The sequence below is a fragment of the Gracilimonas sp. genome (assembly GCF_014762685.1).
GTDB lineage: Bacteria > Bacteroidota > Rhodothermia > Balneolales > Balneolaceae > Gracilimonas.
The window spans coordinates 1614798-1730140 of record NZ_JABURM010000005.1; the positions used below are offsets into that span (position 1 = coordinate 1614798).

Genomic DNA, 115343 nt, shown 5'->3' on the forward strand with positions numbered 1-115343 from the left:
TTGGCAATGGCGGATTAAGCGGACGTGCTATTCAAGAAAGAAGTACCCGGGTTGTAAAATGGATTCATGAAATCACCGGCGGGGAAAAACCCATTATAGGGGTAGGAGGAATCGACAGTCCCGAGGCTGCATTAGCTAAAATTGAAGCCGGAGCAGATCTACTTCAAATTTATACCGGGCTTATTTACGAGGGACCGGGATTAATCTCCAAAATTAAAAAAGCGCTTGTCAGTGAAAACAACTAATTCGTTATTGGAAAAGTGAAATCACATTCCAATGAGACTGCTTGCCCTTGATATAACACCGGCTCAAAGCTCAACGATTGCGAAATATACTGTTCGAAAGCCGCCTTAAATTCTTCAGACAGGTTTTCAGTTTGTAAGCTATACTCTTCCACTATTCCCCGCCGATTTACTTTAAAATGATATGTGACTTCCTGAATATCTGCAGCATCAACTTTCTCCCAATTTTCCATAAACCGCTGAACGCCACCACGGATGCTAAGTTCCTTGCCTATATCATTGCAATTAAGGTAGTCACTGCTAGTTTCATCATTAATTGTTTCGAACTGGTCTATACTTCCTTCCATTCCTTTGGGTGCTTCAAGCTCTTTTGTTAAACGCTCAACTTTTGGAGCTAAGTCTGAGTTTGGAAACATCACCAAAAACGTATCTGCTACGGCTCTCGCGCTGTCCCAACTTGTTCCCTTATAGGGAAACACCATACTGAAATCAGGCTGTTGCAAGGTAGAATCTATCAAGGAACGATATTTCAACCTCCGTTCTTCCGACAGTGAAGCATCCTGTAATAATGCTCTTGCTGAGTCTTTTTGGGCTTCAAAATGAGCATAAGTTTTTTCCCAGCTTTGATTCAGATTTACCCACGCCTCAATTCTTGACTCGTACAATGAATCTTTTTTTCCTGCTTCCATATAGGCTTGAATAGCTTCAAACTGTGCCATTGGAGCAATTTCATGAGTACTATAGCTATATGAGAAATTTTTCAATCGGTTAGCTTTTGATTGGGTATCCAAACTATCCTGCTGTAAAATATGACGGTATAATTGAACTAAATCCACCTCCTGAAGGTCTGCCTCATGATCTAAAGGGATATCAAATTGGTCTGCCACTCTTCGGGCATACTGACTATTCGGGCATTCATCAATTAACTGAATTGCATAATCTTTTGCTTTTTCTTCATTCTCTTGCCCGGTATAAAGTTCTGAGAGCGAATACAAGGAAACCATACTAATATTCCTGTCAGAAGGTCCTGCTATTGCTTTTTGAAAATAATAAGCTGCGCTGTCCGGCATATTTAAAGATAGGAAAAACAAATTGCCCAGTTCATAATTAAGCATTGAAATACGTTTACGGACTGAATCTTGTTCTTCCGGAGCAAAAGGGACACGACTTAAGTCAATTTCAATATTCGATAATACTGTCTCATTGGTAAAAAGGTCGGCTTCTTCAACCTCATCAGTATATGTGGCAGCCTGAATCATACTACGTACCCGCCAATTATCCGCCAAAGGCCGGTTTCCCCACATCGCATAAAATTGTTGTCTCATATTTTCCTGCATCAGTCGATTATTGGCATTTAAGAACCCATTCGATGTCATCATTTCTTCGGAACCACCGGTCCGGTTCACTCTTGTAATCAACCGTTTTTGCTGTTCTTGCTCCCTTGCAGCTTCTAATTCGCGGATCTTTTTTATCCTGAGTTCTACCAGTACCGAATCCAACTGATCCTGAGACAGTTGTCCCAGTCTTAGTAAACTGTCCTGAAGAGCCATATCAGATTTAATTCGGGCATAGTTTCCAAAAGATTCAGCCAGCTGTTGAGCTTGAAAGCCGTCCGGCAATCTTTCGGCTGATACATTTTTCTGGGCTGCAGAATCGTAATAAGCAGCAGCGCGGGCAAAATCATCATACTCATACCTGTAAATTTCAGCCAACCCGTTATAAGCTCTCGCGGCTATTTCTTCCGAAAGCTGATTCGTATCCCTGCGCAGCACATCATTGTACTGTTTCTCCGCTTGCGGGTAATTGCCACGTTCGTGTTCAGTGCGAGCCAATTCAAAATCGAGTTCAGCTTTAAACTCAAGGTTTTTGTCGTCCCGGGTCATGATATTAAGTATACTGAATGCCAAGTCGTTGCGCCCCAATTTACGGGCAACTTCTGCCCTTTTACGCTGAGCAAGATAATGCACGCTATAATCCACAAAATGATCACTCACGCTCGTAAATGCTTCATAAGCTGCATGAAGAACTCCCATCTCTTCATATACCTGACCAAGTAAAAAATAGCCGCGCGCCCTATAATCTTTGTGTGGCAAATGCGGCAATGCCTCAGATAAATGAAATGCTGCCTGTTGCCAATTTTCCATTTCCACATGATGCTGAGCTAAAAGTGCTTTAGCCTCTGCTTGTTGTTTCTCATCCCATTCGTCTTCAAAGGCCGTCAATTGCTCGGAGAGGAAGGCAATGCCCTCATTATGAAGCTTCATGTCCAATAACACCCTGGCTTGCCACAGGATGGATTTTTGCCGCATCAACGGATCTTCCGAGTTGATATAAAGCTCTTTAAACTTTTGATCTGCTGAAAAAAAATCCTGCCGGTAATAATAGGATTTTCCAATAAGGAAAATCGCATCATCAACCCACTTGGTATCCCTGTGCCGCCGCAAAATATCAGCCGCTTTTTGAATAGCTTTATCAAAGTCCTGGGCTCCGGCATTTACCGGGGACGGATGTATACGAATGGGCTGAAGCGGATTATAATCCCGGTTTTGAGCCATGTTTTTTTTGAGCCCGGCCTCAAAGCTTTTTTCTGCGTTGTAAAAGGTATTGTAGTAAGCGTTAAAATTCTTCCAGTTTGATGACAGGGTTGTCTTACATCCTGTCGTCAAAATTAAAACCGAAATCCATAGAATAACTTTTCGCATACTCATATGGTTATGCTTTAGGGAAATTCCTTATTCAATCGTACTAACTTTTATCATGTTAGTACGTCCGCGTTTGGCAATAGGCATTCCGGTAGCTACAATAATCCGGTCTCCATTCTTAACCATGCCGTTATCTTTCAAATAATCTTCCATAATTTTAACGCTTTGGTCGGTATCAAAAAGTTCATCCAAACGTACGGAGTATACCCCCCAGATAAGATTTAACTGTCGGCGCACTTTTTGATTTTCCGTAAATGCTACAATCGGCACCTGCGGCCGGAATTTTGCAATTCTTCGAGCCGTATTTCCGGAATGGGTAATGGTGCTGATTGCTTTAGCTTCAACATTATCAGCAATGGTAACACAAGAATACGCCAGTGATTCAATAACCTGCTTTTCTTTCCATTCCGGTTTACGGTAACCAAGGCTGTTATACAGTTGCGGCCGGTTATCCTCAATAGACCGGCAGATCCTGTCCATCACGTTAACGGCTTCCATCGGATAGGCGCCTGCGGCTGTTTCACCTGAAAGCATAACAGCATCGGTGCCATCCAGTACTGCATTGGCTACATCAGAGCTTTCAGCACGAGTTGGACGGGGATTGGTAATCATCGAATCCAGCATCTGAGTTGCTGTAATTACCGGCTTACCTGCCATTCGGCACTTTTCTATGATCATTTTTTGCACAACCGGAACCTGTTCGGTGGGTATTTCAATTCCCAAGTCTCCCCTTGCAACCATAATTCCATCCGCTTCTTCGATGATTTCATCAATCACCTCCAGCGCTTCAGGTTTTTCGATTTTGGCGATAATAGCAGCCTGACTGCCCGCCGCACGTACCCTGGAGATGATATCCCGAACATCTTTCGCCGTACGAACAAATGAAAGAGCTATTAAATCAACATCCTGCTTAATGCCAAATTCAAGGTCTTTGATATCTTTCTCGGTTAGAGAGGGAATGGAAATACGGACATTCGGAAGGTTTACCCCTTTTCTTGATTTTAGCATACCGCCAACCACCACTTTAGCCTGCAAAGAATCCGGATATTTCTCGGTAACTTTAAATTCAAGCAAACCGTCATCCAATAAAATTGAGTTGCCCGGCTCTGCTTCATGAATCAGGCTTTTATAATCTATGGGAATTATTTTGTCAGTTCCTTCCACATCTTCAGCAGTAATTTTGATCGTTGAACCGGTTTCCAATTCCTGCCCACCATCCTTCATTTGGCCCACTCTTATTTTAGGGCCTTGCAAATCCATCAATACCGGGATACTGTACTTATATTTTTTTGCTGCTTTTCGAATATTCTTGATAACCTGAGCATGGTCTGAATGTGTGCCATGAGAGAAATTGACCCTCGCAACGTTCATTCCGTGTAAAAGCAGGTCTTCAATCTTTTCCTGAGTATTACAGCTTGGACCTATGGTACAAACAATTTTTGTTCGTCTCCTTGCAGAAATCATAAAGAGTGGTTATTTAAGTAAGTGAGTACAATTTAATGATTAACTAAAGATAGGTTAAATGTTGCAATCATTGTGAATTGATTTTACAAAAAATGAGGTCACATTATGAGGATCTTTAAAGTTCAAATTCCAGCCATTTTAATTGCCTCAGGTTTTTCACTGATCTTGACAGCCTGTTCAAATACTTATGTGGAAGACATCAAGAGAGGTTCTACATATGATTATCAACCCGGATTACCTGAGCTTTGGTTTGAACCATCAGGGACCATCACATCAGAGGGACAACCAAAGATGAAAATAGCCGGTGCAATTCCTAAAAACAGCCTTATTTATAAGAAAGTAGATGGAATACTTACCGCTTCTATCAGTATAAATATCGAAGTTATCAATACTACAACCAACGAAACGTTTTCAGATTCATTCGCTTCTGATATTTTGCAAGGCGAAGTGAATAACTCGTTAAATGAAGAGCTTTATAACTTCTACAAAGAATATAATGTGAAAGGCGGATATTTTGATGTGATTGTTTCCGTTATGGATCAGGCTACCGGAAAACTAACCGTAAGGCAGGCGAAAGCTCATATTCCAATATTGGAAGATGGAGTGAGGAATATCACCAGCATCCGTTTGCTGGCTAAACAGGATCAAACTTCAGGTAATTTTGTACCTGTTCCAACCTATGATGTAAACCAAACAGCAGATAGTCTGAAATTTGAATTTCAGGTCGCAAATACTTCTGAAGATCGATCTCCCCTTATATTTAATGCCAGGCTTATCAAGTTCAAAGCTGATACAAGTATTGCAGCACCGATGACCTATACCAATCGCTCAGCATCCAGTATTGAATATAAGGGTATTGACCTGAGAGATTATGAGGTAATTCAAAGTACACAGCGACAGTTATCACAGCCGGGCAATGTTACTGTAGAATTTGTATTTAATAATCTGCCTAAAGGAAATTATCGATTTGAAGTTGGGCAGAACCTCGAAGAAAGAAGCAAACTTTATAAAGCCCGCGATTTTTCTATCAAAGGAGATAATTACCCTTTGGTGCAATCTCCAAGGGAATTAGCCGAACCCCTGATTTACATCATGGAGCCACAAGAGTATGAACAACTGATGCGGATAAATTCAAATGATTCACTAAAAGCAACGGTTGACCGATTCTGGCTGACCAACATTCAAAATTCATCTTTAGCAAGAAGCGTCATTTCCTTATACTACCACAGGGTTGAAGAAGCAAACAAACTGTTTTCAAATTTTAAGGAAGGCTGGAAAACCGATATGGGTATGGTTTACATTTTGTTTGGCCCCCCCTTTTATCAAACTAAGAGTTTGAATGAAATCAGGTGGGCATATTCATATGACCTGAACGTACCCGAATACAATTTTATATTTAGGCGTAATAAATCCAGATCAGATGTGTACCCCTTTGAACACTACGTTCTACAAAGAGATAACGTCTATTTTCAACTTGAGTACAGAGTAAGGCAATTGTGGCTTTCAGGAGGAATTTTAACAGCTACCTTGTAATTGCTTTTGAATCAAATTTATGCAGGCTCCTATAGGGCCTTTGTGGAGTAAACTGTCCTCATATTATCTAAAATGTACAGGGGCATTGAAGGGTACCCCCGAAGAATCTTGCCTTTTAAGTGCAATCAATCCGTTCTTTAACATACCATGCTACTGCTAACATATCACGCAGTGTAAACTCCGAGGCTTCACTAAAGGCAAGGTTCATCGCTCCGCTCTGAATGACTAATTTGGAAGAGTTTTATTTGGTGGCCATTCTCCAAGAATATTTTTATTAAGAGAATTCCATTTAAAATTTCTATTTGTAATCAAATCCTCTTTCCATTTTCTACTCTTGCCTTTAATTCTCTTTTCAGCTTGAATAGCCTCATTCATTGTAGGAAAAGCTTCATACCAAACAAGAAGATAACAATGATACTTTCCAGCAAATGAATTTGAAGAACCACGGCTAAGGTAATGCTCTACAATTCTTCTTCTGAGATCATTTGTTACACCTGTGTATAACGTCGTCTTTTTAGGATTTGTCACTATGTATGCGTAAGCCTGCATAACTTAACATAATAAATTAGTCATTCTGAGGGTACCCCTGAAGAATCTTGCCTATTAAGTGCAATCAATCCGTTCTTTATAAATACCGTGCTACCGCTAACATTCCATGCAGTACAAAACCCGAGGCTTCACTAAAGGCAAGGTTCATTGCTCCGCTCTGAATGACTGTCAGCAGTTGTATCTATAAATTACAGAAAAACGAAAAAGCGAAGCTGTGTATAACATTCATAACCCTGAATACGCAGCAATAAAAAAGCCGCTCTGAAAACAGAACGGCTTTAAAAATTTACTTCAGTATGTTACTGAATTATTGATCCCACCAAACCGGAGTTAATGGTTCATCAGGACCTTGTGTACTAACAGCAGCATTGTAGTTTTCTGTGTTGTTAGATACTTCACTACTTGGATACGTAAAACGTAACGGTATCTGATTCAATACACCCCAAGGATTTGGAGTAAGAACAGGAAAACCAGTACGTCTCCATTCAGACCATGCTTCATATCCGTTCGGGAATAAAGCAATCCATTTCTGTGAACCAACCAGCTCTTCCCAGTTGTTAGTGTCATAAGCTACACCGGCTTGCGCAATGTAATTTGCAAAATCGGTGGCTTCATATACACCCCACTGATTCCAGGAAGCTTCGATACCTGCATAATAATGATCTTCAGCTACTCCGGCGATCCATCCGCGTTCCACGGCCTCAGCCTGAGCAAGCTCCATTTCTGCAACCGTAATAATCGGAAGTCCGGCATCCTGAATGCCAACACCAGGTCCACCGGCACCAATAGCGGCACCAGGGAAGGAGATCTCAGCATTAGGAGTGTCACCTGCGTTCTCAGCAAATGGCATACCTATTATCTCATTGAACTCTACTACACCATCGTTATCGCTGTAGTTTGGAGCAGGATTAGCAAAAACCAAAATGCGGCTATCGCTGATACCTTTCATGTAGTCAGCCATAGTTTCAGAGATCGCATAGTCCGTACGGGTTCTGAATCGTGTGTACCATGGGTTTTCATTATCAGCACTTGCCAGGTAAGGATACAATACGTCCTCTGTGATAACGCCGTCACTGATAGCATCAGCGAATTCGTTTTCAGCCAGAGTCAATGATGCTCCTGTGGTTTCTGATAATCTAAGTGCTGCCCTGGCTCTAAGACTATTAGCAAATTCGATCCATTTCTGCATATCACCTTCGAACAGTATATCACCGTTCACGGCAGCAGAACCAAGATCGATCTGATCAGCAGCTTCTTTTAACTGAGTAATGATATCTGTGTAGATATCTTCCTGCAGATCATAAGCCGGCTGAAGATTTTCTCTACCCTTAAGTGCTTCAGAGTAAGGAACCATCCCCCAGCGATCAGTAATCATTTGCAAAAAGTATGCCTTCAGTATTCGGGCAACGGCAATTTGATTGGCGTTACTACCACCTGAAAGAACGTCAGCGGCTGTTTCAGCGTTTGAGTTCAGATCAATGATGGTTTGCAAATCCTGAAGAGGACCAGTATACCAACCGTTAAAATCAGCGTTAACTGACCTATACTCCTGAGCTTCAGTATACTGCGTTTCTGTAATATACTGAACCCAGATTGTTCCCATAACGGCGCCTACTTTATCACTCATGCTGCGCTGAGCATTTGTAAGTAGTAGTTCTGTTCTAACCTGAGAAGGATTATTTGGATCAACGTTAACGCTTCCAAAGTCCTCACAACCTATGAACAGTCCCGTCAGTAACATAACAAGAACTAGTTTCTTTGCTGCTTTCATATAATTGTTATTTAAAAAATTCATAATAATCTGTCTCCTATGATTTAAAATCCAACATTGATGTTAAGTCCAAAGGAGCGTGTACCCGGCAGAGTACCACCTTCCCAGAATCCAAATCCGGTTGAATTATTCTGAATGGCTGAAGGATCAACTCCGTCAACACTAGAATAGATCAGCAATGGATTCATGGCAACCAATGACACACTTGCGCGGTTAACTGGCAATTTCTCAAGCATATTAGCTGATAAATTGTATGTTAACTCAATTTCCCGGAGCTTGATATAGCTTGCATCTTCCAGCCATAGCTCTCTATTATAGAATTGAGTACCAAAATAGGTCACGGCATCAACTAAGTATGCCACGTCATTTCCATTATTATCAACACCTTCAAGAAGAACTCCACCTGAGTTTGATCCAGCTTGATCCAACGGTATAGATGGACCTCCAATAGGATTACCATTAGAGTCAAGTAATGGGTCACGTAATGGATTTCCTAAGGTATTGTTTCCAACAGTCTCTGCAGTCAATCCAGAATAAGCTCCGAACATTCTTGTAATTGAATAGAACTTTCCGCCTTTTTGGAACTCAATGAACGCCCCAAAAGAGAAGTTCTTGTAGTTCACATCAAGGTTGAATCCACCATTCCAATCTGGAAGAATGTTTCCAAGGTCCTTATTGTACTCTAACTCATAACCTGTACCACTGGAGTTAATGATCGGTTTTCCATTATCATGATATAATGTTCCACCGGCATAACTAGAGGTAATAGCTCTACCCCATTCTTTTCCTTCTTCAGCATATAATTGTAAACCAAAATATGCACTTTCAAGAAGTCGGGTATCGATACCTTCGGCTAGCTCATCTACTACAGATTTGCTCTTAGCCCAGTTTAGATTGAAATCTACAGTCAGGTCTCTTTGTTCAACAGCAGTAGCACCTAATGCAACTTCCCAACCGGTGGTAGTAAATCTACCGGCGTTTACAAGGGTTGCGCTGTAACCACTGGATCCGGGAGCATCGAGCTGAAGGATCTCATTCTCGCGAACAGAGTTGTAATAAGTTACATCCGTTCTGACACGTCCATTCAGGAACCGCAGATCCATACCCAACTCATAGTCGGACGAAATAGCCGGCTCTAAATCAGGGTTAGATAGTACGTTTGGAATAGACTGTGTAGGCTGGCTGCCATACGGAGTAGAGCTGTTAAACGTTTGCAATATTCTGTATGGATCAAGGTCGTTACCTACCTGTGCAACAGAGGCTCTGATCTTACCAAAGCTCAGGATGTTCTGATCACTGAATGCGTCGAACTCTGTGAATACCAAACTACCGGACAAACCGTAGTAGAGGTAAGAGTTATTGTCTACAGGAAGTGCAGACGACCAGTCATTTCTCAAAGAAGCATCAATGTAAGCAAGATCTCTGTAACCAAGAGTTACTGTACCGAAAAGACTACGGACTTCTTTTTCTTCTTTATAGCTTGAAACATCAGGTCTGTTGATAGATGCATCAATATTAAAGAAGTTAGGTGTAGAAAGCCCTCCTACTGTCTGCTGGATAACAGAACTGTAGTTTTGGGTTAGGATGTTACCACCCAGATATCCTGATAATGAGAAATCCTCAAAATCTTTATTGAATTTAGCACCACCTTCGTAGTTCACTTCACGTCTTGAACGCTGTGCAATATAGTACCAGTCTTCTTCCAATCCACCGGTACCAATACGGTCTTCAGCAGTAAAGGAATACTGATCAAGGTGTAGCTTACCGATCAGCTCAAGATTGTCATTCACATTGTAAGAAAGATTGTAGTTACCGTAAACACGGTCTCTGTCATCATTCTGAACATTTTCATAAACGGTGAAATATGGGCTATCCCAATACAGCGGACGAAGGTTTGTCGCAGAACGGATATTCCATGACATGATAGTACCGTCTTCTGCACGGTAATGTTTCAGCTTATCCATGTCTAACTGACGCTGGAACCACTGATTCATCGACTGAACAGGGTTACCCTGAGCCGCAGAGTAACCAGTTGCCGGACGGCCTTTACCCTGAGTATTCACATAATTAAATGCAACACTTGAGGTCAGCTTGTTGTTGTGGTTCAATGAACCATTGAAGTTAACTGCCGTCTTGTCAAGGGTTGAATTTGGGAATACGCCACCTTGATTAGTGTTGGTTAAACCAGCACGGTAAGCAGCGTTGCTTGAACCACCGGAAATAGAAAGTTTATTAGAAACCCTTACTCCGGTATCATAGAAATTACGAATATTATCTTTGTTTGGTGTCAACGGTACTTCTTTACCGTAGTCACTTACTCCGTCACCATCAAAGTCAGCATCAAACCAAGACCACCATGGACGATACATACTTCCATCCATTTTTGGACCCCAACTTTCATCGGCAGCATAGTTCAAACCGTTGTAGGTTTGTCCGTCAGCCGGGTCTGTATATTGAATAAAATCCTGTGTATAACCACCTGCGTATTGATTCTGATATTCAGGCAAGATGTACACATTCTCAAAGTAGGTGCTGTTAGAATAGTCGATTCTCACCGGCTGATCCTCACCCATTTGGCCACTCTTGGTAGTAATAAGAATTACACCGTTTGCCGCACGGTTACCATACAAAGCAGATGCAGCAGCACCTTTAAGTACAGAAACGTTAGCAACACTGCTCAGATCAATATCAGAAGCGAGGTTACCCAAATCACGACCACGGGCACTACCACCGCCGGATACCAGGAATGAGCTGTTATCAACAGGAGTTCCGTCAATAACGAATAAAGGTTGTCCATCAGAAAGTCCGTTTACACCACGGATCCGGATTCTTTGCGAACCACCCATCGTTGGACTCTGAATAACCTGTACACCGGAAACTTTCCCGGCAAGTGCACCAACAACGCTGTTCTGGTCAATGCGTGCCAGGGCATCGGCATCAACCTCTTGAACGGAATAACCTAATGATTTCTGCTCACGGCTTACACCAAAAGCGGTTACCACAACATCCTCTAACATCTGAATATCTTGTGCTAACTCGAAATCAAAAGAGTTGTTATTTGCGTTTACTGTGATTTCACGTTCAATGGTAATGTATCCAACGGAACTTACACGAAATGTATAAGTACCATATTCCACACCATCAATAGTGTATTCACCATCAATATTTGTTGCAGAACCGGTTGATAAATCCGCGATATAAATCGCAACCTGTGGTATAGGTTCACCAGTTTCTGCATCAGTAACAGTACCAGTAACTGTTGTAGTCTGCGCAAATGCAGCTGAAACAGTTACCAAGACCATGAATAGACTGATTAGTAGCTTTTTTAACATACTAGGTCCCTTTTTAGTTAATTGTTTAATGAACCGTGATAATAATTAATAATATCGTTCCCATCAATAAATTTTATAACAATTATTTACATTTGAAAACCACTACACGGATCAAACATTTTTAAAAAATGAACTATAATAAATAGAAAGACCCTTTGTTTATAGTTACATTAGCGAAAAAGAACTCAATTATTGCATTATGACTGACAAAATTCATCTACTTATTGCAGGCCTTATACTTAGCACATTTTTGATTTTGTCCGGTTGCTCTAATACATACCATGATGAAATAGACCGGGGAGCAGGGTATGATTTCAGGCCGGGTTATCCCGAACTTCGCTTAGCTGCTACGGGATTTGTGGATGAATTCGACGATTCTTACATCGTGGTATCCGGTGATATTGTTTATGGAAGCTTGGTTTATTCCGGAAAAGACGGCATATATAAAGCTGATTTAAATATTGAAATTCAAATACTTGAGACTGAGAATAACAATGTAGTTATACGGGAAAACTACTCTGAAACTATTTCTGATGAAAACCGGAATATTGTAAACAGTCAGGATGTTGAAAGGTTTGAATATCAATATGAGGTATCGCCGGGAGAGTATACGGTACAAGTGATCGTTATTGATGAGACATCCGGCCGACAAACTTCACGGTCTACTAAAACCTCCATTCCCAATCCGCAGGATAGTAATTCTCATATCACTGAGATCAGGCTGTTAGGTAAAGATGCTTCCGGTAAAAACAGTGAATTTAATCAAGCTACCACCTATGATATTCCGTCCCGGCTTGATTCCCTGAAGTTTATTTTTCAGGTCACCAATAATAATCCCGAAGAGCCCATTGAGATAGAAACACGGCTGCTTAAATTCAAAGCAGACACCAGTGTGGCCCGGCCCATGAATTTTGTAAACTATTCTCCTTCTACTTTACCCTATGTTGGGATAGACTATGATGAATTTGATATCATACAATCTTCAAGCAGGAGACTCAACCAGCCGGGAAGTGTAATCATTGAACTTGCTTTTGAAAATCTTGCCAGGGGAAATTACCGGCTTGAAGTCACCTCAAATGAAGGTGAAGACAATGAGCTTTACAAGGGGCGGGCGTTTGGCATAAAAAGTCCTAATTATCCTTCTCTTAAAACTGCTGAGGAATTGGCCCGGCCTCTTGCTTACCTAATGAGTGATAAAGAATACGATCAAATCATAGCTATTAAAGATCCTGATTCCCTAAAAACTGCCGTTGACCGGTTTTGGCTCTCCAATATCAAAAATTCAACCATTGCCAGAAATGTAATTTCGATGTATTACCAAAGGGTTGAAGAGGCTAATAAACAGTTTTCCAATTTTAAAGAAGGCTGGAAAACGGATCCCGGTATGATCTATATTTTATTTGGTCCGCCATGGTACAATCAAATGTTTGGCGATAAGATGTACTGGTCGTATTCTTATAACAGAAATGACCCGGAAAAGAATTTCGTTTTTACACGAACAAAACTGAATACTAAGTATTACCCCTTTAACAATTACCTGCTCGAACGAGCAAATTATTATTACAGCATCCAGTATTCTCAAATAGAACGATGGCTTTCCGGCAGCATCTTGAACACAAACCTTTAAGTGAGTGTTTGTTATATATGCAAAATACAAAAAAAGCCTCCTGGACTGAATCAGGAGGCTTTTTTAAGTAGTGGCGGGCCCGCCGGCGGTCGGATGATAGTCGGATTCGAACCTGCGTCCGCCACTCGGCGGATAAGAGCCCGGCGAGCTTAGTTATATTTCTTCCGGACTTCTCTCCAAACATATTCTCGTCCTTTTGCCGACTTTAATTGTTTTTCTCTTTTTAAAGCTTCTTTCTTGGTTTCAAACTCTTCAGTGAACACCAACTCCCAGGGACGATATTTTATCGTCCATCCTTTCTTGCCTAATTTATTGTGCGATAAAAGACGCTGTTCCAGATTAGCAGTATATCCAATGTAGATCTTATTATGATCCGGTGAGTATAGTGTATAAACAATAAAAACATAATTCCCCGATATATGTTAGATATAAAAAAAGCCTCCTGAACTGAATCAGGAGGCTTTTTTAAGTAGTGGCGGGGGTAGGATTCGAACCTACGACCTTCGGGTTATGAGCCCGACGAGCTACCAGCTGCTCCACCCCGCGATGAGATTTACAATATACGAGTTATTCCTGATCGATATCAAGCTAAAGTTTCTATTTATTTGGTTCTTCTTTCATCTTATCATTCCCTATTTTCGGGCAAAAATTAAATTTCTTATTTATGATCACAAGCAAAAAAGCCATTGAATTAGAAAATCAATACGGAGCACATAACTACCACCCCCTTCCGGTTGTGCTGTCCAAAGGTGAGGGCGTATATGTCTGGGATCCAGAGGGAACCCGGTATTATGATTTTCTCTCGGCATACTCGGCCGTAAACCAAGGTCACAGCCACCCTAAAATTACAAAAGCGCTAACCGAACAAGCTCAAACATTAAGCCTGACCTCTCGTGCCTTCTATAATAATGTGTTGGGCGAGTATGAAAAATACGTGACCGAATATTTTGGCTTTGATAAAGTTTTACCCATGAACACCGGAGCCGAAGGGGTAGAAACCGCAATCAAAATTTGCCGAAAATGGGCCTATGAGAAGAAAGGCGTTCCCGAACAGGAAGCTCAGATCATCGTGCTTGAAAACAACTTCCATGGACGCACTACCACTGTCATATCCTTTTCCAATGATCCTGATGCCCGCAAAAACTTTGGGCCTTACACTCCCGGCTTCATCAAGATCCCTTATAATGATATTGATGCCCTTCAAGACGCTTTAGCCCAACCAAATGTAGCCGGATTTCTGGTTGAACCTATTCAGGGAGAAGCCGGCGTTGTAGTACCGGACGATGGTTACCTTTCTGCCTGTGCAAAATTATGCAAAGAGAATAATGTCCTTTTTATTGCCGATGAGATACAAACCGGAATAGCCAGAACCGGAAACTTACTGGCCTGCGATCATGAAAGGGTTAAACCCGATATGCTTATTCTCGGTAAAGCTTTATCCGGAGGAGCCTACCCGGTTTCTGCGGTGTTGGCTGATGATGAAATTATGGAAGTCATAAAACCCGGTCAGCATGGCTCTACCTATGGCGGAAACCCCCTGGCTTGTAAAGTAGCGATAGCAGCGCTGGAAGTTGTCAAAGATGAGAAATTGGCGGAGAATGCTCAAAAGCTCGGAGAAATATTCAGGATGGAAATGCAGAAACTGGCAGATGAGTCTGATCTTTTTCTTAAAGTTCGTGGCCGTGGATTGCTAAACGCCGTCATCATTAACGATTCTCCGGAGAGTGATACCGCCTGGCGGTTTTGTGTGGCTTTAAAAGACAACGGACTCCTCGCCAAGCCTACTCACGGGAATATTATTCGCTTTGCCCCGCCCCTGGTTATTACAGAAAAGCAGCTTATGGAATGCGTGGAAATTATTCGAAAAACACATTCCGGCTTTAAAAAATAGATCATCACCAGTAATTCAGTTCTGCTTTAAATGTATATCTATATCGCCTTTTATATCATAGGAGGAGGATAAAATTATATTTTTCCACATTTTATGGGTTGCCTAAATACTTTTTGGCAAAATTTATTGTTTTATTATATGTACTAAAACATGAAATTCCATTGCAGGATACCTTATGGCAACAAGATATTATCTTATATTATTACTTGTCTTGCCGATAGCTATTCCCGCATGTTCCAATTCTTATATAAATAAAACAGAGCGGGGAGATGATTTTGATTATAAACCCGGTTTTCCGGAGCTAAGAATAGCTTCGACGGCATATATTGATACTACAAATAAGGCACATATATTAGTATCAGGTGATATTGTGTACGGCAGCCTTATTTTTTCAAAAAAAGATGATTCATTAGAAGCCGATTTTAGCGTAATCATTACTGTAACCGAGGAAAGGAATAGTCAAGACCTCTACATAAAAGAAAGTTTTCGCGATACACTAAGAGCTGACACTGAGAATGTAATTTATAGTCAGGACGTATCTAAGTTTGAAAGGGACTATCAAATTGCCGCCGGTAATTATACGGTGGAGGTTCTTTTAATCGACAATAGTTCCCAAAAACAAATAACAAAAACTGTCACTATATCGGTACCGGATGCAGATAATACTGATTCTGCCATTACTAATGTTTCGCTGCTTGTCAAAAACTCTTCCATAAAAAACTCAGGTTTTACACAAGCCACCACCTACCATATACCTTCAAAATTTGATTCATTAAAGTTTCAGTTTCAGGTAATCAATAACAGCTCACAATCCGCTTTTAACTTTCAAATGCGTTTGCTAAAATTCCTCAGCGACACCAGCATTGCCCGGCCCCTCAATTTCAGAAATTATACTCCATCAAGCTTGCCATATGTGGGTATAGACTATGATAAATATAATATTTTGGAATCCTCAGTACGATCTTTTGGTCAGCAGGGAAATGTTATCATTGAATATAATTTTCAAGAGCTGCCAAAAGGGAATTACCGGTTAGAGGTACAATCAGAGGATAATCCGTCCGGGGAAATCTACAAAGCAATAGATTTTAGTATAAAAAGCCCAAATTACCCGGCTGTTAAAACCGCTCATGAGCTAGCAGCTCCCCTCTATTATATCATGGATGAAAGTGAATACGATGAACTGATGAAAATGGATGACCCTCAGGAAATGAAAAACACCATTGATCGTTTTTGGTTGTCCAATATCAAAAACTCTATAACAGCCAAAAACGTCATTTCGCTGTATTACCAAAGGGTTGAAGAAGCCAATAAACTTTTTTCAAATTTTAAAGCAGGCTGGAAAACAGATCCCGGCATTGTTTACATATTGTTTGGCCCTCCCTTACAAATGGATTCGTTTCCCGATGAAATGACTTGGTATTATTCCTATAACCGTTATGATCCGGAGAAAAGGTTTCATTTTGAACTGTCAAAAATCAGATCTAAATATTACCCGTTTTATAATTATTTGCTTGAGCGGTCAGGTGATTTATTTAATCCTCAATTAAACCAAATCAGAAAATGGCGTTCCGGAGCAATTTTACAGGATTAAAATTTAGCCTCGAAAATCCTTAATCAGTGTAACTGCACTTGGCTTTCTAAATTCAAATACAGAGTAAAGTATTTACCGTCTTCAATCCATAATACTGCAATTCCACTCTCCGGTTATTTATCAAATTTAATAGTTACCCGAAATAAAAAAAGCCGGCACTCTTAAACTGAGTGCCGGCTTTTATAATTTAGTTGATTAGAGAGTTAAGAAATTATTATCTCCAACCACCACTTGAGGTACCCTGACCATCAGCATTGTCAACACCGCCGAAGGTGTAGAATGGTTTCGTCATACCTAATACTTCAAGTGTGGAAGCAGGTATTGGGAAATGCAGAAGAGTACCTTCCTGCAGCTTGTCATACTTACGCATTTGGAAGAATTCCAGCCCCACACCGGTATTAAACTGCTCTACTAACCGCTCGTGGTGAATAGCTTTCCATATTTCTTCTTCTGTGGCTAATACCGGATCCATATTACCTCGACTGATACGCTCGCTATTGTCGATAACCGTTTTAGCAAGAACGTAATTTTGATCATGGTAATGTGATTCAGCTATGTACATATCCATTTCTGAAGTCGTGACTTCCCGAAGGTCTCCATCCCAACTACCAATGTAATAATCCGTACGGGAATGTCTGAAATTAGAGAAGAAGTAAAGCCCTCTTTCAGCCCTAAAGTTATTTGAAGGCAAATACTGAAAGTCTGAAAATAAGCGCTCATCTACCACATTAGCAGAATCAGGAGCCGGATAATCCGTCCCATCTGGATTATGTGCAGGGTATGTAGGATCCATCTTATTGATTACGTAATGATCCACACGTCCCCAACCCGGATTAACCAGGTAGTATCCACTATAGTTGTACCATAGGAAATCAGACGTTCCAATTACAATGAAATCAGAATCGATTCCATTCTGTGCATGGGTCCTTACAGCTGACCAGTCAACTGCCTGAGTCTCAGCCAGGTTTCGTGGAGCATTAGCCAGGAAGCGAGCTGCATAACTGTGCGCAAGCTTTTCCAGAAACACATTGTCCATGGTTGCTGTAGTCTGCATCATTGAAGAATTAAGTGAGAATGTATTGGCCTCACTAATTGTAATTACTTCATTCAGTTTTGCAACCGCATGGTCAATTAGCTCACCATAAGGCCGCAAAGTTGGATTACTGATTTCTTCATCAGTTGTATTTTCATCAACTATGTATCCTTGGTCAAACATTAAACCAATATAACCAATTGAAAGGGCCTGATTAAACTTCGCAAAGGCCTCGATCATGTTTGGGTTATCAAATTCAATGCCACTTGCCATAGCTTTTAGAACATCTGTAGCGGATGAATTTATGGAGTACATATCCTCAAATTGATCTTCAGTTACATAAGCATAACTGAAATTGGGAGAATTATCCCATGCCGGACGAGGTTCGGTACCCATTAGCTGCATCCCGGCATTACCCCAGGAAGCGGTGGCTGCATCAGCACCAACAGCTAGTGCCATTTGTGCTCCAAAATTATGGTTTCCAAGATAGAAATCCCGGTACAATCCATTCGCAAGTCCTTCTAAATCTTCACTAGAAGCAAGTGCTCGTTCAGTTTCCGGCTCGTTGAGATTCTCAACAGCCAGATCGGCACAACCTACCGTTAAGGTAAGCAGGCCTACTATCATTAAGTTTTTAATTCTATTAAGTTTCATAATAATCTATATCTGATTTTAAAATTTTAGAGACAATGACACTGCCATGTTCCGGAAATTCGGATAGCTTCCGGTTCCGTCATACGGGCTTCGAATAGAGCCGACTTCAGGGTCGTAACCGGAGTAACCGGTAAAAGTCAGCAAGTTACGGCCTATTGCAGAAATTGTCGCTCCTTTTAGAGCACCACCGGTTATAGTAGATAACTGATCTTGAGAGAAGTCATAGCTCAACGATACTTCACGAAGCTTAACATACCCGGCATCTTCTACCCAGTACGCGTTATTTGTGTTCACATCATAAAAGCGCTGATAATAGTTAAGGGTTTTCTTCTCATCATCCGGCACACCGCCCATGTCCATGATGCCATTACGGCTGTCACGGGTTAACCACTGGCTCTTACGGTTGTACACATCTCCGCCTTTCTTGATATCCAGCAACACATAGGCTGAAAATCCTTTAAACCGGAATGTATTTGAGATACCGGCTGTCCAGTCCGGACGACCATTACCAATCTGAACATAGGCATCATCTCCGTTTTCATCCAGAAGCTTAATAGGTGTTTCATCAACGGTTCCTTCCGTTCCGGCAGGGATCACATAACCGTCACTATTAATTTCATAATCATCAATAGTTTCTCCGGCAGCTAACTGATTAGCCATTACGTCGAGAGATTTCACCCAGTCATACCCATAAATGGCTCCGTACTCCTCGCCTTCACGAATATAGAATACACCGCCCGGTCCGCTTTGGTAGGGAGGTACCGTTAAACCTGTAATAGTTTGAGTAGAGGTAGACCATGTAACGCCTAAATCCCAGCTTACATCACGTTTGTTTATGAGTGAAGACTGTACATTCACTTCAAAAGACTCAGAATCAATGGTACCTGCATTCTGCCATTGTGAACTAAAACCGGCCACAGGAAGCAGAGGCACATTTAGGAACTGATCTGTTGTGGTAGACTGAGAGTAAATAAATTCAAAATCTACCAGGCTGGAAATTGTACCGTTAATGGCAAATTCAGTTTCCTTGGTCTGAGAAGGCTTGAGGTTTTTATTACCTAACTGTTCTTTAGAAGCACTACCACTTGATAATTCAAATGTTTCGTACTGCCATGCGAAGCCCGGACGAATACCGGCCGTTCCCTGGGCGGCACGAATCTTCAGCTCGTCTACGCCGGGAATATCAAAATCCTCAGTAATTCGATATGCAGCAGATATACGATAGTAATTATTCCAACGGGCGTCAGGACCAAATAAAGAAGATCCGTCACGTCGGAACATACCATCTATAAGATATTTATCATCCCAATCAAAAGATCCAATCACAAAATAATTTTCAGCTGCCACATCTTCCATATAAGAACCAGCACTAATGTTAGCAGGTGGCATTGCTTGAAATCGGGGTACATCACGGATTTCAAAATCATTTCCATTAGCATAGAAAGACTCATAATCCCTGTCTTCCCACAGATAACTCAGTGTTAAGCGTGAAAATAAGTCACCGAATTGCTGACGGGCAGTTAGCTTATGCTGTGAAGTTTTAGAGTCTTCTTCACTGGAATACTTGTATAAACCTCCCTCAGAATAAGCTATTCCCAATCCTCCGCCACCGGAAATTTCCCAGGTATCAAAAGGATCATACTCAGTATATCTGGTATTGTTATTCTCAATAGAATAAGAACCATTATACTGTAACCAATCTGTAAAATTCACTTGCAGATTATAGTTACCTAAAAACCGTTGTCGATTTTCCGTTCTTTGCTGCTTGTACACATTATAAAATGGGTTTTCCTCATTACTCCATTGATTATGACGGATGTAATATGGTTGTCCGTCAGGATGTTCCATTTTAAGTTGATTGTCAGGCTCCGCAAGAACAATATCAAAGAAAATGGTTCCACCTCCGCCCGGAGCATTCGAAGTAGATCGAACAATCAAATTCGATGCTGAGAATTTGATACGGTTTGTAATATCCCAGTCAGCATTTATACGGAAATTTTGCCGATCATAACCGTTAGTTTCAGGAATAATACCTTCTTGAGAATTATTTTCAAAAGAACTGAAAATATTGATCTTATCTACTCGTGTAGCTAAAGCTACGTAATTGGTATAATTCGTTCCATTCTGGAAGAATTCCTTTTGCGGGTCTTTAGTAATAGCAAATGGATTATCCATATAACCATCAGCTTTTGTAGCCCTGGTTCCAGTAACATCACCGCTATATCCTCCAGAGTAATCTCCGGGATAAGTTACGCCGGCATACTTAGTGTACTGTCCTTCATAATCTTGCCAGTCAGGAGCGAGTTCAAATGGATGGTGCATAGCCAAGTCGATGTAATTTTCCAACTGCTGAATACCAACCTCATTTCGAACGGTAACATCAATTTGTCCGTCAGCCAGATTATTTCCACGCTTTGTAGTTATTACAACTACCCCGTTACCTGCACGCGATCCATAAAGTGAAGATGCTGCCGCACCTTTAACTACCTCAATATTCTGAATATCTTCCGAGTTGATATCCGCCATGGTTCCTTCAAGAATAACTCCATCCACAATAATGAGAGGTTGAGAATTTGTGTTAAGGTTATTGTCACCACGGAGCTGAATTTGAGAGGCTCCACCCGGCTGTCCACTTGAGTTACGAATGGTTACACCGGAAACCTTACCGGCCAAAGATCCTGAAACAGATGTAGCAGGTACCCGGCTCAGCTGAGCTTCATCAACCTTAGATACTGAAACCGTCAGTTTCTTACGTTCGGTCTCACCACCTACCCCTGAAACGATGATTTCGTCCAAAAGACCAACATCAGGTCTCATTTCAAAATTTCTTTCATTGTCACCCGAAGAAATAGTGATGGTTTCTTCAATATTTGAGAAACCAACATAACTTACGCGAATGTTGTAGTCACCGGGAGTGATGTTTTCAATGGTATAATCACCATTAATATCTGTTGCTGCACCTCGTTCAAGCTCAACAATATAGATATTTACTCCTGTGAGTTCCTCACCAGTTTCAGAACTGGTAATTTTTCCTGTTAAGACCCCATTTTGTGCAAATGCTAAAGTAGAAGTAGCACACAAAACAAGAGTCATCATTAGTAGCTTTCTAAACATAAATGTCCTCAATGTTTTATTTTAATTTTTATGGCTTTTACTGAAACATGTATTAATAATGTACACACTCCCAAAAGCTGTGAAAAACATAACCAATACAAACTAGAAGTAAAAAATTATAAAAAAGAAAATTAATACAATATTCATCTATTTAATATGTTATTGGAAGTTAATGTTTTAACGCCCCTGAATTCCGCCAATTAAGTCCCTCATAATGGTTTGCACCCTTCCCTATTAAAAATTTTAATGTTTGTAAAATGAATTTTTATAGCGTGCTCACAGTTTTTTATCGCCATAATTAGAAAGCGTTATGATGGGAAGTTATTCAAATCCAGGTCCGCCAAACCCGGCCGGCTATCAAGCTGATCCACCCCGCGAGGAAAGCTATTGATATAGTGTTAATCACTATCCGGTATCGGAAGTAATTTCTTTCTTATTAAAACAACTTATGGCGAATGCCCACATTCATGTGCTTGACTTACTGGTGACTTAACAAACGAAATTACTCACCTTATAAGATCCGTTTCTGGCAGATCAACAAAAATAGTCGTCCGGGTTTTTGTTTTAGAGATTATTTATTGCAAAAGCCTGCATATCTAAAAAGGTAATCATTCGTTCTTTGATAATTGAACTGCTGGTAGAATCAGTTGGGTTAAGTATTGTACCATCAGGGTTTACAAATATATCCTTTAGGTCTATCGACTTTTTTAATAATAATGTTTCATCTTCATCACTAAGAGATACCGGGGTAAAAGTAAACGACTTTTGCAATGTTGGTGAAAATTTTAAATCAAAGTTTTTGTTTTTAAATGACCCCTTAATGATCAGCGAATAATTCTTTTCTTCACCAAAAAAGTCATCGTCAATAATGGGTGCATTATCTTTTACCGGCTCTAAAAACATAGAGTAACTGTTAAATGTAAAATTATCTGCGACGCCAAGTCCTACATCAATTACTAACCGCTCATTGGCAGCATTAAGGTCGTATGTAAATAAAAAAGTACTTACATCAGGTGAACTTTCCAGTTCTATCTCCTCTCCTGAAACGATAAAACGGTCAACTGAAAACTTAAAATCTGTAATAACAACATAATCCTCCCCAGAAGACAACGTATCTCCCAGGCTCTCTGTCTCAAAATACAAGGCCATTCGCTTTTCAATCTGAATGTCATTATCAAAAATGCTACACCCGCTAAAAATTGAAATGAATACTAACGTACTTAAAAATATAATAACTGTACTGCGCATAAGATGATCTTTAAAATTAAAAAAGCCATGCCTCATTTGAGGCATGGCTTTTAATATAAGAATTTATCTCAGTTAATTGATCTTATGATCCCTGGATAAATATAGTGGCCTGATCCAAGTTAGGAGCAGCGGTTACATCGCCTGAATCCTGTAAGTTAAGGATCAGGGTCTCTTCTTCACCTGCAGCCTGCGCACCATCGATCAGATCGATAGTAATGGAAGCAGAGCTGGTACCGGCAGCAATAGTAGCTGAAGTACCGTTCAGGGTGTAGTGAGTACCTTCTACGGCAGTAGAAGAACCATCTACAGTGAAGCTAACGTTAAGGTCAGCATCCCTCTGCTCGCCAATTAACTGAATGGTTACATCGAATGAACCATCAGCCTGATCCACTTCTTGCTGAAGCGTTTTGAATTCAAGCTGAGCCGGTCCGTCGTATGTTTTCTCTACATCGCCTTTGTCAAATAAGTCATCACAACTGACAAACAAAAGCGGAATAAGTAATGCTATAAGTATTTTAAGTTTCATTGGATAAAATGATTTTGAATTAATTTTTAATCGATAATCCGGTTTGATTATTCGTAACCAGGGTTTTCAACCAGCTGGTCGTTAACGTTTAGCAAACCTGATCCAAGACCGGCAAGAATTCTGTATGAATCTGCACGCATTTTAATTGATCCATCAGGATTTCTGATATCACGGCCTAATCGCTTAAGATCAAAGAACCGGTGTCCTTCAACGCCTAATTCTCTCATTCTTTCATCCAAGATCTCGTCTTCAAATGCCTGAAGATCTGCAAGAGCAGCAGCAGGAACAGCACCTGTGTTTCTGGCATCTCTAAGAGTCTGAAGTGGAGTTACACCGGCAGCCGGGCTGTTGGCATCTTTCGCTAACGCTTCTGCACGGATGAGGTACATTTCTGAAAGTCTCATCATTGGCATATCATCAACTGAGTTACCTTTTTCACCGCCAAACTTAACAATCGCCCAGCCATTTGTGTTTACCTGGTCACAACCGGTTGGTGAGGTCAAAGGATTCAACTGTGTAGTTGTACAGTCTTCATACCAACCTAAGCGATGGTCGCCTGCAGCATACTTGTCTATCAGGAACTGAGTAGGAAGCTGAGCAAGGAAACCGTCAGCCGTGTAAGTGGCTGGTCCGTTGTTTCCAAATCCTCCGCCTTCCGTATCCGGGTTAATTACGATTTTAAACAAAGCTTCCGGATGGTTTCCTTCGTTTTCATCGAACATATTGGCAACACCTGTTGCGGTAGTCTCCAATGCACCCGGGAAGTTATTGATAGCATTCTGAGCGGCAGTTGCTGCTTCAGCCCAGTTACCCGCATAAAGGTTTACTCGTGCGGTTAAACCATCAACGAATGCCTCGGTTACATAACGGTTGTCTGAATTAACACCGGAAAGGAGCGTCTTGGCAGTACTCAGATCATTCAGGATTTGGGTGTATACATCATCTACTGAGCTACGTGGTCTCAGATCTGCGTCTGAAAGATCCAGTGTAGGTTCAGTACGGATGATGATACCTGCATCCCAGTTAGCTTCAAGCTCACCTTGTCCAAAGTTACCCGGCTCATAGCCGTATACTCTAACCATGGTATGCATGGCAAAAGCGCGCAATGTCAGGGCTTCTCCTCTGTATAGATCAAGAGTCGCCGGATCATCGAAAACGTCAGGCTCAACTGCACCTATAATAAGGTTGGCATCCTGTATGATTTCATACAGACCCCAGTTATCCAGGTGAGTTGTACCCCCACTTGTACCAGTAGCCAGTGTTAAGGCCTGGAAACGGGTAGAGCCCGGTCGGTTACGTGTTTCATCTGTGAATGCGCTTGGAGCAACAAAGTACTCAGTCGTGAAATCGAAACTTTCATGTATTTTAGAATACATGGATGCTCTCAGGGCGTCAACACCTTCTTCACTGGTAAGTACTACCTCAGCTGAAACCGAGGTGGAAGGTTCCACTTCGTTTAACAAACTGTCACAGCCGGTAAACCCTACGAATAGAGTCGCGACTAGTGCGTATTTAAGTATTTTAAATTTCTTCATTTGATTGTCTAATTTTTTAATTAAAACTGGATTTCAATACCGGCATTAACCTGACGCTCTGTTGGGTAAGAAGCAGCTGTCAAGTTGTTGTAGATATCATTTGGACTAAAGGCAACTTCCGGATCGTACCATGGCCATGCAGTCCAAGTTACCAGGTTCACAGCAGATGCAAAGAATGTCACATTATTCAAGCCAACTTTCTGCGTAAATCTGTCTGGAAGACTATAATTCAGAGAAATGTTTTTCAGGCGAATGTAACTTGCATTATAAATAGAAGCTGTACTTAACTGAGTACGGTAATTTGCTGTTTCAGGATATTGAGGTCCAAAACCTATGGCATGAGGATAATGAGTTATATCACCCGGCTCTTTCCATCGATCGTTGACTTCTGTAGAAAGCTGCATCAGGAAGTCAGGCGTTCTGGTGAAATAGTAATCGGTATTTGGGAATGCCCATTGGCCAAAACTGAACTGGAAGAATGCATCCAGGCTCAATCCTTTGTAACTGATCGTATTTCCAAAACCACCCACGATATTTGCAACGCCATCTTTGTACTCTACAGCATCAGTAGCGTTTGTTGGGGTGTAGGTAATGTTTCCATCCGCATCGTACCACATTGGACGACCGTCGGCAGGGTTAACACCGGCCCAGCGAACAACCTGAATCAAACCGATTGGCTTGCCTTCTTGCAAACTGTTAAATGTTCCGTCTTCACGAATTGGCTCACCGTCAGGCAATTCCAAAATTTCGTTATCAGAGAAAGACACGTTGAAACGCGACTGCCATCTGAATCCGGAACGAACCACATTCACTGAATTCAATTCAAACTCGATACCTGTGTTACGAACCTTACCGATGTTTTCAGTGATACTTCCGTACCCGCTATCGCTAGGCAGTGGTCGATCGAACAACAGTTCAGTATTATCTTTTCGGTAAGCATCTATAGCACCATACAGACGACCATCAAAAAATTCGTAGTCAAGCCCGATGTTTAATTCCCGTGCTTCTTCCCATCCAAGATTAGCATTAGCTAACTGGGTAGGACGTAAACCGGTAGAACCCAGATAAGAACCGCTTGCGGAATACAGACCACGTGAAGCAAAGTTACCGATGGCTGAGTTACCTGTAGTACCATAACCGGCACGCAGTTTCAACTCATTGATCGCTTCTACATTCAGGAAGTCTTCTTCAGTGATTCTCCAACCAACTGAAACAGAAGGGAAGAAACCCCAGCGTGTTTCCTGACCGAAACGAGAGTTACCGTCATATCGGGCAACAACGTTCAGGATGTACTTCTCATCATAGGTATACTTGGCATTACCGAAGTAACTTGCTTGTCTCCATTCGCTGTTAATACCTGCAGCAGTAGTAGGAGTAGAAGTTGCGGATAATACCGTAAAGAATGGCCCGGGAAGTCCGTCGCCTCTTGTTACCTGGCTTTCAGAGTAATTAGAACGGTACTCCGTTCCAACAAAACCGGATACAGCATGAATACCGTCAAAGGTCTGGGTGAAATTAGCAAGCAGGTTACCCTGGTAGTTTTCCACATTACGATTTGCAAAGCTGATCCATCCATTCTGTGAAGGAGCGGCAATAGCTGATCTGTACTGCTCATCCTGAGTGTTACGATAATCAACATTTACGCTACTGTTGAATGACAGCCAGTCGTTAGCCTGATACTGCAATCTGATAGAACTCAGAATCTGGGTTACCGTATTTTGACGATCTACTTCATTTTTAACTACAGCAGGATTAAATGGCTCTCCAAAACGCGTGTTTGGGTTATATGAACCATCAGCGAGGTATGGGAAACTCATAGGAGCCTCGAACATAGCCTGTGAAGGAGGACAGTTAATAAAATTACCATCCTGACATACACCACCCTGACCTGATCTGGAAAGATTAAGCCTTATGCCTGTTCTCCAGTTTGGTGCTAACTCGTGGTCAATATTTGTACGCAGATTCAGACGGGTAAAGTCAGAATTGAAGGCTGTACCTTCTGTGCTTTCGTAACCACCGGAAAGACGGAAGCTTGTTGAAGAGTTACCGCCTGCAGCAGAAATATTATACTTCTGGGTTACGCCATCAGAAAAGATAAAGTCCTGCCAGTCGGTATTGGCTAATTCACCTGGATTATTAGGATCTTCACCGAAGAATCCTAACAAGAAATCTCTCCTATTATCTATATAGGCAGAAATGTCAGCTCCATCTTCACTTACATCAGTTTCACCAAATAAAAATGCCCGGCCTTCTCCAAGATATTGAACATACTCTTCAGAGTTAATGTAATCTACATTTCTTGCAAGGCTTCTAATACCGGTCTCGGTACGAGCGGTGATCTGAGTTGGTCCGGCACTACCCTGTTTAGTGGTGATAATAACAACACCTGCAGCTGCCTGTGCACCGTAAATAGCAGCAGAAGCCGCATCCTTAAGTACCTCAATAGACTCAATGTCACTTGGGTTCAGGGTATTAAGCGGTGACGTACTAGCCTGTGAAGAAAGCTGAGAAAATGAAATTTGCACGCCGTCAACAATATATAGAGGCTCAGTAGCCGCGTTAATAGACCCGTTACCACGGATGTTTACACGGAAAGCACCACCCGGGTTACCGGAAGTAGTAGTAATGTTTACACCGGCAGCACGACCCTGTAGGAGGGATTCTGTATTCTGCAGTGATACATTTTCCAGTTCTTGTGAGGATACCGTAGTAATGGAACCTGTTACTTCTCGTTTCTGCTGTACGGCATATCCGGAAACAACAAATTCATCAAGACCAACAACATCAACGCTTAATTCAACGTTACGTGTTACGGTTCCTGAACCGATCTGAACAACTTCGTTTACTGTTACGTAACCAACATAACGGAATGAAACAGTATAAGTTCCGGCATCAATTCCGGAAATAGTATAGTTACCATCAAGGTCGGATTGGGTACCTCTGTTAATGGATTCGATATAAACAGTTGCACCGATCAACGGGTCTCCTGTTTCAGCATCTGTAATTTGCCCTGTTAAAGTGCCGCTTTGTGCATATGCACTAGCCGACAATAACAAAGCAAATACTGTAAATAGTAGCTTTTTAAACATAATAGCTTTGGTTTGGATTATGGGTTAAGACAAATAATAATATGTAACAACTAAGTTAGGTCAAATGTTATTTATAATAAACTTCAAAAACAAAAATATAATTAGCTAAACACCCTTAATTAATGTTAAAAAGTATAACTCAGTTCAGTGCTAATTAACCAGTAAAGCACAGTGATATTTAAGCAAGTAATTTGTTATCTCCCATTGACTTAAAAGATGAATAAAATCCCGGCAAATCCTTTAAGAAAAAGGACTCTTGCTTAAAATTTGCTCAAATACCTCATCTAAAAGCTGTTGAAAGAGCATTTTTCTTTCCAAAACTGTGTATCTTTTCACTGAATTGACCTTACCCCAGGCAGCCGGCTGACCGGCCTGATTATCCCATATCAGGTACTTGGTTTCAAACTTCAGCCTTGTTTCAGTTTCCATCTCGTGTCCGGCATAGTTACCGCCCCCTGTCTCAATACTGTACATTTGGTAATTGAACTGATCGAGGATCAATGTAAAGCGGGTATTTATTTCAGGACTTGTCAGTGAGGTATTTTCCTTTGGGGCCAGAATCTGAAACGTATCCCCTGATTTTAGCGGAAGCTCTTTCAGTTCAAAATTCTCCCCTTCCAGATGGGGTGCGGTAAGAATTTCCTTAACGTCAGCCTGTGTATTTCTTTCAATAAAAGAAGGGAGATATTGCTCAAAGGTACCGTCTTGATCATTCTCCAACTTACCAAAAGCGTAACCCGGAAAATATTCAAAAAACACCTCTGCCTGAATAGGTAATATACTTATTGTGGCACGCTGCTCAGGCTCCTGGTACTCGGAAGCCAAATATTGATTTGAAGTGGCAGTACATGAAGTAAAAAGGTATAACAAAGGTACAGTAACTAATAGTATTGGCTTCATTATCTGTAATAATATTCCGCTTGATGAAATTGACAAAAAAAACGACAGCCTCTTTAATTTACTATCGTTTTGAAATATTGCTTAAAATAAACGACTTACCAATAAATAAGAAACAGGTTTAACAGAATTTATTATGAGCTCAGTTCATTGTATTTTCGTACCGCTTTAGCAACATCATCCGGATCGGACATATCAAGATCATTTTGCTCTATATAATTTTCCACTTCTTTATTGCCTTCAAAATAACGCATCACTCTTTTATCGTTAAGTCTTCTAATACTTGAAACCTCATCGCCACGCTTAAAATAATATCGCTCATTTTTTGAATATGAAGCCTGCTTGGTTGCTGTACTATAGCTTGAGCTGGCATTTTCGTTAAAGCTTACCTCATGTTTTATTAAAAAGGTAAGTGGTCCTTCCGCGGCCACTTCCACGAACTCATCCCCCTTAAGTCGCCGGGATTCAAAACCTCTTTTAAAAGTGTGGTCTTCGCCATCTATTCGGAGCGTGAACTGCTTGATGTTTGCAGGGGAAATGGCATAGGTCTCATTGTCTGATTTATATTCGATTCTTTGTTCATAGATATTATAATTCATATTTAATCCTGAAGCATAGCTGCCACTATATAACTCAAAAGAACCATTTGTAAAGTCCTCAGAAACATACGGACTGCCGGAAACCTCCGTCTTTTGTATAGTAGGGATCACGTTACGAGACACCATATCTTTGATATCATTTTCATCAATACGGTCCTGTGCTGCCACAAAAGCAGGCAATACCATTAACAAAAGAATAAGCGATATAGATAATTGTTTAACTGTTTTCATTGTACCTTTAATTTATAATTGCTCTTTATTGTTCAGAGATCTACAGTGAGAATACTACCGGTTCTCCATCTTTGTTTTTGACGGTATTCCAAGGTATGGTAATAAATTTTCCTTTGAAGAATATAGTTATCAAATGGAAAGTACTTGCCCTTTATATCGGATACTCTAAATAAATAATTTCTTTCGGGATCATCCAAATTGTATGTATAGGACAGTATCACCCTGCTGTTAAATACATCGTTTACACTCCAGGGTGGACCAAATAAAATATATACCATCCCCAGGTCCGTTTTCCAGCCTTCCTTGTAATTCGAAAATTGCTTGTTTGCCTCTTCCACCCGATGGTAATAAAGTGATATAACTTCTTCCGCCAGGTTTGAGTTTTTTATATTGGATAGCCAAAACCTGTCCATAGCCATTTTGAGTGAATCTTCATTCTCAATTGACATTAACTGTTCATATTCTTTATCCGTCATTATATAAGCAAGCGGTTCTGCCATTTGACGGGTGGTCTTAACTGCAGGATAAAATTCAGGTTTGATTCCAAATTCCCTTCCTCCTTCAGTACGTAATCCATGTTCTCCTTCAATAAATATCTCAAGCCGATAATTACCCAGATCCAGTTCACCATAGGAGTACTCTATAAATATGTAACCATTTTGATTAATCGTCCGAGAACCTGACTGAAGGATCTCAAACTCATCATATTCAATCCCCTGATACCGGATACTTGATCTTGGATAATTCTGAATACTCATTGGCCAGGCTATGGTAGTATCAGCATAGAATTTTTTAAGGTTGGATCTGATATTAATTGGAAAGCCCGTACTATTATTGACCTGAATCATGAATTTTAAAGAATCCAGGTTAGCAGGCACGTCATAGGTTGTAACCGGAACAAATTCAGCCCCATCTACAGAGGTTTCTTTACCAAAAATCTGCACCTCAGAAATCGATACAATTTTTTCGTCAATATCTTCAATATTTGCAGTGCTGGTTCTTACCATTTGCTTCTCGGAATTGACATCGGTAACCGTGACCATGATCTCGTATTCTCCGGGATTGACTTCAAAAAGTTCAGTAAACCTGAAAAGATCCTGACTATAAATCACTGAATTCTTCTCTGAGGTGAGAGATTCTGAGAACGAGTTTTCAGCAACTAGTTTGTCCTCTTCAATATCTGTGATAACAATATCAATGGTAATATCAGCTTGTAAATCACCATCGTCGTTTTGTTTGTAGATAAGCCCCCCATAAACCACATCACCCGATACATTAATGATTGGTATCCCTTGTTCATTATAGTAGCGGGTCGTAGAAAGCCTCAGCTCAGGAAAACCTGCGGTATATTCATACCACCCACCCCGCTTTACATTATTTATATAGCTATCAGAACAAGATATGCTAAAGAAACCTGCACAAAGTATGCCGATCAATATTAATAAGTAAGTATTAGACCTAAGCATTTTGTTAATGACAATTAATAATCTGAAATACACCTATAATTTAAACTAAATGAACTATACAATATTATAACAACACTAAAGCGAAGACTTGCCAAATTATTGTATCAAAAAGTAGCATGGTTATATTTTTGCTGAAAATAGGAAAGGGACCACTGAAAAAAGAACAAAATAATTTCAGTTAATCCTTGATATCGGTTGGTATTCAAGTCTTATATCTAAGTCTTCTGATTCATCTCAGAGGTTTTTTTATTTAACTATGTTTGTTGCGTTTCGCCTCGTTTTATCTGTATTCCTTTTTAACCCTGCTTCTCGCTCTCGCCCCACCCTTTAAATTCTCGTTTCTAACTTTAGTGAATTTAAACGCTATTGAGCTACAAATAGCGATTTGGTAGATTTATTTAGAAAGTGAATTCAATTATCCGGAGTTACCAATGCGAGATACAGTGACTATTACCCCTGAAAACGTTCGATCAGTTTTAAGCAAGCACATGCTTACCGATGGCTATGAAATGGTCCTTGATCTGGAGGAAAGTGAAGGAGCCTATTTGTACGATTCAAAATCAGGAAAACGCTATCTCGATTTTTTCACTTTTTTTGCCTCCAATCCGCTGGGCATGAATCACCCCAAATTAGCGGGGGATGATGACTTCATGGCGAAATTAGGAAGAGTAGCTGTCAATAAGCCCTCCAATTCTGATATCTACACAAAAGATATGGCCGAGTTTATGGAGTCGTTCGATCGGGTAGGAATTCCGGATTACATGCCCTACTCTTTCTTCATTTCAGGTGGGGCCCTTGCTGTAGAAAATGCCCTAAAAGTAGCTTTCGACTGGAAAGTTCAAAAGAATTTTGAAAAGGGATACCGGGAAGAAAGAGGACATAAAGTACTCCATTTTGAAAAAGCTTTTCATGGACGATCAGGTTATACCCTTTCCGTCACTAACACCGTACCCAATAAAGTAAAATATTTCCCGAAGTTTGACTGGCCAAGAGTGATCAGCCCTGCCATGACCTTTCCTGCTACTAAAGAAAACATCGCCGAGACAGAAGCTCTGGAAAAACTGGCTATTGCCCAGGCCGAACGCTATTTCGAGATATATAAAGATGACATTGCCTGCATCCTGATCGAACCTATTCAGGGCGAAGGCGGTGACCGGCATTTTCGTCCGGAATTTCACCAAGCACTTCGTGATATGGCTGATACCCATGAAGCCCTTCTTATCTATGATGAAGTGCAAACCGGTGTAGGTATGACCGGCAAGTTTTGGGCACACGAACATTACGTAAAACCGGATATCCTTGCTTTTGGGAAAAAAGCACAGGTGTGTGGAATTCTTGCAAATACCCGCGTAGATGATGTTGAAACCAACTGCTTCCATGTCTCCTCTCGTATCAATTCTACCTGGGGCGGTAACCTGGTGGATATGGTTCGTTTCGGACGGATACTGGATATCATTGAGGAAGACAACCTGGTTGAAAATGCCGCTAAAGTTGGAAATTATCTTCAAACCCGATTGGAAGCTCTGACGGATAAGCATGAATATTTTACCAACCCAAGAGGAAAAGGATTGTTCTGCGCCATTGATCTACCCAATGCACACGCCCGGGATCACGTGATCAAAGAATGTGTTAATAATGGCCTGATGATCCTTGCTTGCGGCCCGAATACGGTTCGTTTCCGTCCGCCGCTCACCATCACCCAAGAACAGATCGACGAGGGACTGGATATCCTGGAGAAAGCTTATCTGACCAAATTAGATGAGTGCCCGGTTGTTGGTGGTTGATCAAACCAACTGATGACTCTCCGGCTGAATAACCACTTCATTCAAAACAGAACCTGAAGGCTGATTCACCGTGTAGAAAACGGCATCGGCAACTTCCCCGGGAGTGAGCATCATCTCTTTTTTGACACGCATGTTCACACGTTCGTCATCCCAGAAGGGGGTATTAACTCCGCCTAAATAAAGGAGTGAGAATTTAGTCTTGCCACGTCTCTGCTCCTCGATCAATGCCTTGGTAAATCCCTGAATGGCAAATTTTGAAGCCGCATAAACGGAGGTATTTTTCATCACAAACTTGCCCATGGTTCCCGGAAACATAACCACTGAGGTAGACTCTTCTTCTTTCATGTGTTTCATCACGGTTTGGGTGACAAGAAAAGTACCATACACATTTACGTCGATAATTTCTTTGGCATCGGCGGGATCGATGTCCATAAAAGGCTGAATAATTCCTTGTCCAAAAGCATTGATGAGTACGTCGATCTTACCTAATTGATTTTCAATTTCAGAGGCCATTCTTTCCAGAGCCTCGGGATCAGTCGCATCTGTTTCGATAGCAAAAGCCTCTCCTCCATTATCATTGATCTCTTTAGCTATTTCTTCCGCCCTTGGCTTGTTACGCGCAGCTAAAACCACTTTAGCTCCTTCTTTTCCGAACTTTTTTGCTGTAGCGGAGCCTATACCGCCGGAGCCTCCGACGATGAGTACAATTTTACCTTTCATGATGTAACGTCTTTCTTGATGAATAGTCACAGCATAAAAGCTTCAAAAGAAAAATTTCGTTCCGTTAATCTACTTTTCTGTAGAAAATTCGCCAATTCAAATTCCAGTTCTTACCCCCATCAAAGGATGATTCCCAATCCCATTTCAGGGAATCCGAAGTGATATCGTAGAACAACATTCTTTGGGTGAACAGGGTGTCTGCCCCCCTCTCTTGTACATCCGTTTGGAAGATGCGGTTAGTACCGTCAATTTTTCCGGTAAAGTTAAAATATCCGCCTTGGTTATCTGCCCAGGCTTGTTTCCAGATATTGGTTCGGGGATTATAAACTGAAATGCTGGTTCCCATAAATCCTTTCATCTGTCCTTCATTCACCCGGAAGTTTTCCCGAATCACTTTACCATCCAGTGTTTTTTCAATGAAGTTGGTACCACGACCTGTTGCACCGTTGGCTTCTTCCCAAGATACTTCCCACCGGCCCAGCCAAAAATCAAAATAGGCTTCCGGCTCGATGGTTAACTCGTTAGTGGATTGTTCTTCAGCAGATTCTTGAGATTTCTTTTCCTGACATCCGGAGATCAAAAACGAAATAGATAAAAGTAAAGAAAGGCTATATGCGGAAAGTGATTTCATGATTCCGTGATTGGTTAATTCCCAGCCATACAATACTAAAAGCTTGATTCTAAAGTTTCAAAGATTTTAAGCCCTTAAAAAAGAGTGGTTGTCGAGTCCATCAGTTCCCTCTCTCTGGATTATGGCAAGCCAAATCCTGTCTCTCTCCGAAGAGAGACAAATTCTAAATAGTTCAAACAACTCAGGCTTCATTTAAGACTTTTGCGTTTGGTAAAAAATCTGTGTCCCTTTGGAGGGACCGATTAGAAAGTTGGCTCGTCCAACTTTCTAATCAGGGAGGATAGTGCCAAAGCCAACCATATCACATCAACCCGCCATTGCTTTGGGAATCACGCTTTCATAGATCTCTTCAGATTCTGAAACATCCAGCGAAATAAGATCTTTGATTTCCAGCCTATCTCCTTTCACCACGCCCAATTCATATAACGGAACACCCGCTTCTTTAAAGTGGTGTTTCACAGTTTGAAGTTCAGCAGCCGGAATGGTGATAACCACTCCGGACTGAGCCTCGCTGAATAAAACTTCATGCAGGGTTCCGGTCAAGGTATCCAATGAAAGCTCAGCACCTTTCTTGCCAAAGATAGCCATTTCGGTAAGTGCTGTGGCAAGTCCGCCGTCAGAAAGATCGTGAGCAGCAGTTACCAATCCTAATTTGATTGCAATGAGTAAAGCTTCCTGCAGCTTCACTTCAAAATCCAAGTCGATCTCGGGAGCATCTCCGGTGGTAAGTCCGTGTATGGTTTTCAGATATTCGCTTCCGCCCAATCCTTTTCGATCAGCACCGATGTAGATCACAACATCCCCTTCATTTTTAAAGGCCGGAGTGGTCACATGTTTCTCCACATCCTCGATCACCCCAAGCATTCCGATGATCGGTGATGGAAAAATGGCACTATTTGGATTTTCATTGTAAAAACTCACATTACCACCGGTTACGGGCGTGTTAAGAGCGCGACAAGCATCACTCATTCCACCTAAAGCTTCTTTAAAGGTCCAATACACTTCCGGCTTGTACGGATTTCCAAAATTCAGACAATTGGTTATTGCCATCGGCTTTGCACCGGAGCACACTACATTTCTGGCCGATTCAGCTACGGCAATCTGCCCTCCTTTCCGGGGATTCAAATACACATATCGCCCATTACAATCGGTTTTGGCTACCAATCCTTTTTTGGTTCCCTTAATACGGATCACCCCCGAATCAGAAGCACCAGGGCCTGTTACCGTATTGGTTCGAACCATGGTATCATATTGCTCGTGCACCCATCTTTTGGATGCAATGTTTGGTGAACCAAGTAATTTCTTCAGGGTTTCGGTATGAGACTCCGGATGATCGATAGAGTTGATATCAAAGCTCTGAACTTCTTCCAGGTACGCCGGTTTCTTAGTTTCACGAATATACTGAGGAGCTCCTCCACCCAAAACCAGATGCTTGGCCGGGATTTCAGCTTTAATCTCTCCGTCTTTCCAGTAGGTCACTTTATCTCCCTCAACAACCTCGCCAATTACCACTCCGTGCAGGTCCCACTTTTCATAAACATCTATCACTTCCTGCTCGCGGCCTTTCTCAGCCACGATCAACATACGCTCCTGACTTTCGGAAAGCAGTAATTCGTAAGCGGTCATACCATCTTCCCGCGCCGGCACTTTATCGAGATCAACTTTCATTCCTTCGCCGCCCTTGGCCGTCATCTCAGAAGTGGAACAGGCAATACCGGCTGCTCCCATATCCTGCATTCCGATCACAGCGCCGGTCTTTAACACTTCAAGACTGGCTTCCAGTAATAATTTTTCGGTGAAGGGATCTCCCACCTGAACACTTGGCCGTTTCGCTTCGCTTTCTTCACTGATTTCTTCAGAAGCAAAGGTCGCTCCGTGAATACCATCACGGCCGGTACTGGCTCCCACAATGATCACCGGATTCCCAATTCCCTTAGAAATAGCTGAAGCTGTTTCGCCTTCCTTCACCAGGCCGATGCTCATCGCATTTACCAATGGGTTACCTTCATAGCTTTCATCAAAACAAACTTCCCCGGCAATCACAGGAACGCCAAATGAGTTTCCATAGTCGCCGATTCCGCGAACTACACCATCCAACAAATACCGAACGCGTGGGTTCTCCATGCTTCCAAAACGAAGTGAATTCAAGCTCGCCACCGGGCGTGCACCCATCGTAAAAATATCGCGGTGAATTCCGCCCACTCCTGTTGCGGCTCCCTGGTATGGCTCAATTGCAGATGGATGATTATGGCTTTCGATCTTGAACGCACATCCAAGACCATCTCCTAAATCCACCAAACCGGCATTTTCTTCTCCGGCTCCAACCAGCAGGTTTTCACCTTCGGAAGGAAGTTTTTTTAGTTCAACAATGGAGTTTTTATAGGAACAATGCTCACTCCACATTACCGAATACACGCCCAATTCCGTAAAGGTAGGCATCCGGCCAAGCCGGGATTTTATCATTTCAAATTCTTCTTCGTTTAGGCCGTGCTCGAGTGCAAGTTCGAGATTTACTTCAGGTTCCTGAATAGTTGTTTGAGACATTCCGATGGAGTAGTTGAGCTTTTTTGTTATGATAAAATCAAAGGTACGATTATTTGAGAAAAGGCTCTAATGGATTGAAAGGAAATTCGTGATTCGTTTAATGGTTTATTGGGAGGAATTCGAATTGCATCACGGCCCTCTCTCTGGATTATGGTAAGCCAAATCCTGTCTCTCTCCGAAGATAGACAGGTTCATGCCATCATAAAAGCACTAATCTGCAAATGCAATTTTGCTAATTCACCAAAACCGTTCTGCATTCAAGATTGGATGTTCCCTGTTCGATGTTCAACCCCCAAACCGTTCAGCAATTGCTTTATCCAATTCTTGCCGGTGATCCGGATGTGCGATATCAACCAAGGCTTTGGCCCGTTGCCCCAGGTTTTTGCCATACAAATTGGCCACTCCGTATTCCGTAACCACATAATGCACATGGGCTCGCGTAGTAACAACTCCGGCTCCCTGCTTCAAAAATGGCACAATACGGCTAATTCCTTTATTGGTTGTGGAGGGAAGGGCAATAATAGGTTTCCCCCCCGGAGACAGCGAAGCCCCGCGAATAAAATCCATCTGTCCGCCTACACCGGAATAATGATAAGTTCCGATAGAATCGGCACAAACCTGCCCGGTTAAATCTACCTCCACCGCACTGTTGATGGCCGTCACTTTGGGATTTCTGCGAATGACTGCTGTATCATTTATATAGGCAATATCAAGCATGGCAACAGCAGGATTGTCATCTATAAAATCATAGGTTTTTCGGGACCCCATTACAAATCCACTGACAATTTTACCCGGGTGAATTTTCTTTTTCTTTCCATTGATGATCCCTTTTTCCACAAGCTCTATCACACCGTCGGAAAACATCTCGGTATGAACCCCCAGGTTTTTATGGTTAGTCAAACTCTTCAAGACTGCATTCGGAATCGCTCCGATTCCCATCTGCAAGGTCGCCCCATTATCAATCAATTCTGCACAATATTGACCAATCCTTAGCTCCGCCTCATCCGGTTCCGGTACTATTTGCTCAGGCAATGCATCTTGTACTTCAACCAATGCATTTATTTTACTGACATGAATAAGTCCGTCACCGTGGGTCCTGGGCATATTGGGATTCACCTGAGCTATCACATACTTAGCTGTTTGAACTGCAGCAACAGTTGCATCCACGGATACTCCCAGAGAGCAATACCCGTGTTTATCGGGCGGGGAAACGTGAATCAGTGCCACATCTAATGGCATGATGTTATTGCGAAACAAGTGTGGGACTTCACTTAAAAAAACCGGTACGTAATCTCCCCTCCCTTCATTAATTGCCTTTCGAACATTTGCTCCCACAAATAAGGCGTTTACAAAAAAACTATCCTTATATTCAGGATCGGCATAGGGCGCCGGGCCTTCCGTATGTAAATGTACTACCTCTACATTTTTTAATTCTGAATGTCGGTCAGCCATAGCTTTAACAAGCTGAACCGGGGTAGCCGAGACTCCATGTACAAATACCCGGTCTCCGGACTTAATAAATTTTACGGCCTCTGCTGCTGTTTTATAAGTACTCATAGTTCTTTCATTGATGGATTATTCTAAACAATTATAACCTTCCATTGTGAATTTTTATTTAAGAGATTGCTCTGTTTTTAAAGCTGGAATAGAACACAGATTAAGCAGGTAGTCACTGATTTTTTTAGCCACGAAATCTCTAAAACACGAAGTGATTTATAGGTTCCCATAAGTGAAGGATTTCAATCCTTCTTTCAGTTAGAAAATTAATCTTCCTCTCCTGTTGATAGTTTTTCGAAATCCCCTTAAAATCTAATATCGATATTAGAATTTGAACATTAGATTTAAAGCTTAGTCTATGAGGTTAATTTCACAGGGGGCACAGTATGCTATATCAGCAATTATAGCTATTTCCAAGCATGCAGGTGACGGTGCCATTTCAGCCTCTCATTTATCGAAGTCTTTGAATTGCCCCACGGCCTACCTCTCTCAAATTTTGGCAAAGTTAAAAAAACCGGGTATTCTAAAATCGCAACGCGGACTGAATGGCGGAGTGTATCTTGCTAAACCTATCCATGAAATTACTATGATGGATGTAATTGCAGCCATTGACGGAACTGAGTTTTTTGATAAATGCTTTATGGGCATTGAAGGCTGCGGTAATATAGAGCCCTGCCCTTTTCATGAGTTTTGGTCGGTTGAGCGAAAAAAAATTGAGCAGTGGCTTAAGGATACAACTTTTGCAGAAGTTGATGAAAAAATGAGCCAAGCTTGGTTTGATTTACGCTTGCAGTTTTCAAAAGGGCTTCCTTCATTAAGATAATGGATACAGCTACTGCAATCATATCAACAGATATATGCTACCACTGTGGTGAAGACTGCTACTCAGAGACGGTCCATTTTGATGATAAATCTTTTTGTTGCCTCGGTTGCCAAACAGCCTACCGGGTTTTAGATGAAAGCGGACTTTGCAATTATTATGATCTGGATGTAAGTCCGGGTATTAATTTAAAAGATACCAAACACCGTGCCCGGTTTGATTATTTGGAAGATCAGGAAGTAATTGAACGTATTTCTGATTTTAAAGCACAGAACCGCATTTCCATTTCACTGTATGTACCCAATATCCACTGTACTTCCTGTGTATGGTTGCTGGAAAATCTACAAAAACTGGATTCCGGCATTCTCCAAAGCGGGGTGAACTTTCTAAAGCGCGAACTTACCCTTCTTATTGATACCGATAAAACTTCCCTCCGGAATGTAGTGGAACAACTTGTGACCATTGGCTATGAACCGGAAATCCGTCTTGAAAAACTAGATTCTAAAACTGAGAAATCTCATCAAAACAGGTCGCTTTGGCTGAAAATGGGAGTGGCGGGATTTGCCTTTGGGAATATTATGCTGTTCAGCTTTCCGGATTATCTGGATATTACCGGCAGCGGACTTGGAGGTAAATTCCACATTTTCTTTGGAGCATTGAATATCATTCTTGCTCTTCCCGTTTTGTTTTACAGCAGCAGTGATTATTTGAAATCTGCTTTTGCGGCTTTAAGTCAGCGCGGGATCAATTTGGATGTACCGATTTCCATCGGGATCATCGCTTTATTTAGCCGAAGCGTATACGAAATTACCACCATGACCGGAACCGGCTACATGGATTCCTTCACCGGCCTCATTTTCTTTTTATTGATTGGGAAACTGGTTCAGCAAAAAACATTTAACCGCCTTTCCTTTGACCGCGATTATCGCTCCTATCTGCCCATTGCCGTAAATGTGATTGATAAGAATGGATTCGAGAGATCTGTCTCTTTGGATAAACTGATGCCCGGCAAACAAATGCGTTTGCGAAACCAGGAATTGGTTCCCTGTGACGCCGTATTGCTTTCGGAAGAAGCATTCATGGATTATAGTTTCATCACCGGTGAATCAGAACCGGTTTCAGTAAAAAAGGGAGAACGAATTTTTGCAGGTGGTCGATTAATTGGAACTTCTGCTTTAATGAGAACCAAAGAAAAAGTTACCAACAGCTATCTCACTAAACTTTGGAATCATGAAGCTTTTCAGAACAGCCCAAAAGAGCTAAAGTTGACTACCTTCGCCGATAAGATCAGTCCGTATTTTACTATTGCTGTTTTGGGGGTCGCCTTTTTTTCAGGTCTATACTGGTTGCAGGCTGCCGGAATGGAACCCGCTCTTTCCGTATTTACGGCAGTATTAATTATTGCATGTCCTTGTGCACTGGCTCTTTCCACTCCTTTCACTCTCGGCTCTGCTCTTAATGTACTTTCGCTTAACGGCCTGTTTGTCAAAAATCATTTACTGATCGAAAATTTATCTAAAGCTACATCCATTGTATTTGATAAAACCGGAACCCTCACTAATTCAGAAGCTACAGAAATTCAGTTTTATGGAATTGAACTTTCCAAAGAGGAACAAAAATGGGTGAAGTCTACTTGCAGGAGTTCTATTCATCCATTGAGCCGAAAAATAAGCACCTATTTTTCTGAGCAAACTTCTGCAAATGCTGAAGACTTCCATGAAATTCCCGGTAAAGGTATTTTCGCTGTTATTGATGGGCATGACATCGTTCTTGGGTCCCGGTATTTTCTAGCAGAACAAACCGGACTGAAAATTACAGAGATTCCAAAAACCAATTTTTCAGGCTCAACCGCACATCTTGTCATAGATGGAGTTTATAAAGGTTTTTTTGGAGTATGCGCCGGATTAAGAACGGGCACTTCCGGACTTCTCAACTCCCTCAAACAAAAATTTCAAACCTACTTGATATCCGGAGACAACGAGAACCAAAAGAATGAATTCTTCGAATATTTTGGTGTAAACGGTTCCCTGCTATTTAATCAAAACCCGGAAGAGAAGCTTGAATTTATCACGTCTCTCCAAAAAGAAAATAGCCGGGTAATAATGGTTGGTGATGGATTAAACGATGCCGGAGCGCTTAAAAAATCTGATTTCGGCATTGCACTATCGGATGATGTGAGCTCCTTCTCTCCCGCTTGTGATGCCATTTTAGAAGGCACCTCCCTTCACAAACTCAACGACTTTATTCATTTCTCCAAAGCCAGTATGAACATCATCATTGCCAGCTTTGTGCTTTCGCTTTTATATAACACCATTGGGTTGGGCTTTGCCATTACCGGGCATTTATCCCCCCTGGTAGCTGCTATCTTGATGCCGCTGAGTTCTATCAGCGTAATGGTGTTCACCTTTTTAACCACACGATTTTTTGCACGCAAACGAGGGCTGGCTATATGGAAGTGATCTACATGCTTATCGGCTTCAGCCTGATCGTAGCCTTAATTTTTCTCGCTTTGTTCATCTGGGCGGTTAAATCCGGGCAGTTTGACGATCAATATACACCCTCTTTACGCGTGCTTTTCGACAATAAAAAATCTACAAAACAAACAAATAACAATAAAAACCGGGATGAGTAATGTCATCATTAGAAACCTTTCATTACGATAACGAAACGGTCCGTAAATTCGGAATAGCCACCATTCTTTGGGGGCTTATTGGGTTTATCGTTGGGCTCACCATTGCCCTGAAATTAATTTGGCCGGATTTTCTGGGCTTTATACCGGAACTCAGTTATGGGCGACTCCGTCCTCTTCACACCAATGCGGTAATCTTTGCCTTTGCCGGAAACGCCATCTTCTACGGAGTGTATTATTCGCTTCCGCGATTATGTAAAACTTCCATGTGGAGCCGAAAACTCAGTGATATTCACTTTTGGGGCTGGCAAGCCATTATTGTATCTGCTGTATTAACCCTTCCTTTTGGCTTCAACACCAGTAAGGAATATGCCGAGCTGGAATGGCCTATTGATATTGCCATTACCATTATTTGGGTGATCTTTGGCATCAACATGATCATGACGATCATGAAACGGCGAGAGAAACATCTGTATGTGGCTATCTGGTTTTATATTGCCACCTTTGTGACGGTTGCTGTTTTACATGTGGTGAATTCCTTTGAGATGCCTGCGACCTTCCTGAAAAGCTATCCGGTTTATGCCGGTGTTCAGGATGCCCTGGTTCAGTGGTGGTATGGTCATAATGCCGTGGCTTTTTTCCTGACAACTCCCTTTTTGGGGATTATGTATTACTTCATCCCAAAAGCGGCAAACCGACCGATTTTTTCTTATCGATTGTCCATTGTCCATTTTTGGTCATTGATCTTTATTTATATCTGGGCAGGACCTCACCATTTGCTTTACACTGCGCTTCCGGGGTGGGCTCAGGCACTCGGTACGGTTTTCAGTTTGATGCTGATAGCGCCAAGCTGGGGTGGTATGCTGAACGGTCTGCTTACCCTTCGGGGTGCCTGGGATAAGGTTCGAGAAGATCCGGTTCTAAAATTCCTGGTGGTAGGTGTTACCGCTTACGGTATGGTGACATTTGAAGGACCAATGCTCTCCATTGCCAACGTGAATGCTATTGCTCATTATTCCGATTATATCATCGGTCACGTACACAATGGTGCGTTACTCTGGAATGGCGGTCTGACCTTTGCGATGTTATACTACATCACCCCAAGAATTTACAAAACCAAGCTGTACTCTGTTAAGCTGGCAAACGTCCATTTTTGGTTTGCCACAATGGGAGCTGTCTTCTACGTCATCCCGATGTATTGGGGTGGGATTACTCAAAGTTTGATGTGGAAAGAATTTACTTCTGAAGGACTTCTTCAGTATCCAAACTTTCTTGAAACGGTGACGCAGATCATCCCAATGTATGCACTGCGTGCCGTGGGCGGAACACTGTTTATCATTGGAGCTACCATAGGTTCTTACAACCTTTATAAAACTGCACGACAAGGTTCTTTTGAAGCGGATGAAGTGGACGAGGCACAACCCATTATTGATCCGGCTTCCGGACACAAAGAAAGCTGGCACCGTCGGCTTGAGGGGCGCCCTTTGCAACTTACCGCACTTACTTTGGTGGTAATTTTAATCGGCGGAATTGTAGAATATGTACCTACCGCTTTGGTCAAATCCAATGTACCGACCATTGCCAGTGTAAAACCATATACACCTCTGGAAATTGAAGGCCGGGATATTTACATCGCCGAGGGTTGCAATAACTGTCACTCACAAATGATCCGCCCGTTCCGTTCCGAGACCGAACGCTACGGAGAATATTCCAAAGCCGGAGAATTTGTGTATGATCATCCATTTTTATGGGGATCTAAGCGTACCGGTCCTGACCTTCACCGTATTGGCGGCAAATATCCGGATAGCTGGCACGTTCGTCATATGTACGACCCAACTTCCACTTCGCCCGGATCCATTATGCCGGCTTATCCCTGGATGTTTACCGACGACATGGATAAAGAAAGTATTCCAAATCGCATCAATGCACTCCGGAAAGTAGGAGTGCCATATGCAGAAGGATATGAAGACCTTGCCATTCGTGATTTAGAGGCACAAGCTGAACAAATTACCCGGAGTCTTCATGAGAATGGGTTTGGTCAAATTGACGGCATTGAGATCACTTCTGACAAGCAGATCATCGCCATCATTGCCTATATGCAGCGTCTGGGTATCGATATTCAAGGGAATGTAAATCCCTGGGAAAATCTCCCTTCAAGCGATCGAATTCGAGCTAATTTTACACCACAGCAGGAGGATGAATAGTCATGTATAAAAACGTAATGCGTGCTATAGAAGACATCGGCATTTATCCCAGTATCTCCCTGATCCTGTTCTTCGGATTTTTCGTGGGACTGATCATTTACCTAATCGTAAAGGGAAAAGGATATTGGGATGATGCCGCCCGTCTCCCCCTCGAAGATGATGACAACACGAACTTCAAACATTCAGAACAATGAAAATATTTGACGACGAAAAAGACCTGCTGATGGATCACGAGTATGACGGAATTCGTGAGCTGGATAATCATATGCCCACTTGGTGGCTTTGGCTGTTTTACTTTACGATCGCTTGGGCTGTTGGATATATGGTATACTACTATATGCTTGGCGGGCCAACTCAAGAAGAATTGTATGAGCAGGAAATGGCTGCTGCGGCTGAACAATATGGCATCGAACCGGAAGGTGAAGAAGGCGGTGAGGCCGAAGCTTCTGATTTTACCTGGGCTTTCCTGGAAGATCAGGAACGCATTGAAGAAGGACGTGAAATCTACATGAGCAATGGAAACCTTTGCTTTACCTGTCACGGTGCCAACGGAGAAGGCATGGTTGGCCCTAACCTTACTGATGACCTTTGGATTCATGGCTGCAGTCCGGAAAACATCGCAAATGGCATTATTCAAGGATATCCGGACCGAGGCATGATTCCATATGGAAGCGGATCAAGACTTTCGGATGAGAAAGTACAAAGCCTGATTAGCTATATTGCTTCCATTCAGGGAACCGAACCGGCCAATGCCAAAGCTCCTGATCCACGCGCAGAACCTTGTAGTTTGTAAAGTGAAAAGTGAGAAAGTGATGAAGTAGGCCTTTACAACTCGTTTCCACACTAGTGCAAGCGGACGCTTGTGCGGTGTTTAATAAAAAGGATGTAGTTTAAACTTTGGTCCAAGCGGACGCTTGAACCAGTTTTGAAGCGAGTATCAATTGTTGAATGAAGTACAAAAATATTACAGGCTTACTTCATCACTCATCACTTTATCACCAAAAAATTCACATAATCCTTAAATAATAGTTGTAAGATTCGCCAGGATTGAGAGAAATATGAGGTTGAACAAACAATGGCAAATTTAGAAGAAGAAAAGAGAATTGATCAAGCCCAATTTCGAGACCACCTCTCCACCGTTAACGAGGATGGAAAGCGAAACTGGATCTTTCCAAAAAAACCGAGTGGACGATATTATACCGCGCGAAACATACTGGCTGTTTTTTTACTTGCTTTCTTTTTTTCCGGGCCGTTTATCACCATAAACGGAAACCCGTTATTGTTACTGAATATACTGGAACGCAAGTTTGTAATTTTTGGTGTGGCTTTCTGGCCGCAGGACTTTCACCTGCTGTTGCTGGGATCGCTTGTCTTCATTCTATTTATCGTCCTCTTTACAGCTGTTTTTGGAAGGCTTTTTTGCGGATGGGCATGTCCTCAGACTATTTTCATGGAAATGGTATTTCGAAAAATTGAATACTGGATTGAAGGAGATTCCGCTGCTCAAATTCGATTGAACAGAGCTCCCTGGGATTTTAAAAAACTCCGAAAAAAAGTAACCAAGCATACTATTTTCTTCGGAATGGCTTTCCTGATTTCTAATATGTTCCTCGCTTACATCATCGGGAAAGATCAACTTTTTGAAATTATCACTGACCCGCCTTCCGAACATATTGCCGGACTCAGTTCTATGATTATTTTTAGCGGGCTGTTCTACGGTGTATTTGCATTTATGCGTGAACAGGTGTGTCATTTTGTGTGTCCTTATGGAAGAATGCAATCTGTACTGCTCGATAATAATTCCATCAACGTAATGTACGATTATGTGCGTGGTGAATCCCGGGCCAGCATAAAGGACCGGTATCAACTGGAAAACCGCAAAGCGACCCTTGAAGATTTAGGTTTCAGTGCCAATGAAACTTTCGGTGATTGCATTGACTGTTATCAGTGTGTAAAAGTGTGCCCAATGGGTATTGATATACGAAATGGCACTCAGCTCGAATGCGTACATTGTACCGCTTGTATTGATGCCTGTGATTCTGTGATGGAAAAAATCGACAAACCTCGAGGTTTAATTCGTTATTCTTCAGAAAATGCCATTCGCGAGGAAAAGCAAAAAGTCTTTACCCCCAGAGTAGCCGGTTATTCAGGAATTCTGTTGATCTTGCTCACTACGTTCATCACCCTACTGACACTTCGTCCCGATACTGAAACAACCATTTTACGTGAACCGGGAACGCTTTATCAGGAACTGCCCGATAACCGATATGCCAATATTTACAACGTGAAGATCCTGAATAAAACCTTTAATGAGATGCCTGTGGAAATCCGCCTTGAAAGCCCTGAAGGTGAAATCGTTTCATTAGGATCGGTTGATTCCATTCAGCCCCAAAACTCTGCTGAAGGCAGGTTTATGGTTCAGCTTTACCAAGAAAACCTGAGCGGTTATCAAACCGAACTTACCTTTGGTATTTACTCAGGAAATGAAAAACTTGAAACGGTAACTTCCGGATTTTTAGGTCCGGGCAATTCTACTAATAATTAATCCTATGAAGAAGTTTAACTGGGGAACCGGCATCTTTTTGGCCGTTACTTTATTTGTGATCGCGACCTTAAGTGTGGTCAGCTATCTCATCAGTCTCGATTTTTACCTCGTCTCCAACGACCATTACGAACAGGGTGTAGAGTATCAGGAAACCATCGACGGTCAACAAAGAGTCAAGAATCTGGATAATCCGGTATTGGTACTTTTTGATGAACCCTCTGTATCCATTAAAATTACCTTCCCAAAAGAGTTGCGTTCCGATTCACTTTCAGGCAGTGTTACTTTCTACCGTCCCAACGATTCAGAGCTTGATCGAAAATTCAAGCTTCAGATTGATGAAGACGGCCGGCAGACCATCCCTGTATCTGATTTTGAAAAAGGCCGATGGAAGCTGACACTTGAATGGAAACAAGATTCGCTAGTCTACATTAATGAGAAAAATATTTTTATCTGATTGAATATTAATGAGCGGTTTAGCTAGTAGAAATGCATTGCAATGCGCTTCTACTGGCTGGCTCTGCGTTGCAACACTATGGAACTTTGGACCGGATTTACATTAGGATTATTGGGCAGCTTCCACTGCATAGGAATGTGTGGACCTATTGCCCTTAGCATACCCGGTGAAAACCGCTCTCCTTCAGCTATGTTATTTCGGGGAATACTGTACAACTCAGGCCGGGTCTTCACCTATGCCTTTCTCGGGTTTGGTTTAGGAATTCTAGGTATGGGCGCTACGGTTGCTGGATACCAGAATATACTCTCCGTTCTTTTAGGGGCACTGATCGTGTTCTTTGCTCTGTTTCCCCACATTAAGCTTCCGGAAAAATTCAGAAAAGTTTATGGAAATTTTCAAAAGATAATCAGCTCGAATATTGCCACGCTATTCAAAGAAAGTTCTACCTCCTCTTCATTTATCATTGGGCTTTTGAATGGGTTCCTTCCCTGCGGGTTTGTGGTTACGGCCTTGGCCGTTGCCCTTGTTACCGATACCGCATTGCATAGCTGTATCTATATGGCATTGTTTGGATTGGGTACACTTCCTGTGATGCTAATGATGAATATGGCTCCGGGTTTTATCTCCCCAAAAATGCGGTCTAAACTCCGGCCTTTTTCTACTTATTTCGCAATTATTATTGGCTTATTGCTAATTTGGCGTGGATTTATGGTAGGTGATGGGGTGATGGGCCATTGATGATATTTACTTCTTGTACCAAACCGGGCGAATGCAATTCGCCCTACCGTAACTTCAATGCCTTCAGAAGATCATCGAAATTATCAAAAATAAGATGAGCTAATTTGTGACCTTGTTCAATAGGGGTTTTCGTATACCAAGCTACTTTCCAGTTGGCTTTGGAGCCGCCAACTACGTCAGAGGTAAAGGAATCACCCACGTATAAAATATCTTCCCGGTTCACCCCGGCTAGCTCCGTGGCATGATCAAAAACTTTGGGATGCGGCTTCATCTCTCCTACCTCTTCCGAAATGACAATATGTTTGGCAGTTTCTTTCAGGTTGAACCGATCTATCTTCAGCCATTGTGTCTCAGCAAACCCATTGGTAATGATACCGACTTCAAAATTTTGAGCGATCTTATGATAGGATTCACTTGCACCATCCAGCCACTCCCAGTGATTCCTATAATAATTCATATAAACCTTTCCGGCTTCATCATGCATATTCTCATCAACTCCCAGGTCCCTGAATGTCTCTTGAAAGCGTCGCTGATGCAATTCATGCCGATCAATTTCTCCCCTTCCGTATTCCTCCCACAATCCCTTATTTATATGATGATAGGTATCCAGTAATTGCTTTTCTGAAATTCCGTTGAACATGTCGAAATGTTCGTGAACATCCCGAAGTCCGGCCTGTTCTGCCTTTTTGTGATCTAAAAGGGTGTCGTCTAAGTCAAAATAGATGAATTTCGGATTCAGTTGTGACAATGGAATAGTTTTTGATTATTGTTGAACCTAAAGATAGTTACCTTCGTAAGAGGGTCACAAATAAACCACAAAATCTTTACTCATGAAAGCAAAATTTTTAATCATTATCGGAGTGCTTGCACTCATCGTTTTTTATGGAATCAGTGTTAATAACAGTTTGGTTACAGCCGAGGAAGGCGTAAATGCTGCCTGGGCGCAGGTTGAAAATCAATATCAACGTAGAGCCGATCTTATTCCGAATTTAGTGAATACCGTTCGCGGTGCTGCCGATTTTGAATCCGAAACATTACAAGAAGTCATCGAAGCGAGAAGCAGGGCTACTTCTGTAAATATTGACGCTAACGACTTGAATAACCCTGAAGCTTTCCGGCAATTCCAGGAAGCTCAAGGCCAATTGAGCGGAGCCTTATCTCGATTACTCGTAACGGTAGAACGATATCCTGAACTTCAGGCTAACCAAAATTTCAGAGATCTGCAAGCACAGCTGGAAGGTACTGAAAACCGTATCTCAACTGAGCGCATGAGATTTAATCAGACCGCCCAGGAATTCAACACTGAGATTCGACAATTCCCAAAAAGCATGTTCGCTTCTATGCTCGGCTTCGAGCAGAAAGAATATTTTCAGGCTGATGAAGGAGCAGAGCAAGTCCCCGAAGTAGATTTCAGTAACTAATTTTAAATAGATATTAGATAAAAGACCTAAGATTTGAGACGACGAGAATCCGGTCTCTTATCTTAAGTCTAAAATCTTACGTCGCATAAACAACCCATGGCAAAGTTTTTAACGCAAGAACAAGAAGAAGATATCGTGGACGCCATACGCCAGGCCGAACAAGCAACTTCCGGTGAAGTACGCGTTCACATCGAAAAGAAGTGCAAAGCTGATAGCCCCATCGAGCGCGCCAAAGAGGTGTTTGCAGAACTGAAGATGCATGAAACAGAACTTCGAAACGGAGTCATTGTATATGTAGCCTGGAAAGACCATAAGGTTGCCATTTGGGGGGATGAGGGAATTCACAGCAAAGTGGGACAATCATTTTGGGAAGAAGAACTGGAACTGATTCTCAAATATTTTAAAAGCGGAGATTATCAGACCGGACTTACCGAAGTAGTACTTCAGATCGGACAGAAGTTGAAAGAGAATTTCCCTTTTGAACAAAAAGGAGAAGTAAATGAGCTTTCCAATAAGATCAGTTACAACAAAGATGAGGGGAAAACGGATGCGTAAACTTCTAAGCCTGATACTTTTTGTTGGGGTCTCATTTTCAGTTACTGCTCAGGATTTCCTGCCCGAACGTCCGGTCGGGATGGTCAATGATTTTGCTAACATGCTCACTTCCTCCGAACAAGAGCAGCTTGAACAAAAATTAACCAGCTACCGTGATACCACAACCAATGTAATTGCGATTGTAACTTTAGAAAGTCTTGAAGGATATCCCGAAGAAGAAATTGCGACTACCCTCTTTAATAATTGGCGAATGTGGGAAGGAGAGCGCTACAACGGGGTTCTGATTTTAGTATCTAAACAAGACCGGCGTATGCAGATTGAAGTAGGCTATGGCCTTGAAGGAGCAATTCCTGATGCCATGGCTAACCGTGTTTATGCTGATATTTTGGTACCCAGTTTCCAGGCCGGTGATTTTTATGGCGGACTGGATCAGGCTACAAATGTTTTGATCGACCTGGCTGCCGGAGAGTTTGAAGGCTTTCCCGAGCAACAATCTTCCGGAGAGGGATTTCCTATTGATGTGCTCATCATTTTTATCATAATTATATTTATTCTGATCACTCGCGGTAAAGGAGGAAAAGGTGGAAAAAGACATTCCATCGGATCCAGCGGAATTATCTTTTACGGCGGTGGGTTTGGAGGCGGAGGCGGTTCCTTCGGTGGTGGAGGTGGCGGCTTCGGAGGTTTTTCAGGCGGAGGCGGATTTGGTTCAGGCGGAGGCGGTGCCGGCGGTGGCTGGTAAATATAATTTTAAATTATTGAATGCTAAGTGTTAAATGACTTCTAATTTAACACTTAGCATTTTCACATTAAGAATTACTCATAGCTTGCTCGAGGTCGGCAATGATATCCTCTACCCCTTCAATGCCTACGGATAGCCGTACCAAACCATCCGTAATTCCCGCTGCTTTTTTGATCTCTTCATCTACGATGGAATGTGTCATAGAGGCAGGATGCTGAATCAGGGAATCTACCGCACCGAGGCTTACAGCAAGAGAGCATAATTTCACGTTATTCATGAGTGAAATGCCAGCATCAAATCCACCTTTCAGTTCGAATGTGATCATTCCGCCAAAACCATTCTTCATAATGGAAGAAGCCAGATTATGTTGGGGATGGGATTTTAGTCCCGGATAGAATACATGATCTACTTTTGGATGAGCTTCCAGCCAGTGAGCCACTTTCATAGCATTTTTATTGTGCTGCTTCATTCGCAACGGCAGAGTTTTCAATCCGTTGGTAGTTAGCCAGGCATCCATCGGGCCGGCAATTCCACCTAAATTCTTTCGATATAAAAAAGTTTGAGCCTCTTCAAACAATTCTTGTTTGGCAACCATCACCCCTCCAATCACCGTGCCGTGACCGCCCATATATTTAGTGGATGAATGAACGGTAACATCCGCTCCCAACTCCAGAGGTTGAATGTGGTACGGAGTGGCAAAGGTATTATCAACCATTAGCAAGGCTCCATGAGATTCAGCCAGTTGCGAGATCGCTTTGATATCCGAGATCTTCAAAGTTGGATTAGCAATACTTTCCAGATAAATAAGCTTTGTCTCAGGATGTTTTTTTAACTCCATTTCTACCATAAACAAATCTGAGGTATCCACAAAAGAAACAGAAATTCCCATCCCGGGAGCTTCCTCTTTCAAAAATTGAGAGGTACACCCGTAGAGATCATTTTGAGCAATAACATGCCCGCCTTTAGCCATGCTAATAATTCCTGTTGTGATCGCTGCCATCCCACTTCCAAATGCCATCCCCTGGTAACTTTCAGGGGCTTGTAAACTGTATGTCTCCAGAGCACAAACGGCTCGTTCCAATTCCTCTACGGTGGGATTTCCCAATCGTGAATACACATGACTTGCCCCACCCTCTTCATGCCGAAATGCTTTAGCTCCGGATTCTACATCCTCAAATACATAAGTTGAAGTTTGGTAGATAGGGGTAGTATGAGCTCCATATTGGTCTTTATTACCTTTTCCGCCATGAATGGCTACTGATTCGAATGTAGGCTTGATCTTAGTCTTCATGATATACGGGGATTGGAGATTGCTCTTTAATGGTATTTAGTACAATACTTGTATGTAAGCGTTCAACATCGGGTAGTGTCGTAAGCTTATTACGCATCAGCTGTTCATAGTCTTTGGTATCTTTAGCTACCACGTGCAACAGGAAATCACCGTCACCGGTGGTATGGTAGCATGCCAATATTTCGGGAATTTCCTGAATAGCAGAAGTAAACTCCTTTAACAGATTAAGCTGATGTACTTTTAATGTTACCTTCACAAATGCTGTAAAACCACGTCCAATAGATTCCTTATTCACTTTGGCGGAATAACCTTCAATAACGCCTTCTCGCTCAAGTCGCCGCACCCTCTCAAGTGTTGGAGTAGTGGTGAGCCCAATCCGTTTGGCTAGCTCATTATTGGCTATTCTTCCTTCCTCCTGAAGTATTTGGATAATATTTTTATCAACAGAGTCGAGATTGGAAAGAGTCATGACAAAATGATTAACTGAGCTGTTAAACCATTATAATCAACTGTCCTTTAAATATCCATTTTTAAAGCTTAATTATTATGTTTAAGCATTATTAAAAGAATAATATTCTTTATTATTCTTTTAATAGGAATATTATTCTATCTCAGATGTCAGTTTTTTAAAAAACATCCTCATCCAATCAGTACAACTTGTAAATCCATTAGATTATTCCCGGTATGACCGGTTCTAAGAAGGGTATTCATTTTTTCATGGAAGTGATATGAATCGTTTTGCTGGAGATAATCTTCCGGGCTTAATTTAAGTTTTCGCGCTTTCAGTGTTGTTTCTGAATTTACAATCGCTCCCGCAGCATCAGTCGGACCATCAATACCATCCGTTGCAAAACTCAGAAGGGAAATAGCATGCTGTCCTTCTACAGAAATAGCTGCATTCAAAGCTAATTCCTGGTTTCTCCCTCCTTTTCCGTCACCGGTTACATCTACGGTGCTCTCTCCAAAATAAATCAGACCAGCCGGTGCTTTAAGACCTGATTTCTTGCTTAAAACTGAAATGGCATCACTGCATATATCTTTAGATATTTTTTTGACACTTATATTATATGCCTTGGAAGCTACCTGAGTGTTAAACCCTTTTTTCACTAAAAATTTCCCAACATTTTCAGCCAGAATATTAGCCCCTGAAATCACTTTCAAATGATGATTTTTCCATTCCTGATGGCCGGGCTTAGGATTTTCATCAACATCACCATGCATCCCTTTTGAAAGATAAATACGAATAGAATGAGGCACTTCTTCCCATAACCTATATTTCTTAAGAATCTGAAATGCCGCTTTAAATGTAGAAGAATCGGGTACTGTAGGCCCGCTCCCTATGATTTCCGGGTCGTCACCAGGCACATCAGAAAGTACAATAGAGATTAAATTATTGTCAGAAAGAAGTTGCCCTAATTTCCCACCCGAGGTTTCAGAAAGGTGTTTTCGGACCGCATTTACTTCATGAATAGAAGCACCCGAATTTAACAGGAGTTTATAGGTTTTTCTTAATTCGTCAAGCTCAATTCCGTTTGCAGGAATACAAAACAATGAAGATGCTCCTCCTGATAAGCAAAACACGACGGTATCCTCCTTTGGTATCCGTCTGGCGAGTTTCCATAATTCATAAGATGCTGAAACTGAATCTTGGTATGGATAGGGATGAGTACCGGTAAAAACCTGAATTCGGTCTAATTTATGTGTTTTGTTTGGGGATATTATAATCCCGTCTTTTATGGCTGAACCAAAATGCTCTTCAAGCTGATAGGCCATTTCTACCGAAGCTTTTCCAGCTCCTAACACCCAAATTTTTTCCGATGTTTCTAAACCGGAGAAAAAAGACGACAAATTCATTTCGAAGAAACCATTCGAAATGAATTTATCAACTACTTCTTCCAAAATTAAATGTTGCTTATGCAGCTTTTCTTTCATGAAGTGCTCTTCTTTTATCAATAATTGAAAATATCAGACTAAAATAATCGAAACGTCACTGAATAGAACTTTTCATGGCCTGGCAATAAAATTGGTTCCCAACGAGTTCATTTTAGTGCTTTAATTATTTGTTTCTTAACTTGTCTAATTCTGTATACTACTTTTGGTTAAAGTCACTTATATAACAACAAATATCATAAATCTACATTTCTGGATGCGACTCTTAAAATATACTGTTTTTGGTTTTATTTTTATGCTTTTTAGCCTTCCTCTCTTAGCTCAGGATGTTGGCATTGACTTTGAAAATATTCGGGTTGATGATTTAAGTGATAATCAGATTGTTCAGCTTTATGAGCGCATGCAAGAAAGAGGTTTGACGATTTCCGATGTGGAAACTTTGGCAATTGCACGAGGCATGGATCCTGCAGAGGTAAGCAAGCTAAGGAGAAGAATTAATGAAGTTAGAAATTCTTCCCGACAGAACGATGATCAGCAAACAGGAGATCGTCGCACAAGGACTCAACAGGGAAAAAGTGGGCAACCCACTGAATTATCATCTTACCGCTCCGTAAGAGTTGACACCCTTGGTATGCTTCTCAGTCAGGAAGAGCCGGACTCTTCTACCGTTTTTGGGTCCGATATTTTCACCAATGAATATCTCACTTTTGAGCCTTCCATGAACATCCCTACCCCGACAAATTATGTCTTGGGTCCGGGTGATGAATTAATCATAGATGTTTGGGGGGCTTCAGAAAACACCTATCAACTTAATATAAACCCGGAAGGTGCTGTTAATATCAGTAATATCGGACCGGTTTTTGTAAATGGTTTGACCATTGAAGAAGCTCGACAAAGATTAACCAATGAATTAGCTTCCATTTATTCCGGGCTGCGCGGTGAAAATAAAAACACCTATGTTCAAATTTCTTTAGGTAATGTCCGGAGTATAAAGGTGAGTATTGTAGGTGAAGTAAAAGTGCCCGGAACTTACACCTTGTCGTCATTGTCTTCTGTCTTTAATGCTTTATACGCTGCCGGCGGCCCCAGTAAAGACGGAACTTATCGTTCTATAAAAGTTCTGAGAAACGGTGATGTTTACAAGGAAGTAGACTTGTATAACTTTTTAGCATCGGGTGATTTGTCAGATAATATCAACTTACAGGATCAGGATATTATCAAAGTTGATCCCTACATAAATCGTATTTCTGTAAAAGGAGAGGCTAAAAATATTGGTCTTTTTGAAACAGTTGAAGGGGAAACGTTCAATGATCTTTTAGACTATTTCGGAGGATTTACTCAAAATGCTTATACAAAAAGAATAAAAGTAGAACGTAAAACTGATACCGAGAAAAAAATTGTAGACATTCAGTATCCGGATCAAGGTAATACGGTACTAAAATCCGGGGACGTCATTACCATTCAAAAGGTTTTAGACCGATACGAAAATAAAATTGAAATAGAAGGGGCTGTTTTCAGGCCGGGAATTTATGAACTTGAACAAAACCCTACCCTTTATACATTGATAAACAATGCAGAAGGCCTTATGGGAGATGCGTTTTTAGAGCGTGCCGTGATTTACAGAACCCGACCGGATTACACTATTGAGGCTATTCCCGTAAACCTTAATGCTTTAATGGCCGATTCTTCCTCTAATGATGTGAAGCTTGTTAAAGATGACAGAATCAGAATTTCTTCTATTTTTGATCTGCGTGAATTAAGAACGGTTACAATTAGCGGTTCTGTGTTAAGTCCTGGATCTTATCGATTTGTAGAAAACAGTTCGTTGAAGGATTTGATATTTGAAGCTGATGGTTTCAGAGACGAAGCCGCCCCTTACAATATCGAAATTGCACGCCGCATAGAAGATGACCGTTCAGGAACAATTCAAAATGAAATTGCCGAAATCATTACGGTAAGCATTGAAAACGGGTTACAATATTCTTCTGAACTTGAAGAAATTAAATTGCAGCCATTCGATCAGGTTTTTGTTCGCAAATCTCCTTCTTACGAAGTCCAACAAACTGTTCGTATAACCGGAGAGGTCATGTATCCGGGAGAGTATGCTTTAAGTACGCGAGACTTCCGACTCAGCGACCTTCTTGATAAAAGCGGGGGACTCACAAGGTTTGCTTATCCTGAAGGGGCTTCACTTACCCGTCAATTTGATACCGATATCGATAAGTTAGAGCTTAATATTGAAGACTCGGTTACCACACAACGGGTGGAATCACTTTCCCAGGTAGGCATCAAGCTCCAAGAAGTACTCAACAATCCAGATTCAGAATTTGATATGCTGCTTCAGCCGGGTGATGTCATTGAAGTTCCAAAAAGGCTTCAAACCGTCCAAATCAGGGGAGAAGTCCTATACCCCATCAATGCCCGTTTTGATGATTCACGATCATTTAGAAACTACGTCAGTGCCGCCGGTGGGTTTACAGAACAAGCGAATACCCGTCGCGCATATATCGTTTATGCAAATGGAGAAGTGGACAGAACCAAGAAGTTCCTATTTTTTAAATCTTATCCGGATGTAAAACCGGGGTCAATACTTATAATTCCTCCAAAAGAAAAACAAGCACGTTTATCACCTCAGGAGCGAATTGCTATTTTATCTACCATAGTGTCCATGGCTGCCATCGTAACGAATACCTTATTTCAGATAAGAAGAAATAACTAATTGAAAAGGAAATCACAGATTCGTGGCTTTAATACCTCAATAAATTATATCTGTGATTTCCTTTCTTCTCTAATAAATTAGTTGGTACGGTCATTTCATGTGTTCGGAAACTTCTTTGGGAGGAGCTCCATCCCCAAAAGGCTTACTCGGTGTTTCATTCATGTATTCATTCAATGTAAATTCATCTACCTGAATGGCATCATTACGGACCCTTTCGGTTTTCTTTACCAGTTCAGCCTCTTCTTTGCTGAGCACTCCTTTTTCTGTGGCAAGATCAGCAATATCCAAATAGGGTTCTTTTGGAAGCTCACCGGTTTTAATAGCTTTGTATAGCTTCTTGAATGCCGGCCATGCTTCTTCATTCAGCTGCATGGCGTACTCATATCGGCCTATAGCTGAATCTTTATCTTTTGGCATAAAAATACCTTTTGTAATATGATTCCGATCTTCGCCGCGAGTCTGCATAGCCTGGGCTACTTGATGCCCAAGTTTATCTGATGGGTAGGTTCCAATCGGATTTAGTCGTGACCAAACTCCTGCAATCCGAAATGCCCAACTCAAACCGGGTACTTTAATTTCCCGGAGAATACCTTCAAAAGCTCTCTGTATTTTCCAGAAACTGTATTCCATTGCCCATTCAAAATACGGACGATCTGCTTCTCTTCTTCCTTCAGCTTCAAAGCGTCTTAATGTGCCTGAAGCCAAATACATATAGCTGAGAATATCAGCATAGCGTCCGGCTATTTTTTCCTTCATTTTGAGCGCGCCACCATAAGACCCCAGTGCTATGTCAGAAAAGAATGCAAACGAAGCTGATGCCCAAGCCAGTTTTCTAAAATACTTGGCTGACGGCCCGTTGACAGGTGAACCTGCCAAACGCCCCCTTGTAATACTCAGCAAGAAGGATCGTACTTTATTTGTGGCCACATGTCCAATATGTTTCCAAAAATTATCATCAAAGGCCTTCACGTCTTTGTTCATCAGCGCATCAATTTCATTATATGCATACGGATGGCAGCGAATAGCGCCCTGCCCAAAAATCATTAAGGTTCGGGTAAGAATATTCGCGCCCTCTACGGTAATTGCAATAGGCATAGCGGTGTAGCTGCTTGCAAAGATATTACGAGGACCACGGGAAATCCCGGCTCCACCTACAATATCCATCGCATCATTCACGATTTCACGGCCCAGTTCTGTGAAATTATATTTGGCAATCGCTGTAACTACAGCCGGTTTTTGCCCACTGTCTAAACCTCCGGTTGTATATCTTCGGGCAGCTTCCATCAGGTACGTATAGCCACCGATGCGAGCCATTGGCTCTTCAATACCTTCAAACTTTCCTATGTTCAAACCAAATTGCTTACGGATAGCCGTATAGGCCCCAATTGCCCGCGTAGCCACCTTTGAGCCTCCCACACTTTGTGCCGGTAATGAAATCCCACGCCCTACTGCCAAAGATTCCATTAACATACGCCATCCGTTTCCGGCTCCATCTTCTCCACCGATAATGGCATCAATCGGCACTACCACATCTTTACCGTTAATCGGGCAGTTATGAAAGGGTATCCCTAACGGGTCATGACGCCGACCTAATACCACACCTTCCTGGTTTGAAGGAATAAGTGCGCAGGTAATTCCCCGATTTTCCTTTTCACTCAATAAATGATCCGGATCCTTTAAATTAAATGCCAAGCCTATTACTGTAGAAATGGAAGCAAGGGTGATATAGCGTTTCTCAAAATTCAATCTCAAATAAAGCTCTCCATCTTCTCCCTTGAAAACCACACCTTCTGATCGCATGCTCCCCGCATCAGAACCTGCATTTGGTTCTGTAAGCCCGAAACATGGCATTTCCTGACCTGTAGCAAGGCGAGGCAGGTAATGATCTTTCTGTTCGTCAGTTCCGTAGTGAAGCAGTAATTCTGCAGGCCCCAAAGAATTTGGTACCATAACCGTTGTGGCCAATGGTCCGCATCTGGAGGCTAATTTAGCGACAATAGCACTGTGTGCCGTTGCAGAAAATTCAAGCCCGCCATATTTCTTTGGAATAATTAACCCAAAGAATTTCTCCTTTCTCATAAACTCCCAAGCTTCCTCTGTAAAATCTTTACGAACCATCACATCCCAGTCCGTCACCATACTGCAAAGTTGCTCAACCGGCCCGTCCATATAAGCTTGCTCTTCATCAGTCAATTCGGGATATGGTTCATCCAAAATACGTTTCATGTTGGGCTTCCCTGAGAACAGCTCTCCTTCAACCCATACATTACCCGCCTCAATTGCAGTTTGTTCTGTTTGCGAAATTTTGGGCAGGAAATTCATTGCATCCAGTAACTTCATAAGCGGACCACTCAAAGCCACCCGGCGAATAGGCTTCACATTGAAAACCAACACCAACACTGTATAGGTTATAAAAAGCCATAGAGGGGCGTCTAAACCAACCAACCCGAAATAACCGGCAATCGCCCATAACCATAAAGGAGCTCCGGTATATCCCATTACCAGCATTAATAAAACTACCGAACCAATCGAGGCCCAAAGTGATACCTCACTAAAAAATCCTACTAAATCCATAATTGCTTCCATGATGTTATCCTTCGTTTATGATACTGTTGTCCGAACTAAGAATCCCTGAACCACAAGCTCAATAGAATCCTCAATAAATTGCTGCTGATCAATGCGACTGTCTAATCTTTTATTTAAAACAACCGATACAATCCCGTGTAATTGAGCCCAAATCGAATAAGCGGCTACTACCGGGTTTCCAACCTCCATCAGTCCTTTTGAGACACTTTCTTCTATGGTCTTGACCAAAAGCTCATAGCATCGGCGAGCTTTTCTGAACTTTTCCTTGGGATATCGGGCCATTGCATCCGGACGAACCTGATAAATGATTTCATACTTTTCCGGATGGCCTATTCCAAACTCCACATAGCTTTCTATGATTGTTTTGAACCGCTCTATGCTGTCGTCTATTAAAAGAGCTCTTGATTCTATAAATTGACTTAAATCTTCTACCGATTCCTCAATCAAAGTATGCAAGAGATGATCCTTGTTGTCAAAATACAGATAGATACTTGTAGCTGTCACATTCGCTTTTTTAGCAATCTTTCGCATAGATAAAGATCTATACCCATCCTCAAACAGCATGTGCCGGCTGATATCTAAAATCTGATCTCTTAATGGGGTTTCTTCGTTCATTTCCTGATTTTGGTTAACGGTGTTAACTACTCAAGTTAATCATTCCAAGATGAAAATCAAGTTGGGGGCTTTTGAAAATAAAAATTTGGAAGTTTCTAATCTCAGAACGGAATTAAAAGCAGACTATTACCCTAATCGAAAGGACAAATACTTAATCGTTTTTCCTTTTTCCAAGTGCATTTCTTCGTAATACGTAATAATTGAGAGTTTTGGGTGAACCGGTCGATTTTTATGTACATTCGGCTCATCTTCCAACAGTTCCATACCCTCTTGATCTATAATTTCCTTGGTGTATTCATATAAAACATCACTATCGGTTTTCAGATGAATAACGGCCCCGGGCTTCATCACTTTCCGATAGGTTGTCAGGAATTTAGGGGCAGTAAGGCGTTTCCTCTCTTTTTTTATATAGGGATCTGAAAATACAATCCAGGCTTCATCCACTTCATCTTTGCCAAAAAACTGATCCAGATGATCAATGAAACCTCTTAAATATCGAACATTATCCAGATTTCTATTCAGTGCTTCGGTCGCCCCTACCCACATCCGGTTTCCCTTGATATCAATCCCGACATAATTTTTTTGAGGTTCTATCTCGGCCAATCCAATTGAATACTCTCCTTTTCCACAGGCCAGTTCTAAAACTATGGGCTGAGCTTTCGTGAAAACCTCTGAATTCCACTTCCCTTTTGGAGCAGGATGATCTTTATCAAATTCTGTATAAACCAGCGTATTTTTGAGCTTGGGCAGCTCTTCCATTCGCTTCTCTTTTATTTTGGGCATTCCTTATGGCGAGAGTCTTTTTATAGTCCAGTTTCCATTTTGCAATTCATATTTCACCCGATCATGCAACCGGCTTCTCCGTCCCTGCCAAAACTCAATTGCCTCGGGTATTAGGCGGTAGCCACCCCAGGTATCCGGCATCGGGACTTCTCCTTCATTATATTTTTTTTCTAACTCATCAAAACGATCCTCCAGCACTTCCCGGCCTTCTACTACTTCACTTTGATTGGAAGCCAAAGCTCCCAACTGACTTTGATAAGGCCGTTGTTTGAAATACTCTTCACTTACCGATTTTGGGATTTTTTCAGTCACTCCTTCAATTCGAACCTGCCGTTCTAATTCCAGCCACATAAAGCAAAGTGAGGCATTGGGATTTTGCTGCAATTCCTTCCCTTTATCACTCGAGTAATTGGTATAAAAGATGAAGCTCCCATCATCCACTTCCTTTAACAGAACGACCCTGGCTTTTGGTTTATGATTTGCATCAACAGTTGCCAGGATCATGGCATTTGGCTCCGGAACCCCGGATTCCAATGCTTCAAACATCCATTTCTCGAACTGTTTGATCGGATTTCGATCTACTCTTGATTCATCAAGAGAATTTTTGGAGTATTCTCCGCGGAGTTTTTGCAGTTGTTGTTTGTTCATTTATTTACCCAAAATAATCCGGTTCATTGCCGGGTTTCCATTTAATATTACAACCTACACTGGGAATCTGCTGCTGTTCAGGAATTGTTTTCCCAGCAAGAACAGCATCCAATGCTTTTCTCAAATCTTTACCTGTGACCGACTTTCCGTTTTTAGGACGGCTGTCATCAAATTGCCCTCTGTAAACGAGTTTCCGATTCTCGTTAAATACAAAAATATCCGGAGTACAAGCGGCTTTATATGCTTTAGCCACCTCCTGTGTTTCATCATACAAATAAGGAAATGGATAATTTTTTTCAGCCATTTTCTCGGGACGATCTTCCGGGTATTTCTCAATATCATTAGAACTGATAGCAATGAACCCAATTCCTTTCGCAATATATTCTTTTGCAACTTTGACTAGTTCATCTTCAATATGCAGCACATATGGACAGTGATTACAAATAAACATCACTACAAATCCTTTGCTTTGGTCGGCATAACTAAGTGAAAGATTCCCACCGTTCACGCTCTGCAGATTAAAATCCGGCGCTCTGGTTCCTAATTCCAGCATGGTTGATGGTGTAGCTGACATAAATGCTCCTGACTTTTTTCGATTATTGGTTTTAACTTCAGTACATGGATACTATTACAAAGATATTGAATGATCGAGACAAAATTTTGTTCGAAAAAGCATTAAAGTTTTACTTTTATTCCCGACAACAAGATGTCCGTAAGCTTAATTCACAACTGCAAGAGCGCTTTTCTTATGCAGGTCAGGTGGCTTATTCACTCATTATAACCTTTATTCGTGAAGGAAATTTGAAGCTGGAATACATGGACTTCCTGAATGAAGAACTCAAAACTATGCGTGGGTTGGATACCGAATACGTGGAACCGCTAATGATTAAACCTCACGAGATTGACGAAATTAAATTCAATCAGGAAATTTCCATTAAGGTTTATGATGAAGACAGCGAGTCATATCTAAAAATTACTTACGATGCGAAAAACGGGTTGGCCAAATTAATTCCTGTATCATAGGGGCTATTTATATTTTAGCCCCAATGATATTTTAATTATAGCTACAGCCCCAATACATCCACACCTTGCTCAAAAGTTATGTCTACCGGAATATTTTGCTCAGATAGTTTATCCAAAGAAGCTTTTAGCTGGTCTGTTTGCACAGCATATTTTTTCACAAAGGCATCTACTGCTTCATAATCTCCGTTACCCTGGAGAGTCAGGATCTCTTCAGATAGAGCATCTACTGCTTCCCCTACCTTATCAAAATTGATACGGTAAGTTTCAGTCGCCGGGTCATAACTAAACGCCCCCAATTCCCGGAAATAATTGAACCGAATCAAATTGGCGCGTCCGTGGGCACTGGAAGAACCAAAACGAATAGAACGGAAAATACTGGCCAGGAAAGTCACGTAATCTTCTTGTTGACTCCCGTCTTCGATCATGTCTTTTTCACGCAGGGAATTCACCATATATAACCCGAGTACATCTGCCTTGCCTTCTTCGAGGGCTGATGCATGGTTTTGCAATGCTTCACGAACAGTTCCCTTGCCGGTAATTGTGTTTTTAACTCCCAAACCGTGAGCCACCTCATGGAACATCGTATTTCCAAAAAATGCGTCAAAACTAATGTATTGCTGTTGGTCTTCTGCAATCAAGACTTCGGAGATTGGAACCAGGATTTTATCGTATTTGGCTCGCATTGAATTTTTCAGCTGTAACCGGCGGGTTCCTTTTTCCAACTGTACCTGCTCATCATTTGGTAAATTGATTGCAATCGTTTTGGAGCCAGCATTGGCATCTCCGGCATAATAAACGGCATCATAAGCATTCAAATCTGAATCTGTACCGGGTGTTTCTGATTTGTATTCTTCCGGAACAGGAAGCCCGCGTTGTAATTCCGGTAACACCTCCGCATATTTCGAAAGGCGGTCGCTCCACTCCTTGTCTTTAATCAACACGAAAGCCTCGTGAGCGGCTTTATATCCAAAGAGCTGATCTTCATATGTTTCGATTGGGCCTATGACCAATTCTATGGAATTATTCTTCATATCCATCCATGCTAAATCACTTTCCTGATACTCATCATTCAGTAAAGCTGCAGCCCGTAATTCCAGATATTTCTTAAAACCGGGATCTTCAGCCAATTCAGCCGCTTCATTCAATTTAGCAGCTGCATTTTGGTGCTCTTCGGCAAATGCAGTACTGTACGGTATGGTAAGCAACGAACCATCTTCCGCCCGGCGTACTAAGGTATATAAACTATTTTTATCCTCTGAATCCCATGCTTCAAATTCCTCTTTAGTTATGTCAGCAGGATAAAAATTAGCTCCGGCCGGCTTCTCACCGACCCCTTGAATAAATGGCTCGTTACCGTTCAGACGGTCCCAGGGCCCATAATTAATTTCAGCAAATCGTTGCTGTTTCAAACTCAATTGAGTAAGCAGTTCAGCTTTATTCCCATAAGCCTGAAGCCAAAACACTTTTTCCATTTCCTTAGCGGCATCAATTAAAAGCGGAATCATTTTTTTCTGATTTTCCGACAAATCAGACAGATCTGCTTTTAACGTAAAGGAGGTATATTGGCTTAGACGGTCATCAATAGACATGGAAGTTTCATTTTCACTCGTACATGCATAAAGCAATACGATCATCAAAAAGACGGATAGTAAGGGTTTGATTCTTTTCATGTTAAAATTGGAGATTATTTTAATGGTTATGAATTTTTTCAACTATTTCTTCATTTGTGATAATTCCTTTCCTATTCAATTCTGCAAGTATCAGTTCCGTGACATCACTTTGAAAAGGAAATTCATAGCGAATATCCAGTACGTAAGCCTTAACCTTCAGCTTTAAAATAAATCGGCGTTGGTGCATCTCATTCTCAATCAAAATACTAATAGGTTTTTGTAAGTATACAAATCGAGATGAAATAACTGCTTTATAAGCAATTTCTTTAACCTCTTCTACAGGACACTCCGCCGGTAGAAATATTTCAGTAATAACCATGCAGTCTAATGCTCCGGTGTTGGCATTTGCTACCGCTGTTTTAATTAATTCTCCGTTTGGAATAGTAACAATTGAATCCCCGGGAGTAACAATTCGGCTTGAACGCAAACCGATTTGCTGTACCTCTCCATAATGATCATTAAATTGTATTTTATCACCTACCTGGAATGGACGATCCAAAATCAGCATCACCCCTCCAAAAAGATTTTTAAGAACATCTTGTGAAGCCAATCCTACTGCAATTCCCACTGAAGCCATTACGGTTATCACCGTTGCATACGGTGGTTGAATTATTCCGGCAATAGCTACATAAATGGCAAAAGTCCATAAAACTACCCTGAATATGGGGATCATTCTTTTAATGCGGAGGCGATACTTTGAAACCCTCTCAGAAAAGTTATCCAAAACCCTACTTATAAAAGCCGTCACATAGTAAATGGCCATAAAAAAGAGAATAACAAAAATTACTTTCTTCCATGAGATTACCTGCTCTAACCGGGCAAGTGCCTGTTGGGCTTCTCCCTCAAACTCTGATGCGGCAGAATCTATCGCTGTTCGTGAGCTTCCCTGTATGTTTTGAGCCACGGAATCCAAACGTGCTAATCTTTGATTAAGCAGAGAATCTATTTTCTGCATAAAGATAGAATCGGCGGCTAAGTCCTTTATTTGTGATGTATCAGCCGGTGATCCTGATGGTGGACCGGTTTGAGCCGATATTGAAAAAGGGACGCTAATTCCCGCCATCAAAACAGCAATAAAAACAGATATTTTATTTAATAAATGCATGACTTTTAATGTATAAAATTTGCTTCTTTTAAAACCCGAACTACCTGCCGGTAAATAAGATGATTGAGCACAAAACCATGCTCAGTTTTATAAATAATATTACTTGAGGTAAGTCTCGAAACCATCACTTTACTGTCTCTTAAAGGCTGATGAAGAATCTCAGACAATTCATTGGGCATCAGCGAATCGTGTAATACAAATGCGGCTAAGGCAAAAAGTTCGGGGCTTTCCAGTTCATCAATTCTGTTTATGGCTCCGAACTCAAAAGGAGCTATGTAAAAGTGAGAATCATCATGCTCTTTGATGGAGCGAATCCAAAATATCATGGCTATGGATGGGTTTCCTTCAGCCAGCTTAGACAATCGCTCAAAATATTTTTTTTGAAGAAATTCTTGCGTCTTTTCTTCATCATCCATCAGCTTACGGTAACTTCTTGCTTTTTTTGTGGTCTCATCAGGTAGAAATTTAAGCTGATAACCGCTTGCCCTGTGACGTTTTAAAATCAGATCTTCAATTTGATCTGAATTTAAATTATCCGTTTGTACCATATGGGTAAAATAATCAGCCACGTTTAATACTTTATCCAAAAACAACCATCCGTAGCGGGTACTGCTCGTTATCCATAAAATATTTTTATTCGTTTCTGAAATCAGAAACATTAAATGTTCTATAGCTTCGTAGCCTGAAATATTTCGGATATAACAATTCTGTACATTTTCCAGTATTACAACTATACGTTTCTTCTTTCGGCCAATCGCATCAATGAGTTCATCTATTGTTGAAATATCATCCAGTTTTAAGCCATTGCTCACTTTTTCTATAACATGTTCAGGCTTCCAGATAGTATCCTCAAAATTAATCTCGATTACTTCGCTTTTGGTCAATACCTCACCCATCAGAAGGCGAATAAATAAACTCTTCCCGCTCCCTTTTTCTCCAACAATAGCAAAAGTGGAAGGAAAGTTATTTTGCCATAATTCATAACCTTTTTTAAGACGATTGAACTGTTCAGACCGGCGAATGTAAAATCGTTCATCTACCTCTTTATGAAAATCAAATAGTCGTCTGTAAATAAATGGAAGCTGTTCAATTTGCTCATCTGTCTCAGACAGAAAAGTAGCTAAATCTGTTTTATCCCCTTCCATCTTCTCTTTTTCAGCAAATCCCAATAATCTTCTTGCTAAACTGAAATATTGCTTAATCTTTTTCCAGATAAAACGCGCAAAAAGTTCTGTCTTTTCTTCTGTGTTCGCCCATTGAACCTGCAGTTTCGTTTTCCAGTCAACAGCAGTTTCTTTGGCCTTATATTCCGCCCCGGCCAATCGAACTTCCGTTACATCCTGTTTTTCCAGAAGCATGGCCAATTTTAAAAATGCCGATTCGGTTTTTTCTGTCAGTTTTAAAGTCAGCCCATCTCTTCGTTCATCAATCCTCTCGGAAATCTCCTGAAGCTTGGTCTTGGCTCGGCTCAAACCTTCACGAACCACATATCCAGGATCTTCCCCATCCGATTTCTCAACCTCGTCCACAATTTCAAGATTGGTGTAAATGATTTGGGAGATTTCCTTCAGCCCTTGTCTTATTTCTTCCAAAAACTGTTCCAGCTTCACTTCTTTCGGCATAAATTCTTTGGCCAGATGATTACTAATCACCCGTTGCACCAGCGCCCGCCATTCAACCTCTTCAAATTCATATATGGGAGGATCCGCCTCCAAGTCTAATTCTTCTATTAAAACGGCTTTTTCGGGCAATTCTTTAGTCCATTCCGGAATTGCAGATGTAAACCTTTCAAGTTTTCTGCTGAGCGTTGCATTTTCAGTATATTCATCAAGCAGTGAGAGTAGGTTCTGCTCAATAAATTCATTCATTTTTTCACGATGCTCTGTACTCAGTACCTGTACTTCCTTTAAAGAATGCTCTTCCGCTTTATCAAAAATACCAATGGCTTCCTCAAGCATCTCCATTAATTTATTGTTATGAACTGCCAGATTAGCACCAAAAAATTCTTCTAACGACTGCCTAAATCCCTCAACCCGTTCCTGAGCCTGACTATGTAACCGAATAAAATCCAAAGAAAGCGTCACGCGGTTTGCCAAAACAATCTTTAACTTATTCCATATAGATTTTACCTCTCGTGTTTCAAGCGATACCTGCCACTCCTTTTGAACAACTTTGTCCTCAGAATATTCATCTGCATCACGCTCAATTGTATCTGTAACTGAAATTGCTTCAACTACGCTGTAGATAATTTTTCCGGTTAATTCTTCCAGCGAATTAAGCTGACTTTTCCGGACCTCATCAATTTTCTCTATGGTTTTTTGAAAGAATACTTCAGTGTCTTCTTCATAGGATTTATGTTCTGATTCTTCACTTGCCTTTTTGGTTGACACTTCTTCACCAGAACTTCCATCATTTTTCTCTCTAAGATGTCTAAGTCCGCCGGAATATAAATTTCGCATTTCAAACTCAAGCAACAGCTCGGCTTCTAATTTTCTAAACTGATGATTCCAATCTCGCATCCATCTGTTAAAATCCAAAAGATTAACTGCTATAATCCCCTGAAGAGGAATAGTTTGAGTCCATACCGGAACAGTCTTGGAATCAGGTTCAGAAATATTTCCGAATCTATTTCTAATATTATAAAGCCCATTCTGATATCCTCTGGCAGCGCGCTTTATAAATTTTCCGCTTTTAATAAATACCGAATTTGATGAATCTCCCTTAAAACGCTGCTCCTCTTGTTCCAAAATTACTTGTTTAGGAATCTCCTTTATGATTGGCTGAATCTGTTGTACCCATTGTAAAGGAGTTTCATGATCTTGTGTATCTCCCTCTTTATCCGGTTCATTAGGTTTAAGCTGATCAATTAATGCCTGAAATCCCTTATCCCTTTCTCCACTTTTTACATGTTTCAGGGTATTTTCCAGCAAAACCTTCAATTTCTGAGCATCAGCTTCTAATAAGGTTAACAGCTTCTTCCTGGTTTCAGCAAGCCATTTAGTTTGAAATGCTTCAACTATTTTTTTCCTGGAATACTCAGAGCCCATCTATTTATTGGTCGATTTCAAATTTAAATACTGAAGTGTATAACGCACTAGAGCATAGCTAATATTTAATCTAATAGTATGAAATCATTCATAGCAATCAGTGGCATACTTTATCCTTTTTTCGGAACTCTTTCAATGATTTGAAGAATATCTTACATTAACATTATCATCTATTAGGTAAATAATTTTCCGAATCTAAAATCCCGGCACAAAAATGCGCAATACCTTCCTTTTAAAAGCGCTTCCTTTGTTGTTTATTTCTCTGTTTATTTTTGCAGACAGTTTGGCTCAAACCCATCTTCAAAGAGTTTCTAATACAGCACGCAGTGATGGCATGGGGTATGTGATACGTTATCACCTAACCGCACCGGTCGATTCTTTCCAAATCATTCAGCCTGCACAAGACCTGATTCAAATGGTCTTATATGATGAGGATATTGATACTACAGGTATTATGCTTCCTGAACAAAGTGAAAAGCTTAAGGAAGTGCGATTATATAAATTAGAGTATGGCTATGGCGTTGACATTTACCTCACCAATGACGCTTACTACAAGTCAAACGCTTATATTGATAAAAATGGTGCAGACGTTTTAGTTGGCCTTACTGAATCAAACCAGGAAGAACTGGAACGCTATACCCAGCAATTTTTAGCCAGAAACTGGTATGAGGAGATTGTTTCTGAAGATGCACTGGATGTTTCCCCTCCTGATTCATATAACGGCTTATACAACACCGTAAAAAATAAGCTTCGATTTGATAAAATTGTTATTGATCCGGGACACGGTGGCTGGGATCCCGGCTCCATTGGATACAAAGGAGTAAAAGAAAAAGAAATTACATTAGACGTTGCAAAAAAATTAGGGGCGTATATTGAAGAACACCTCCCTGATGTAGAGGTCGTTTATACCCGTACCGATGATTCATACCTTGGTTTAGCTGAATTAGGGCATTTTGCAAATCTCGCTGAAGCTGATCTATATGTCTCCATTCATTGCAACTCATTTCATAATCAATATGTAAGTGGGGCCGAGGTTTACTTTTTAGGGCTTTCAAAAAGCAAGGCTTCTCTTGAAGTTATGAAAAGGGAAAACAGTGTTTTCAAAGAAGAAATTGACCAAGAATTAACCGAAGATGATCTTTTAATTTATGAACTTGCACACAGCGGTTATATTTCTACAAGCGAAAAAATAGCCTATATGATTGAAGACCAATTTAGATCCCGGGCACAGCGAAAATCCAGAGGCGTAAAGCAAGCTCCCTTCCAGGTTCTTTTCGAAGCTTCAATGCCTGCCGTTTTGGTAGAATTAGGGTTTATAACCAATCCCGCTGAACAACGATTCTTAACCAGTGATTATGGGCAAAATATTATGGCTTCTGCTCTTTTCCGGGCCATTCGCGATTACAAAGTTGAATACGAGAAGAAACAAGCGTATAACGTCTCTTCAAATTAAAAAATGAATGTCTAAACCTTTAGTTATAGGGGTCGCGGGAGGAAGCGGCTCCGGAAAAACCACCGTGGTAAATTACATCTGTGAGGAATTTGCCCAAGATAACATCCTCAGGCTCGAACATGACTCTTATTATCGCGAGCTTAAACACCTCCCCTTCGAAGAACGTGTAAAACAAAACTTTGATCATCCCGCTTCACTCGAAACCGAACTCATGATTCGCCATATTCAGGCGTTGATGGAAGGTTACCCCATAGAAGTTCCGGTATATGATTTTGAAGCTCATACCCGCAAAGAAGAAACAATCACGGCTACTCCTTCCGATGTTATACTGATTGACGGCATCCTTATTTTTTCGGAGCCTGAATTATTAAAGCTCATGGATGTTAAAATTTTTGTGGATACCGACGATGATGTTCGTCTTCTCCGCCGTTTGCAGCGCGATATTCAAGAAAGGGGCCGTTCGGTGGATGGTGTACTTGCTCAGTACGAAAAATTCGTGCGTCCCATGCATCTTGAATTTGTAGAACCCAGCAAGCGCTATGCAGACATCATTATTCCCCGCGGCGGTAAAAATAAAGTAGCTTTGGATATGGTTTCAGCACTTATCCGCGGAAAAATGAATGAGTTTTCATAAAACTTATCTTTTTTAACCACATTATAAGAACTGTAAAAGTCTAAGCTTTTTAATTTTTTATTTTCTTTTTTGTGACAAAGCCTGCTCTAGCCAAAACTATAACATATCTTAAAGCACAAAAGATGAAAAAAATAACCGCTGCTACTCTCCCTACAGTCTTACTTCTGATATTGTTTGTAAATACCCAAGATACAGCATTTGCTCAAAGTCCACCTGATTTAAGAGAGCAATACCTGACACCTCCCGATGAAATTGCTGAAGAAGTATTAGCTCCCCGGCATCAAAATGTCACATTATATGATCTTGCTCCTTCTCAAGAATATTTTTTAAATACCACACAGAACCGCACCCTGTCACCTCTTTCCGCTTTTGCAAAACCATATTATAATCTTGGCGGATTGCAGTTTAATCCTGATGCAAACAGAAGTCGGCATTTTACAACAAATACTACCAGCGGTTTACAATTAATTGGTGCCCGGGATGGAGAAATCTCAAGTATCCAAACACCGGATAATGCTCAGATTAGCAGTGCTTCGTGGTCACCGGACGGATCAAAAGTAGCGTATTTTGCTCATTTTGGTAATGAAACACACATATATGTTGCAAATCCTGAAAACGGCCGATCCAGGCAAGTGACACGTCGTCCTGTTTTAGCTACTCTTAATACCTCCTTTGAATGGTCGGCTGACGGCCAGTATATTTTCACAGTACTTGTTCCCGATGACCGTGGAAACGAGCCTCAAGAATCTGAAACACCGACTACACTTCAGGTTAAAATGACCACGGGTAAGGAAAACCGATTGCGCACTTATCCTGACCTTTTAGGCGGAAAGTTCGAAGCTGAGCTTCTGAAGTATCACACCACCGGACAATTGACTCGTATTAATGTAGACAATCGCCGCACCCTTGAGATAGGTGAACCGGCTATGATCCGTAATATTGATCCCGATCCTTCCGGAGAATATATCATTCTTCAAGAAATGACCGAACCCTTCTCATACATCGTCCCCGTTTACAGCTTTGGCTGGGTTGAGGAGATCTGGGATCTTGACGGAAATAAGATGGTCGAACTTCGAAATAGTGAGATCCGTAAAGGTATACAAGACTACGATGAAGTTGAAAATTATGGACGCCGGGATATTAAATGGCGACCTGACGGTGAGGGTTTAAGTCTTCTTGCAAAAGCCGGTGAAGGTATGAGCCCGACAAGAGATGCCGATAATGACAACCGGGATCCTGATGATGCAGACGATTCCGATTCTAAAGAAGACGATGAAGAAACGGAAGAGGACAAGAAAATGGATCGGGTGATCCAATGGATGCCTCCTTTCGGTGAAGAGGATATGAACACGATTTATGAAACTGAAAAAGAAATGGAGTCAGTAGCCTATTCTCCAGATACTCAAATTTTATTTATTGAAGAATCTTCGAGAAACAAAGAGTTGATTTACGCTGTTTTCCTTACTGATACTGCAGAGACCTATACCATCATAGATCATAAAGATGATGATTTCTATGAAGATCCCGGAAACCTTATGGATTTTACTGGAGATATGGGTGTTTCTGTAGTCAGGGTTTCACCGGATCAGAATAGCGTATTCTTATCAGGCACTCAGTATTATGAAGACTATGAGGAAAATGCGCCTCGTCCATTTATCGACAGAGTTGATATTCGCTCCGCAGAAAAGGAGCGTATTTTCCAAAGTGCTGAAGATATCTATGAAAATGTAACAGCCGTTTTGGATAATGAGATCACGGAAATAGTCGTTTCCCGGGAATCTCCACAGATGCAGCCCGATTCATGGCTAATTAACCTGGAAAATGGCAATGAATCTAAGCTAACCTCAAATGTAGATTATAATTCAGCCGTCACTCAGGCTCAGCGAGAACGCTTTAAGGTTAAACGTGCTGATGGTTTTGAATTTTGGGTAGAAGTTACCCTTCCCGCAAATTGGGATGGCACACCACTGCCCGGTATTATCTGGCATTACCCATCAGAGTTTGATGATCAGGAAGATTACGATGAACGTCAACGCAGACATAACAAAAATGACTTTCCCAGAGTCTATCACCGGTCTATAGATATATTGGTTAAAAGAGGATATGCAGTAATTAATTCTGACTGGCCAATTTCAGCAGAAATGGGTGACCCAAATGACGGATTCGTTTGGAGCATCGTTCAGAACAGTACCGTTGTTATTGACAGCACCGCAAAACGCGGATACATTGATCGTGACCGAATGGCCATTGGCGGACATAGTTATGGTGCCTTCGGAACAGCAAACGCCATGATTCATACTTCATTCTTCAAAGCCGGCATTGCCGGAGACGGGAACTACAACCGAACACTCACCCCCCTTGGGTTTCAGCGTGAACCGAGAGATCTTTGGAGAGGTTTTGACCGTTATGTACAAATGACCCCTATCTTTTGGGCCGACCGAATGGACGGAGCCTTATTAATGTATCACGGCGCAGCAGATCAGAATGTAGGCACCTGGCCAATCCACTCCCACCGCATGTTTCATGCCCTGAATGGAATTGGCAAAACAGCTGCTATGTATATGTATCCACATGAAGCGCACGGACCTGCAGCAGAAGAAACATTACTAGACCTTTGGACCCGTTGGGTTCAATGGATGGACCACTACGTTAAAGATAAAGGAGAGCGCGTTTCAGAAGCTGATCTTGGCAACTAGCATTCCATCCGGTCAACATATTTCACAAAAGGGAATGATTTCCGATCATTCCCTTTTTTATGTATTGGAAATTTTTTCTTTCAAGCGTTTCATTCCATCAAAAACTAAAAAAGGACGCAATTTACTATCGCGTTCAATCATAGCTTCGATCAACGCTCCGTCGCCACCGGTTATAAAAAGATCAAAGGAACCAAATTCATCTTCATATTTTTTGAGTATTCCTTCGATCGCCATTTTATAGAATCCTGCTTGTCCCCATTTAAGAGAATCAACGGTACTTTTTCCAGGCCAGGTATGTGGAATTTCCATCTCTACATTGGGCAGCGCCGGAGCTTTCTGCGACAGTATCTCTCCAAAACCGGATAGCCCCGGGGCAATCACTCCGCCGTGATATACATCATCCTGATCCATGAAATCTATGGTAATAGCCGTACCGGCATCAATAACTACCACTGACTCGGTAGTTTGATTAGTGGCTCCATAACAAGCTAAAAACCTATCGATACCCAAAGTTTCAGGAGTTTCATAATCAAATAATTCACGCGGTATATCACCGACTGTTAACTCTCGAACCATAACCTTATTCAGATGCTGGCGAATGGCCTCCTGCACATCCTTACGAACACTTGAGATCACAACCTCAGTAAATGATTCAGGATGAGTATTTACCCAATTTATAAGCTCCAGTGCTGAAATGTGCTTTTCAGTATGCAAGGCTTCCCATTTAACACCTTTTTTATATGCACCTTTTATGGAAGAATTCCCAACATCCAGATACAGGATATTATTTGAAGTTTTGGAATCGATTTTACTCATCTTTTTGTAGTACTTTTACACCAGAAATTTAAAACAAAATACAGCTTTTATAATGAATCTTGATTCAAAAATTGCCATCGTAACCGGAGCCAGCAGTGGAATAGGTGCTGAATTTAGCAAAATGCTCGTTGAAAATGGTACCGAAGTGTATGGGCTTGCGCGCAGTGAAAACAAACTCAAAGACCTTCAAAAATCATTGGGGGATAAATTTCACCCTGTAAAAATGGATATCTCCAAAGCAGATGATTTAGAAAAATGGGCAGATAGTACGTTTAGCAGAAACCATAGGCCGGACATCCTTATCAACAATGCCGGAGTAATGTATTCGGCTAATGTGGATGAACTTACTATGGATGAATGGCATTCGATGATTAATGTAAACCTGAACGGAATTTTTTACCTCACCCGGCTTATCGTCCCGCTGATGAAAGAAAGCGAACAAACATGCCACATCATCAATATAGCATCTATTGCCGGTTTACTGGGCAATCCTACCATTTCCGGGTATAATGCCAGCAAATTTGGCGTTCGAGGTTTCAGCGAGGCACTGTTTAAAGAACTGCGGTATGATGGCATCAAAGTCACCTGCGTATTTCCGGGCTCTATTGACACTAACTTGTTTCAGAAAATTGACGGCATGGAAAATCATCCGAATATGATGAAAACAACCGATATCTCGAGCACGGTAAAGTTCCTCCTTGAGACCGATGATAATTTCCTAATCAATGAGATCACTATGCGGCCGCTTAATCCTAAAGACCCAACTTCCTGATTTTTATGGTTTCCAAATTCACGAAAAATATCTTTTGTATCGGGTTGGGAACGTTGCTGTCTGCACTGATTTTATCAGCTTGTGTGGGGCCTGAAGAAATTCCTAAACCCAAAAACCTCATTCCCGAAGATAAATACATCGACTTGATGGTGGAAATACAGCATATCATAACCTATCGTAATGCTAACGTTGATAGCAGTATTGATGTTGATTCTCTGAAATTAGTTGTATACGAAAATTACGATGTTACCGAAGAACAGTATGCAACTTCTCACCAATACTACCAAAGGCACGTAGAACAGCAAGTAAAACGAATAGGTGAGGCATTAGAAAGATTACAAGCTGAAGAAAAATACATTCAGGCACATATTGATTCGGCCATAGAGGCTAATGCCCTGCAAGATTCCCTTATGCAGGCTGATACTACCTTAGATAAACAGCAAGAATTAAACCCAAAATCAATAGAAAAAAACTAAGGTTTTAGTTCTTTTTTATTAAGATCACAACAAGCAATAAAATCCGGGTTTGGCAGGATTAGTAGTAACTCTCTCTTCCTTGATTAGGTATTGAATAGCTTGTATAACTTTTGCTTTGCTTTGACCGGTAATTTGGGAGAGATCATACACAGAATTTTCTTCTTTTTTCAAGATTTCATAGATATCTCCAATTTCTTCTGACGTTGGTTTGGATTCCTTATCTGAATCAGACTTCAAACAATTATCACAATGGCCGCAGGGTTTGGCTTTTGTATCTCCAAAATAATTAAGAAGATATACCTCACGACAAGTCTCAGTCAATACATAACCATGCATTTGCTCTAGTTTGCGAAAGAGATTGTTTCGATGAGACTCCACTTCTTTTTTTGTCAAAGATAATTTTCGGGATCTGGCCTCCAAAACCTTCACCATGTTTCGCTGTTTATGCATTTCAAAAACCAGAATCTGATCATTCTGCATCAACACGTTTAAGGCTTTTACCAGAGCGTTTCTGAACAATCCAAGCTTTTCCAAAACATATTCCTCATCCAACTGTACCATATCGCGGAATGCCAGTGCTCCAAACATGCGCTCCAGCTTGTCTACAAATTCCGCTTTTTCATCATTATTGCATTTCTCTCTAAACCCCTTAAGTGCCTGGGAACTCAATGTAAACTGAACACTTACAGCTGGTTTTACTTCCTCTTGCATAGCGATAATATCAAATTGATCCAGAAGACGCATTGCAGCCCGGGCTTTCCCGTATGTAAGCTGTCCCCTTTTCTTGATTTGCTCGATATCAAAAGGACGCGACTCCTCCATTTGCGACCCTACAGCCAATTGAAAGCTATCGCATAAAACCTGGTATGCATGATTCAGTTCATCCAGTTTAGGATAGCTTTGATCCAGACGGTCGTCAGCTTTTGTATAGTCAGATTCCCGATATAACAAAATGGGAAAGCTTTCCTTTCCATCTCTTCCGGCGCGGCCGGCTTCCTGGTAATAAGCTTCCAGTGAATATGGCATTTCTTCATGAATTACATATCTGCAATCAGGCTTGTCGATGCCCATACCAAATGCATTAGTAGCTGCTACCAATGGAGTTTCACCTGAAATCCATCGTTCCTGAATCGCTTTTCTTTTTTCTGATTCCACCCCTGCATGATAGGCCTCAGTCTTGATGCCCAATTTCGTAAATCGTGCTGCCAGGTTTTCACAGTTCCTTCGCGTTCCACCATAAATCAATCCATCCCCTTTTTTTGCTCCCCTTTTAACAGAATCTTCCAGCTTTTTCTTTTTCTTGGGTGACTTTACCACCCACCATTTCAGATTGGGGCGAGAAAACCCTCTGGAAATCACATTAGGGATTTCAAAACCCAGTGATTCTACAATATCTTTTTGAACCTCCGGAGTTGCCGTAGCCGTGAGTGCAACCCAACGGGTTGTCTCCGCAATACTTTCCAAGGATGTCCGGATTTCACGATAAGACGGACGAAAGTCATGGCCCCATTCGCTGATACAGTGAGCTTCATCAATAGCAACAAGGTCAATATTCAGGCTTGGCAGCTCTGCCTCCCAAAGGGGAGTCTTAAGCCGTTCAGGAGCACAATACAAAAGTTTGTACATCCCGTTTCTTGCATTCACTAAGCGCTGCTCTACCTCATAAGACGGAATGGTACTATTGATAAAAGTGGCTGAAATCCCTTTGGACTTTAACTGTTGCACCTGATCTTGCATAAGTGCAACCAAAGGTGAAACTACCAACGTCAAACCATCAAAAACTGTAGCCGGAACCTGGTAGCAGAGTGATTTGCCTCCACCCGTAGGAAATAATACCAGTGTATTTTTTCCTTCAAAAACAGATTTAATGACTTCTTCCTGACCTGCACGAAATCCGTCAAATCCCCAAAATTTTTTTAGATTGGCTTCTGCTTCTTGAAAATAATCTTGCAAACTAAACCTCTGAATTTATGCTCATCAACAATCTAGAATATACAGAGTATGTACTTCAGGAAATAATAAAGTAAAAGTGTATTGAAATTTTTATATAATAAAATAAACTTTCTCATTATTTTCTTTCAAAATAATTTGTCATGAAAAAAAATTCTACTTTTCTGCCTCCTTTCTTTATGTATTACGGCACTCGGATGTACCCAAAATGATATTATAAAATCGGACTACACTATCAAGTCAGGTTCTTCTTTTGGAATGTGTGTAGAAAACTGCTATCAAGAACTTTCCATGAATGAACATCAGGCCGTGTTGAGAATTGCTGACCGTATTAATGATGATTCGGAGGTACATGCTAAACGTTCTGTGGACAATGAGGAATGGAATCAAATACTCAACCAATTCGATAAAGAAGCCTTCCGTGCTCTTCCAAAAGTGATTGGCTGCCCTGATTGCGCAGACGATGGTGCAGAATGGGTAGAAGTTCAAACTCCTGATTTAGTCAAAAAAGTGACGTTCGAATATAGAAATCCACCGGCCGCAATAGAAGACTTGGTTAACACCTTAAGAGAAAAACGCGAAGCTCTTTTTACTCCGGAGGATAGCTCATCAAACTAAATTATAATCAGATTACCGGTAGTTTTCCTTCAAACATATTTTCGAATTGAACATCCGAGACATTTAGGTCTAGTAACAAACTCAATATATCTCCCACCTTGGAACAGGAAACAAAATTCCTTGAATTAAGATCCTGCGTTACCAACTCCTTGCCGATCATAAAATCAATATTCGTATTAATAAGCTCCGCCTCTTCATAAAGCCCAAAATGTTCCAGCATCATACCCATAGACAGGATAGTAGCAATGGGATTTGCCAGATCTTTTCCCGCAACTTGTGGATAACTTCCATGGATAGGTTCAAAAAGTGATATTTCCTCACCTATTGAAGCTGACGGGAGTAATCCTATAGACCCCGTGATTACACTGCTTTCATCTGAAATTATATCTCCAAACATATTCTCCGTTAAAATAACGTCAAACTTATTCGGGCGTAAAATGAGTTGCATAGCGGCGTTATCCACAAATAAATACTCCACTTCAACGTCAGGATAATTCTCAGAGATGGCCTGAACTGTTTGGCGCCACAAACGAGATGTTTCCAGCACATTGGCTTTATCAATAAGCGTTAGTTTTTTACGACGTGATTCCGCCGCCTCAAAAGCCATTTTCGAAATTCGTTCAATCTCTTCTACTGAATACGTACAGTGATCATACGCCGATTTCTCATCTTCTGACCGGCCCTTTTCACCAAAATAAATTCCTCCTGCCAACTCCCTGTATATCACCAGATCAGTGCCTTCAATCCGCTCTCTTTTTAAAGGCGAACGATTAAGCAGAGATGCATAAGTTTTGACCGGCCGAATATTTGCATATAATTTCAAAGCTTTTCGCAAGCGAAGTAATCCTTGCTCAGGCCGTATCTTGGCCGAAGGATCATTATCGTATTTGGGATCTCCTATAGCGCCAAATAATATTGCATCTGAATTCATGCAAACATCTACTGTTTTCTCTGGAAGAGGATCGCCACTTTCTTCAATGGCCACAGCCCCTACCGATGCATATTCATACTCAAAGTCATGACCAAAGCGCTCTGCAATTACTTCAAGTACTTTGATTCCCTGTTTTGTTACTTCCGGACCTATTCCATCTCCCGGTAATACTGCAATCTTTTTTTTCATTCCTTAATACTCCACATGTTGTTTTTCAAATTGTTTGATTTTGTCTTTTTGGCTGAGTAAAAAATCGATGTCATCATATCCTTTCATCAAGCACATTTTTTTATATGGATTGATTTCAAAATATTCATTGTCACCATCTTCCAGTGTAACCGTCTGTTCCTGTAGATCTACAGTGATAGATGTGGATGGCTTTGACTGAACTTTGGTCAATACCTTGTGCAAAAAAACCTGACTTACCTGAACCGGAAGCAATCCGTTATTCAAAGCATTGCCTTTAAAAATGTCCGCAAAATAGCTAGAAACAACGGCTTTGAAACCATAGTCAGATAAAGCCCAAGCAGCATGTTCACGACTCGATCCGCATCCAAAATTTCGTCCCGCCACTAAGATTTTTCCTGAATACCCAGAGCTGTTCAATACAAAATCTTTTTTAGGACTACCATCGGAATCATATCGCCAATCTCGAAATAAATGCTCTCCAAATCCTTCACGGGTAATCGCTTTCAGGTATCTTGCCGGAATAATCTGATCAGTATCCACATCTTCTTCGGGAAGGGGAACAGCTGTTGATTTCAATACTTCGAATTTTTCCATAATTACACCGCTACTTTTTTCGTAATAAATTTCCGAGGATCAACAACCTTGCCTTCAATGGCTATAGTGGCAGCAGTTAAAGGACTCACCAGCATTGTCCGGGCTCCCGGACCTTGTCTTCCCTCAAAATTTCGATTTGAAGTGGACACACAGTATTCGCCTTTTGGTATTTTGTCTTCATTCATCCCCAAACAGGCTGAACAGCCAGACTGACGAAGCTCAAATCCTGCATCAGCCAAAGTTTTGTCAATTCCTTCTTTTTTAGCCTGTTCCTGCACTTGTCGTGAACCGGGAACGATCATGGCCTGTATGTGACCTGCTTTCTTTTTCCCTTTTACATAATCCGCCACGACCCGGAGATCCTCAATTCGACTGTTGGTACAGCTTCCTATAAATACATGATCAATTTTTTTACCCTGCAGAGACTCTCCCGGCTCCAGCCCCATATATTCCAATGATTTGTTCAACCCTGCTGGATTTTCAACTTCTTCAGGCTTTGGGACAGTTTCCGTAATTTTTATTCCTGCTCCGGGATTGGTGCCATAAGTGATCATCGGCTCAATTTCTTCAGCCCGGAAATAATATTCCTTATCAAAAACAGCTTCGGAATCAGTGAAAAATGTCTTCCAGTATTTAATTGCTTTATCTAAGCTTTCTCCTTTTGGAGCAAATTCCCGACCTTTTACATACTCAAATGTTCTCTCATCAGGAGCAATAATTCCACCTCTGGCTCCCATTTCTATACTCATGTTGCAGATAGTCATTCGGGCCTCCATTGAGAGTCCCTGAATAGCTGTCCCGGAATATTCTACAAAATGACCTGTTCCGCCACCTGTTCCCAATTTCGAAATGATATGGAGGATGATGTCTTTTGCAAAAATTCCTTCTCCCAATTCACCATCAATAATAATGCGCATGGTTTTAGGGCGTTCAACGAGCAGACATTGAGTTGCCATTACTTGTTCTACCTGTGAAGTTCCAATCCCAAATGCTATGGCTCCAAAAGCTCCATGTGTAGAAGTGTGACTATCTCCACAAACGATAGTCATGCCCGGTTTAGTTATTCCAAGTTCCGGCCCAATTACATGAACAATTCCTTGATAAGGGTGACCAAGGCCATATAGTTCAATTCCAAAATCTTTACAATTTTGCTGAAGCGCATCCACCTGAAGCTTAGATAAAGCTTCCTTTATGGGAAGGTGTTGGTTTTTGGTTGGCACGTTGTGATCGGCCGTAGCTACAATTTTTTCTTTTCGAAAAATATCAATACCACGATCACGAATTCCGCTAAAAGCCTGCGGACTGGTAACTTCATGGATCAAATGCCGATCGATGTACAAAACTTCAGGCCCTCTCTCAACCTTGGTAACAACATGTTGATCCCAAACTTTTTCAAATAACGTTTTTGGCATAAATAAATCTACTCTTCATCAATAGTATTAGTAATTCCATTTTTTTTAACCAACTTTCGCTCCCACGCAGAACGACGGGAACCAGTCCTCATTCTAAGTTCATAGTTCGATATTCTCAGCCGGTGGCTGCCACAGAGAATAACTTAATCAGATCTTGGTCTTGAATAATTTTCTTTTGATCCGCCAGGTTCAAAAATGCCTGATAATGACGCTCCAGTTCATCCTTGCAGAATTCAAATCCCAATTTCTTAGCTCGATAATTTAACGCAGCTCTTCCACTTCGGGCAGTTAATACAATAGATGAATCCAATGCACCAACTTCTTCAGGATCTATAATTTCATAGGTATCACGTGATTTAATAACTCCATCCTGATGAATACCTGAGGAGTGGGCAAAAGCATTGGAACCCACTATGGCTTTATTAGCCTGAACCGGCATATTCATTTTGGCAGAAACGATCGCACTGATCTCACTTAAATATTTTGTGTTAATCCCTGTATCAAAATTTAAATCGTTATGCTTGCGCATAATCATGACTACTTCTTCAAGGGATGCATTGCCTGCCCGTTCTCCAATTCCGTTGATCGTGCATTCTATCTGACGCGCGCCATTTCTTACTCCCATGATAGAATTTGCTGTTGCCAGCCCAAGATCATTATGGCAATGCGTGGAAATGGTGGTGTTATGAATGCCTTTCACATTTTCCTGCAGGTATTTGATCTTCTCGCCGTATTCAGATGGCAGGCAGTACCCTGTTGTATCCGGAATATTTACTACGGTAGCCCCGGCTTTTATAACCGCTTCAATCACCATGGCAAGATATTCGTTATCGGTTCTTCCGGCATCTTCAGCATAGAATTCCACATCTTCTACATACTTCTTTGCCAGCTTAACTGCGGCAACTCCCCGCTCAATAACTTTTTCGCGAGTCGTTCGCAGTTTATTGAACACATGGCTGTCGGAAGTTCCTATTCCGGTATGTATACGAGGCCGTTTTGCTGACTTTATTGCATCAGCTGCTACTTCGATGTCGTTTGGCACGGCGCGAGTGAGTGCACAAACCGTTGCGTTTTTGATGATTTTTGAGATTCTGCTAACCGATTCGAAATCGCCGGGACTGGAAATAGGGAATCCAACTTCCATCACATCCACTCCAAGGCGTTCCAATTCCCTGGCTATCTCAATTTTTTCTTTGGTATTGAGAGTACAGCCTGGTACTTGTTCACCGTCACGCAGCGTGGTATCAAAAATTTGAATTTGGGTATTTGGCATTAATCTGAGTATTTCTAACTTAAAGCCGGTTCATTACTTTCTCTGGTCAAAGTTCAAGTAATTGGGTCGAAAGTAACTTCATAGAGTTAGAGCGTAAAACCACATTTGCAGGTAATTACGACACCCAAACTTTTCGACATTATATTTAATCAAATAAATATCAATTACTTAACACTCTCACACTCATTCATTTTTTACAATGGCCAACCAACCAAATGATTTTCTTTTTCAATTAATAAACTCGTTGACAAAAGCAGAAAAGCGGGCTTTTAAGATTTATGCTACTCGAAATAGCAGCTCTGATGCCAAGTTCATTAAGCTTTTTGATGCTATTGATAAAATCTCAGACTATGATGAAGAACGGATTATTGAAAGCCTGGATGGAGTTAAAAAAAGACAATTCTCTAACCTGAAAGCGCATCTCTATAAGCAGATTCTTACCAGCTTAAGGCTCACAAATATAAACCACAATGTGGATATCATGTTGCGGGAACAGATCGATCATGCCAGAATTTTGTACAATAAAGGGCTTTACAAGCAAAGTTTACGACTGTTAGACAGGGCAAAATCTTTGGCTCAACAAAATCACCGGCACTCCCTTCAGTTCGAAATACTGACTTTTGAACGCATCATAGAATCCCAATATATTACCCGCAGTCTGAAAAATCGTGCAGACGAACTCATTGAACAAGCTGAGGAAAAGCTTGAAACACTTACAAACTATAACCGTTTAGCCAATCTCTCCTTACGCCTGTATGGAATCTATATTAAAGCCGGCCATATAAGAGATGAAAAAGATTATGAGAACATCAGTGGGTACTTTAAGAAAGAGCTGAGTGGGATTAAAAAAAGTGATTTAGGCTTTTTTGAGCAACTTTATCTCTATGTTTCCTATGCTTGGTATAGCCTTATTGTTCAGGATTTTTTACTGCAGTACCGATATGCCCAGAAATGGGTAGACCTGTTTAAAGAAAATCCTGATATGCTTGAATTAGAACCCATTTGGTATCTCAAAGGGCAACATGTATTACTGGAAGCTTTATTCGTTTTAGGCCATTATAAAAAGCATGAAGAGGTAAAATCCAATCTGGAAGAATTTCTAAAAAATCCGCCGACCCGCAGTAATGAAAATCTTGAAACATTGGGATTCATGTATCTTTACACTTCAAAAATTAACGGGCACTTTATAGCGGGGACATTTTCTGAGGGTATGAAATTAATACCCGAATTGAATCGAAAAATCGAGAAGTATTCTCAGCAGGTAGATCCACACCGCGTCCTGATTTTTTATTACAAAATAGCATGTCTTTACTTCGGAGCCGGAGAAAATGAAAAAGCCATTGATTATTTGAACAAAATCATCAACTATCCTGACCAAAAATTGAGAGAAGACCTACATTGCTTTGCCCGCATTCTAAACCTAATCGCTCATTACGAGTTGGGAAATCAAGCCCATGTAGAGTATCAGATTCGTTCCGTATATCGTTTCCTTAGAAAGATGAATGACCTGAATTTAGTACAGCAGGAAATCCTCAAATTCTTGCAAAATCTTGATAAGGCTAACGGAGCAACCCTAAAGGATAAATTCAAAAAATTGCGCAAACGGTTACTCAAAATCAATGAAATGCCGTACCAAAAACGACCATTTTTGTATTTGGACATCATATCTTGGCTGGAAGCCAAAATTAATGATAAACCCGTCCAAGCTATCATAAAGTCAAATTTCACCCCACGCAATTAGTTATGAATACCCTTTGGACATCCCAAAATTAAAAAACTTAGAACCGCCTAACATTTGATACTCGAGCTAAATCAGCTTTTCTTTGTGCTCGAAACAAACATTTAATGTATGCTGTCTGTCATTATTTCTCTGGTCATTATTCAAATTATTGGTATTCCATACCATCCAGGGAAAGCTTTGTGACAACATCACGATTTTGATCACTAAAAAGCCTTTCCTAATCAGAAAGGCTTTTTTTTTGAATAAACTTTTTCACTCACTATATGGCAGAATTAAATAAATACAGTAAAGAGGTAACCCAAGATGATTCTCAACCTGCAGCACAGGCTATGCTTCATGCTATTGGTCTGAGCGACAATGATCTGCAAAAACCCCTTATCGGAATAGCCAGTACGGGATATGAAGGAAATCCCTGTAATATGCACCTTAACGATCTGGCTGTTCATGTAAAAAAAGGAATTGAGAACTCCGGAATGAATGGGTTAATCTTCAACACCATTGGCATTAGCGATGGCATTTCGATGGGAACTCCGGGAATGCGCTATTCTCTCCCCTCCCGCGACTTAATTGCAGATTCTATGGAATCGGTGATAAAGGGAATGTCCTATGATGGAATGGCTGCCATTGTTGGCTGCGACAAAAATATGCCCGGTGCACTGATGGCAATGATTCGGGTAAACCGCCCTTCTATTTTAGTTTATGGAGGAACCATCGCTCCCGGATTCCACAATGGACAAAAACTGGATGTAGTTTCTGCTTTTGAAGCATGGGGACAAAAAGTATCCGGTAAGATTTCTGATGGGGAATTTAAAGATGTTATTCAGCATGCTTGCCCCGGAGCAGGTGCTTGTGGAGGAATGTACACAGCAAATACCATGTCGTCTGCCATTGAAGCATTAGGGATGAGCCTACCCTACAATTCTTCCAACCCTGCTACCAATAGCGCCAAAGCCTTAGAATGTGAAGCTCTTGGAAAACACCTCTACCAGCTGTTAGAAAACGATATCAAACCATCAGATATCCTCACCAAAAAATCTTTTGAAAATGCCATTCGCCTCATCATTGTCTTGGGAGGGTCAACAAATGCCGTGCTTCATATGATTGCCATTGCTAAAACTGCCAATATTGAACTTACACTGTATGACTTTCAGCGGATCAGCAATAACACCCCTTTTCTTGCTGACTTGAAACCCAGCGGGAAATACGTGATGGAAGATTTACACAAAGTAGGAGGCATTCCGGCCGTAATGAAATACATGCTGGAGCACGATTTGTTAGACGGAGATTGCCTGACCGTAACGGGTAAAACTCTTGCCGAGAACTTAGAAAAAATTGATGCTTTAAATAACCGTCAGGATGTGATTCATTCACTGAATAATCCTATTAAGAAGAATGGGCACATTCAAATTCTTTACGGCAACCTGGCAGAAGAAGGAGCAGTGGCTAAAATCACCGGAAAAGAAGGGGAGGTTTTTGAAGGACCTGCTCGTGTTTTCGAAAATGAATTTGAAGCCAACGATGGCATCAAAAATGGAGAAGTGGAGGCCGGCGATGTAGTTGTTATTCGATATGTAGGCCCCAAAGGCGGCCCCGGCATGCCCGAAATGTTGAAACCCACTTCGGCTATTATGGGAGCCGGTTTAGGAAATGAAGTTGCTCTTATAACCGACGGAAGGTTCTCCGGTGGAACTCATGGATTTGTAGTTGGGCACATCACTCCCGAAGCACAGGTTGGGGGAGCTATAGCCTTGGTCAAGAATGGAGATTCTATTCGCATTGATGCAAAAAAAAATGAAATCAATGTGCTCATCTCCAAAAAGGAACTGGCTAAAAGAAAAAAGTCTTGGAAAAACCCGCCCCTTAAAGAAAGCAGGGGAACTCTTTACAAATACGCGAAAACTGTTTCTTCGGCTTCTAAAGGGTGTGTAACCGATGAATGTTAATATCAAAATACCTGAAAAAACTATGGAAACATTAATGGCATCAATAAAAAAACCGGAGCCAAATAAATCTGATAAGGAGATATTAAGCGGAGCTGATGCGATTATCCGGATACTTCAGGAAGAGGCAGTTGATACTATTTTTGGGTATCCCGGCGGGGCCATCATGCCGGTTTATGACTCTCTTTATGATCACAATGAATCCATCAGACATATTTTAGCCCGACACGAGCAAGGTGCTATTCATGCTGCTCAGGGTTACGCACGATCTTCCGGAAAAGTAGGTGTTTGTCTGGCAACATCCGGACCGGGAGCCACAAATTTAATTACAGGTATTGCTGATGCTCAAATTGACTCCACTCCCCTTGTTTGTATAACCGGACAGGTTGCTTCCGGATTTTTGGGGAGTGATGCTTTCCAGGAAACAGATATGATTGGAATTTCGATGCCGGTAACCAAATGGAACTTCCAGGTCACTAAAGCTGAAGAAATCCCCGCTGCTCTTGCCAAAGCATTTTATGTAGCACAAGCCGGTCGTCCGGGTCCCGTTTTAATTGATATCACAAAAGATGCACAGTTTGATGTCTTCGAATTCGAATACGAAAAATGCACCAAACTCCGGAGTTATTTCCCTGTTCCAGACTATGAGATTTCTAAAATCGAGGAAGCAGCTGATCTGATAAATACTGCGGAACGCCCATTTGTACTTTTTGGTCAGGGTGTCATTCTGGCAAATGCAGAAAAAGAATTCAAACAGTTCATCGAAAAAACCGGGATTCCATCTGCATGGACTATCATGGGGCTTTCGGCTTTGGATACCGATCACCCCCTAAACGTGGGGATGCTGGGAATGCATGGAAATTACGGACCTAACCTTCTCACCAATGAGTGTGATGTTTTGATAGCCATCGGAATGAGGTTTGATGACCGTGTAACCGGCAGTCTGGATAATTATGCCACACAGGCTAAAGTAATTCACCTTGAAATTGATCCTGCCGAGATTGATAAAAATGTCCCAACTGATGTAGCCGTTTTGGGTGATGCAAAGGAAACGCTCCCTGAACTCACCAAACGAGTGAAGGCCAATAGTCATCCCGATTGGCTGCAACACTTTCGCGATTGTGACAAAAAAGAATACGAGAAAGTCATTAAGAACGAACTGTACCCCTCTACCGGCATACTTAGCATGGGAGAAGTAATTCGCTTGATTTCAGAAAAAACTAACGGTGAAGCCATTATTGTAACGGATGTGGGCCAGCACCAAATGATCGCATGCAGATACAGTAGATTCACCAAATCGAAAGGAAGTATAACCTCAGGAGGTTTGGGAACAATGGGGTTTGGTCTGCCTGCCGCACTTGGTGCTAAAATCGGGGCACCGGACCGGGAAGTAATTGCCATTCTTGGCGATGGCGGGTTCCAGATGACTATACAAGAATTAGCAACTATCTATCAAACTAAAACCAAAGTGAAGATCCTGTTGTTAAATAATGAATTTTTGGGAATGGTACGTCAGTGGCAACAACTATTTTTTGAGAAACGATACTCCTTTACCCAAATGGATAATCCTGATTTTCAGGGTGTGGTTGAAGGGTTTCGAATTAAAACTAATCGTGTTATTAAACGCGAAAAACTGGATGCCGCTCTCGATGAATTTTTAACCGCAGACAGTTCCTTCTTCCTGGAAGTAATGGTTGGAAAAGAAAACAATGTGTTTCCAATGGTGCCCAGTGGAAAATGTGTATCAGACATCAGATTGGAGTAATAAATACTATGAAGAAAGACTATACCATTACTATTTATACCGAGAATCAGGTTGGTTTATTAAATCGAATCACCATCATTTTTACCAAAAGAAAAGTAAATATTGAAAGTATAACGGTTTCTCAAAGTGAAACAGAAGGCATCCATCGTTTTACGATCGTGATCAACGAAACAAAAGAAGCCGTATCGAAGATCGTAAAGCAAATTGAAAAATTGGTGGATGTGTTGCGGGCATATGCCAACCAAGCCGAAGAAATTATACAGCAAGAAATGGCTCTTTTTAAAATTCCCACCCGAGTATTTGCTCACGGAGGCAAAGCCGAAAAAATTGTACGTAACCACAATGCAAGAGTACTTACTATGGAAAAGGAATTTACGGTAATCGAGAAAACCGGCTATCACTCTGAAACAAAACAACTTTTTGACGAACTCGCGCCTTATGGCATTATCGAGTTTTCCCAGTCCGGACGAATTGCAGTTTCCAAAACTGATAAAGGAATATCCGGTCTTGTAGGAGTGCCCAAAGACGAAATGATCTCTGAAATATGATCATCCTTCATTATACCATACAATTTTAATCTAACCAGAAACCACACACATCATGGCAATACTAAATTTTGGCGGAGTTGAAGAAGAAGTAGTAACGCGGGAAGAGTTTCCCCTTGAAAAAGCTAGGGAAACAATGAAAGATGAAACCATTGCCGTTCTTGGATATGGAGTTCAGGGCCCGGGACAGGCTTTAAATCTGAAAGATAATGGATTCAATGTAATTGTAGGTCAGCGAAAAAACTCCAAAACATGGGATAAAGCCGTAAAAGATGGTTGGGTCCCGGGTGAAACCCTTTTTGAAATTGAAGAAGCAGCACACAAAGGAACCATCGTTCAATACTTGTTATCTGATGCTGGCCAAATAGCTGTTTGGCCCACCGTAAAGAACGCTCTCGATCCCGGAGATGCGCTTTACTTTTCACATGGATTCGGAATTACATACAAAGACCGTACAGGTATCATTCCTCCTGAAAATGTGGATGTCATTTTGGTAGCCCCTAAAGGTTCGGGAACTTCCCTCCGCAGAATGTTTCTGGAAGGAAGAGGGCTGAACTCAAGCTATGCCATTTTCCAGGATGCTACCGGGCGGGCCAAAGAACGTGTCACTGCCTTGGGAATCGGGGTGGGTTCAGGATATCTATTCAAAACTGATTTCCGGAAAGAAGTATACAGCGATTTAACCGGAGAACGCGGAACCTTAATGGGAGCTATTCAGGGGATTTTTGCAGCTCAGTACGAGGTGCTTCGAGCAAATGGTCATTCCCCTTCCGAAGCTTTCAACGAAACCGTAGAAGAACTTACCCAATCGCTCATGCCCCTTGTTGCTGAAAACGGTATGGACTGGATGTATGCAAACTGTTCTACTACCGCACAACGCGGAGCTCTCGACTGGTGGAAGAAATTTCGAGATGCAACCAAACCGGTTTTTGAAAACTTATATAAAGAAGTTGCAGCGGGACGAGAAGCCCAACGCTCCATCGACTCCAACAGTCAATCTGATTATCGTGCTAAACTGGAAGAGGAGCTGAAAGAATTACGTGAATCTGAAATGTGGAAAGCCGGAGCTACGGTTCGTCAATTACGCCCGGAAAATACTCCTGTTGAGGAAGAAGCAATAGCCGAAGAATAATTGAATGATTATAACTCTCTTACCATCATGGCCACTCTTTTATTCCCATTATCTGTTACCTGTTCAGCTACTTTTATAAAGCCCAACATGTTATGGAAATCCAGCGAATCAGGATTTGGCGGTTTAATGTTCACTTCGCAGGTAATAATTTTTTTCTCGGAAGTAGCAAAAAGATGCTTGTAGAGTGCTGTTCCAAGTTTTTGCCCCCTGAATTTCTCAGCTATAACAATGCGATCTACGTAATCAAAATCAGAATAATTATTGCAAAAAAATGCATAATTCAGGCTGTCATAATCCAAGCCCTTTTGCAGTGCGATCATAAAACCGGCCAGTTCCTCTCCTTCTTCTATAATGAGAAATGGATCGGCTTGTTTTAAAAACCGTTTCATATCGGATAATTTTACTTCGCTAACATGCGGCAAAGCGGCTGTATTCATTTTCAATAAGGCAGGAAGATCTCTTTCTGAAGCGAGCCGAATATTCATTTATGTAAAATTATTGGGATTTGTTGTCTGAAATTTAGAGCTTCATACACTCAAAAAGTAAATAAGTATAATGAACTCATGGATTGTAAGAAATCAGATTTTCAACTAAAACATTCCGTCACCTATTTCAATTGTGCATATATGTCGCCACAGCTAAAAGTGGTTGAAGAAGCCGGGATGACGGGGTTACTACGTAAAAGAAATCCTTTTAAGATCTCACCTGAAGAGTTTTTTGGAGAGACTGATACCCTTCGCGAGGAATACGCTAAACTCATCCATGCAAAAGACCCAAAACGCATTGTGGTTATTCCTTCTGTCTCATACGGAATGGCTAATGTGGCCAAGAACCTTCCGCTCTCAAAAGGCGACAACATTATTGTTGTAGGCGAACAATTTCCCAGTAATGTATATCCCTGGAGAACCGCTGCCGAGGAGGCCGGGGCAGAGATCATAACTATCACTCCTCCCAAAGAATCCAAAGACAGGGGAAAGGTGTGGAATGAAAAGATCCTCAGTGCCATCAACCAAAAAACAAAACTGGTTGCATTGGGGAATGTTCACTGGGCGGATGGCACCTTATTTGACTTGAAGACTATCCGCAAACAAACCAGGAATGTAGGGGCTTGGCTAGCCATTGACGGAACGCAATCGGTTGGAGCCCTTCCTTTTGATGTATCAGAAATTCAACCTGATGCCCTGATCTGTGCCGGCTACAAATGGCTGATGGGGCCTTATAGTATAGGTCTGGCCTATTATGGTCCGGCTTTGGATGAAGGAACTCCCGTTGAAGAGAACTGGATCAATCGCTATGAAAGTGAAAATTTTGCCAACTTGGTGAATTATAATGACGATTACCAACCGGGAGCATTGCGATATGAAGTGGGCGAACACAGCAATTTCATCTTAGTACCGATGATGCTGGCGGCTGTAAAACAATTGAATGCATGGGGACCGGTAAATATCCAAAACTATTGCAAAAATCTTATTTCGGACGGTATCAAAAAGCTGAAAGAAGCAGGCTACAAGATTGAAGATGAAAATTACCGTTCCTCTCATCTTTTTGGTATTCGTTTAGGGGATGATCATGACCTGGATAAGATCAAAGCAAAATTTGAAGAGCAGAATATCCTCGTTTCATTTCGGGGCGATTCTATACGGGTCTCGCCGAATGTATATAACACAAAAGATGAGTTTGAGAAATTCGTTAAAATCTTGGATGCTTAATTTGAACGAACTACATTGGCTTCGCACTTAAACAAATACACTTTCCTATGAAAACCATGACTTGCAAACAATTAGGCGGCGCTTGCGATAAGAAATTCAAGGCCGAAACCTTTCAAGAAATTGCCGAACTAAGCAAAAAGCATGGCACAGAGATGTTCAAACAAGGAGATGAAGCACATCTCGAAGCAATGCAAGAAATGTCGGAGATGATGAACGACCCTGAAGCCATGAAACAATGGATGGACGAAAAGCGGCAGGAATTCGAATCGCTTCCCGAAGATAGTTAAACATTATATTCACAAATAAAAAAGCCAACTCACAGAGTTGGCTTTTTTTTACTCTTAATAAATCATCAGAAGTTAGTCACCACCCATCACAGCTTTCATATAATCTCTTCTCATTTCAGCAATAGCTGAGATGGAAATTCCTACCGGACAGACGGCTTCACATTCTGCAAAGTTGGAGCAGTCGCCAAAGCCTTCTTCTTTCATTTGGTCAACCATGGCAACCACACGGTTTGAACGCTCGACTTCACCTTGCGGTAATTTATTAAGGTGAGCAATCTTAGCACCGGTAAACAATGAAGCTGAAGCATTCGGACAAGCCGCAACACAAGCTCCGCAACCGATACAAGTAGCATAATCAAAAGCAGCATCGGCTTTTTCTTTTTTAACCGGAATAGCATTGGCCTCAGTCGCAGAACCGGTTTTCACCGAAACATATCCGCCGGCTTCAATAATACGGTCAAATGCACTGCGATCCACTACCAGATCCTTAATTACCGGAAATGAAGCCGCTCTTGGTGGCTCAATAGTAATATGGTCCCCATCACTGTAATTACGCATATGTAGCTGGCAGGCCGCAACTCTTTCTTTGGGTCCGTGTGCCTGACCGTTGATGACAAGATTACAGGAACCACAAATTCCTTCCCGACAATCATAATCGAATTCAACAGGTTCTTTGTCTTGCAGCATCAGCTCTTCGTTGAGTACGTCCAGCATTTCAAGGAAAGACATATGCTCGTTCACATTGTCCAGGGTATACTCCTCAAAATAGCCTTTTTCATTCGGGCCGTCTTGCTTCCAGTATTTAAGATGAATGGTCATTTCTTTACTCATAGTGTATTCCTTACTTGTAGCTACGTTGTTTTAACTCAACGAATTCAAATTCAAGATTTTCTTTGTGAAGGGTTTCTTCCAGTTTGCCGTTCAGTCCTTTGTATTCCCATGCGGCTACATATGAGAAGTCTTCATCATTCCGCAACGCTTCCCCTTCATCTGTTTGATATTCCTCGCGAAGATGGCATCCTGCTGATTCTTCCCGTTGTAGTGCATCTTCGGCCATCAATTCTGCTAATTCAAAGAAATCAGCTACGCGACCTGCAAACTCAAGGTATTTATTGTAATTATTTTTCTCGCCCGGAACTTTCACATTCTGCCAGAATTCCTCACGAAGTTCACGGATTTCTTCGATCGCAGATTTCAAGCCTTCAGCATTGCGGGCAATACCGATCTTATCCCAAACGATCTTACCGAGTGAGCGATGGAAGTCGATAATGGTTCGATTTCCATTCACATTCAACAGTTTATCAATCTGAGCCTGAGCTGCATTTTCAGCTTCTTTGAATGCGTCATGATCGGTACCGTAACGCTTACCTGGCTTTTGCTTGGCAAGATAATCACCAATGGTGTATGGAAGTACGAAATACCCGTCAGAGAGTCCCTGCATCAAGGCACTTGCACCTAATCGGTTAGCACCGTGATCAGAGAAATTCGCTTCACCGGCGGCATATAATCCGGGCACGGTGGTTTGAAGGTTGTAATCAACCCAAAGCCCGCCCATGGTATAATGCACGGCAGGATAAATTCTCATTGGCCGCTCATATGGATTTTCACCGGCAATATTCTCATACATCTCAAAGAGATTTCCATACTTAGCTTCGATCGTTTCCCGTCCGTCACGCTTAATGGCATCCCGAAAATCAAGATATACAGCAAGTCCCGTCTCCCCTACGCCAAGTCCGTCATCACACACCATTTTGGCATTACGGGAGGCCACATCACGCGGCACAAGGTTTCCGAAACTTGGATAGCGCTCTTCCAGGTAATAATAGCGTTCATCCTCAGGAATGTCATTTGGATGGCGGTCGTCCCCTTTCTTGCGAGGTACCCAAACCCGGCCGTCATTCCTCAAACTTTCAGACATCAGCGTTAATTTAGACTGATAATCGCCGGAAACAGGAATACAAGTCGGGTGAACCTGAACGTAACAAGGATTAGCAAAAGCAGCACCTCGTTTGTGAGCTCTCCAGGCTGCCGTTACATTTGAGTTCTTGGCATTTGTAGAGAGATAGAATACGTTTCCATACCCGCCGGTTGCAAGAACTACGGCATCAGCTTCATATCGGTTTAATTCACCGGATACAAGATCACGGGTAATAATTCCTCTTGCCTGTCCATCTATCACAACCACATCCAGCATCTCATGGCGGGGATGGTATTTGATATTTCCGTTATGCACCTGACGCATCATCGCCTGATAAGCTCCAAGCAGTAATTGCTGTCCGGTTTGACCGCGGGCATAAAATGTTCGGGACACCTGGGCTCCCCCAAAAGAACGGTTGGCCAGATTACCGCCATATTCACGAGCAAAAGGAACGCCCTGCGCTACAGCCTGATCAATAATCTCATTAGATACCTGTGCCAGGCGATATACATTTGCTTCTCTTGAACGATAATCACCGCCTTTGATGGTATCATAAAAAAGCCTCCAGATGCTGTCACCGTCATTCGGATAATTTTTGGCAGCGTTGATCCCACCCTGTGCGGCAATACTGTGTGCCCGCCGGGCTGAATCCTGAATACAGAAGCTTCTCACATTATAACCAAGCTCTGCAAAACTGGCTGCCGCAGCACCACCGGCCAACCCGGTTCCAACCACTATAATTTCAAATTTCCGCTTATTGTTGGGAGCCACCAATTTGATGTCTTTGATGTGCTGATCCCATTTCTGTTCTAACGGTCCGCCGGGTACTTTTGAATCTAATTTCATAATCCTAAATCTATAGTCTTAATTCTTTAATCTCTTAATAAGCAATAAGTGAGCCTTCTCCGCCGGTCAGGAAAATATATAGCGGAATAAAAATGAAGCCAAGCATAAGCACGATGGCAAAGACGTAGGCTCCGATCTGAACTTTTTTGGAAGTTTCTCCATGCTTCATCCCCAATGATGTGAATGCACTCCAGGCGCCATGAGCTAAGTGCAAAATTACTAGTGAAAGCACCGCGATATAACCAAACGTAACCAAAGGGTTTGTAAATTCAGCAATAACCAAAGCTCTTAAATCTCTCATTTCTGTTCCATCAACCATGGTCATATCGGTGGCACCAAACTTAAAGTGCAAAATATGAAGCACCAGAAAGACCAAAATAATGATTCCGGTATAAATCATGCTCTTGGATGCAAGCGTTTGGTGGCTCGGTCCGCCTTTGGTTTGGTAAGTATCATACCCCTCAGGCCGGGCTTTTTTACGTTGCCTCCATATTGAAATTCCTAAAATGGCATGGTATAAAAAGAAGAACACCAATCCGGCTTCGATCACGTAAAGAAGTGGCCCGAGGCTCTCCAAAGTATACGTATAGATATTAAAGGCATCACTTTCTGCAAAGATGGTGAGGTTACCGGCGAGGTGGCCGATCAAAAAAAGCATGAGGCCAATTCCTGTAATACCGGTCATAATCTTTCGGCCGACCTGTGAATTCAGGGCTTTTATAAATGAAGGCATGTTTTACGTCTTAGATAATTTCAAATTGTGATATATAAACAGCAATACGCTTTCGTTGGTTTCAAATAGTATTGAAACATTATGAATACTTCATGAAAGCTTTACTGCGCTGAGAAAATCGCTTTTTCCTCTTTGAATAACAAGGCAGAATGGGTCTAAATATGATTGCAGATTCGTGGAATTGATATATTTTACAGATTATATCCATCACGTAAATGTTAAAATGATTATTGATTAATCAACCTTTACCTTTCGAACACATCAAATCCGAAATATTGAGAACCATCACCAAAATATACGAATTTTCCTTTCGCGAACGAGGCTCAAAATTTATGGGATATTTATTTCCGGCCGAATCTGAAGAACAATTTGGAGAAGAACTCGATCGGCTCAAATCCAAATACCCCGATGCCACCCATCACTGCTGGGCATGGAGATTGAATCCGGCACAGCCCCAAGAATTTAGTTCCGATGATGGCGAACCTTCGGGCGCAGCAGGACTTCCCATCCTCAATCAGCTCAAATCGTTTGATGTGGTAAATGCCGGAGTTGTGGTGGTAAGATATTATGGGGGTACCAAGTTGGGGAAGTCAGGTTTGATCGAAGCTTATGGCCGAGGAGCACAATTATGTCTGGAATCGGCAAGTCTTATTTCGATCAGGCCAGTACAACTTTTTGAAATTTGTTATGGATATCCAGAAGAAAATGTCATTCAGAAATTAAAAAATGATTACGACTTGAAGATATTGGAATCAGAATATTTGGAGAATATCCGGTTAAGAGTTGCATGTAGTCTCAATACAACTAATATACTCGAAGAAAATCTTAAAGGATTGGAGCATTTAGGAATTAATTTTAGCAAGCTCGAAAAATCGTTTCTCTGATGACTGTAAAACTACTTTACCTCACACAGATAAAACTCGAAGTTCCGCAGATCTTTGTGTTATCAGCGTTAACTCTGTGGAACTCAGCGTGAACAAATAGTTTTAAAAGAATCCGATCTGCATTTCAAAATGCACCTTACCCATCAAACCCCTATTTTCAGAAAAAAGAATGTTATGAAGATCTATACCAAAAAAGGCGATAGCGGCGAAACTTCACTTTTTGGCGGACAGCGAGTCTCCAAAAGCTCCAAGCGTATCGATTCTTACGGAACCGTGGATGAACTAAATTCTATTTTGGGAATGGCCATTTCATTCGGAGTTTCTAAAAAAGGCGCTGAATTTCTGGAAACCATACAGCAACAATTATTCGTATTAGGAGCGGATCTTGCCACACCGGCTTCAAAAGATGTGCGGATCGAACGCATTGGTCACAGTGAAGTGGAATTCCTCGAGAAAGCCATTGATGAGATGGAAGAAGAGCTGGAACCGCTTAAAAACTTCATCTTGCCCGGTGGAGCTAATGCCGGAGCTACCCTTCACTTTGCACGCACCGTTTGCCGCAGAGCAGAACGAATTACCGTTGAATGTCGCCATGAAGAAGAAATTTCCGAAGTGGCCATCATGTATATCAACCGGCTTTCTGATTTCTTATTTGTCCTGGCCCGATATGAGAACAAACAGGCCGGTACCCGGGAAACCGGATGGATTCCTGAACGATCCAAGTAAATTTTACAGAATTCAAATTTCAAACACAGACTATTTAAATGGCATTAATGATTTCCGTCTCGGGTATCCGGGGCATTTTCGGAACCGACCTCACCCCTCAAAATCTAGCGAAATTCACTGCTGCTTACGGCACATGGCTTAAAGGAGGTACCGTAGTTGTCGGGCGGGATTCCCGCGTTACCGGAAAGATCTGTGAAGATATTGTAGCTGCCACCCTCGCCAGTGTAGGATGTGATGTCATTAAGGTTGGGATAGTCCCAACACCAACAGTGGCTATGGGCGTTCTGAAGCATAACGCAGCCGGAGGGATTATCATCTCTGCCAGCCATAATCCTGCCGAATGGAATGCTCTTAAATTATTGAACGAAAAGAGTGAATTCCTGGATGCTGATCAGGGAAATAAAGTGATTGAAATTGCTGAATCCGGGAAACTGGAATATCAGTCTTATGATCAGATTGGAGAAATTCGCGAAGATCATGACTTGTTGGATGATCACATTGCGGAAGTTTTGAATTTGCCGTACATCAATGCTGATGAAATTGCAGCCAGGAATTTCTCTGTAGCCGTTGATGCTGTGAATGGTGCAGGCTCAGAAGCTATCCCAAGGTTACTTGAGAAACTTGGCGTAAAGATCGTGCACAAAATTCATTGTACCCCTAACGGACTCTTTCCACACAATCCGGAACCCTTACCCGAACACCTCACCGAGATCTGTGAGTTGGTTAAAGAGAAAAAAGTGGATCTGGGCGTGGTAACCGATCCCGACGGAGATCGCCTCGCCTTGGTTGATGACACCGGCAAATTGTTTGGTGAAGAATACACCCAAGCTGCCGCTTTTGATTTCATCCTCTCCAAAAACTCCGGAGCTTGTGCCACTAACCTCTCCTCTTCCCGTGTCTGTGACGATGTGGCTCGAAATTACGATCAAACATGCTACCGCTCGGCTGTGGGCGAAATCAACGTGGTAAAAGTGATGCAGGAAAAAAATGCCGTGATTGGCGGCGAAGGAAACGGCGGGGTGATTTGTCCGGATCTGCATTATGGTCGTGATGCCTTGGTGGGCATTGCCATGGTGCTTCAGCTTCTGGCCGAAAAAGGGATGGGCTCCTCACAATACAGAGCATCACTGCCTGATTATTTCATGAGCAAAAACAAAATCCAATTAGACCAACTTGGCAAAGATGCCGATGAAGTGCTTGAAATGATCAAGGAACACTTTTCCAGCCTCAAACCAAATACCGTGGACGGTGTCAAAATCGATTTTGCTGAGGGCTGGGTTCATCTTCGAAAATCCAATACAGAACCTATTATCCGTATTTATTCGGAAGGAAGAACTCCGGATGCAGCTCAAGCTTTTGCTAACAAAATTTTAGATTTACTGAAATAATAAAGCTATTTAACACTCGACTTATATATCGGCAGAGAGGCAAGCTTCATCTTATTTTGATAAAAAGAAGTACCGCCCCAGCTTCCGGGAATCCTTCTAAATCCTAAATATTTTCCGGGAAATAACGTCCCTCCACTCACAAAAAGGAAACTATACTGCCCGGTAAAACTGTTGCACGTACTGAATGCAATAGTATAATGTGACTTTTATTAAAAATTTCACCTGAAAAACACGCTGTCTTGGCTAAAAAAAATAAAGACGACGGAAGATCAGAAAAAAACAGGAAGAAGGATTTTGGTAAAAAAATACCTCAGAATAAGAAACCAGGCTATTTTTCCTGGTCAAACCTGCTTATATGGCTAATCTTTTTTGCTCTTTTTTTTAATTGGTTTATGTCCCCTGAAAACGGCTTCCTGACCCCAACCCCAGACATTGAATACAGTGAATTCCGTAAAGAGCTGAAAGATGATAACATTGAACGGATAGAAGTTCGGGGACAGAATATTCAGGGTATGCTTAAGAACCCTAAACCTCTGAGAAGTGCAAAAGGTGATACCGCTGCTTACGAAAACTTCACCACCTATATTCCATCCTTTGGAGACGAAAACCTTTCCGACCTCCTTGAGGAACACGATGTAACCATATCAGCCGAACCGGAATCTGATTACAATTGGTGGTACATCATTATGGTTATCCTCCCAATAATATTTTTCATTTATATTGGGGTGATGTTTTATCAACGTATGAGATCCCAAAGCCAGGGATTCTTTAACATTGGCAAAAGTAAAGCTAAGCTCCAGGAACCTGAGAAGCAGAATACCACATTCAAAGATGTAGCCGGCCTCGACAATGCCAAAGCGGAACTCGAAGAAATCATTGAGTTTTTAAAAGATCCGGAACGTTTTGCAGATATCGGCGCAAAGCTGCCAAAAGGAGTACTCATGGTGGGTCCCCCCGGAACCGGAAAAACATTATTGGCACGGGCTTCAGCGGGGGAAGCTAATGTTCCCTTTTTCACTATAACAGGTTCCGATTTTATGGAGATGTTTGTGGGTGTAGGAGCCAAACGTGTCAGAGACATGTTTAATAATGCCAAAAAAACATCTCCAAGCATCATATTTATAGATGAAATTGACTCTATTGGCCGCAGGCGGGGAGCCGGACTTGGGGGCGGACATGACGAACGTGAACAGACACTGAACCAACTTCTGTCAGAATTGGATGGGTTTGAACCTAACGAAAGTGTGGTTGTGATGGCGGCCACCAATCGGCCCGACATACTGGACAAAGCACTTTTGCGGCCGGGACGTTTTGACAGGCAAATAAATGTAGACATCCCGAAACAAAAAGCTCGGCTTGAGATCCTTGAAATTCATGCTAAAAATAAACCGTTGGGGGAAGATGTAGATTTGGAAATAATAGCGCGAAGCACCCCCGGGTTTAGCGGAGCCGACCTTGAAAACCTGTTGAATGAAGCCTCACTTTATGCCGGGCGTGATAAACGTAAAACAATATCCATGAACGATATTGATAATGCCAGAGATAAGGTACTGATGGGGCTTAAACAGGAAGGCCTTCAAATCGACGAAAAAGAACGAGAGATGCTGGCATACCACGAAGCCGGTCACGCATTAGTAGCTGCCGTTCTTCCTTACTCCGATCCCATACACAAGGTTACGATCATCCCTCGCGGAAAAGCAATGGGAGTCACACAGCAGCTTCCCGAAAAAGAAAAATACATCTACAACCGAGAATACCTGCTGGATCGACTTGCCGTGATCATGGGAGGTCGGGCAGCAGAAGATTTAATCTTTGAGACTTCAACCAGCGGGGCTCAGGATGACCTCAGGCAAATAGCAAAATTATCTCGTAAGATGGTGTTAGAATGGGGCATGAGCGACCGTTTCGGGCATATTTCTTTTGGAAGCGCTGAAGAAGAAGTATTTCTGGGTCGCGACATGAGCCGGCAACGGGAATACAGTGATTCCACCGCACGGGAAATTGATGAGGAAGTCAGAAAAATAACTGACGAAGCCTTTGACCGAGCACTTCATACCATTAAAGAATATCGTGATGTCCTTGATAAAGTCGCCAAATTGCTTCTCGAAAAAGAAGAAATATCAGGAGAGGAGGTCGAGGAACTGCTTTATGGCAAAAATCATGAATCAGGGTCTTCGGAGAATAAAAGAATGAATTCAGATTAGTTTTTCTTTTATCAAATTAAATTCAATAAAATATTAGTGCCTTAATGGTCACTATTCCGGTAGATATAAACCAAGAACAACATGCTTAAGTGGAACAACCTTCAGGAATTCGCTAAAAATGGAAATCCCGAACCTCCCCGACGGGTTGAAAAATCTGATGAGGAGTGGAAAAAAGAACTAACAGATGAAGAATATGCCATAACTCGATTGAAAGGAACAGAACGTCCCGGAGCCAGTGATATGTGCTATAAATTTGAACCGGGATTGTATGCCTGCGTTTGCTGTGGAACCGAGCTTTTCGATGGTAATGAAAAATTTGAAAGCAGCTCGGGCTGGCCTTCTTTCACCCAACCGGTAAAAGAAAATGCCGTTAAATATGAGGTTGATACTTCCCACGGGATGGTTCGCATAGAGGCCTTATGTAATGTGTGTGATGCCCACCTTGGCCATGTTTTTCCCGACGGCCCCGAGCCGAGCGGATTAAGGTATTGCCTGAATTCGGTCAGCTTGGAAAAAATTGAAGATTCTTAATTTATTTACCTGCTATAAGCATTTTAATATCTCTGTGATGAGGATAAATAATATTTCCTGTATGTAATTTCTTATCCGAGTTATACTTTTGTATTTTCTCGCTCAATTTTCATCATCAAGATTATCATGATTATTTCAATGACCGGCTTTGGGCGTGGAGAAGCTTCTGACAATGGAATCACGGCTACGGTCGAAATCAAATCTTTAAACAGCCGATACCTCGATGTAAGCACACGGCTACCCCAGCGCCTTCAAGACAAGGAATTGGAAGTAAAAGAGTTGGTCCAAAAGACTATTAATCGCGGCAAGCTAAATATCACCGTTTATATTTCAGAATCTGAATCCGGTGGGCCCTCTATTACTGTTGATGAAGAAAAAGTTAAAGGATATGCAAAGATCCTGAACAATCTCCGAAAAATTGCCGGTATCGATGACCCCATTTCCATAAGAGATATTACTCAGTTTAGTGATGTATTCATAAATGAAGAAGAGAATGAAGAAGTGTTGGAGCAGAAATGGGCCGTTGCAGAGAAAGCGCTTCAAGAAGCTGTACAATCGTTACTTAAAATGAGGACTCAGGAAGGAAATCAGCTCAAAAATGATTTACTGGACCGCATTGAGTTCATTGAATCAAATTTGGAAATTATCACCAAAGAAACATCCGGCCGTGCGGATGAAACTCGTGAAAAATTATTAGAACGCATCAATAATTTGATCGAAGAAGATAAAATTGATCCTGAGCGCTTAGAACAGGAGGTAGCCATTTTAGTAGATAAAATGGACGTCACTGAAGAAATTGTACGGCTTAAGTCACACCTCAAATTCTTCATTGAAGCTGTGGAGCAACCCGATCCGGCCGGACGCCGACTCAATTTCCTTACCCAGGAAATTAATCGTGAACTAAACACCATCGGATCTAAAGCTAACAATTCCGAAATTGCCCAGTACGTGGTCAAGTGTAAGGAAGCTCTGGAGCAGATCCGCGAACAAGTACAAAACGTCGAATAATTTAGATTTTAGTCTTGAGTAGTGAGTATTGAGAAAAGCGTCTCAATACTCACTATTCAAATCTCAATACTACTATGAAAAAAGGCAAAGTAATCATATTAGTGGCACCCAGCGGGGGCGGAAAAACAACTTTGGCGCGCCGGCTTTTTAAAGATTTTGAAGAATTAAAATTCTCGGTTTCAGCAACTACCCGTCCGCCGCGAAAAGGCGAAGTGCACGGAAAACACTATTACTTCCTTTCTGATGCGGATTTTGACCAAAAAATAAAAGACGGGGAGTTCCTGGAATGGGAAGAATTCTATGGCGGAAAGAAATACGGAACGCTGCGTTCAGAAGTTGATAAGAAACTAAAATCAGGCTATTTTGTTGTGCTTGACATTGAAGTAAAAGGCGCGGTGAATATCAAGGATATTTATGGGGATGAAAGCCTCAGTTTGTTTATCCAGCCGCCCTCTGTTGATGTATTGAAGCAGCGCCTGCTTGATCGCGGAACGGAAGATGATGAAACTCTTGCTCTGCGCCTTGAACGCGCCAAGAAAGAACTTACATACGCTGATCAATTTGATCGCGTTATTATTAATGACGATTTGGATACGGCTTACTCACAAGTGAAAGAAGCCGTGATCAAATTTATGAATCAAAACTGAGACCATACATGGCTGTCCAAACATTAGACATTGAGAAACTCAAATTCAAAACAGGTAACAAGTACGAGTTGCTTGTAATTCTTTCCAAGAGAGCACGACAAATTGCCGCTCAGGAAAAACTGGAACTGGACGAAAAACTCCAGTACTTCGAAGGATTTGAAGAAGAAGACGAATTTTCTTTCAACGAAGAGCAGGAAAATATCTCCAAAGCCTTCGAAAAACTTCCACACGCCACTCAACGTGCTATTGTGGAAATGCAGGAAGACCAAATTTACTACCGTCATCCTGACAAAGAGGATTAATAATGCTCTCCGGTAAGCGCATTATTCTTGGTGTTACCGGGGGAATTGCAGCTTATAAAGCTGCTTTTTTACTTAGAGAATTTCAAAAAGCGGGAGCTGAAGTCCGCGTCACCATGACGCCCTCAGCCACCCGTTTTGTTGGTTTAGAGACCTTTGCTTCCCTTTCCGGCCATGAAGTGGCTGTTGATATCTTTCCGGATGCGCCGGGTTCAAGCGACTGGACCCGCCATATTAACTGGGGTGAGTGGGCCGATCTTTATGTAATCGCTCCCTGTACGGCAAATACGCTTGCTAAGATCACAAGTGGTATTTCTGACAACATGCTCACCAGTACCGTGCTTGCTGCTCGCTGCCCTGTCCTTATTTGTCCAACCATGGACGGTGAGATGTATGATTCCCCGGCAGTTTCTCTGAACCTCAAAAAGGTACAGGAGTTTGGATATCACATCCTTGAACCGGAAAGCGGATATTTAGCCAGTGGACTCGATGGGAAAGGCAGGCTTCCCGAGATCGGGGATATTTTAGAGAAAGTTTCAGAAATCATTGGATCTGTAAAAGGACCTTTAGAAGGCAAAAAAGTGGTGGTTACCGCCGGCCCCACCCGCGAACATATCGACCCGGTTCGGTTTATATCCAATCCCAGTTCAGGGAAAATGGGGATTGCCATGGCCGAAGCGGCTCAAAGTCTGGGAGCGGATGTTACTTTAATCCACGGCCCGCTTTCTGTTTCAAAACCGGAAAACATTCATTCCATAAGTATCACAAGTACGGCGGACCTTTTTGATGCAGTTAAGAAATACGCCGATGCCGATGTGGTCATTATGGCAGCCGCGGTTTCCGACTTCAGCCCAACTGAAATTCACCAACAAAAAGTGAAGAAAACAGCGGGCGAAAATTCTATCAAACTAAAAAGAACCCAGGATATTTTAGCCTGGCTTGGAGATCATAAAAAAGAAGGACAGGTACTGATCGGCTTTGCCATGGAAACAGAGAACCTTATTGAGAACGCCACATCCAAGCTCAAAAAGAAGAATGCAGACTGGATCATCGCGAATTCACTGAATGATAAAGATGCCGGCTTTGAAGCAGATACCAATACCGTTCATCTTTTAGGGATAGATTCTGATCAAAAGTTCCAAGGTGCCAAGAAAGATATCGCCATCGAGATTTTGAATACGATCTTTAGATAGGTTTTAGAGTTGAAAGTTGAGAGTTGATTGGGTGATAGATAAAGTTCCTGCAATAGAGCCTTTTACACCAATTTGATGAAGCCCAAAATATTTGATTTATCCCCTATCACTTTATCAATTCTCAACTTTCAATCAACCATCCACTTATACACCCGATAGGTCTTGGCGATCTCACACCCCAAAGCTTCCAGGCTTCTTCGCATAATCCAATTCTTTTCGCTTACAAAGCCGCCCTCCAATACTTTCAGATTGGGATAGTGTTTCCGTACCCACTTGTGGCCTTCTGCAAAAACCAATGCTTCCAGTCCCCTGCCCCTAAAGCGCGGGTCTGTACCAAATGCCAGCGGGCGAAATTTTTCAGCTCTTTTTTTAAATCCAATTAATTTGGGGAAATGCCACCATTTGAATCTCCCATTGGTTTGGGCTGATATTTCATGTAAATCAGGCACACTCACCAAAAATGAAGCCGGTTCTCCATCCACAAACACAATAGGCGAAGTTTCAGGCATCAATACCGGTTTCAGCTTTTTGATCATCTGACGAATAGTTTCACGAGTGATACCTATAAACTCTTCTTCCCTTTCTTTTACCACCTGATCACTAAAAGCCCGGTTATAAATTTGGCGAACAAACTCACCATCCCGCTCCAGATTTTTTTTGTCAATGGGCCTGATTTCGATATTCTTCTGAGACTTTAGCCGATCCGTAATACTAATCAACCGCTGCGGTAATGGTTGACTCAAATCGAGTTGATACATGTACAGGTCATCAAACTTTTCAGGTAAAGTAGATTCGATCAATTCTTCATAATATTCGTGATGATAGAGCATTCCATACACATTATGATCCTCAAATCCGTTAATTAATATTCCCCAAAACGTATCATTCTCTCCAAAATTAACAGGCCCTCTAAAACCAGCATACCCTTTTTCATGATGCCACTGTTTTGCAAAATTTATGATAGTTTCAGCAATCTTTGGTTGATTCTCCATTTCTATAAATCCGATACCCCCCAGCTTTGGATCATACCTCTCATCTTTTTCCGGGTCAATAAACAGGGCAAACCTTCCAATTACTTTATCCTTATCATCTAAAACTAAAAACCGATCGCAATCCCCGCCCTTTTTAAACCTTTCATTTTTTTCCCGGTTAAAAATATTTTCAACCTCAAATATAAATGGAGGGCGATACCATGGATGATTGCCATACAACCGCTCAGGAAGCTTATGAAATGCTTCTATCTGTTTTTGGGATTCAATTTTTTGAACTTGAAATGACATGTCTTTTTTACTGCAGAAGTTTATAGATTTAGCCTGAAGGTAAATCTCTGAAATTAAGAACCCAAGAACGGTTTATGTTGGATAGAAAAAACGGGAAAAAAGTAATTACCATTTTATTAGTCCTGTCATGCATAGTAAGCGGAATTATCCTTGCGGCCTCTCCATCCAATGAGATTTATCGTCTGGATAATACGCAACAGCTCGATTCCCTGATTAATACTCATATCCAAAACTCATTAATTACTCAAGAACAAGTACAAGTATCTGTTATTAATATTGATACTATTTTCACACGCAAAGTGTATAGGCTAAGAGTACCTTCCCGGTTTTCTAAAACAATGTTTCACATTAATCTGCACAAAGATCTAAATCGCTATGAGATCAAAGCACCGGCAAAAATAAATTTTCCTTCCCGGGATATGCATATTTATGTTTACAATAAAGGAACAGTACTTCGGACTATTCGTTTAACCACCGATCCAAGCCTTGATACCTTAACTACGGAACAAAATTAACCATGCCCGATCGATCTGCATTATTAAAACGACTTGAGTTACAAGAGTACCCACAGCCCGAACTGCTGAAAATAAAGTATCCCGTTTTTTTATGTCATGGTTATGGCGCGATAGGTTCTGTAATTAAATCGGGTCCGTTGCATGAACCTTGCATGGAAATTCGCGGGCATGGCATTGTGGCAATTGCTCCTAATATTGTGCCCTATGCACGCATTGAAACCCGTGCTGAAAACTGGGTGCAGCTAATCAAAACCTTCTGTAAAGATTACGGATATGAAAAGGTAAATATAATTGCCCATAGCATGGGCGGATTGGATATGCGTTGCGCACTTTCTACAATGGATGTGGCTGATAAAGTCGAGAGCCTGACCACTATCGCTACGCCACATCATGGCTCGAGCCTTGCTGATCTTATTTTGAAAGCGCCGGAACTGGTCACAGAAAAACTTAGCGAAATGTTTGATTGGTTTGGCGATAACATGTATCCCAAAACCAAGAGTGATGCATTGGGCTCGCTCGAACAGCTTACCTGCTCCTACGTCAAAGAAATTTTTAATCCCGGTCATCCCGACTTGGATGAAATATCCTATTATTCTTATAGCGCAGCCGTTGGAAAAGGGACCAAATATTCAATAAATCCGGTACTGAAATTTCAGAACAATCAAATTTTTGAAAAAGAGGGGCCAAATGATGCCTTTGTATCGATTGAGAGTGCCAAATGGGGTGCACACCTGGACACTGTTCCACTGTCTCATCTATCCCAAATGCATCTTCAAATGAATAAGGAAAGCCAAAAAGTATATAAGAAATTTTGGGCAGATGTGGTTAAGATGTTGGATGAAAACGGACACTAAATAATAGCACCATAAAATTTGCTATCGCTACCCGGATAAAGCATATTTTATTTACTCATTCAAACTGCGGTCATCTACATTCTCCAACAGATGATAGGCGGTCAGATCGTATTGAATCGGTGTTACTGATGCCAAACCATTATTCAGTGCATGGATATCTGAATCTTTTCCTTCATCCAGCAACTCAAATTTCCCGGTCAGCCAGTAATAGGCACGGTTGAACGGGTCGGTTCGACTTTCATACTCCTCAACATATCGACTATCCGCCTGGCGGGTCCATTTAATGTCCGTAAATTCACCGGCTGGAGCATTAACATTTAAAGTAACTCCGCGCGGCAATCCGTTTTTAAGGACAAACCCTATAACCCTTCTTGCAGCTTCCTGACATCCTCTGAGATTTGCATCTTCGTTAAAATCCGTACAGCTAACCGCAATAGAAGGATATCCTAAAATAGTCCCTTCGGTGGCCGCGCTCACTGTTCCGGAATACATGATATTGATTCCGGCATTGCTTCCATGATTGATGCCGCTTACCACCATATCAGGTTTACGATCAAGAAGTTGTCCATGAGCCAATTTCACACAATCAGCCGGTGTTCCGTTTACCGCTTCTCCCTGAAACTTGTCGGCTACGGTAAATTTACTGGAACGCAGCGGAACCTGAATGGTAATGGAATGGCCAACCGCACTTTGCTCTTTATCGGGTGCTACGATATACACATCTCCGAATTCGGCAGCCACTTCAGCAAGAGCTTTTATTCCGGGAGAAAAAATTCCGTCATCGTTACTAACTAAAATAAAAGGTTTTTTGGGTTCACTCATCCGCCGTACTGCTCATCTTTATTTGGAAAATCTTTGTCTTTAACGTCTTTGATAAAATTTTGAACTGCATCTGTCATCACCGAATTCAGGTCTGCATACCTGCGCAAAAACCTCGGGTTAAATTCTTTATTAAGACCTAACATATCGTGAAGCACTAAAACCTGACCGTCACAAGAAGGTCCGGCTCCAATACCAATGGTCGGGATAGAAAGTTCTGCTGTGACTTTTTCAGCAAGATCAGCGGGAATTTTTTCCAATACAAGCGAAAAACATCCGGCCTCTTCAAGTAGTTTAGCATCACGGATAAGTTCATTCGCTTCTTGCTCTTCGGTAGCCCGTACTTTGTACGTTCCAAATTTATAAATGCTCTGCGGAGTAAGCCCCAGGTGACCCATCACCGGAATCCCGGCATCCACGATACGTTTTACTGTGTCCACAATGTATTTACCGCCTTCCAGCTTTACCGCATGAGCACCCGCTTCTTTCATCATACGTCCTGCACTGATCAATGCTTCTTTGGTCGTAACCTGATAACTCATAAACGGAAGGTCAGCAATCACCAATGCTCGGTCCACACCGCGAACTACACATGAAGTATGATAGATCATGTGCTCGAGCGTCATTGGAACAGTAGTCTCATGCCCGGCCATCACATTACTTGCGGAATCTCCAACCAGGATGATTTCGATGCCGGCCTGATCAATAATTTGGGCCATGGTAAAATCATAAGCCGTAAGCATGGCGATTTTCTCGCCCGTTGCTTTCATGTCTACGATCGTTTGAGTCGTAACTTTAACCGGTTTATCTGAAGATTTTTGAGTACTCATACTTTCTCCCGTGGCACAAGCGCAGCAGAGGCTTCCAATTCGCAGGTTACCTTACCGTCAACCGTGGCAATCCCTTTCATGGTTACAAAGTTGCGTTTCTTGCTGCCCAGCTCAACCTCCAGCATCAGCTGGTCTCCGGGCACCACTTGCTTTCTGAACTTACACTTGTTGATTCCGGTGAACACCATCAGAGTTTCCTGAGGATTATCCACCTGCTGGGTCATCAGCATAATGGCGCCGGCCTGAGCCAGGGCCTCTACCTGCAATACTCCCGGCATGATGGGCTGTCCCGGAAAATGCCCGTTAAAAAATTCCTCGTTCGCCGTAACATTTTTGTAGGCCTTGATATTTGTTTCGTCCACTTCCAGCACCCGATCCACCAATAAAAAAGGATAGCGATGAGGAAGTACTTTTTTAATTTCTTCTATGTTCATTGAACTATTGTGTTGTTTGTTAGAGCGATGAATATACCATTATTGAACCACTCCTACATAAACGTAGGCAATTCCGCCCGTTAACTTTACGGCGCGACAGCTTTCAAAGGCTCCGGATTCGTCCATTAATGCCAAAAACTTATCTCCCGCCGGAAATTCAGCACTTGTTCTTGGGAGGTAGGTATAGGCTTCACGGTTCCCGCTTAGCCATCCTCCAATAGCCGGCATGATGTGCTGACTGTATAATTCGTAAGGAAATTTCATCAATCCTTTAGGCTGACCGAATTCAAGCACTACCACCCTTCCACCCGGTTTTACCACGCGAGCCATATCTTTAAGAGCTACCACAGGATCATCCACATTTCGAATCCCAAAAGCGATACTGGCAATGTCGAACTTGTCATCTTCATAGGGAAGATTCATGGCATCAGCTACTTCGAAATCGATCTTGAGCCCTTCGGCTTTGGCTTTGGCGGGAGCCGGTTCTATCATGGGCGCACAGAAATCGGTTCCCATCACATACCCGGAATCCCCAACCGTTTTTTTGAATTCGATGGCAAGGTCGCCTGTTCCTGTGGCGCAGTCCAATACATGATCGCCTTCATGGGCCCCGCTTTCCAATACTGCTTTTTTTCTCCACGCATGATGTACGCCGAAAGACAATACACTGTTAACCCGATCATAATCATCGGCGATATCGGCAAACATGGATCTTACTTTTTCACTCATAGCATTTGATTAATTTCACTTTTGGCCGTAAAACCAGAAGCAGGGTAAAATGATTCTTTTTGAGGGTTGAAAGATAAAGAATTATGGAACATGGATACTGTAGATTCTATTCAAGTTCAGAGAGTAAATTTATCCCACCAACTCCACCAAATGATCAGTCTTGTTCAACTCCACGGCCTCAAATTTACCATCCTTCCAGCTCAGCCAGTTAATGGCTCCATTCTGGTGTTCGATCTTGTGCATATTGTGGAGTCCGTGTCCCAGCCATTCCGAGAGCAAAATGCGGGTCAATCGTCCATGGATCATAAAAACGATGTGTTCTTCTTTAGATGATTCCAGTACCTCTGCAACTTTCCTGTTAGCACGAGTGAAGGTTTGGCGGGGCGACTCCCCCTTTTCAGGTGCATAATCAACATTGCCTCCCTTCCACTGCTCATGAACCTCCATCACCTGATCTTGAATCTCCGTGAATACTTTTCCCTCCAAAACGCCAAAATCAATTTCATCCAATTCGGGATATTTTTCTACTTCAAGCTTTCTTTGTTCAGCCAGGGGTTGAACTGTTTCATGAGTTCGGCGTAACCCGCTTGCTATAATTTTTTGAATTTCGAAAGGCTCGAGTGCATCACGGATCGCTTTTGCCTGCCTTCTGCCCAAATCGTTGATAGAGGCATCCAGGCTTCTCCCCTGTATGATACTCGCTTTGTTATTGTCGGTCTCTCCGTGACGAATAAAGAACAGTTGCTTCATAATTAACCTGATTCCTCTACTTTTTCTTTTGCTTGTGATAGTTAACAATACGCACCAGCTCTTTTTCCATTTCATTTACCTCGCCGGTGAGAATTCCGTATTTCATTCCATATCGAATCAAAAGCATGTTCAAAATCCGGTCTTCCTTGGAAACTTTGGGCTGCCCAAAGAACTTCTTTCGGGTAAATTCAATCATCAACCTTAACAAACCCACTTTGTATAGAAAGAACAAAATTAAACCATACCAAATAGCATTAAATTCAACAGAAATTCCCATTCCTGCAGTAATTTCATTGATGCTGATTCCGATCAAAAAGATCGCGGATACCCCATAAACTACCCCGTCTTTATTCAGCAACTTTGCAATCGGAGTGGACGTCACATTCACAAAAACACCGGTGTTAAAATACCATAAGAAATAGAAAACTAAGGAGATGGCTGCAGCCAGCCAGGGAGTCACACCAAAAAAGACGACAATAAAGAACAGCATTAAGGAAAAACCGTCGGAGCTTTTTACCCACGCATCGGCCTCTTGTATGATTCTTTCCAACGGGCGGTTTTTGAGCAATCCGGGTACATAGTTCTCAATGCCATCTCTTGTTATATGATACCAATTTCCGTTGGACGTGGTTATCCCATCGGGGAGCTCCAGCATCTGCCAATTAAAACGACCTCTTTGAAAATTTTCCATAGTCAAATATAGGCACTAAAAAAGACTGATTCAGGCTTGAGCTACAGTAGCGATCATTATTTCCCCGCACCCGATTTTTTTCAATTCTGAACTCAACTCAAAAGTAGTGGCTCCGGTGGTGAAAACATCATCTATGATCACACAAAGAACATCCTTCACTTTTTCAGGTACAGTAACTTTAAATGCACCATCAATATTTTTTCTGCGTTTCTCGAGTGAGTACCCGGTTTGTGTACCTGTATTTTTTATCCGCTGAACAGTGTTCTTATCGATGATATGGAGATTGGTAACTTCTGCCACTCCTTTAGCAATGTAAAAAGCCTGATTATATCCTCGCATTCGGTATTTTTTGGGGTGAAGCGGAACCGGAAGCAAACGTACTTTCCGCCCTTTGACCCGATTCATAAACTCCGGATGCCGCAGCATGCTCTTCCCTAATTGCCGGCCAATGTCTTCTCCCACCCCCGTTAATCTATTATATTTTAGCTGATGCAGTACTTCCTGTAAATACCCGCCTTTATCAAAATTCCATAGAGCATGCTGCAAATAGACTCCTTCCGGAAGCATTATATCACGGGTTGATCGTTTTCCCGGCTGATAAGCCTCCTCAAACTTGCTCTCCAGGCAATTGTTACAAACAAAATTTTCATTCGTAGCCAATCTTAAACCACAAACCGTACAAACTTTTGGAAAAAGTATTTCTAAAATTCCTTCTGTTAATCTTTTAAAAAGCATTTAAAACCTCAAAATGATTAAAGTGAAAAGTTTGCTTTTCCTATCAAGTTTAATTACTTAGCTTCTTATAATTTTGTAGACCTAAATAAGTATCTATGTCTCTGGGAAAAGACCTCGCTTCTATACGCAAAAGCCAAAACCTCACGCTTGAGGATATACAAAATGCGATAAAAATTCCGCTTGATACTATAAAAAGTATTGAAGACGAAAGTATTTTTACCGATCCAAGCATGAACAAAACCTACGTTCGTAGTTTTGTGCGCAGCTATGCCAAGGTGCTGAAGCTGAATGATGATGATGTAGTTATGGCTTTGGATGAAGTAGAAGCCGGAATGTATTCGGGAAGTTTGGTGTCCGGAAAAGAAAATATTGATGAATACCGGCAACCTTATAGTCCGTCTAAACCTGAAGAGAAAGCTCCGGAAACAAGTTCAACTGAGCCTGTCGAATCTAAACCGGCACAAAAACCAGAGACAGAACCACCTAAAGAAGCTAATAAAGCTGAACCCATTGCACCACCCGAGATTAATACTGTAAACTGGGCCGATATGGGGCGCAAGTTTACTACCGCAGGTAAAAGCTCTAAAGTTTGGCTGGCGATTTCATTTTTCTTCATTATCGCGTTGCTCGCCACTTGTATATATATTTTTTGGGATGATATTTCCTCTGTAATAAACCAAAATTTTTCTGCTAACCAGGAGCAAACAACTAGCCAGCAATCAAATCAGGAAATTATTATTCCAACACCGGTAGATTCATCAGCTATTGCCGGAGAATCAGAAGCACCTTCAGATTCCGACACTCAAAATCAGTCGCAAAGTACGGCACCCAATGAACCCATCATCCTTGGAGATACTCTGACCGTCACAGTTTACGCTGCCTACGGTCAATTAGAACCCGTACGTATCACAAGCGACTTAAATTGGAGAACAAATCCATTTTGGGTAGAAGATGGAGCGGCTTATAATTTTGATTTTAGAGATACACTATTGGTGCGCGGGCAGTATAGCCGTATGCTTCTTTTATTTAATGGGCATATCATTGAAAATCCCCGCCAGAATTACTTCGACACTGCCTTCAACTCCATTATGATCACACGCTCTGTGCTCGATCAACCCCGTTATTTAGCTCCGGCTCCGGACGAATTTCCCTTGGAAATTGGACCGCCCGACAGCACCGTATATCGAATCAGATATTAGTTAAGTATTAGTACATCTTATCCATGAACAGAAAAGAAGCCCGGGAACGCGTTTCGGAGCTCAGAGAGCTCCTCGATCAGGCTAACAAAGCATATTACCAAGACGCTCAGCCCTTTATAAGCGATAAAGAGTTTGACGAAACCCTCAAAGAACTCATAAAGCTCGAACAGGAATTCGATCTCCATGACCCCAATTCTCCCACCCGGCGAGTTGGCGGAACAGTTTCTTCGGTTTTCGAAACTGTTCAGCATCCTGTTCCGCTTCTTAGTTTGGATAACACTTATAATGAAGAAGAACTCAACGACTTTGACGGCCGAGTCAAGAAAATACTGGGCCATGAAAATTATGAGTACATGGCGGAGCTAAAGTTTGACGGTGCTTCCATTCGACTTCGATATGAAAATGGGAAATTGGTGTTGGGTGCCACACGGGGGGACGGCGAAAAAGGCGATGATATTACCAACAACATAAAAACGATCCGGGATATACCTCTTCACCTTAATGGGGATTATCCTGAGGTTGTCGAAATCCGCGGTGAGGCTTATATGGAACGCGAGGCATTTGCCCGGATGAATCAGCATCGAGAAGAAGAAGGACTGACCGTATTCGCCAACCCCAGAAATTCTACCGCCGGTTCGTTGAAAATGCAAGATCCAAAGGCAGTGGCACAGCGCCCTATTCGGTTTTTTGCCTTCGATTTGCTCCTTGATGATGAAGATAACTCTCTGACCCAATTTCGAAAAGCAGAATTACTGGCTGAATTTGGTCTTCCTGTCTGTGAATACCACAGAGTATGTTCATCTATTGATGAAGTGCATGAGCTTATCAAAAAATGGGAAAAGCTTCGCCATGAGCTCCCTTATGAAACCGATGGCGTAGTCATTAAAATAAATCAAAGCCATTTGCGTGAAGAACTTGGAACTACTTCTAAATTTCCGCGTTGGGCAATCGCCTATAAGTTTGAAGCTGAACAGGCTACAACGGTCATTAACGACATTACGCTGCAGGTAGGGAGGCTTGGTACCATTACCCCCGTTGCGGAGCTTGAGCCCGTAGAATTAGCCGGAACCACGGTAAAACGAGCTTCCCTTCATAATGAAGATGAGATTCAGCGTAAAGATATCCGTATTGGAGATACCGTGGTGGTAGAAAAGGCCGGGGAAATTATTCCTCAGGTCATAAATGTCGTAAACCCGGACCGGGAGCATAGAAATGAAGCATTTTCCTTTCCGGAAAATTGTCCGGCTTGTGATTCAGCTCTCATTAAGTATGAAGATGAAGTGGCCTGGCGTTGTGTCAACCCTACATGTCCGCCACAAGTCCGTATTCGTATCGAACATTTTGCTTCGCGGGATGCCATGGATATTGAAGGATTGGGGGAATCAGTGGTAGATCAGCTCGTGTCCGAAGGACTCATCCAAACCTATGCTGACCTGTATGATTTGGAAAAAGAGCAGATCATCGGGCTGGAGCGCATGGCAGATAAAAGTGCCCAAAACCTGATCGATGCCATTCAAAAAAGTAAACAACAGCCGTTTGAACGCGTGATTTACGCCCTGGGAATTCGCTTTGTGGGTAAAACTGTCGCCAAAGATTTGGCCAAAGCCTTCGGCACCATGGAAAAATTACAATCCCTTTCGGAGGAAGAGCTGATCGCCGTTGATTCCATCGGTCCGCGCATCGCAGAATCGGTGGTAAGTTTTTTCAACAATGAAAAAAATAAAGCTATTGTAAAAAGACTGGGCGAACACGGCCTTCAATTTGAAAAAGAGGAAGAAGAACAGGCTTCCAATATTTTTGAGGGCAAAAAATTTGTCCTGACCGGCTCCCTCCCCACCTACACCCGCAAGGAAGCCGCCGATCTGATCGAGAAACACGGAGGAAAAACCTCCTCATCTGTAAGTGGAAATACCGATTATGTATTGGCCGGAGAATCCGCCGGCAGCAAGCTGGATAAGGCACAGGAATTGGGAGTTCCTATCTTGGATGAAGCTAAATTCCGCGAGATGATTGGGGAATGATCCAATTCAAGATTGAACTGCTCCATCCAAACCAGCAACAGTAAGTCGTTCCTTACACTAAAAATTAACCCCAAATTCCCTATCTTCTCAAAAATCACCTTTAAACCCCACGGCACATGGATATAAAGCCATTGGATACGGAGCAAATCGGATTAAAAACGCTGGAAAAGCATCTCATCCGATCCAAAAGCAAAGTCTCTTTGAAAATTGGACTACCCAAAGAAATATCCAATGATGAACGAAGAGTTACCCTTACTCCGGGAGGTGTTTCTATCCTCAAAGCCAATGGTCATGAAATTTTTATTGAAAAAGGAGCCGGGGAAGCTGCTAATTTTTCAGATCGGGAATATGCCGATGCCGGTGCAGAAATGGCCTACAGTGCTGGTGATGTGTTCAAAAAATCAGAACTCATTCTGAAAATTGCCCCCCTGGTAAAGGAAGAGTTTGAATTACTGGAGCCAGATCAAGCTCTTATTTCGGCTTTACACATGGGAAGTCAAACAGAGGAGTATTTACAGGCTTTAACCGACAAATCGATTACCGGCATTGGCTATGAATTTATCCGAGGAGAAGACAAAGAATTTCCTATCGTTCGAATGATGCACGAAATTACCGGTTCTATGTCGGTACAGATTGCGGCACATTATTTGGAAAGCATGAGTGGCGGACAGGGAATTATGCTGGGCGGTATTTCCGGAGTCCCTCCTGCTACCGTAGTTATTTTGGGAGCCGGAATAACCGGCGAATATGCCGCCCGGACAGCACTTGGATATGGGGCACAAGTTTTTGTAATGGATACTGATTTAACGGCACTTCGGAGACTTGAAAATGCCCTTGACCGTCGAATTATTACGGCTGTGGCAAATCATCAATACTTAAATACGGCCCTCAAATTTGCAGATATAATCATTGGGGCTGCCATGGCGGAGGGAGATCGCTCTCCATGCTGGGTTACTGATGAAATGGTAGCCGGTATGAAAGCCGGAAGTGTAATTGTGGATACCGTTATCGATCAAGGGGGTTGTGTAGCTACCAGTCAGCCCACAACCCATTCAAATCCGGTTTACTCGCAACATGACGTCATCCATCATTGTGTCCCAAATATCCCGGCAAATGTCCCCAGAACAGCTACGTATGCTTTAAATAATGTGATTGTACCCTATATACTTGCAATCGGAGATGCCGGGGGAGTTAAGGAATGCCTGTGGGAAAATGTGGCGCTGAGAAACGGAACGTATACGTATAAAAAACACATTACCAAAAAGTCGCTGGCAAAAATGTTTGATAAACCTTATCGCGAGATCGAAATGCTTATCGCTTCCCAAATTTAGGATTTTTGATTGATGATTGATGATTTGAGGTTTCAAATCATCAATCATCAATCATCATTCATCATTCATCAATCCCAATGTCAGAATTAA

96 protein-coding genes, 1 tRNA gene and 1 pseudogene (2 of these 98 cut by a window edge) are annotated in these 115343 nt (G+C 41.8%); 48 read left to right on the forward strand and 50 right to left on the reverse strand.

The features are described from left to right. Nucleotides 1-245: the 3' portion of a quinone-dependent dihydroorotate dehydrogenase gene (locus HUJ22_RS07385; protein WP_290875759.1), read on the forward strand. The gene continues 793 nt to the left of window position 1, outside the view; 245 of the gene's 1038 nt are visible here — the last part of the coding sequence; its start codon lies beyond the left edge, outside the window; the stop codon is at nt 243-245. Here HUJ22_RS07385 and HUJ22_RS07390 read toward each other — a convergent pair. Continuing rightward, entirely contained in the window at nt 242-2944 is a 2703-nt protein-coding gene (locus HUJ22_RS07390) for a hypothetical protein (RefSeq protein WP_290875761.1), read from the reverse strand. The genes HUJ22_RS07385 and HUJ22_RS07390 overlap by 4 nt on opposite strands. Nucleotides 2945-2974: 30 nt before the next feature. Further along, the gene (gene pyk, locus HUJ22_RS07395; protein WP_290875764.1) at nt 2975-4408 is read right to left on the reverse strand and encodes a pyruvate kinase; all 1434 of its coding nucleotides are present in this window, start codon (nt 4406-4408) and stop codon (nt 2975-2977) included. Between the two features lie 105 nt (nt 4409-4513). Between pyk and HUJ22_RS07400 the strand changes: the two genes are divergently transcribed. Then, the gene (locus HUJ22_RS07400; RefSeq protein ID WP_290875766.1) at nt 4514-5941 is read left to right on the forward strand and encodes a GWxTD domain-containing protein; all 1428 of its coding nucleotides are present in this window, start codon (nt 4514-4516) and stop codon (nt 5939-5941) included. Between the two features lie 225 nt (nt 5942-6166). On the opposite strand, the gene HUJ22_RS07405 is transcribed toward HUJ22_RS07400, so the two are convergent. The 3 genes from HUJ22_RS07405 to HUJ22_RS07415 all read right to left on the reverse strand — a co-directional run bounded on the left by HUJ22_RS07405 (nt 6167) and on the right by HUJ22_RS07415 (nt 11593). Next, the gene (locus HUJ22_RS07405) at nt 6167-6490 is read right to left on the reverse strand and encodes a GIY-YIG nuclease family protein (RefSeq protein WP_290875768.1); all 324 of its coding nucleotides are present in this window, start codon (nt 6488-6490) and stop codon (nt 6167-6169) included. A 307-nt stretch (nt 6491-6797) separates the two neighbouring features. Continuing rightward, nucleotides 6798-8261 (reverse strand): SusD/RagB family nutrient-binding outer membrane lipoprotein, encoded by a 1464-nt coding sequence (locus HUJ22_RS07410; RefSeq protein ID WP_290875770.1) that lies wholly within the window; start codon nt 8259-8261, stop codon nt 6798-6800. Between the two features lie 44 nt (nt 8262-8305). After that, entirely contained in the window at nt 8306-11593 is a 3288-nt protein-coding gene (locus HUJ22_RS07415) for a SusC/RagA family TonB-linked outer membrane protein (protein WP_290875772.1), read from the reverse strand. A 199-nt stretch (nt 11594-11792) separates the two neighbouring features. Here HUJ22_RS07415 and HUJ22_RS07420 point away from each other — a divergent pair, with 199 nt between their 5' ends. Then, the gene (locus HUJ22_RS07420) at nt 11793-13220 is read left to right on the forward strand and encodes a GWxTD domain-containing protein (RefSeq protein ID WP_290875774.1); all 1428 of its coding nucleotides are present in this window, start codon (nt 11793-11795) and stop codon (nt 13218-13220) included. Between the two features lie 149 nt (nt 13221-13369). Here the strand turns inward: HUJ22_RS07420 and HUJ22_RS07425 are convergent, their stop codons facing one another. Both HUJ22_RS07425 and HUJ22_RS07430 read right to left on the reverse strand, forming a co-directional pair. Continuing rightward, nucleotides 13370-13639, reverse strand: a complete 270-nt coding sequence (locus HUJ22_RS07425) for a GIY-YIG nuclease family protein (protein ID WP_366871019.1) — start codon at nt 13637-13639, stop codon at nt 13370-13372. 54 nt (nt 13640-13693) lie between these two features. After that, nucleotides 13694-13766 (reverse strand) — tRNA-Met (locus HUJ22_RS07430). Between the two features lie 118 nt (nt 13767-13884). Between HUJ22_RS07430 and rocD the strand changes: the two genes are divergently transcribed. After that, nucleotides 13885-15111 carry an ornithine--oxo-acid transaminase gene (rocD, locus tag HUJ22_RS07435; RefSeq protein ID WP_290875776.1) on the forward strand — a complete coding sequence of 409 codons (1227 nt, stop codon included), beginning with the start codon at nt 13885-13887 and terminating at the stop codon, nt 15109-15111. A gap of 175 nt (nt 15112-15286) precedes the next feature. Further along, nucleotides 15287-16702, forward strand: coding sequence for a GWxTD domain-containing protein (locus tag HUJ22_RS07440; protein ID WP_290875778.1), 1416 nt, complete (start codon nt 15287-15289; stop codon nt 16700-16702). A gap of 214 nt (nt 16703-16916) precedes the next feature. On the opposite strand, the gene HUJ22_RS07445 is transcribed toward HUJ22_RS07440, so the two are convergent. From HUJ22_RS07445 to HUJ22_RS07485, 9 genes are all read right to left on the reverse strand, one after another. After that, nucleotides 16917-18389: a hypothetical protein gene (locus tag HUJ22_RS07445; RefSeq protein WP_290875780.1), complete on the reverse strand. Its 1473-nt coding sequence runs from the start codon at nt 18387-18389 to the stop codon at nt 16917-16919. Nucleotides 18390-18407: 18 nt separating this feature from the next. Next, nucleotides 18408-21503, reverse strand: a complete 3096-nt coding sequence (locus HUJ22_RS07450; protein ID WP_290875782.1) for a SusC/RagA family TonB-linked outer membrane protein — start codon at nt 21501-21503, stop codon at nt 18408-18410. Nucleotides 21504-22067: 564 nt separating this feature from the next. Then, complete coding sequence (locus HUJ22_RS07455; protein WP_290875784.1) at nt 22068-22751, reverse strand: hypothetical protein; 684 nt, start codon at nt 22749-22751, stop codon at nt 22068-22070. Nucleotides 22752-22833: 82 nt separating this feature from the next. Continuing rightward, nucleotides 22834-23277 carry a Calx-beta domain-containing protein gene (locus tag HUJ22_RS07460; RefSeq protein WP_290875786.1) on the reverse strand — a complete coding sequence of 148 codons (444 nt, stop codon included), beginning with the start codon at nt 23275-23277 and terminating at the stop codon, nt 22834-22836. A 47-nt stretch (nt 23278-23324) separates the two neighbouring features. Next, nucleotides 23325-24812, reverse strand: a complete 1488-nt coding sequence (locus HUJ22_RS07465) for a RagB/SusD family nutrient uptake outer membrane protein (protein ID WP_290875788.1) — start codon at nt 24810-24812, stop codon at nt 23325-23327. Nucleotides 24813-24832: 20 nt separating this feature from the next. Continuing rightward, entirely contained in the window at nt 24833-27901 is a 3069-nt protein-coding gene (locus HUJ22_RS07470) for a TonB-dependent receptor (RefSeq protein WP_290875790.1), read from the reverse strand. A 240-nt stretch (nt 27902-28141) separates the two neighbouring features. Continuing rightward, the gene (locus HUJ22_RS07475; RefSeq protein WP_290875792.1) at nt 28142-28801 is read right to left on the reverse strand and encodes a hypothetical protein; all 660 of its coding nucleotides are present in this window, start codon (nt 28799-28801) and stop codon (nt 28142-28144) included. A gap of 131 nt (nt 28802-28932) precedes the next feature. After that, nucleotides 28933-29628: a hypothetical protein gene (locus HUJ22_RS07480; protein ID WP_290875794.1), complete on the reverse strand. Its 696-nt coding sequence runs from the start codon at nt 29626-29628 to the stop codon at nt 28933-28935. Nucleotides 29629-29660: 32 nt separating this feature from the next. Further along, nucleotides 29661-31094 (reverse strand): GWxTD domain-containing protein, encoded by a 1434-nt coding sequence (locus HUJ22_RS07485; RefSeq protein ID WP_290875796.1) that lies wholly within the window; start codon nt 31092-31094, stop codon nt 29661-29663. A 431-nt stretch (nt 31095-31525) separates the two neighbouring features. Here HUJ22_RS07485 and lat point away from each other — a divergent pair, with 431 nt between their 5' ends. Further along, the gene (gene lat, locus HUJ22_RS07490; protein ID WP_290875798.1) at nt 31526-32878 is read left to right on the forward strand and encodes an L-lysine 6-transaminase; all 1353 of its coding nucleotides are present in this window, start codon (nt 31526-31528) and stop codon (nt 32876-32878) included. Here lat and HUJ22_RS07495 read toward each other — a convergent pair whose 3' ends face one another. The 4 genes from HUJ22_RS07495 to HUJ22_RS07510 all read right to left on the reverse strand — a co-directional run bounded on the left by HUJ22_RS07495 (nt 32879) and on the right by HUJ22_RS07510 (nt 38330). After that, a complete protein-coding gene (locus HUJ22_RS07495) occupies nt 32879-33598 on the reverse strand; it encodes an SDR family oxidoreductase (RefSeq protein ID WP_290875800.1) in 720 nt (239 codons plus the stop codon). 64 nt (nt 33599-33662) lie between these two features. After that, nucleotides 33663-34229: a hypothetical protein gene (locus HUJ22_RS07500; protein WP_290875802.1), complete on the reverse strand. Its 567-nt coding sequence runs from the start codon at nt 34227-34229 to the stop codon at nt 33663-33665. A gap of 306 nt (nt 34230-34535) precedes the next feature. After that, complete coding sequence (purL, locus tag HUJ22_RS07505) at nt 34536-36773, reverse strand: phosphoribosylformylglycinamidine synthase subunit PurL (protein ID WP_290875804.1); 2238 nt, start codon at nt 36771-36773, stop codon at nt 34536-34538. 285 nt (nt 36774-37058) lie between these two features. Next, nucleotides 37059-38330 carry an acetyl-CoA hydrolase/transferase C-terminal domain-containing protein gene (locus HUJ22_RS07510; protein ID WP_290875806.1) on the reverse strand — a complete coding sequence of 424 codons (1272 nt, stop codon included), beginning with the start codon at nt 38328-38330 and terminating at the stop codon, nt 37059-37061. Nucleotides 38331-38628: 298 nt separating this feature from the next. Here HUJ22_RS07510 and HUJ22_RS07515 point away from each other — a divergent pair, with 298 nt between their 5' ends. From HUJ22_RS07515 to HUJ22_RS07555, 9 genes are all read left to right on the forward strand, one after another. After that, on the forward strand, nt 38629-39093 hold the full coding sequence (locus HUJ22_RS07515; RefSeq protein ID WP_290875807.1) for an Rrf2 family transcriptional regulator: 465 nt from the start codon (nt 38629-38631) through the stop codon (nt 39091-39093). Beyond that, the gene (locus tag HUJ22_RS07520; RefSeq protein WP_290875809.1) at nt 39093-41549 is read left to right on the forward strand and encodes a heavy metal translocating P-type ATPase metal-binding domain-containing protein; all 2457 of its coding nucleotides are present in this window, start codon (nt 39093-39095) and stop codon (nt 41547-41549) included. Before HUJ22_RS07515 ends, HUJ22_RS07520 begins: the two co-directional genes overlap by 1 nt. Next, entirely contained in the window at nt 41540-41722 is a 183-nt protein-coding gene (gene ccoS / locus HUJ22_RS07525) for a cbb3-type cytochrome oxidase assembly protein CcoS (protein ID WP_290875811.1), read from the forward strand. Before HUJ22_RS07520 ends, ccoS begins: the two co-directional genes overlap by 10 nt. After that, nucleotides 41722-43923, forward strand: a complete 2202-nt coding sequence (gene ccoN / locus HUJ22_RS07530) for a cytochrome-c oxidase, cbb3-type subunit I (protein WP_290875813.1) — start codon at nt 41722-41724, stop codon at nt 43921-43923. The genes ccoS and ccoN overlap by 1 nt, the downstream gene beginning before the upstream one ends. Before the next feature lie 2 nt (nt 43924-43925). Next, nucleotides 43926-44117 carry a cbb3-type cytochrome c oxidase subunit 3 gene (locus HUJ22_RS07535; RefSeq protein ID WP_290875815.1) on the forward strand — a complete coding sequence of 64 codons (192 nt, stop codon included), beginning with the start codon at nt 43926-43928 and terminating at the stop codon, nt 44115-44117. Next, nucleotides 44114-44716: a cbb3-type cytochrome c oxidase N-terminal domain-containing protein gene (locus HUJ22_RS07540; RefSeq protein WP_290875817.1), complete on the forward strand. Its 603-nt coding sequence runs from the start codon at nt 44114-44116 to the stop codon at nt 44714-44716. The genes HUJ22_RS07535 and HUJ22_RS07540 overlap by 4 nt, the downstream gene beginning before the upstream one ends. A gap of 282 nt (nt 44717-44998) precedes the next feature. Continuing rightward, nucleotides 44999-46468 (forward strand): cytochrome c oxidase accessory protein CcoG, encoded by a 1470-nt coding sequence (gene ccoG / locus HUJ22_RS07545; protein ID WP_290875819.1) that lies wholly within the window; start codon nt 44999-45001, stop codon nt 46466-46468. Between the two features lie 4 nt (nt 46469-46472). Further along, nucleotides 46473-46922 carry a FixH family protein gene (locus HUJ22_RS07550; RefSeq protein WP_290875821.1) on the forward strand — a complete coding sequence of 150 codons (450 nt, stop codon included), beginning with the start codon at nt 46473-46475 and terminating at the stop codon, nt 46920-46922. Between the two features lie 42 nt (nt 46923-46964). Continuing rightward, complete coding sequence (locus HUJ22_RS07555; protein ID WP_290875823.1) at nt 46965-47660, forward strand: sulfite exporter TauE/SafE family protein; 696 nt, start codon at nt 46965-46967, stop codon at nt 47658-47660. 43 nt (nt 47661-47703) lie between these two features. On the opposite strand, the gene HUJ22_RS07560 is transcribed toward HUJ22_RS07555, so the two are convergent. Next, on the reverse strand, nt 47704-48408 hold the full coding sequence (locus HUJ22_RS07560; protein WP_290875825.1) for an HAD-IA family hydrolase: 705 nt from the start codon (nt 48406-48408) through the stop codon (nt 47704-47706). An 82-nt stretch (nt 48409-48490) separates the two neighbouring features. On the opposite strand from HUJ22_RS07560, the gene HUJ22_RS07565 reads away from it, so the two are divergent. The 3 genes from HUJ22_RS07565 to HUJ22_RS07575 all read left to right on the forward strand — a co-directional run bounded on the left by HUJ22_RS07565 (nt 48491) and on the right by HUJ22_RS07575 (nt 50378). Next, entirely contained in the window at nt 48491-49081 is a 591-nt protein-coding gene (locus HUJ22_RS07565; protein WP_290875827.1) for a LemA family protein, read from the forward strand. A gap of 96 nt (nt 49082-49177) precedes the next feature. Further along, nucleotides 49178-49636 carry a TPM domain-containing protein gene (locus HUJ22_RS07570; protein ID WP_290875828.1) on the forward strand — a complete coding sequence of 153 codons (459 nt, stop codon included), beginning with the start codon at nt 49178-49180 and terminating at the stop codon, nt 49634-49636. Then, on the forward strand, nt 49629-50378 hold the full coding sequence (locus HUJ22_RS07575) for a YgcG family protein (protein ID WP_290875830.1): 750 nt from the start codon (nt 49629-49631) through the stop codon (nt 50376-50378). The genes HUJ22_RS07570 and HUJ22_RS07575 overlap by 8 nt, the downstream gene beginning before the upstream one ends. A 67-nt stretch (nt 50379-50445) precedes the next feature. Here the strand turns inward: HUJ22_RS07575 and HUJ22_RS07580 are convergent, their stop codons facing one another. The 3 genes from HUJ22_RS07580 to HUJ22_RS07590 all read right to left on the reverse strand — a co-directional run bounded on the left by HUJ22_RS07580 (nt 50446) and on the right by HUJ22_RS07590 (nt 53601). Then, nucleotides 50446-51669 (reverse strand): PLP-dependent aspartate aminotransferase family protein, encoded by a 1224-nt coding sequence (locus tag HUJ22_RS07580; RefSeq protein WP_290875832.1) that lies wholly within the window; start codon nt 51667-51669, stop codon nt 50446-50448. Continuing rightward, nucleotides 51659-52138, reverse strand: coding sequence for an Lrp/AsnC family transcriptional regulator (locus HUJ22_RS07585; RefSeq protein WP_290875834.1), 480 nt, complete (start codon nt 52136-52138; stop codon nt 51659-51661). The genes HUJ22_RS07580 and HUJ22_RS07585 overlap by 11 nt, the downstream gene beginning before the upstream one ends. Before the next feature lie 170 nt (nt 52139-52308). Continuing rightward, nucleotides 52309-53601, reverse strand: a complete 1293-nt coding sequence (locus HUJ22_RS07590) for a DUF4147 domain-containing protein (RefSeq protein ID WP_290875836.1) — start codon at nt 53599-53601, stop codon at nt 52309-52311. 214 nt (nt 53602-53815) lie between these two features. Here HUJ22_RS07590 and HUJ22_RS07595 point away from each other — a divergent pair, with 214 nt between their 5' ends. Continuing rightward, complete coding sequence (locus tag HUJ22_RS07595) at nt 53816-56278, forward strand: SLBB domain-containing protein (RefSeq protein ID WP_290875839.1); 2463 nt, start codon at nt 53816-53818, stop codon at nt 56276-56278. Nucleotides 56279-56368: 90 nt separating this feature from the next. On the opposite strand, the gene HUJ22_RS07600 is transcribed toward HUJ22_RS07595, so the two are convergent. The 5 genes from HUJ22_RS07600 to HUJ22_RS07620 all read right to left on the reverse strand — a co-directional run bounded on the left by HUJ22_RS07600 (nt 56369) and on the right by HUJ22_RS07620 (nt 61484). Beyond that, nucleotides 56369-58864 carry an acyl-CoA dehydrogenase gene (locus tag HUJ22_RS07600; RefSeq protein WP_290875841.1) on the reverse strand — a complete coding sequence of 832 codons (2496 nt, stop codon included), beginning with the start codon at nt 58862-58864 and terminating at the stop codon, nt 56369-56371. Between the two features lie 15 nt (nt 58865-58879). Next, nucleotides 58880-59479 carry a TetR/AcrR family transcriptional regulator gene (locus HUJ22_RS07605; RefSeq protein WP_290875843.1) on the reverse strand — a complete coding sequence of 200 codons (600 nt, stop codon included), beginning with the start codon at nt 59477-59479 and terminating at the stop codon, nt 58880-58882. A gap of 126 nt (nt 59480-59605) precedes the next feature. Next, entirely contained in the window at nt 59606-60262 is a 657-nt protein-coding gene (gene trmB, locus HUJ22_RS07610) for a tRNA (guanosine(46)-N7)-methyltransferase TrmB (RefSeq protein ID WP_290875845.1), read from the reverse strand. Between the two features lie 3 nt (nt 60263-60265). Beyond that, nucleotides 60266-60910 (reverse strand): pyridoxamine 5'-phosphate oxidase, encoded by a 645-nt coding sequence (gene pdxH / locus HUJ22_RS07615; protein ID WP_290875848.1) that lies wholly within the window; start codon nt 60908-60910, stop codon nt 60266-60268. A gap of 4 nt (nt 60911-60914) precedes the next feature. Then, nucleotides 60915-61484 (reverse strand): thioredoxin family protein, encoded by a 570-nt coding sequence (locus tag HUJ22_RS07620; protein WP_290875850.1) that lies wholly within the window; start codon nt 61482-61484, stop codon nt 60915-60917. A 44-nt stretch (nt 61485-61528) separates the two neighbouring features. Here HUJ22_RS07620 and HUJ22_RS07625 point away from each other — a divergent pair, with 44 nt between their 5' ends. Beyond that, the gene (locus HUJ22_RS07625) at nt 61529-61933 is read left to right on the forward strand and encodes a hypothetical protein (protein ID WP_290875853.1); all 405 of its coding nucleotides are present in this window, start codon (nt 61529-61531) and stop codon (nt 61931-61933) included. A gap of 41 nt (nt 61934-61974) precedes the next feature. On the opposite strand, the gene HUJ22_RS07630 is transcribed toward HUJ22_RS07625, so the two are convergent. Genes HUJ22_RS07630 through HUJ22_RS07640 form a run of 3 tightly spaced genes read right to left on the reverse strand, consistent with a single transcriptional unit; the run spans nt 61975 to nt 67755 of the window. Further along, nucleotides 61975-63603, reverse strand: a complete 1629-nt coding sequence (locus tag HUJ22_RS07630; RefSeq protein WP_290875855.1) for a Zn-dependent hydrolase — start codon at nt 63601-63603, stop codon at nt 61975-61977. 19 nt (nt 63604-63622) lie between these two features. Further along, the gene (locus HUJ22_RS07635) at nt 63623-64708 is read right to left on the reverse strand and encodes a mechanosensitive ion channel domain-containing protein (protein ID WP_290875857.1); all 1086 of its coding nucleotides are present in this window, start codon (nt 64706-64708) and stop codon (nt 63623-63625) included. Nucleotides 64709-64713: 5 nt separating this feature from the next. Further along, nucleotides 64714-67755, reverse strand: a complete 3042-nt coding sequence (locus HUJ22_RS07640) for a hypothetical protein (protein WP_290875859.1) — start codon at nt 67753-67755, stop codon at nt 64714-64716. Nucleotides 67756-67969: 214 nt separating this feature from the next. Here HUJ22_RS07640 and HUJ22_RS07645 point away from each other — a divergent pair, with 214 nt between their 5' ends. The 3 genes from HUJ22_RS07645 to HUJ22_RS07655 all read left to right on the forward strand — a co-directional run bounded on the left by HUJ22_RS07645 (nt 67970) and on the right by HUJ22_RS07655 (nt 72538). After that, nucleotides 67970-69208: an N-acetylmuramoyl-L-alanine amidase gene (locus HUJ22_RS07645; protein WP_290875862.1), complete on the forward strand. Its 1239-nt coding sequence runs from the start codon at nt 67970-67972 to the stop codon at nt 69206-69208. A gap of 7 nt (nt 69209-69215) precedes the next feature. Further along, a complete protein-coding gene (gene udk, locus HUJ22_RS07650) occupies nt 69216-69842 on the forward strand; it encodes a uridine kinase (protein ID WP_290875864.1) in 627 nt (208 codons plus the stop codon). 122 nt (nt 69843-69964) lie between these two features. Beyond that, on the forward strand, nt 69965-72538 hold the full coding sequence (locus HUJ22_RS07655) for a prolyl oligopeptidase family serine peptidase (RefSeq protein WP_290875866.1): 2574 nt from the start codon (nt 69965-69967) through the stop codon (nt 72536-72538). 57 nt (nt 72539-72595) lie between these two features. Here HUJ22_RS07655 and HUJ22_RS07660 read toward each other — a convergent pair whose 3' ends face one another. Then, the gene (locus tag HUJ22_RS07660) at nt 72596-73354 is read right to left on the reverse strand and encodes a type III pantothenate kinase (protein ID WP_290875868.1); all 759 of its coding nucleotides are present in this window, start codon (nt 73352-73354) and stop codon (nt 72596-72598) included. A 52-nt stretch (nt 73355-73406) separates the two neighbouring features. On the opposite strand from HUJ22_RS07660, the gene HUJ22_RS07665 reads away from it, so the two are divergent. Then, complete coding sequence (locus HUJ22_RS07665) at nt 73407-74126, forward strand: SDR family oxidoreductase (RefSeq protein ID WP_290875870.1); 720 nt, start codon at nt 73407-73409, stop codon at nt 74124-74126. A gap of 5 nt (nt 74127-74131) precedes the next feature. Continuing rightward, entirely contained in the window at nt 74132-74602 is a 471-nt protein-coding gene (locus HUJ22_RS07670; RefSeq protein WP_290875872.1) for a DUF4296 domain-containing protein, read from the forward strand. A 24-nt stretch (nt 74603-74626) separates the two neighbouring features. On the opposite strand, the gene HUJ22_RS07675 is transcribed toward HUJ22_RS07670, so the two are convergent. Then, entirely contained in the window at nt 74627-76555 is a 1929-nt protein-coding gene (locus tag HUJ22_RS07675; protein ID WP_290875874.1) for an ATP-dependent DNA helicase RecQ, read from the reverse strand. A 288-nt stretch (nt 76556-76843) separates the two neighbouring features. On the opposite strand from HUJ22_RS07675, the gene HUJ22_RS07680 reads away from it, so the two are divergent. Continuing rightward, nucleotides 76844-77170, forward strand: a complete 327-nt coding sequence (locus HUJ22_RS07680) for a hypothetical protein (protein ID WP_290875876.1) — start codon at nt 76844-76846, stop codon at nt 77168-77170. Nucleotides 77171-77177: 7 nt separating this feature from the next. On the opposite strand, the gene leuB is transcribed toward HUJ22_RS07680, so the two are convergent. The 4 genes from leuB to HUJ22_RS07700 all read right to left on the reverse strand — a co-directional run bounded on the left by leuB (nt 77178) and on the right by HUJ22_RS07700 (nt 81569). Beyond that, on the reverse strand, nt 77178-78290 hold the full coding sequence (gene leuB, locus HUJ22_RS07685; protein ID WP_290875878.1) for a 3-isopropylmalate dehydrogenase: 1113 nt from the start codon (nt 78288-78290) through the stop codon (nt 77178-77180). A 3-nt stretch (nt 78291-78293) separates the two neighbouring features. After that, nucleotides 78294-78884, reverse strand: a complete 591-nt coding sequence (leuD, locus tag HUJ22_RS07690; RefSeq protein ID WP_290875880.1) for a 3-isopropylmalate dehydratase small subunit — start codon at nt 78882-78884, stop codon at nt 78294-78296. 2 nt (nt 78885-78886) lie between these two features. Continuing rightward, complete coding sequence (gene leuC / locus HUJ22_RS07695; protein ID WP_290875882.1) at nt 78887-80296, reverse strand: 3-isopropylmalate dehydratase large subunit; 1410 nt, start codon at nt 80294-80296, stop codon at nt 78887-78889. 115 nt (nt 80297-80411) lie between these two features. Next, complete coding sequence (locus HUJ22_RS07700) at nt 80412-81569, reverse strand: 2-isopropylmalate synthase (RefSeq protein ID WP_290875884.1); 1158 nt, start codon at nt 81567-81569, stop codon at nt 80412-80414. 244 nt (nt 81570-81813) lie between these two features. On the opposite strand from HUJ22_RS07700, the gene HUJ22_RS07705 reads away from it, so the two are divergent. From HUJ22_RS07705 to ilvC, 5 genes are all read left to right on the forward strand, one after another. Further along, complete coding sequence (locus tag HUJ22_RS07705) at nt 81814-83310, forward strand: hypothetical protein (RefSeq protein ID WP_290875886.1); 1497 nt, start codon at nt 81814-81816, stop codon at nt 83308-83310. Nucleotides 83311-83573: 263 nt separating this feature from the next. Then, complete coding sequence (ilvD, locus tag HUJ22_RS07710) at nt 83574-85253, forward strand: dihydroxy-acid dehydratase (protein WP_290875888.1); 1680 nt, start codon at nt 83574-83576, stop codon at nt 85251-85253. A 34-nt stretch (nt 85254-85287) separates the two neighbouring features. Further along, complete coding sequence (gene ilvB / locus HUJ22_RS07715) at nt 85288-87015, forward strand: biosynthetic-type acetolactate synthase large subunit (protein WP_290875890.1); 1728 nt, start codon at nt 85288-85290, stop codon at nt 87013-87015. An 8-nt stretch (nt 87016-87023) separates the two neighbouring features. After that, nucleotides 87024-87563, forward strand: coding sequence for an acetolactate synthase small subunit (gene ilvN / locus HUJ22_RS07720; RefSeq protein ID WP_290875892.1), 540 nt, complete (start codon nt 87024-87026; stop codon nt 87561-87563). Between the two features lie 52 nt (nt 87564-87615). After that, complete coding sequence (gene ilvC, locus HUJ22_RS07725) at nt 87616-88692, forward strand: ketol-acid reductoisomerase (protein ID WP_290875894.1); 1077 nt, start codon at nt 87616-87618, stop codon at nt 88690-88692. A gap of 8 nt (nt 88693-88700) precedes the next feature. On the opposite strand, the gene HUJ22_RS07730 is transcribed toward ilvC, so the two are convergent. Then, nucleotides 88701-89177 carry a GNAT family N-acetyltransferase gene (locus HUJ22_RS07730; protein WP_290875896.1) on the reverse strand — a complete coding sequence of 159 codons (477 nt, stop codon included), beginning with the start codon at nt 89175-89177 and terminating at the stop codon, nt 88701-88703. Between the two features lie 141 nt (nt 89178-89318). Here HUJ22_RS07730 and HUJ22_RS07735 point away from each other — a divergent pair, with 141 nt between their 5' ends. Then, nucleotides 89319-90401, forward strand: a complete 1083-nt coding sequence (locus HUJ22_RS07735; protein WP_290875898.1) for an aminotransferase class V-fold PLP-dependent enzyme — start codon at nt 89319-89321, stop codon at nt 90399-90401. 47 nt (nt 90402-90448) lie between these two features. Continuing rightward, complete coding sequence (locus HUJ22_RS07740) at nt 90449-90688, forward strand: DUF1059 domain-containing protein (protein WP_366870903.1); 240 nt, start codon at nt 90449-90451, stop codon at nt 90686-90688. Between the two features lie 72 nt (nt 90689-90760). Here the strand turns inward: HUJ22_RS07740 and HUJ22_RS07745 are convergent, their stop codons facing one another. From HUJ22_RS07745 to HUJ22_RS07755, 3 genes are read right to left on the reverse strand one after another with little or no spacing between them, the layout of a single operon-like run. Then, nucleotides 90761-91519, reverse strand: a complete 759-nt coding sequence (locus HUJ22_RS07745) for a succinate dehydrogenase/fumarate reductase iron-sulfur subunit (protein ID WP_290875902.1) — start codon at nt 91517-91519, stop codon at nt 90761-90763. Nucleotides 91520-91529: 10 nt separating this feature from the next. Then, complete coding sequence (locus tag HUJ22_RS07750; RefSeq protein ID WP_290875904.1) at nt 91530-93452, reverse strand: fumarate reductase/succinate dehydrogenase flavoprotein subunit; 1923 nt, start codon at nt 93450-93452, stop codon at nt 91530-91532. 34 nt (nt 93453-93486) lie between these two features. Then, nucleotides 93487-94185, reverse strand: a complete 699-nt coding sequence (locus HUJ22_RS07755; RefSeq protein ID WP_290875906.1) for a succinate dehydrogenase cytochrome b subunit — start codon at nt 94183-94185, stop codon at nt 93487-93489. Nucleotides 94186-94460: 275 nt separating this feature from the next. On the opposite strand from HUJ22_RS07755, the gene HUJ22_RS07760 reads away from it, so the two are divergent. From HUJ22_RS07760 to coaBC, 9 genes and pseudogenes are all read left to right on the forward strand, one after another. Next, nucleotides 94461-95069 (forward strand): YigZ family protein, encoded by a 609-nt coding sequence (locus tag HUJ22_RS07760; RefSeq protein ID WP_290876635.1) that lies wholly within the window; start codon nt 94461-94463, stop codon nt 95067-95069. A gap of 174 nt (nt 95070-95243) precedes the next feature. After that, nucleotides 95244-95795 carry a cob(I)yrinic acid a,c-diamide adenosyltransferase gene (locus HUJ22_RS07765; protein WP_290875908.1) on the forward strand — a complete coding sequence of 184 codons (552 nt, stop codon included), beginning with the start codon at nt 95244-95246 and terminating at the stop codon, nt 95793-95795. A 38-nt stretch (nt 95796-95833) separates the two neighbouring features. Further along, entirely contained in the window at nt 95834-97183 is a 1350-nt protein-coding gene (gene glmM, locus HUJ22_RS07770) for a phosphoglucosamine mutase (RefSeq protein WP_290875910.1), read from the forward strand. A gap of 239 nt (nt 97184-97422) precedes the next feature. Next, nucleotides 97423-99336 (forward strand): annotated as a pseudogene (gene ftsH / locus HUJ22_RS07775) (ATP-dependent zinc metalloprotease FtsH); the annotation flags it as partial. A gap of 132 nt (nt 99337-99468) precedes the next feature. Next, the gene (msrB, locus tag HUJ22_RS07780; protein WP_290875914.1) at nt 99469-99918 is read left to right on the forward strand and encodes a peptide-methionine (R)-S-oxide reductase MsrB; all 450 of its coding nucleotides are present in this window, start codon (nt 99469-99471) and stop codon (nt 99916-99918) included. A 126-nt stretch (nt 99919-100044) separates the two neighbouring features. Then, entirely contained in the window at nt 100045-100926 is an 882-nt protein-coding gene (locus tag HUJ22_RS07785; RefSeq protein ID WP_290875916.1) for a YicC/YloC family endoribonuclease, read from the forward strand. Between the two features lie 74 nt (nt 100927-101000). Beyond that, entirely contained in the window at nt 101001-101573 is a 573-nt protein-coding gene (gmk, locus tag HUJ22_RS07790) for a guanylate kinase (RefSeq protein ID WP_290875918.1), read from the forward strand. Nucleotides 101574-101581: 8 nt separating this feature from the next. Then, complete coding sequence (locus HUJ22_RS07795; RefSeq protein ID WP_290875920.1) at nt 101582-101875, forward strand: DNA-directed RNA polymerase subunit omega; 294 nt, start codon at nt 101582-101584, stop codon at nt 101873-101875. 2 nt (nt 101876-101877) lie between these two features. Beyond that, nucleotides 101878-103065, forward strand: a complete 1188-nt coding sequence (gene coaBC / locus HUJ22_RS07800) for a bifunctional phosphopantothenoylcysteine decarboxylase/phosphopantothenate--cysteine ligase CoaBC (RefSeq protein WP_290875922.1) — start codon at nt 101878-101880, stop codon at nt 103063-103065. 128 nt (nt 103066-103193) lie between these two features. On the opposite strand, the gene HUJ22_RS07805 is transcribed toward coaBC, so the two are convergent. After that, nucleotides 103194-104345, reverse strand: a complete 1152-nt coding sequence (locus tag HUJ22_RS07805) for a hypothetical protein (protein WP_290875924.1) — start codon at nt 104343-104345, stop codon at nt 103194-103196. 74 nt (nt 104346-104419) lie between these two features. Here HUJ22_RS07805 and HUJ22_RS07810 point away from each other — a divergent pair, with 74 nt between their 5' ends. Together HUJ22_RS07810 and HUJ22_RS07815 are read left to right on the forward strand one after the other, a co-directional pair. Then, nucleotides 104420-104860, forward strand: a complete 441-nt coding sequence (locus HUJ22_RS07810) for a hypothetical protein (protein ID WP_290875926.1) — start codon at nt 104420-104422, stop codon at nt 104858-104860. Nucleotides 104861-104862: 2 nt separating this feature from the next. Beyond that, complete coding sequence (locus tag HUJ22_RS07815; protein ID WP_290875928.1) at nt 104863-105714, forward strand: alpha/beta fold hydrolase; 852 nt, start codon at nt 104863-104865, stop codon at nt 105712-105714. Between the two features lie 51 nt (nt 105715-105765). Here the strand turns inward: HUJ22_RS07815 and surE are convergent, their stop codons facing one another. The 7 genes from surE to HUJ22_RS07850 all read right to left on the reverse strand — a co-directional run bounded on the left by surE (nt 105766) and on the right by HUJ22_RS07850 (nt 110702). After that, nucleotides 105766-106536, reverse strand: coding sequence for a 5'/3'-nucleotidase SurE (gene surE / locus HUJ22_RS07820; RefSeq protein WP_290875930.1), 771 nt, complete (start codon nt 106534-106536; stop codon nt 105766-105768). After that, nucleotides 106533-107363 (reverse strand): 3-methyl-2-oxobutanoate hydroxymethyltransferase, encoded by an 831-nt coding sequence (gene panB, locus HUJ22_RS07825; RefSeq protein ID WP_290875932.1) that lies wholly within the window; start codon nt 107361-107363, stop codon nt 106533-106535. Before panB ends, surE begins: the two co-directional genes overlap by 4 nt. Further along, nucleotides 107360-107797: a 3-hydroxyacyl-ACP dehydratase FabZ gene (gene fabZ / locus HUJ22_RS07830; RefSeq protein WP_290875934.1), complete on the reverse strand. Its 438-nt coding sequence runs from the start codon at nt 107795-107797 to the stop codon at nt 107360-107362. The genes panB and fabZ overlap by 4 nt, the downstream gene beginning before the upstream one ends. A gap of 39 nt (nt 107798-107836) precedes the next feature. Beyond that, nucleotides 107837-108526 (reverse strand): bifunctional demethylmenaquinone methyltransferase/2-methoxy-6-polyprenyl-1,4-benzoquinol methylase UbiE, encoded by a 690-nt coding sequence (gene ubiE, locus HUJ22_RS07835; protein WP_290875936.1) that lies wholly within the window; start codon nt 108524-108526, stop codon nt 107837-107839. 129 nt (nt 108527-108655) lie between these two features. Then, nucleotides 108656-109276, reverse strand: a complete 621-nt coding sequence (locus tag HUJ22_RS07840; protein ID WP_290875938.1) for a histidine phosphatase family protein — start codon at nt 109274-109276, stop codon at nt 108656-108658. A gap of 16 nt (nt 109277-109292) precedes the next feature. Next, on the reverse strand, nt 109293-109967 hold the full coding sequence (locus HUJ22_RS07845; RefSeq protein ID WP_290875940.1) for a hypothetical protein: 675 nt from the start codon (nt 109965-109967) through the stop codon (nt 109293-109295). 30 nt (nt 109968-109997) lie between these two features. Next, the gene (locus HUJ22_RS07850; protein ID WP_290875941.1) at nt 109998-110702 is read right to left on the reverse strand and encodes a ComF family protein; all 705 of its coding nucleotides are present in this window, start codon (nt 110700-110702) and stop codon (nt 109998-110000) included. Nucleotides 110703-110797: 95 nt separating this feature from the next. Here HUJ22_RS07850 and HUJ22_RS07855 point away from each other — a divergent pair, with 95 nt between their 5' ends. The 4 genes from HUJ22_RS07855 to HUJ22_RS07870 all read left to right on the forward strand — a co-directional run. After that, nucleotides 110798-111901 carry a helix-turn-helix domain-containing protein gene (locus HUJ22_RS07855; protein ID WP_290875943.1) on the forward strand — a complete coding sequence of 368 codons (1104 nt, stop codon included), beginning with the start codon at nt 110798-110800 and terminating at the stop codon, nt 111899-111901. A gap of 23 nt (nt 111902-111924) precedes the next feature. Continuing rightward, nucleotides 111925-113922, forward strand: a complete 1998-nt coding sequence (gene ligA / locus HUJ22_RS07860; protein WP_290875945.1) for an NAD-dependent DNA ligase LigA — start codon at nt 111925-111927, stop codon at nt 113920-113922. Between the two features lie 116 nt (nt 113923-114038). Further along, nucleotides 114039-115253: an alanine dehydrogenase gene (locus tag HUJ22_RS07865; protein ID WP_290875947.1), complete on the forward strand. Its 1215-nt coding sequence runs from the start codon at nt 114039-114041 to the stop codon at nt 115251-115253. A 77-nt stretch (nt 115254-115330) separates the two neighbouring features. Beyond that, nucleotides 115331-115343 carry the beginning of a hypothetical protein gene (locus HUJ22_RS07870; protein WP_290875949.1) on the forward strand. The gene runs 356 nt beyond the window's last position, so only the first 13 of its 369 coding nucleotides appear in the window; its start codon is at nt 115331-115333; its stop codon lies beyond the right edge, outside the window.

Excerpts from the sequence above, each read along its gene's own strand:
- HUJ22_RS07390 (WP_290875761.1), bottom strand. The coding sequence starts at position 2,944 with ATGCGAAAAGTTATTCTATGGATTTCGGTTTTAATTTTGACGACAGGA.
- pyk (WP_290875764.1), bottom strand. The coding sequence starts at position 4,408 with ATGATTTCTGCAAGGAGACGAACAAAAATTGTTTGTACCATAGGTCCA.
- HUJ22_RS07400 (WP_290875766.1), top strand. The coding sequence starts at position 4,514 with ATGAGGATCTTTAAAGTTCAAATTCCAGCCATTTTAATTGCCTCAGGT.
- HUJ22_RS07405 (WP_290875768.1), bottom strand. The coding sequence starts at position 6,490 with ATGCAGGCTTACGCATACATAGTGACAAATCCTAAAAAGACGACGTTA.
- HUJ22_RS07410 (WP_290875770.1), bottom strand. The coding sequence starts at position 8,261 with ATGAAAGCAGCAAAGAAACTAGTTCTTGTTATGTTACTGACGGGACTG.
- HUJ22_RS07415 (WP_290875772.1), bottom strand. The coding sequence starts at position 11,593 with ATGTTAAAAAAGCTACTAATCAGTCTATTCATGGTCTTGGTAACTGTT.
- HUJ22_RS07420 (WP_290875774.1), top strand. The coding sequence starts at position 11,793 with ATGACTGACAAAATTCATCTACTTATTGCAGGCCTTATACTTAGCACA.
- rocD (WP_290875776.1), top strand. The coding sequence starts at position 13,885 with ATGATCACAAGCAAAAAAGCCATTGAATTAGAAAATCAATACGGAGCA.
- HUJ22_RS07440 (WP_290875778.1), top strand. The coding sequence starts at position 15,287 with ATGGCAACAAGATATTATCTTATATTATTACTTGTCTTGCCGATAGCT.
- HUJ22_RS07445 (WP_290875780.1), bottom strand. The coding sequence starts at position 18,389 with ATGAAACTTAATAGAATTAAAAACTTAATGATAGTAGGCCTGCTTACC.
- HUJ22_RS07450 (WP_290875782.1), bottom strand. The coding sequence starts at position 21,503 with ATGTTTAGAAAGCTACTAATGATGACTCTTGTTTTGTGTGCTACTTCT.
- HUJ22_RS07455 (WP_290875784.1), bottom strand. The coding sequence starts at position 22,751 with ATGCGCAGTACAGTTATTATATTTTTAAGTACGTTAGTATTCATTTCA.
- HUJ22_RS07460 (WP_290875786.1), bottom strand. The coding sequence starts at position 23,277 with ATGAAACTTAAAATACTTATAGCATTACTTATTCCGCTTTTGTTTGTC.
- HUJ22_RS07465 (WP_290875788.1), bottom strand. The coding sequence starts at position 24,812 with ATGAAGAAATTTAAAATACTTAAATACGCACTAGTCGCGACTCTATTC.
- HUJ22_RS07470 (WP_290875790.1), bottom strand. The coding sequence starts at position 27,901 with ATGTTTAAAAAGCTACTATTTACAGTATTTGCTTTGTTATTGTCGGCT.
- HUJ22_RS07475 (WP_290875792.1), bottom strand. The coding sequence starts at position 28,801 with ATGAAGCCAATACTATTAGTTACTGTACCTTTGTTATACCTTTTTACT.
- HUJ22_RS07480 (WP_290875794.1), bottom strand. The coding sequence starts at position 29,628 with ATGAAAACAGTTAAACAATTATCTATATCGCTTATTCTTTTGTTAATG.
- HUJ22_RS07485 (WP_290875796.1), bottom strand. The coding sequence starts at position 31,094 with ATGCTTAGGTCTAATACTTACTTATTAATATTGATCGGCATACTTTGT.
- lat (WP_290875798.1), top strand. The coding sequence starts at position 31,526 with ATGCGAGATACAGTGACTATTACCCCTGAAAACGTTCGATCAGTTTTA.
- HUJ22_RS07495 (WP_290875800.1), bottom strand. The coding sequence starts at position 33,598 with ATGAAAGGTAAAATTGTACTCATCGTCGGAGGCTCCGGCGGTATAGGC.
- HUJ22_RS07500 (WP_290875802.1), bottom strand. The coding sequence starts at position 34,229 with ATGAAATCACTTTCCGCATATAGCCTTTCTTTACTTTTATCTATTTCG.
- purL (WP_290875804.1), bottom strand. The coding sequence starts at position 36,773 with ATGTCTCAAACAACTATTCAGGAACCTGAAGTAAATCTCGAACTTGCA.
- HUJ22_RS07510 (WP_290875806.1), bottom strand. The coding sequence starts at position 38,330 with ATGAGTACTTATAAAACAGCAGCAGAGGCCGTAAAATTTATTAAGTCC.
- HUJ22_RS07515 (WP_290875807.1), top strand. The coding sequence starts at position 38,629 with ATGAGGTTAATTTCACAGGGGGCACAGTATGCTATATCAGCAATTATA.
- HUJ22_RS07520 (WP_290875809.1), top strand. The coding sequence starts at position 39,093 with ATGGATACAGCTACTGCAATCATATCAACAGATATATGCTACCACTGT.
- ccoS (WP_290875811.1), top strand. The coding sequence starts at position 41,540 with ATGGAAGTGATCTACATGCTTATCGGCTTCAGCCTGATCGTAGCCTTA.
- ccoN (WP_290875813.1), top strand. The coding sequence starts at position 41,722 with ATGTCATCATTAGAAACCTTTCATTACGATAACGAAACGGTCCGTAAA.
- HUJ22_RS07535 (WP_290875815.1), top strand. The coding sequence starts at position 43,926 with ATGTATAAAAACGTAATGCGTGCTATAGAAGACATCGGCATTTATCCC.
- HUJ22_RS07540 (WP_290875817.1), top strand. The coding sequence starts at position 44,114 with ATGAAAATATTTGACGACGAAAAAGACCTGCTGATGGATCACGAGTAT.
- ccoG (WP_290875819.1), top strand. The coding sequence starts at position 44,999 with ATGGCAAATTTAGAAGAAGAAAAGAGAATTGATCAAGCCCAATTTCGA.
- HUJ22_RS07550 (WP_290875821.1), top strand. The coding sequence starts at position 46,473 with ATGAAGAAGTTTAACTGGGGAACCGGCATCTTTTTGGCCGTTACTTTA.
- HUJ22_RS07555 (WP_290875823.1), top strand. The coding sequence starts at position 46,965 with ATGCGCTTCTACTGGCTGGCTCTGCGTTGCAACACTATGGAACTTTGG.
- HUJ22_RS07565 (WP_290875827.1), top strand. The coding sequence starts at position 48,491 with ATGAAAGCAAAATTTTTAATCATTATCGGAGTGCTTGCACTCATCGTT.
- HUJ22_RS07570 (WP_290875828.1), top strand. The coding sequence starts at position 49,178 with ATGGCAAAGTTTTTAACGCAAGAACAAGAAGAAGATATCGTGGACGCC.
- HUJ22_RS07575 (WP_290875830.1), top strand. The coding sequence starts at position 49,629 with ATGCGTAAACTTCTAAGCCTGATACTTTTTGTTGGGGTCTCATTTTCA.
- HUJ22_RS07580 (WP_290875832.1), bottom strand. The coding sequence starts at position 51,669 with ATGAAGACTAAGATCAAGCCTACATTCGAATCAGTAGCCATTCATGGC.
- HUJ22_RS07585 (WP_290875834.1), bottom strand. The coding sequence starts at position 52,138 with ATGACTCTTTCCAATCTCGACTCTGTTGATAAAAATATTATCCAAATA.
- HUJ22_RS07590 (WP_290875836.1), bottom strand. The coding sequence starts at position 53,601 with ATGAAAGAAAAGCTGCATAAGCAACATTTAATTTTGGAAGAAGTAGTT.
- HUJ22_RS07595 (WP_290875839.1), top strand. The coding sequence starts at position 53,816 with ATGCGACTCTTAAAATATACTGTTTTTGGTTTTATTTTTATGCTTTTT.
- HUJ22_RS07600 (WP_290875841.1), bottom strand. The coding sequence starts at position 58,864 with ATGGAAGCAATTATGGATTTAGTAGGATTTTTTAGTGAGGTATCACTT.
- HUJ22_RS07605 (WP_290875843.1), bottom strand. The coding sequence starts at position 59,479 with ATGAACGAAGAAACCCCATTAAGAGATCAGATTTTAGATATCAGCCGG.
- trmB (WP_290875845.1), bottom strand. The coding sequence starts at position 60,262 with ATGCCCAAAATAAAAGAGAAGCGAATGGAAGAGCTGCCCAAGCTCAAA.
- pdxH (WP_290875848.1), bottom strand. The coding sequence starts at position 60,910 with ATGAACAAACAACAACTGCAAAAACTCCGCGGAGAATACTCCAAAAAT.
- HUJ22_RS07620 (WP_290875850.1), bottom strand. The coding sequence starts at position 61,484 with ATGTCAGCTACACCATCAACCATGCTGGAATTAGGAACCAGAGCGCCG.
- HUJ22_RS07625 (WP_290875853.1), top strand. The coding sequence starts at position 61,529 with ATGGATACTATTACAAAGATATTGAATGATCGAGACAAAATTTTGTTC.
- HUJ22_RS07630 (WP_290875855.1), bottom strand. The coding sequence starts at position 63,603 with ATGAAAAGAATCAAACCCTTACTATCCGTCTTTTTGATGATCGTATTG.
- HUJ22_RS07635 (WP_290875857.1), bottom strand. The coding sequence starts at position 64,708 with ATGCATTTATTAAATAAAATATCTGTTTTTATTGCTGTTTTGATGGCG.
- HUJ22_RS07640 (WP_290875859.1), bottom strand. The coding sequence starts at position 67,755 with ATGGGCTCTGAGTATTCCAGGAAAAAAATAGTTGAAGCATTTCAAACT.
- HUJ22_RS07645 (WP_290875862.1), top strand. The coding sequence starts at position 67,970 with ATGCGCAATACCTTCCTTTTAAAAGCGCTTCCTTTGTTGTTTATTTCT.
- udk (WP_290875864.1), top strand. The coding sequence starts at position 69,216 with ATGTCTAAACCTTTAGTTATAGGGGTCGCGGGAGGAAGCGGCTCCGGA.
- HUJ22_RS07655 (WP_290875866.1), top strand. The coding sequence starts at position 69,965 with ATGAAAAAAATAACCGCTGCTACTCTCCCTACAGTCTTACTTCTGATA.
- HUJ22_RS07660 (WP_290875868.1), bottom strand. The coding sequence starts at position 73,354 with ATGAGTAAAATCGATTCCAAAACTTCAAATAATATCCTGTATCTGGAT.
- HUJ22_RS07665 (WP_290875870.1), top strand. The coding sequence starts at position 73,407 with ATGAATCTTGATTCAAAAATTGCCATCGTAACCGGAGCCAGCAGTGGA.
- HUJ22_RS07670 (WP_290875872.1), top strand. The coding sequence starts at position 74,132 with ATGGTTTCCAAATTCACGAAAAATATCTTTTGTATCGGGTTGGGAACG.
- HUJ22_RS07680 (WP_290875876.1), top strand. The coding sequence starts at position 76,844 with ATGAATGAACATCAGGCCGTGTTGAGAATTGCTGACCGTATTAATGAT.
- leuB (WP_290875878.1), bottom strand. The coding sequence starts at position 78,290 with ATGAAAAAAAAGATTGCAGTATTACCGGGAGATGGAATAGGTCCGGAA.
- leuD (WP_290875880.1), bottom strand. The coding sequence starts at position 78,884 with ATGGAAAAATTCGAAGTATTGAAATCAACAGCTGTTCCCCTTCCCGAA.
- leuC (WP_290875882.1), bottom strand. The coding sequence starts at position 80,296 with ATGCCAAAAACGTTATTTGAAAAAGTTTGGGATCAACATGTTGTTACC.
- HUJ22_RS07700 (WP_290875884.1), bottom strand. The coding sequence starts at position 81,569 with ATGCCAAATACCCAAATTCAAATTTTTGATACCACGCTGCGTGACGGT.
- ilvD (WP_290875888.1), top strand. The coding sequence starts at position 83,574 with ATGGCAGAATTAAATAAATACAGTAAAGAGGTAACCCAAGATGATTCT.
- ilvB (WP_290875890.1), top strand. The coding sequence starts at position 85,288 with ATGGCATCAATAAAAAAACCGGAGCCAAATAAATCTGATAAGGAGATA.
- ilvN (WP_290875892.1), top strand. The coding sequence starts at position 87,024 with ATGAAGAAAGACTATACCATTACTATTTATACCGAGAATCAGGTTGGT.
- ilvC (WP_290875894.1), top strand. The coding sequence starts at position 87,616 with ATGGCAATACTAAATTTTGGCGGAGTTGAAGAAGAAGTAGTAACGCGG.
- HUJ22_RS07730 (WP_290875896.1), bottom strand. The coding sequence starts at position 89,177 with ATGAATATTCGGCTCGCTTCAGAAAGAGATCTTCCTGCCTTATTGAAA.
- HUJ22_RS07735 (WP_290875898.1), top strand. The coding sequence starts at position 89,319 with ATGTCGCCACAGCTAAAAGTGGTTGAAGAAGCCGGGATGACGGGGTTA.
- HUJ22_RS07740 (WP_366870903.1), top strand. The coding sequence starts at position 90,449 with ATGAAAACCATGACTTGCAAACAATTAGGCGGCGCTTGCGATAAGAAA.
- HUJ22_RS07745 (WP_290875902.1), bottom strand. The coding sequence starts at position 91,519 with ATGAGTAAAGAAATGACCATTCATCTTAAATACTGGAAGCAAGACGGC.
- HUJ22_RS07750 (WP_290875904.1), bottom strand. The coding sequence starts at position 93,452 with ATGAAATTAGATTCAAAAGTACCCGGCGGACCGTTAGAACAGAAATGG.
- HUJ22_RS07755 (WP_290875906.1), bottom strand. The coding sequence starts at position 94,185 with ATGCCTTCATTTATAAAAGCCCTGAATTCACAGGTCGGCCGAAAGATT.
- HUJ22_RS07765 (WP_290875908.1), top strand. The coding sequence starts at position 95,244 with ATGAAGATCTATACCAAAAAAGGCGATAGCGGCGAAACTTCACTTTTT.
- glmM (WP_290875910.1), top strand. The coding sequence starts at position 95,834 with ATGGCATTAATGATTTCCGTCTCGGGTATCCGGGGCATTTTCGGAACC.
- msrB (WP_290875914.1), top strand. The coding sequence starts at position 99,469 with ATGCTTAAGTGGAACAACCTTCAGGAATTCGCTAAAAATGGAAATCCC.
- HUJ22_RS07785 (WP_290875916.1), top strand. The coding sequence starts at position 100,045 with ATGATTATTTCAATGACCGGCTTTGGGCGTGGAGAAGCTTCTGACAAT.
- gmk (WP_290875918.1), top strand. The coding sequence starts at position 101,001 with ATGAAAAAAGGCAAAGTAATCATATTAGTGGCACCCAGCGGGGGCGGA.
- HUJ22_RS07795 (WP_290875920.1), top strand. The coding sequence starts at position 101,582 with ATGGCTGTCCAAACATTAGACATTGAGAAACTCAAATTCAAAACAGGT.
- coaBC (WP_290875922.1), top strand. The coding sequence starts at position 101,878 with ATGCTCTCCGGTAAGCGCATTATTCTTGGTGTTACCGGGGGAATTGCA.
- HUJ22_RS07805 (WP_290875924.1), bottom strand. The coding sequence starts at position 104,345 with ATGTCATTTCAAGTTCAAAAAATTGAATCCCAAAAACAGATAGAAGCA.
- HUJ22_RS07810 (WP_290875926.1), top strand. The coding sequence starts at position 104,420 with ATGTTGGATAGAAAAAACGGGAAAAAAGTAATTACCATTTTATTAGTC.
- HUJ22_RS07815 (WP_290875928.1), top strand. The coding sequence starts at position 104,863 with ATGCCCGATCGATCTGCATTATTAAAACGACTTGAGTTACAAGAGTAC.
- surE (WP_290875930.1), bottom strand. The coding sequence starts at position 106,536 with ATGAGTGAACCCAAAAAACCTTTTATTTTAGTTAGTAACGATGACGGA.
- panB (WP_290875932.1), bottom strand. The coding sequence starts at position 107,363 with ATGAGTACTCAAAAATCTTCAGATAAACCGGTTAAAGTTACGACTCAA.
- fabZ (WP_290875934.1), bottom strand. The coding sequence starts at position 107,797 with ATGAACATAGAAGAAATTAAAAAAGTACTTCCTCATCGCTATCCTTTT.
- ubiE (WP_290875936.1), bottom strand. The coding sequence starts at position 108,526 with ATGAGTGAAAAAGTAAGATCCATGTTTGCCGATATCGCCGATGATTAT.
- HUJ22_RS07840 (WP_290875938.1), bottom strand. The coding sequence starts at position 109,276 with ATGAAGCAACTGTTCTTTATTCGTCACGGAGAGACCGACAATAACAAA.
- HUJ22_RS07845 (WP_290875940.1), bottom strand. The coding sequence starts at position 109,967 with ATGGAAAATTTTCAAAGAGGTCGTTTTAATTGGCAGATGCTGGAGCTC.
- HUJ22_RS07850 (WP_290875941.1), bottom strand. The coding sequence starts at position 110,702 with ATGCTTTTTAAAAGATTAACAGAAGGAATTTTAGAAATACTTTTTCCA.
- HUJ22_RS07855 (WP_290875943.1), top strand. The coding sequence starts at position 110,798 with ATGTCTCTGGGAAAAGACCTCGCTTCTATACGCAAAAGCCAAAACCTC.
- ligA (WP_290875945.1), top strand. The coding sequence starts at position 111,925 with ATGAACAGAAAAGAAGCCCGGGAACGCGTTTCGGAGCTCAGAGAGCTC.
- HUJ22_RS07865 (WP_290875947.1), top strand. The coding sequence starts at position 114,039 with ATGGATATAAAGCCATTGGATACGGAGCAAATCGGATTAAAAACGCTG.